Annotated in this window: 108 protein-coding genes (1 of these 108 only partly in view); 67 read left to right on the top strand and 41 right to left on the bottom strand. The window is 66.6% G+C overall.

Features of this window, described 5'->3' with window-relative positions; genetic code table 11:
* Positions 1 to 192 precede the first annotated feature (192 nt).
* The 10 genes from secY (at position 193) to ACX12F_RS23030 (ending at position 9,228) form a co-directional block, all read left to right on the top strand.
* Positions 193 to 1,515 (top strand): preprotein translocase subunit SecY, encoded by a 1,323-nt coding sequence (gene secY, locus ACX12F_RS23075; protein WP_459366642.1) that lies wholly within the window; start codon positions 193 to 195, stop codon positions 1,513 to 1,515.
* The gene (locus tag ACX12F_RS23070; protein ID WP_459366641.1) at positions 1,512 to 2,057 is read left to right on the top strand and encodes an adenylate kinase; all 546 of its coding nucleotides are present in this window, start codon (positions 1,512 to 1,514) and stop codon (positions 2,055 to 2,057) included. The genes secY and ACX12F_RS23070 overlap by 4 nt, the downstream gene beginning before the upstream one ends.
* Before the next feature lie 30 nt (positions 2,058 to 2,087).
* Positions 2,088 to 2,891, top strand: coding sequence for a type I methionyl aminopeptidase (gene map / locus ACX12F_RS23065; RefSeq protein ID WP_459366640.1), 804 nt, complete (start codon positions 2,088 to 2,090; stop codon positions 2,889 to 2,891).
* A 51-nt stretch (positions 2,892 to 2,942) separates the two neighbouring features.
* On the top strand, positions 2,943 to 3,467 hold the full coding sequence (locus tag ACX12F_RS23060) for a sigma-70 family RNA polymerase sigma factor (protein WP_459366639.1): 525 nt from the start codon (positions 2,943 to 2,945) through the stop codon (positions 3,465 to 3,467).
* Positions 3,464 to 4,192, top strand: a complete 729-nt coding sequence (locus tag ACX12F_RS23055) for an anti-sigma factor family protein (RefSeq protein WP_459366638.1) — start codon at positions 3,464 to 3,466, stop codon at positions 4,190 to 4,192. The genes ACX12F_RS23060 and ACX12F_RS23055 overlap by 4 nt, the downstream gene beginning before the upstream one ends.
* 74 nt (positions 4,193 to 4,266) lie before the next feature.
* Complete coding sequence (locus ACX12F_RS23050) at positions 4,267 to 5,991, top strand: thiamine pyrophosphate-binding protein (RefSeq protein ID WP_459366637.1); 1,725 nt, start codon at positions 4,267 to 4,269, stop codon at positions 5,989 to 5,991.
* Complete coding sequence (locus ACX12F_RS23045; protein ID WP_459366636.1) at positions 5,972 to 6,619, top strand: DUF8713 domain-containing protein; 648 nt, start codon at positions 5,972 to 5,974, stop codon at positions 6,617 to 6,619. Before ACX12F_RS23050 ends, ACX12F_RS23045 begins: the two co-directional genes overlap by 20 nt.
* 8 nt (positions 6,620 to 6,627) lie before the next feature.
* On the top strand, positions 6,628 to 7,647 hold the full coding sequence (locus ACX12F_RS23040; protein ID WP_459370469.1) for a 3-oxoacyl-ACP synthase III family protein: 1,020 nt from the start codon (positions 6,628 to 6,630) through the stop codon (positions 7,645 to 7,647).
* Positions 7,644 to 8,672: a pyridoxal phosphate-dependent aminotransferase gene (locus ACX12F_RS23035; RefSeq protein WP_459366635.1), complete on the top strand. Its 1,029-nt coding sequence runs from the start codon at positions 7,644 to 7,646 to the stop codon at positions 8,670 to 8,672. The genes ACX12F_RS23040 and ACX12F_RS23035 overlap by 4 nt, the downstream gene beginning before the upstream one ends.
* A gap of 40 nt (positions 8,673 to 8,712) precedes the next feature.
* The gene (locus ACX12F_RS23030; protein ID WP_459366634.1) at positions 8,713 to 9,228 is read left to right on the top strand and encodes a MarR family transcriptional regulator; all 516 of its coding nucleotides are present in this window, start codon (positions 8,713 to 8,715) and stop codon (positions 9,226 to 9,228) included.
* Positions 9,229 to 9,234: 6 nt separating this feature from the next.
* Here the strand turns inward: ACX12F_RS23030 and ACX12F_RS23025 are convergent, their stop codons facing one another.
* From ACX12F_RS23025 to ACX12F_RS23000, 6 genes are all read right to left on the bottom strand, one after another.
* Positions 9,235 to 9,555, bottom strand: coding sequence for a hypothetical protein (locus tag ACX12F_RS23025; protein WP_459366633.1), 321 nt, complete (start codon positions 9,553 to 9,555; stop codon positions 9,235 to 9,237).
* A gap of 484 nt (positions 9,556 to 10,039) precedes the next feature.
* Positions 10,040 to 11,203, bottom strand: a complete 1,164-nt coding sequence (locus ACX12F_RS23020; RefSeq protein WP_459366632.1) for an ABC transporter substrate-binding protein — start codon at positions 11,201 to 11,203, stop codon at positions 10,040 to 10,042.
* A 229-nt stretch (positions 11,204 to 11,432) separates the two neighbouring features.
* Positions 11,433 to 12,245: an IS21-like element ISMyma9 family helper ATPase IstB gene (istB, locus tag ACX12F_RS23015; RefSeq protein WP_459366461.1), complete on the bottom strand. Its 813-nt coding sequence runs from the start codon at positions 12,243 to 12,245 to the stop codon at positions 11,433 to 11,435.
* Positions 12,245 to 13,462, bottom strand: a complete 1,218-nt coding sequence (gene istA / locus ACX12F_RS23010; RefSeq protein WP_459370284.1) for an IS21 family transposase — start codon at positions 13,460 to 13,462, stop codon at positions 12,245 to 12,247. The genes istB and istA overlap by 1 nt, the downstream gene beginning before the upstream one ends.
* A gap of 497 nt (positions 13,463 to 13,959) precedes the next feature.
* Positions 13,960 to 15,198: a GAF domain-containing sensor histidine kinase gene (locus ACX12F_RS23005; protein WP_459366631.1), complete on the bottom strand. Its 1,239-nt coding sequence runs from the start codon at positions 15,196 to 15,198 to the stop codon at positions 13,960 to 13,962.
* Positions 15,195 to 15,875, bottom strand: a complete 681-nt coding sequence (locus ACX12F_RS23000) for a response regulator (RefSeq protein WP_459366630.1) — start codon at positions 15,873 to 15,875, stop codon at positions 15,195 to 15,197. The genes ACX12F_RS23005 and ACX12F_RS23000 overlap by 4 nt, the downstream gene beginning before the upstream one ends.
* Positions 15,876 to 16,086: 211 nt before the next feature.
* Here ACX12F_RS23000 and ACX12F_RS22995 point away from each other — a divergent pair, with 211 nt between their 5' ends.
* A complete protein-coding gene (locus ACX12F_RS22995; RefSeq protein WP_459366629.1) occupies positions 16,087 to 16,857 on the top strand; it encodes an HAD family hydrolase in 771 nt (256 codons plus the stop codon).
* Positions 16,858 to 16,921: 64 nt separating this feature from the next.
* Here the strand turns inward: ACX12F_RS22995 and ACX12F_RS22990 are convergent, their stop codons facing one another.
* From ACX12F_RS22990 to ACX12F_RS22975, 4 genes are all read right to left on the bottom strand, one after another.
* The gene (locus tag ACX12F_RS22990; RefSeq protein ID WP_459366628.1) at positions 16,922 to 17,890 is read right to left on the bottom strand and encodes a hypothetical protein; all 969 of its coding nucleotides are present in this window, start codon (positions 17,888 to 17,890) and stop codon (positions 16,922 to 16,924) included.
* Between the two features lie 108 nt (positions 17,891 to 17,998).
* Entirely contained in the window at positions 17,999 to 18,871 is an 873-nt protein-coding gene (mmsB, locus tag ACX12F_RS22985) for a 3-hydroxyisobutyrate dehydrogenase (protein ID WP_459366627.1), read from the bottom strand.
* A gap of 22 nt (positions 18,872 to 18,893) precedes the next feature.
* Complete coding sequence (locus ACX12F_RS22980; protein ID WP_459370468.1) at positions 18,894 to 20,060, bottom strand: acyl-CoA dehydrogenase family protein; 1,167 nt, start codon at positions 20,058 to 20,060, stop codon at positions 18,894 to 18,896.
* A gap of 15 nt (positions 20,061 to 20,075) precedes the next feature.
* Positions 20,076 to 21,596, bottom strand: coding sequence for a CoA-acylating methylmalonate-semialdehyde dehydrogenase (locus ACX12F_RS22975; RefSeq protein WP_459366626.1), 1,521 nt, complete (start codon positions 21,594 to 21,596; stop codon positions 20,076 to 20,078).
* Positions 21,597 to 21,884: 288 nt separating this feature from the next.
* Here ACX12F_RS22975 and ACX12F_RS22970 point away from each other — a divergent pair, with 288 nt between their 5' ends.
* The 3 genes from ACX12F_RS22970 to ACX12F_RS22960 all read left to right on the top strand — a co-directional run bounded on the left by ACX12F_RS22970 (position 21,885) and on the right by ACX12F_RS22960 (position 24,461).
* A complete protein-coding gene (locus ACX12F_RS22970; protein ID WP_459366625.1) occupies positions 21,885 to 22,145 on the top strand; it encodes a hypothetical protein in 261 nt (86 codons plus the stop codon).
* Positions 22,146 to 22,338: 193 nt separating this feature from the next.
* Positions 22,339 to 23,784, top strand: a complete 1,446-nt coding sequence (locus tag ACX12F_RS22965) for an RNA polymerase sigma factor (protein WP_459366624.1) — start codon at positions 22,339 to 22,341, stop codon at positions 23,782 to 23,784.
* Between the two features lie 98 nt (positions 23,785 to 23,882).
* Positions 23,883 to 24,461 (top strand): hypothetical protein, encoded by a 579-nt coding sequence (locus ACX12F_RS22960; RefSeq protein WP_459366623.1) that lies wholly within the window; start codon positions 23,883 to 23,885, stop codon positions 24,459 to 24,461.
* A 9-nt stretch (positions 24,462 to 24,470) separates the two neighbouring features.
* On the opposite strand, the gene ACX12F_RS22955 is transcribed toward ACX12F_RS22960, so the two are convergent.
* From ACX12F_RS22955 to ACX12F_RS22940, 4 genes are read right to left on the bottom strand one after another with little or no spacing between them, the layout of a single operon-like run.
* Positions 24,471 to 25,319 (bottom strand): LLM class F420-dependent oxidoreductase, encoded by an 849-nt coding sequence (locus ACX12F_RS22955; RefSeq protein WP_459366622.1) that lies wholly within the window; start codon positions 25,317 to 25,319, stop codon positions 24,471 to 24,473.
* A 15-nt stretch (positions 25,320 to 25,334) separates the two neighbouring features.
* Positions 25,335 to 26,165 (bottom strand): LLM class F420-dependent oxidoreductase, encoded by an 831-nt coding sequence (locus ACX12F_RS22950; protein WP_459366621.1) that lies wholly within the window; start codon positions 26,163 to 26,165, stop codon positions 25,335 to 25,337.
* Between the two features lie 57 nt (positions 26,166 to 26,222).
* On the bottom strand, positions 26,223 to 27,698 hold the full coding sequence (locus tag ACX12F_RS22945) for an ATP-binding protein (protein ID WP_459366620.1): 1,476 nt from the start codon (positions 27,696 to 27,698) through the stop codon (positions 26,223 to 26,225).
* Positions 27,699 to 27,710: 12 nt separating this feature from the next.
* Positions 27,711 to 29,423, bottom strand: coding sequence for an NAD(P)/FAD-dependent oxidoreductase (locus ACX12F_RS22940; protein ID WP_459366619.1), 1,713 nt, complete (start codon positions 29,421 to 29,423; stop codon positions 27,711 to 27,713).
* Between the two features lie 265 nt (positions 29,424 to 29,688).
* Between ACX12F_RS22940 and infA the strand changes: the two genes are divergently transcribed.
* The 8 genes from infA to truA all read left to right on the top strand — a co-directional run bounded on the left by infA (position 29,689) and on the right by truA (position 34,300).
* Positions 29,689 to 29,910 carry a translation initiation factor IF-1 gene (gene infA, locus ACX12F_RS22935; protein WP_003886926.1) on the top strand — a complete coding sequence of 74 codons (222 nt, stop codon included), beginning with the start codon at positions 29,689 to 29,691 and terminating at the stop codon, positions 29,908 to 29,910.
* A 48-nt stretch (positions 29,911 to 29,958) separates the two neighbouring features.
* Positions 29,959 to 30,072, top strand: a complete 114-nt coding sequence (gene rpmJ, locus ACX12F_RS22930) for a 50S ribosomal protein L36 (RefSeq protein WP_003879483.1) — start codon at positions 29,959 to 29,961, stop codon at positions 30,070 to 30,072.
* Between the two features lie 153 nt (positions 30,073 to 30,225).
* Positions 30,226 to 30,600 (top strand): 30S ribosomal protein S13, encoded by a 375-nt coding sequence (gene rpsM / locus ACX12F_RS22925; RefSeq protein WP_073696973.1) that lies wholly within the window; start codon positions 30,226 to 30,228, stop codon positions 30,598 to 30,600.
* A 4-nt stretch (positions 30,601 to 30,604) separates the two neighbouring features.
* The gene (gene rpsK, locus ACX12F_RS22920; RefSeq protein ID WP_020101461.1) at positions 30,605 to 31,021 is read left to right on the top strand and encodes a 30S ribosomal protein S11; all 417 of its coding nucleotides are present in this window, start codon (positions 30,605 to 30,607) and stop codon (positions 31,019 to 31,021) included.
* Between the two features lie 14 nt (positions 31,022 to 31,035).
* Positions 31,036 to 31,641, top strand: coding sequence for a 30S ribosomal protein S4 (gene rpsD / locus ACX12F_RS22915; RefSeq protein WP_459366618.1), 606 nt, complete (start codon positions 31,036 to 31,038; stop codon positions 31,639 to 31,641).
* Between the two features lie 85 nt (positions 31,642 to 31,726).
* On the top strand, positions 31,727 to 32,779 hold the full coding sequence (locus tag ACX12F_RS22910) for a DNA-directed RNA polymerase subunit alpha (protein ID WP_020101463.1): 1,053 nt from the start codon (positions 31,727 to 31,729) through the stop codon (positions 32,777 to 32,779).
* 89 nt (positions 32,780 to 32,868) lie between these two features.
* Complete coding sequence (gene rplQ / locus ACX12F_RS22905) at positions 32,869 to 33,420, top strand: 50S ribosomal protein L17 (RefSeq protein ID WP_459366617.1); 552 nt, start codon at positions 32,869 to 32,871, stop codon at positions 33,418 to 33,420.
* A complete protein-coding gene (truA, locus tag ACX12F_RS22900) occupies positions 33,404 to 34,300 on the top strand; it encodes a tRNA pseudouridine(38-40) synthase TruA (RefSeq protein ID WP_459366616.1) in 897 nt (298 codons plus the stop codon). The genes rplQ and truA overlap by 17 nt, the downstream gene beginning before the upstream one ends.
* Positions 34,301 to 34,302: 2 nt before the next feature.
* Here truA and ACX12F_RS22895 read toward each other — a convergent pair whose 3' ends face one another.
* From ACX12F_RS22895 to ACX12F_RS22875, 5 genes are all read right to left on the bottom strand, one after another.
* Positions 34,303 to 35,031 carry a cutinase family protein gene (locus ACX12F_RS22895; protein WP_459366615.1) on the bottom strand — a complete coding sequence of 243 codons (729 nt, stop codon included), beginning with the start codon at positions 35,029 to 35,031 and terminating at the stop codon, positions 34,303 to 34,305.
* A 20-nt stretch (positions 35,032 to 35,051) separates the two neighbouring features.
* Positions 35,052 to 35,657: a cutinase family protein gene (locus ACX12F_RS22890; RefSeq protein ID WP_459370467.1), complete on the bottom strand. Its 606-nt coding sequence runs from the start codon at positions 35,655 to 35,657 to the stop codon at positions 35,052 to 35,054.
* Between the two features lie 114 nt (positions 35,658 to 35,771).
* Positions 35,772 to 36,383 carry a cutinase family protein gene (locus ACX12F_RS22885; protein ID WP_459370466.1) on the bottom strand — a complete coding sequence of 204 codons (612 nt, stop codon included), beginning with the start codon at positions 36,381 to 36,383 and terminating at the stop codon, positions 35,772 to 35,774.
* 110 nt (positions 36,384 to 36,493) lie between these two features.
* Entirely contained in the window at positions 36,494 to 37,162 is a 669-nt protein-coding gene (locus tag ACX12F_RS22880; RefSeq protein ID WP_459366614.1) for a cutinase family protein, read from the bottom strand.
* 15 nt (positions 37,163 to 37,177) lie between these two features.
* Positions 37,178 to 38,200 (bottom strand): EamA family transporter, encoded by a 1,023-nt coding sequence (locus ACX12F_RS22875; RefSeq protein ID WP_459366613.1) that lies wholly within the window; start codon positions 38,198 to 38,200, stop codon positions 37,178 to 37,180.
* 75 nt (positions 38,201 to 38,275) lie between these two features.
* Here ACX12F_RS22875 and ACX12F_RS22870 point away from each other — a divergent pair, with 75 nt between their 5' ends.
* The 3 genes from ACX12F_RS22870 to eccB all read left to right on the top strand — a co-directional run bounded on the left by ACX12F_RS22870 (position 38,276) and on the right by eccB (position 41,920).
* On the top strand, positions 38,276 to 38,830 hold the full coding sequence (locus ACX12F_RS22870; RefSeq protein WP_459366612.1) for a CGNR zinc finger domain-containing protein: 555 nt from the start codon (positions 38,276 to 38,278) through the stop codon (positions 38,828 to 38,830).
* Between the two features lie 106 nt (positions 38,831 to 38,936).
* A complete protein-coding gene (gene glpK / locus ACX12F_RS22865) occupies positions 38,937 to 40,454 on the top strand; it encodes a glycerol kinase GlpK (protein ID WP_459366611.1) in 1,518 nt (505 codons plus the stop codon).
* A 116-nt stretch (positions 40,455 to 40,570) separates the two neighbouring features.
* Positions 40,571 to 41,920 carry a type VII secretion protein EccB gene (gene eccB, locus ACX12F_RS22860; protein WP_459366610.1) on the top strand — a complete coding sequence of 450 codons (1,350 nt, stop codon included), beginning with the start codon at positions 40,571 to 40,573 and terminating at the stop codon, positions 41,918 to 41,920.
* A 140-nt stretch (positions 41,921 to 42,060) separates the two neighbouring features.
* On the opposite strand, the gene ACX12F_RS22855 is transcribed toward eccB, so the two are convergent.
* The 3 genes from ACX12F_RS22855 to ACX12F_RS22845 all read right to left on the bottom strand — a co-directional run bounded on the left by ACX12F_RS22855 (position 42,061) and on the right by ACX12F_RS22845 (position 45,601).
* Positions 42,061 to 43,311 (bottom strand): YeeE/YedE thiosulfate transporter family protein, encoded by a 1,251-nt coding sequence (locus tag ACX12F_RS22855; RefSeq protein ID WP_459366609.1) that lies wholly within the window; start codon positions 43,309 to 43,311, stop codon positions 42,061 to 42,063.
* A gap of 386 nt (positions 43,312 to 43,697) precedes the next feature.
* Positions 43,698 to 45,083, bottom strand: a complete 1,386-nt coding sequence (locus ACX12F_RS22850; RefSeq protein WP_459366608.1) for an aspartate aminotransferase family protein — start codon at positions 45,081 to 45,083, stop codon at positions 43,698 to 43,700.
* Positions 45,080 to 45,601, bottom strand: coding sequence for an Lrp/AsnC family transcriptional regulator (locus ACX12F_RS22845; protein WP_459366607.1), 522 nt, complete (start codon positions 45,599 to 45,601; stop codon positions 45,080 to 45,082). Before ACX12F_RS22845 ends, ACX12F_RS22850 begins: the two co-directional genes overlap by 4 nt.
* 114 nt (positions 45,602 to 45,715) lie before the next feature.
* Here ACX12F_RS22845 and ACX12F_RS22840 point away from each other — a divergent pair, with 114 nt between their 5' ends.
* The 3 genes from ACX12F_RS22840 to ACX12F_RS22830 all read left to right on the top strand — a co-directional run bounded on the left by ACX12F_RS22840 (position 45,716) and on the right by ACX12F_RS22830 (position 49,558).
* Positions 45,716 to 47,212 carry a gamma-aminobutyraldehyde dehydrogenase gene (locus ACX12F_RS22840; protein ID WP_459366606.1) on the top strand — a complete coding sequence of 499 codons (1,497 nt, stop codon included), beginning with the start codon at positions 45,716 to 45,718 and terminating at the stop codon, positions 47,210 to 47,212.
* Positions 47,213 to 47,548: 336 nt separating this feature from the next.
* Complete coding sequence (locus ACX12F_RS22835) at positions 47,549 to 47,758, top strand: dimerization domain-containing protein (RefSeq protein ID WP_459366605.1); 210 nt, start codon at positions 47,549 to 47,551, stop codon at positions 47,756 to 47,758.
* Between the two features lie 327 nt (positions 47,759 to 48,085).
* Positions 48,086 to 49,558, top strand: coding sequence for an APC family permease (locus ACX12F_RS22830; RefSeq protein WP_459366604.1), 1,473 nt, complete (start codon positions 48,086 to 48,088; stop codon positions 49,556 to 49,558).
* A gap of 40 nt (positions 49,559 to 49,598) precedes the next feature.
* Here the strand turns inward: ACX12F_RS22830 and mycP are convergent, their stop codons facing one another.
* Positions 49,599 to 50,909, bottom strand: coding sequence for a type VII secretion-associated serine protease mycosin (gene mycP, locus ACX12F_RS22825; RefSeq protein WP_459366603.1), 1,311 nt, complete (start codon positions 50,907 to 50,909; stop codon positions 49,599 to 49,601).
* On the bottom strand, positions 50,906 to 52,171 hold the full coding sequence (eccD, locus tag ACX12F_RS22820; protein WP_459366602.1) for a type VII secretion integral membrane protein EccD: 1,266 nt from the start codon (positions 52,169 to 52,171) through the stop codon (positions 50,906 to 50,908). The genes mycP and eccD overlap by 4 nt, the downstream gene beginning before the upstream one ends.
* 109 nt (positions 52,172 to 52,280) lie before the next feature.
* Here eccD and eccCb point away from each other — a divergent pair, with 109 nt between their 5' ends.
* The 16 genes from eccCb (at position 52,281) to ACX12F_RS22740 (ending at position 71,402) form a co-directional block, all read left to right on the top strand.
* Positions 52,281 to 55,829: a type VII secretion protein EccCb gene (gene eccCb / locus ACX12F_RS22815; RefSeq protein WP_459366601.1), complete on the top strand. Its 3,549-nt coding sequence runs from the start codon at positions 52,281 to 52,283 to the stop codon at positions 55,827 to 55,829.
* Positions 55,826 to 56,956, top strand: a complete 1,131-nt coding sequence (locus ACX12F_RS22810) for a type VII secretion-associated protein (protein WP_459366600.1) — start codon at positions 55,826 to 55,828, stop codon at positions 56,954 to 56,956. The genes eccCb and ACX12F_RS22810 overlap by 4 nt, the downstream gene beginning before the upstream one ends.
* A 264-nt stretch (positions 56,957 to 57,220) precedes the next feature.
* Positions 57,221 to 57,544: a WXG100 family type VII secretion target gene (locus ACX12F_RS22805; protein ID WP_459366599.1), complete on the top strand. Its 324-nt coding sequence runs from the start codon at positions 57,221 to 57,223 to the stop codon at positions 57,542 to 57,544.
* 13 nt (positions 57,545 to 57,557) lie between these two features.
* Entirely contained in the window at positions 57,558 to 57,854 is a 297-nt protein-coding gene (locus tag ACX12F_RS22800; protein WP_459366598.1) for a WXG100 family type VII secretion target, read from the top strand.
* Between the two features lie 162 nt (positions 57,855 to 58,016).
* Complete coding sequence (locus ACX12F_RS22795; RefSeq protein WP_459366597.1) at positions 58,017 to 59,309, top strand: GAF domain-containing protein; 1,293 nt, start codon at positions 58,017 to 58,019, stop codon at positions 59,307 to 59,309.
* Positions 59,310 to 59,421: 112 nt separating this feature from the next.
* Positions 59,422 to 60,945: an aldehyde dehydrogenase gene (gene adh, locus ACX12F_RS22790; RefSeq protein ID WP_459366596.1), complete on the top strand. Its 1,524-nt coding sequence runs from the start codon at positions 59,422 to 59,424 to the stop codon at positions 60,943 to 60,945.
* 232 nt (positions 60,946 to 61,177) lie between these two features.
* Positions 61,178 to 62,623, top strand: a complete 1,446-nt coding sequence (gene eat, locus ACX12F_RS22785; protein ID WP_459366595.1) for an ethanolamine permease — start codon at positions 61,178 to 61,180, stop codon at positions 62,621 to 62,623.
* Entirely contained in the window at positions 62,620 to 64,029 is a 1,410-nt protein-coding gene (locus tag ACX12F_RS22780; protein WP_459366594.1) for an ethanolamine ammonia-lyase subunit EutB, read from the top strand. Before eat ends, ACX12F_RS22780 begins: the two co-directional genes overlap by 4 nt.
* Positions 64,026 to 64,802, top strand: a complete 777-nt coding sequence (gene eutC / locus ACX12F_RS22775) for an ethanolamine ammonia-lyase subunit EutC (protein ID WP_459366593.1) — start codon at positions 64,026 to 64,028, stop codon at positions 64,800 to 64,802. The genes ACX12F_RS22780 and eutC overlap by 4 nt, the downstream gene beginning before the upstream one ends.
* Before the next feature lie 69 nt (positions 64,803 to 64,871).
* Positions 64,872 to 66,098 (top strand): HAD family hydrolase, encoded by a 1,227-nt coding sequence (locus ACX12F_RS22770; protein WP_459370465.1) that lies wholly within the window; start codon positions 64,872 to 64,874, stop codon positions 66,096 to 66,098.
* A gap of 247 nt (positions 66,099 to 66,345) precedes the next feature.
* On the top strand, positions 66,346 to 66,789 hold the full coding sequence (rplM, locus tag ACX12F_RS22765) for a 50S ribosomal protein L13 (RefSeq protein WP_020101494.1): 444 nt from the start codon (positions 66,346 to 66,348) through the stop codon (positions 66,787 to 66,789).
* An 11-nt stretch (positions 66,790 to 66,800) separates the two neighbouring features.
* A complete protein-coding gene (gene rpsI, locus ACX12F_RS22760; protein WP_459370464.1) occupies positions 66,801 to 67,277 on the top strand; it encodes a 30S ribosomal protein S9 in 477 nt (158 codons plus the stop codon).
* An 88-nt stretch (positions 67,278 to 67,365) separates the two neighbouring features.
* The gene (gene glmM / locus ACX12F_RS22755) at positions 67,366 to 68,703 is read left to right on the top strand and encodes a phosphoglucosamine mutase (RefSeq protein ID WP_459366592.1); all 1,338 of its coding nucleotides are present in this window, start codon (positions 67,366 to 67,368) and stop codon (positions 68,701 to 68,703) included.
* Positions 68,704 to 68,791: 88 nt separating this feature from the next.
* The gene (locus ACX12F_RS22750) at positions 68,792 to 69,574 is read left to right on the top strand and encodes an IclR family transcriptional regulator (protein WP_459366591.1); all 783 of its coding nucleotides are present in this window, start codon (positions 68,792 to 68,794) and stop codon (positions 69,572 to 69,574) included.
* 128 nt (positions 69,575 to 69,702) lie between these two features.
* Complete coding sequence (locus ACX12F_RS22745) at positions 69,703 to 70,005, top strand: ESX-1 secretion-associated protein (RefSeq protein WP_459366590.1); 303 nt, start codon at positions 69,703 to 69,705, stop codon at positions 70,003 to 70,005.
* Complete coding sequence (locus ACX12F_RS22740; RefSeq protein WP_459366589.1) at positions 70,005 to 71,402, top strand: hypothetical protein; 1,398 nt, start codon at positions 70,005 to 70,007, stop codon at positions 71,400 to 71,402. Before ACX12F_RS22745 ends, ACX12F_RS22740 begins: the two co-directional genes overlap by 1 nt.
* Here ACX12F_RS22740 and pdxR read toward each other — a convergent pair.
* On the bottom strand, positions 71,382 to 72,806 hold the full coding sequence (gene pdxR / locus ACX12F_RS22735) for a MocR-like pyridoxine biosynthesis transcription factor PdxR (protein ID WP_459366588.1): 1,425 nt from the start codon (positions 72,804 to 72,806) through the stop codon (positions 71,382 to 71,384). The genes ACX12F_RS22740 and pdxR overlap by 21 nt on opposite strands.
* A 30-nt stretch (positions 72,807 to 72,836) precedes the next feature.
* Between pdxR and ACX12F_RS22730 the strand changes: the two genes are divergently transcribed.
* Positions 72,837 to 73,262 (top strand): hypothetical protein, encoded by a 426-nt coding sequence (locus tag ACX12F_RS22730; RefSeq protein WP_459366587.1) that lies wholly within the window; start codon positions 72,837 to 72,839, stop codon positions 73,260 to 73,262.
* 68 nt (positions 73,263 to 73,330) lie between these two features.
* Here the strand turns inward: ACX12F_RS22730 and ACX12F_RS22725 are convergent, their stop codons facing one another.
* Complete coding sequence (locus ACX12F_RS22725; RefSeq protein WP_459366586.1) at positions 73,331 to 74,182, bottom strand: dienelactone hydrolase family protein; 852 nt, start codon at positions 74,180 to 74,182, stop codon at positions 73,331 to 73,333.
* A gap of 85 nt (positions 74,183 to 74,267) precedes the next feature.
* Between ACX12F_RS22725 and glmS the strand changes: the two genes are divergently transcribed.
* Positions 74,268 to 76,136, top strand: coding sequence for a glutamine--fructose-6-phosphate transaminase (isomerizing) (gene glmS, locus ACX12F_RS22720; protein ID WP_459366585.1), 1,869 nt, complete (start codon positions 74,268 to 74,270; stop codon positions 76,134 to 76,136).
* Between the two features lie 70 nt (positions 76,137 to 76,206).
* Here the strand turns inward: glmS and ACX12F_RS22715 are convergent, their stop codons facing one another.
* Positions 76,207 to 76,569, bottom strand: coding sequence for a hypothetical protein (locus tag ACX12F_RS22715; RefSeq protein ID WP_459366584.1), 363 nt, complete (start codon positions 76,567 to 76,569; stop codon positions 76,207 to 76,209).
* Positions 76,570 to 76,716: 147 nt separating this feature from the next.
* Between ACX12F_RS22715 and ACX12F_RS22710 the strand changes: the two genes are divergently transcribed.
* The 9 genes from ACX12F_RS22710 to ACX12F_RS22670 are packed head-to-tail and all read left to right on the top strand — an operon-like array spanning position 76,717 to position 84,948.
* A complete protein-coding gene (locus ACX12F_RS22710; protein WP_459366583.1) occupies positions 76,717 to 78,129 on the top strand; it encodes an NAD(P)H-hydrate dehydratase in 1,413 nt (470 codons plus the stop codon).
* Between the two features lie 15 nt (positions 78,130 to 78,144).
* A complete protein-coding gene (locus tag ACX12F_RS22705) occupies positions 78,145 to 79,524 on the top strand; it encodes a glutamate decarboxylase (protein ID WP_459366582.1) in 1,380 nt (459 codons plus the stop codon).
* A gap of 44 nt (positions 79,525 to 79,568) precedes the next feature.
* Positions 79,569 to 80,726 carry an alanine racemase gene (gene alr, locus ACX12F_RS22700; RefSeq protein WP_459366581.1) on the top strand — a complete coding sequence of 386 codons (1,158 nt, stop codon included), beginning with the start codon at positions 79,569 to 79,571 and terminating at the stop codon, positions 80,724 to 80,726.
* A gap of 5 nt (positions 80,727 to 80,731) precedes the next feature.
* Entirely contained in the window at positions 80,732 to 81,823 is a 1,092-nt protein-coding gene (locus ACX12F_RS22695; RefSeq protein ID WP_459366580.1) for an alpha/beta fold hydrolase, read from the top strand.
* Positions 81,816 to 82,277 carry a tRNA (adenosine(37)-N6)-threonylcarbamoyltransferase complex ATPase subunit type 1 TsaE gene (gene tsaE / locus ACX12F_RS22690; RefSeq protein WP_459366579.1) on the top strand — a complete coding sequence of 154 codons (462 nt, stop codon included), beginning with the start codon at positions 81,816 to 81,818 and terminating at the stop codon, positions 82,275 to 82,277. The genes ACX12F_RS22695 and tsaE overlap by 8 nt, the downstream gene beginning before the upstream one ends.
* Positions 82,274 to 82,897: a tRNA (adenosine(37)-N6)-threonylcarbamoyltransferase complex dimerization subunit type 1 TsaB gene (gene tsaB / locus ACX12F_RS22685; protein ID WP_459366578.1), complete on the top strand. Its 624-nt coding sequence runs from the start codon at positions 82,274 to 82,276 to the stop codon at positions 82,895 to 82,897. Before tsaE ends, tsaB begins: the two co-directional genes overlap by 4 nt.
* The gene (rimI, locus tag ACX12F_RS22680; RefSeq protein ID WP_459366577.1) at positions 82,894 to 83,448 is read left to right on the top strand and encodes a ribosomal protein S18-alanine N-acetyltransferase; all 555 of its coding nucleotides are present in this window, start codon (positions 82,894 to 82,896) and stop codon (positions 83,446 to 83,448) included. Before tsaB ends, rimI begins: the two co-directional genes overlap by 4 nt.
* Positions 83,445 to 84,482, top strand: coding sequence for a tRNA (adenosine(37)-N6)-threonylcarbamoyltransferase complex transferase subunit TsaD (gene tsaD / locus ACX12F_RS22675; RefSeq protein ID WP_459366576.1), 1,038 nt, complete (start codon positions 83,445 to 83,447; stop codon positions 84,480 to 84,482). Before rimI ends, tsaD begins: the two co-directional genes overlap by 4 nt.
* Positions 84,483 to 84,516: 34 nt before the next feature.
* Positions 84,517 to 84,948: a nuclear transport factor 2 family protein gene (locus ACX12F_RS22670; protein ID WP_459366575.1), complete on the top strand. Its 432-nt coding sequence runs from the start codon at positions 84,517 to 84,519 to the stop codon at positions 84,946 to 84,948.
* Positions 84,949 to 84,955: 7 nt separating this feature from the next.
* Here the strand turns inward: ACX12F_RS22670 and ACX12F_RS22665 are convergent, their stop codons facing one another.
* Genes ACX12F_RS22665 through ACX12F_RS22650 form a run of 4 tightly spaced genes read right to left on the bottom strand, consistent with a single transcriptional unit; the run spans position 84,956 to position 89,958 of the window.
* A complete protein-coding gene (locus ACX12F_RS22665; protein WP_459366574.1) occupies positions 84,956 to 86,671 on the bottom strand; it encodes a GMC oxidoreductase in 1,716 nt (571 codons plus the stop codon).
* Between the two features lie 10 nt (positions 86,672 to 86,681).
* Positions 86,682 to 87,713 carry a Rieske 2Fe-2S domain-containing protein gene (locus ACX12F_RS22660; RefSeq protein ID WP_459366573.1) on the bottom strand — a complete coding sequence of 344 codons (1,032 nt, stop codon included), beginning with the start codon at positions 87,711 to 87,713 and terminating at the stop codon, positions 86,682 to 86,684.
* Positions 87,710 to 88,684 carry a PDR/VanB family oxidoreductase gene (locus tag ACX12F_RS22655; protein ID WP_459366572.1) on the bottom strand — a complete coding sequence of 325 codons (975 nt, stop codon included), beginning with the start codon at positions 88,682 to 88,684 and terminating at the stop codon, positions 87,710 to 87,712. The genes ACX12F_RS22660 and ACX12F_RS22655 overlap by 4 nt, the downstream gene beginning before the upstream one ends.
* Positions 88,681 to 89,958 (bottom strand): cytochrome P450, encoded by a 1,278-nt coding sequence (locus tag ACX12F_RS22650; RefSeq protein WP_459366571.1) that lies wholly within the window; start codon positions 89,956 to 89,958, stop codon positions 88,681 to 88,683. Before ACX12F_RS22650 ends, ACX12F_RS22655 begins: the two co-directional genes overlap by 4 nt.
* 168 nt (positions 89,959 to 90,126) lie before the next feature.
* Between ACX12F_RS22650 and ACX12F_RS22645 the strand changes: the two genes are divergently transcribed.
* The 4 genes from ACX12F_RS22645 (at position 90,127) to ACX12F_RS22630 (ending at position 94,779) form a co-directional block, all read left to right on the top strand.
* Positions 90,127 to 91,395 carry a PucR family transcriptional regulator gene (locus ACX12F_RS22645; protein ID WP_459366570.1) on the top strand — a complete coding sequence of 423 codons (1,269 nt, stop codon included), beginning with the start codon at positions 90,127 to 90,129 and terminating at the stop codon, positions 91,393 to 91,395.
* Positions 91,396 to 91,538: 143 nt separating this feature from the next.
* A complete protein-coding gene (locus ACX12F_RS22640) occupies positions 91,539 to 92,531 on the top strand; it encodes an Abi-alpha family protein (RefSeq protein ID WP_459366569.1) in 993 nt (330 codons plus the stop codon).
* A 24-nt stretch (positions 92,532 to 92,555) separates the two neighbouring features.
* On the top strand, positions 92,556 to 93,974 hold the full coding sequence (locus tag ACX12F_RS22635) for a DUF445 domain-containing protein (RefSeq protein ID WP_459366568.1): 1,419 nt from the start codon (positions 92,556 to 92,558) through the stop codon (positions 93,972 to 93,974).
* A 22-nt stretch (positions 93,975 to 93,996) separates the two neighbouring features.
* On the top strand, positions 93,997 to 94,779 hold the full coding sequence (locus ACX12F_RS22630) for a universal stress protein (protein ID WP_459366567.1): 783 nt from the start codon (positions 93,997 to 93,999) through the stop codon (positions 94,777 to 94,779).
* Positions 94,780 to 94,799: 20 nt separating this feature from the next.
* Here ACX12F_RS22630 and ACX12F_RS22625 read toward each other — a convergent pair whose 3' ends face one another.
* A complete protein-coding gene (locus tag ACX12F_RS22625; RefSeq protein WP_459366566.1) occupies positions 94,800 to 95,312 on the bottom strand; it encodes a DUF732 domain-containing protein in 513 nt (170 codons plus the stop codon).
* 258 nt (positions 95,313 to 95,570) lie between these two features.
* Entirely contained in the window at positions 95,571 to 97,994 is a 2,424-nt protein-coding gene (locus ACX12F_RS22620; RefSeq protein WP_459366565.1) for a hypothetical protein, read from the bottom strand.
* 331 nt (positions 97,995 to 98,325) lie between these two features.
* Between ACX12F_RS22620 and ACX12F_RS22615 the strand changes: the two genes are divergently transcribed.
* From ACX12F_RS22615 to groL, 3 genes are all read left to right on the top strand, one after another.
* On the top strand, positions 98,326 to 99,600 hold the full coding sequence (locus ACX12F_RS22615; RefSeq protein ID WP_459366564.1) for a PucR family transcriptional regulator: 1,275 nt from the start codon (positions 98,326 to 98,328) through the stop codon (positions 99,598 to 99,600).
* Between the two features lie 237 nt (positions 99,601 to 99,837).
* Positions 99,838 to 100,140, top strand: a complete 303-nt coding sequence (groES, locus tag ACX12F_RS22610) for a co-chaperone GroES (RefSeq protein WP_029367666.1) — start codon at positions 99,838 to 99,840, stop codon at positions 100,138 to 100,140.
* An 80-nt stretch (positions 100,141 to 100,220) separates the two neighbouring features.
* Positions 100,221 to 101,840: a chaperonin GroEL gene (gene groL, locus ACX12F_RS22605; protein WP_459366563.1), complete on the top strand. Its 1,620-nt coding sequence runs from the start codon at positions 100,221 to 100,223 to the stop codon at positions 101,838 to 101,840.
* A 98-nt stretch (positions 101,841 to 101,938) separates the two neighbouring features.
* On the opposite strand, the gene ACX12F_RS22600 is transcribed toward groL, so the two are convergent.
* From ACX12F_RS22600 to ACX12F_RS22580, 5 genes are all read right to left on the bottom strand, one after another.
* Entirely contained in the window at positions 101,939 to 102,253 is a 315-nt protein-coding gene (locus ACX12F_RS22600) for a DUF732 domain-containing protein (protein WP_459366562.1), read from the bottom strand.
* A 180-nt stretch (positions 102,254 to 102,433) separates the two neighbouring features.
* Positions 102,434 to 103,744 (bottom strand): carboxylesterase family protein, encoded by a 1,311-nt coding sequence (locus ACX12F_RS22595; RefSeq protein ID WP_459366561.1) that lies wholly within the window; start codon positions 103,742 to 103,744, stop codon positions 102,434 to 102,436.
* Positions 103,745 to 103,803: 59 nt separating this feature from the next.
* On the bottom strand, positions 103,804 to 103,974 hold the full coding sequence (locus ACX12F_RS22590) for a hypothetical protein (protein WP_459366560.1): 171 nt from the start codon (positions 103,972 to 103,974) through the stop codon (positions 103,804 to 103,806).
* A gap of 325 nt (positions 103,975 to 104,299) precedes the next feature.
* On the bottom strand, positions 104,300 to 105,355 hold the full coding sequence (locus ACX12F_RS22585) for an alpha/beta hydrolase (RefSeq protein WP_459366559.1): 1,056 nt from the start codon (positions 105,353 to 105,355) through the stop codon (positions 104,300 to 104,302).
* A 141-nt stretch (positions 105,356 to 105,496) separates the two neighbouring features.
* Positions 105,497 to 106,531, bottom strand: a complete 1,035-nt coding sequence (locus ACX12F_RS22580; RefSeq protein ID WP_459366558.1) for an AraC family transcriptional regulator — start codon at positions 106,529 to 106,531, stop codon at positions 105,497 to 105,499.
* A 109-nt stretch (positions 106,532 to 106,640) separates the two neighbouring features.
* Here ACX12F_RS22580 and ACX12F_RS22575 point away from each other — a divergent pair, with 109 nt between their 5' ends.
* Both ACX12F_RS22575 and ACX12F_RS22570 read left to right on the top strand, forming a co-directional pair.
* A complete protein-coding gene (locus tag ACX12F_RS22575; RefSeq protein ID WP_459366557.1) occupies positions 106,641 to 108,017 on the top strand; it encodes a flavin-containing monooxygenase in 1,377 nt (458 codons plus the stop codon).
* A complete protein-coding gene (locus ACX12F_RS22570; protein ID WP_459366556.1) occupies positions 108,014 to 108,805 on the top strand; it encodes an SDR family NAD(P)-dependent oxidoreductase in 792 nt (263 codons plus the stop codon). Before ACX12F_RS22575 ends, ACX12F_RS22570 begins: the two co-directional genes overlap by 4 nt.
* Before the next feature lie 82 nt (positions 108,806 to 108,887).
* Here the strand turns inward: ACX12F_RS22570 and ACX12F_RS22565 are convergent, their stop codons facing one another.
* Positions 108,888 to 109,058 (bottom strand): hypothetical protein, encoded by a 171-nt coding sequence (locus ACX12F_RS22565; RefSeq protein WP_459366555.1) that lies wholly within the window; start codon positions 109,056 to 109,058, stop codon positions 108,888 to 108,890.
* 234 nt (positions 109,059 to 109,292) lie between these two features.
* Between ACX12F_RS22565 and ACX12F_RS22560 the strand changes: the two genes are divergently transcribed.
* Together ACX12F_RS22560 and ACX12F_RS22555 are read left to right on the top strand one after the other, a co-directional pair.
* Positions 109,293 to 109,763 (top strand): hypothetical protein, encoded by a 471-nt coding sequence (locus ACX12F_RS22560; protein WP_459366554.1) that lies wholly within the window; start codon positions 109,293 to 109,295, stop codon positions 109,761 to 109,763.
* An 86-nt stretch (positions 109,764 to 109,849) separates the two neighbouring features.
* The gene (locus ACX12F_RS22555; RefSeq protein WP_459366553.1) at positions 109,850 to 110,953 is read left to right on the top strand and encodes a ferritin-like domain-containing protein; all 1,104 of its coding nucleotides are present in this window, start codon (positions 109,850 to 109,852) and stop codon (positions 110,951 to 110,953) included.
* Here the strand turns inward: ACX12F_RS22555 and ACX12F_RS22550 are convergent.
* Together ACX12F_RS22550 and ACX12F_RS22545 are read right to left on the bottom strand one after the other, a co-directional pair.
* Positions 110,950 to 111,396 (bottom strand): OsmC family protein, encoded by a 447-nt coding sequence (locus ACX12F_RS22550; protein WP_459366552.1) that lies wholly within the window; start codon positions 111,394 to 111,396, stop codon positions 110,950 to 110,952. The genes ACX12F_RS22555 and ACX12F_RS22550 overlap by 4 nt on opposite strands.
* A gap of 24 nt (positions 111,397 to 111,420) precedes the next feature.
* Complete coding sequence (locus tag ACX12F_RS22545; protein ID WP_459366551.1) at positions 111,421 to 111,795, bottom strand: nuclear transport factor 2 family protein; 375 nt, start codon at positions 111,793 to 111,795, stop codon at positions 111,421 to 111,423.
* A 103-nt stretch (positions 111,796 to 111,898) separates the two neighbouring features.
* On the opposite strand from ACX12F_RS22545, the gene ACX12F_RS22540 reads away from it, so the two are divergent.
* On the top strand, positions 111,899 to 112,071 hold the start of the coding sequence (locus ACX12F_RS22540; protein WP_459366550.1) for a TetR/AcrR family transcriptional regulator. 418 nt of this gene lie beyond the right edge of the window; 173 of the gene's 591 nt are visible here — the first part of the coding sequence; the start codon lies at positions 111,899 to 111,901; its stop codon lies off the right edge, out of view.

The raw sequence follows: 112,071 nt of genomic DNA, 5'->3' as shown, positions 1-112,071 counted from the left end.
CGGGTAGTAAGGGGTCGGCGCCGTCCGGATGCGGGTCGTGGGGGCGGCAACTGTTATTCTCGGAGACTGATTTGACGGCGCGCCCAGGCAGGTCGAGTACCTGCTGTGGTCGTGCACGGACTTAACCAAACGCTGGACCTGACCAGCCCCATCAGCACACCGCGGCCAGAGCTCGGCTGCGCAGGAGGAAGAGTGCTTTCGGCTTTTATCTCGTCCATGCGGACGGCCGATCTGCGACGCAAGATCCTCTTCACGCTGGGTGTAGTCATCCTGTATCGGGCCGGTGCCGCACTGCCGTCCCCCGGGGTGAACTACCCGAACGTGCAGAAGTGCATCGAGCAGGTCAGCGGCGGTGACGCGGCCCAGGTCTACTCGCTGATCAACCTGTTCTCGGGCGGTGCGCTGCTGCACCTGTCGGTGCTGGCGGTGGGCGTCATGCCCTACATCACCGCGAGCATCATCGTGCAGCTGCTGGTCGTGGTCATCCCGCGCTTCGAACAGTTGCAGAAGGAAGGCCAGGCCGGCCAGGCCAAGATGACGCAGTACACGCGTTATCTCGCGATCGCACTGGCAGTTCTACAGGGCACCTCGATCGTCGCGATGGCCGCCAGCGGCAACCTGCTGCAGGGCTGCTCGCTGAACATCATCCAGGACCAGAGCATCTTCACCCTCGTGGTGATCGTGCTGGTCATGACCGCCGGCGCCGCCCTGGTCATGTGGATGGGCGAGCTCGTCACCGAGCGCGGCATCGGCAACGGCATGTCGCTGATGATCTTCGCCGGCATCGCCGCCCGCATCCCGTCCGAAGGCCAGTCCATCCTGGAGAGCCGTGGTGGCGTGGTGTTCACCGCGGTTCTGGTCTCAGCCCTGGTCATCATCGTCGGCGTCGTCTTCGTCGAGCAAGGCCAGCGCCGCATCCCGGTGCAGTACGCCAAGCGCATGGTGGGTCGCCGGATGTACGGCGGCACCTCGACCTATCTGCCACTCAAGGTCAACCAGGCGGGCGTCATCCCGGTCATCTTCGCCTCGTCGCTGATCTACATCCCGCACCTGATCACCCAGCTGGTCACCGCCGGCGATCCCAACGCCTCCAACGGCTGGTGGTCCAAGGCCGTCGCCAAGTACCTGACCAACCCGGCCGACCCGGTCTACGTCGCGATCTACTTCGGCTTGATCATCTTCTTCACGTACTTCTACGTATCCATCACGTTCAATCCCGACGAGCGGGCGGACGAGATGAAGAAGTTCGGTGGCTTCATCCCCGGCATTCGCCCGGGCAAGCCGACCGCCGACTACCTCCGCTTCGTGCTCAGCCGGATCACGCTGCCCGGCTCGATCTACCTCGGTTTGATCGCCGTGCTGCCTAATCTGTTCCTGCAGAGCGGCGGCAGCAGCGTGCAGAACCTGCCGTTCGGCGGTACGGCCGTGCTGATCATGATCGGTGTTGGTCTGGACACGGTGAAGCAAATCGAGAGCCAGCTCATGCAGCGCAACTACGAAGGGTTCCTCAAATGAGAATGGTTCTGCTGGGACCGCCGGGAGCAGGCAAGGGCACTCAGGCCGAGAAGCTGGCCGAGAAGTTCGGCATCCCGCAGATCTCTACGGGGGATCTGTTCCGTAGCAACATCAGCAAGGGCACGCCGCTCGGTGTTGAGGCCAAGAAGTACCTCGACGCTGGCGACCTGGTCCCCGCCGAGCTGACCAACGCACTGGTCGACGACCGTCTCGACGCCGACGACACCGCCGCCGGGTTCATCCTCGACGGCTTCCCCCGCTCGGTCGAGCAGGCCGTGGCGCTGCGCGACATGCTGGCCAAGCGCAATCTCAAGCTGGACGCGGTGCTGGAGTTCCGCGTGTCGGAGTCCGAGCTGCTGACCCGGCTGAAGAGCCGCGGCCGCGCCGACGACACCGAAGAGGTCATCCTCAACCGGATGAAGGTGTACCGGGACGAGACCGCCCCGCTGCTCGACTACTACCGCGACGAGCTCGTCTCGGTCGACGCTGTCGGCAGCCTGGACGAGGTGTTCGCCCGCGCGCTGCAGGCGCTGGGCAAGTAGCCGTCCGCGGGCTGAAGTCAGTAGTTTTCAATGATTGGTCTACCCCGACGTGGCCGCAAGGTCGTCCCCCAGCGGAGCTCCGGAGAATTGGACGCGATGGCGGCTGCCGGCTCGCTGGTGGCGGCAGCGCTGAAAGCGGTCAGTGAGGCCGCCGCGCCCGGGATGTCCACTCTCGAGTTGGACCAGATCGCCGAGTCTGTCATCCGCGATGGTGGCGGCATCCCGTCGTTCCTGGGCTATCACGGTTTCCCGGCGACCATCTGTGCGTCAGTCAACGACCGTGTGGTGCACGGGATTCCGACCGCCGACGAGGTGCTCGCCAGCGGCGACCTGGTGTCCATCGACTGCGGCGCCATCCTGGACGACTGGCACGGCGACTCCGCCGTGACGTTCGGTGTCGGTCCGCTGATCGACGCCGACCAGAAGCTGTCCGACGCCACCCGCGAGTCCATGGAGGCGGGTATCGCCGCCATGGTGCCCGGTAACCGGTTGACCGACGTCTCACATGCCATCGAGGTGGCGACTCACGCCGCCTCCGCCCGCTACGACCGCAAGTTCGGGATCGTCGCGGGCTACGGCGGCCACGGCATCGGGCAAGAGATGCATATGGACCCGTTCCTGCCCAACGAGGGATCGCCCGGCCGGGGTCCGTTCCTCGAGCCGGGTTCGGTGCTGGCAATCGAGCCGATGCTGACGTTGGGTACGTCGAAGACGGTAATTCTCGAAGATGAGTGGACGGTGGTTACCAAGGACGGCTCTCGTGCCGCGCACTGGGAGCACACCGTTGCTGTCACCGAGGATGGACCCCGAATCCTGACCCTGCTGCGCGACTGATCCAGTGAACCGGATCGCCCCTGATCTCGTGTCAATGACGGAGGTTGGTGCATGAGCGATCCGGAGGCCGCCATGATGCGGGTGCTTTACGACGAGCACGCAGGCGCCCTTTGGCGCTATGCCCTGCGACTGACCCAGGACTCGGCGCGTGCCGAGGACGTCGTGCAGGAGACTTTGCTGCGGGCGTGGCGGCACCCTGACGTCGTGGCCGACGCCAATCAGTCCCCGCGGGCGTGGCTCTACACCGTCGCCCGCAACCTGATCATCGATGAGCAGCGCAGCGCTCGGCGCCGGCACGAAACCACCTCGTCAGAGGTTGTGGAGGCCGACGACCGGACGGACCCGGCAGCTACCGATGAAGTGGATACCGCCTTGGATCGGATGCTGCTCGGGGGTGCCCTGAGCCAGCTCTCCGTCGACCATCGCGCTGTGATCGAGCGCGCGTACTACCGGCAGTTGAGCGTCGCGCAGATTGCCGCGGAGCTCCAGATCGCCGAGGGCACGGTGAAATCGAGGTTGCATTACGCGGTTCGGGCGCTGCGTCTGAATCTGCAGGAAATGGGGGTGACTCGGTGAGCACACACCTGATCGAGTCCATCGGACCCTTTGACGGCGACCGGTACGCAACCTGGGACGCCGCCTACGTGCTGGGTTCGTTGTCGAGTGCGGAACGTCGCGAGTACGAAGCGCACCTGCAGACGTGTTCCCGGTGCCGGGATGCGGTCGGTGAACTGAGCGGTATGCCGGCCCTGCTGGGCCTGCTGACTCTGGCGGATGTCCAGGAGATCGGTGCGGAGCAGCCCGAACCGCCGTTGCGCCCCGAAGTGCTCGATTCGGTTCTGGCCAAGGTGCGGTGGCGCCGGCGCCGGACCCGGTGGGTGACGACGGCGGTGGCGGGTCTCGCCGCCGCGGTATTGGCCATCGGTGTGGTGGCCGTGGTCCGGCCGGAGTTCTTCGGTGGTGGTCAGACACAGGAGCAGGTCGCCCAGTTGCCCATGCAGCACGTGGCTCCCACGCCGTTCAATGCGACTATCGCGTTGAGCAGCTACGGTTGGGGTACGCGGATCGATATGGCTTGCAGCTACGGCGACTGGTCCAGCGGACCGGCCGCGCCGCCGAGCAATCTGGGCATGGTCGTGGTGGGCCGTGATGGTAGCCGCACACAGATCGCCACGTGGTTCGGCATGTCCGGAGCCACTGCGTTGCCGAGCGGTAACACGCCGATGCAGGTTTCGGAAATTGCTGCGGTACAACTGGTTTCCGCCGACAACGGCAAGGTGCTGCTGGAGCGCAATCTGTAGTTGTTTTCGCCGGCGTTGAACCATCCGGCGGTCCGCTTCGTGTTCTTGGGCAGACGAGCGGAAGTAGGTGGCAGATGGTCGGCAGGTATCGGGTGGTGGACCACATCATCACGCAACTGGCGGCGGCGGGCACCGAGTATTTCTTCGGTGTCGACGGGGCCAACATCGAGGACCTCTTCGACGCGGCGTTCCTGAGCGGCGAGATCACCCCCATCCTGGCCAAGCACGAGTTCTCCGCGGCCACCATGGCAGACGGATACAGCCGGGCGATATCCCGGATCGGGGTGGTGGCCGCGACATCGGGTGGCGGATCGCTGAACCTGGTTGCGGGACTTGGGGAATCACTGGCCAGCCGAGTGCCGGTGCTGGCCCTGGTGGGACAGGCGCCGACCGGTATGGACGGACGAGGCAGCTTCCAGGACACCAGCGGACGTTCCGGGTCACTCGACGCGGTGGCGCTGTTCTCGGCGGTGTCGGTGTACTGCCGGCGGGTGACGGACCCGGAGGGCATCGTGCCCGCTCTGACGGAGGCGCTGGCCGCGGCCGACAGCGGCGGCCCAGCGGTGCTGCTGCTGCCGAAGGATATCCAGCAGGCCATGATCGACATGGTCGATCCCGTGGAAAGCGCTGTGGTGGCGCGTGATTCGATCTTGGCGGACCCGGATTCCATCGCCGCGGTGCTGCGCCGGGCGCTGGGGCCGGTCACGATCATCGCCGGCGAGCAGGTGGCCCGCGACGACGCCCGTCGTGAACTCGAGGAGCTGCGCTCGGTGCTGCGAGCCTGGGTCGCCACGGTTCCGGATGCCAAAGACGTCAGTGGCTCACCAGGATTGGGCCAGTCGTCGTGGCTGGGCGTCACCGGGGTGATGGGTCATCCGCGAGTGGTCGACGCGATCTCCCGCAGCGCGGTGTGCCTGGTGGTCGGGACCCGCCTGTCGGTGACGGCGCGCGCCGGCCTCGACGATGCGCTGGCCGGGGCGCAGATCGTCTCGCTCGGCGCGCAGCGTCCGTATGTCCCGACGACACACGTGAATTCCACGAACCTGCGGGCATCGCTGACGGCACTGACCCGGGCGTTGACGGGAGCCGGCCGGCCGCACGGCCTCCGGGTCCTGGATCCGTTGCCGCACAGCGAACTCCAGCCGCCGCCGCACGAGGGCCCCGGCATCCGGTACCGCGAGACCGTCACAGTGCTCGACGACCTGTTGCCCGAGGGCGCCGACATCGTTGTCGACGCCGGCAACACCGGCGCCTCGGCGGTGCATGGCCTGCCGGTGCGCCGCGCCGGACGCTTCGTGGTGGCGCTCGGTATGGGCGGCATGGGGTACAGCTTCGGCGCTGCCATCGGCATGTGCTTCGCGCGGGCCAAAACCGCTGGACCGCAGTACCGTACGGTGGTGGTGGCCGGAGACGGCTCGTTCTTCATGCATGGCATGGAGCTGCACACCGCGGTGCAGTACCGGCTCCCGATCACCTTCGTGTTGTTCAACAACAACGCCCACGCCATGTGCGTCACCCGTGAGCAGCTGTTCTACGGCGACCGCTACAGCTACAACCGTTTCACCCCGGCGCGGCTCGGCGCCGGACTGGCCGCGATGTTCCCCGGTCTGCACGCGACCGACGTCAGTGAGCAGCCGCAGCTGGCCGGCGCACTGACCGAAGCGCTCAGCCGACACGGGCCGTCGGTGGTCAGCGTCGAATGCTCGGCCGACGAAATCCCCACGTTCGCACCATTTCTCGATTCAGCCACACAACAGACGCAGAAAGAGAGCTCCCAGCATGTCGCTGCCCGCGCTTGAAGACATCAATTTGCCGATCGACGGTGTCACCCGCATCGAGACCTCGCCCCGCGAGAAGGCCACGCCCGTCATCATGGAGATGATGCGGTCGGTCTACCCGCACGACGTGGTTTTCGGTGACTACTGCACCGTCAACGATTACATCGACTGCCCGCCGGACGAACTCTTCGAATACCTGTCGGACACCCGCAGCCTCGAGGAATGGACCTACAGCCTGCGCGGGTTCACCGAAACCGAGGAGCCCGGCCTCTGGCTGGCGTATGACCGGCTGGGCTCGGAGACCGAAATCTACACGCGCACAGTGGCGAACCGCGAGGCGATGACCGTCGACTACCACTGCGCCTGGGACCAGGGGCAGCACCTCTGGATGATCTACCTGATGCGCGTCGTCGACGCGCAGACCGTGCTCAACAAGCCCGGCTCGGTGGTGCTGTGGACCAACTGCCACCACCCCTTCTACGACAACAACCCCTACCCCGAGACCGCGCCGGCGCAGCGACCCGTGTGGGTCGGGGACTTCTGGGACATGTTCGGGGCGGGCCACCGCCTGGAACTGGACAACCTCAAGGCGATTGCCGAGTACCGGCACCGCAATGGACTGCCGATCACCCCGGCCTGGATGAAGTGAGCGAAAAGATGGAGCAGCCTGCCGTCAGTCTTCTGGATGTCTCGACCTATCTCCCGGGAGAGCCGATCGGCGCCGATTACTACGCGAAATTCGCCGGTTCCGACGACCTGCGGGACAACCTCATGTTCCGGGCGCCCAAGTTCCGGCATCACGTGGCACCCGACGAGACCGCCATCGACATGGTCGAACGCGCCGCCGCGGGGCTTCTCGACCGCCACGGACCTGACGTCCTGGCCGACGTCGACGTACTGATCACGCACACCCAGCTGCCCGACATGCCGTTCTATGGCGGCGGTGGCGGCATGGCCAATCGTCTTGGGATGAAACCGAACTGGGTGATCGATCTGCACAACGGCGGGTGCGCGGCCTTCATCCTGGGGCTGAAACTGGCGCGCCAGTTGCTGGCCTCGGGGGAGGGGCGCACCGCGCTGGTCGCGGTGGCGCAGAACGCGGCGGGCCAGGTCTTCGACCAGGAGACCATCCGGCCCAAGGCGCAGGCGTCGGTGCCAGGCGACGGGGCTGCGGTGGGACTCGTGGCGCTGTCCGATGTTTCACCGATTCTCGATGTCGAGTGCCGCACCTACGGCGAGTATGCGGGCGACATGACCATGTCCGTCGACCCGCCCCGGAAATGGTGGCAGGCGGGACCGGGGGAGGGCTGCATCGGCTTCACCGAAAGCAAGATCACCAAGGTGCTGGCCCGGGGTAACCGCCAGGTGCCCGAGGTGGCGTACGCGGTGTGCGACCGGATCGGGTTGGCGCCCAAGGATATCGGCCTGCTGGTCACCAACCAGCCGAACCGGGTGTTCCTGCGGAACTGGCGTGAGGCGCTGGAATTGCCCGGCGAGCGGCACCGCGACACCTTTGACGAGTGCGGCAACCTGTTCGCCGCGGGCGTACCGGTCAACCTGGACCGGGCGATCACCGACGGCCAGGTGAGCCAGGGCGACGTGGTGATGATGGCGGCGTTCGCGCACGCCGGTGATTTCGCGGGTGCGGCTGCGGTGCGGTGGGGCGGACGGCGATGACGCACACCTGCGCGTTGGCTGATGCGGTGGGCTCGCTGCCTGCCGCCGACGACCCGTTGGCGTTGTCGCTCAACGAGAATCCCTTTCCACCGCTGCCTGGGGTGCGGGCCGCGCTGACTGCGTCGATTGCTGCGATGAACCGCTATCCGGAGTTCCTGCCGCAGCGGTTGCGGTCGCTGATCGCGGGCCGGGTCGGCGTCGCCGACGAACAGGTGGTGGTTGGCGCCGGTGCCACGGGCGTGATTCTGCAGGTGCTGCAGGCCGTCACCCATCCCGGCGATGTACTGGTGACGGCGTCACCGACCTTCGACGGCTACCCGATCTTCGCGCAGATGGCGCGATTGCGGTCGGTGACCGTGCCGCTGGATCGGCACGGTCACCACGACCTCGACGCCATGGCCGCGGCCGCGGCACGGGCCCGGGTGGTGGTGATCTGCCGCCCGCACAACCCGACCGGGACCGTCGAGTCGGCGGCCGACCTGTACCGGTTCCTGGATCGGGTGCCCTCGGGCACCGTCGTCATCCTGGACGAGGCGTACGTCGAGTTCCTGGCCCCGCAGTTGTGCCTGGACGTGCCCTCGTTGGTGGTTCGCTACCCCAATCTTGTTGTGGTTCGCACCTTTTCGAAGGCCTACGGTCTGGCCGGTCTGCGCATCGGCTACGGCGTCTGTGCGCCGTCGCTGGCGCGCGAGCTGTGGGGGATGCAGCTGCCGTTCGGGATCGGGATCACCGGGTTGGTGGCCGTCGCGGCGTCCTACGATGCGGAAGATCAACTACGCCAACGCATCCGGATGATCACCTCGGAAGGCGCGTTCCTGCGGGCGCGGTTGCGGTCCACGGGCGTGTACTGCACCGATAGCCACGCCAACTTCGTGTATCTGCCGGGCGGGGCGCGGGCCTGGACGTTCGGCGACGACGGCCCGCGGGTGCGTAGCTACGCCGACGGCGGGGTCCGGATCACCGTCGGGGACCGCAGGTCGTCGCGGGCCGTGTTGGCGGCTGTGGCCAGATCAACTCGGGGGTGAGTGCATCGGTTCTGCGGCGTCGGTGCGGTATGAATGAGGCGTGAGCAGCGACCCCGGCACCGCAGCGTCCGGCCGTGACCCCATCGCCCGGGCCCGGGCCAACTGGGAGCGGGCCGGCTGGGGCGATGTCGCCGAGGGCATGGTAGCGGTGACATCGGTGATGCGAGCCCACCAGATTCTGTTGGCCCGCGTGGAGACGGCGCTACGGCCCTACGACCTGAGCTTCTCCCGCTACGAACTGTTGCGGCTGCTGGCGTTCAGCGGCAGTGGCGCGCTGCCGATCACCAAGGCGTCGGACCGACTCCAGGTGCACGTCACCAGCGTCACGCACGCGATCCGACGGCTAGAGGCCGACGGTCTGGTGGAGCGCGTGCCGCACCCGACGGACGGCCGGACCACGCTGGTGCAGCTGACCGAGCTGGGCCGGTCGACCGTCGAGGACGCCACGGTGACGCTGAACAAGGAAGTGTTCGCCGACGTCGGGATGTCCGAGAAACAGTCTGCAGCCCTGGTGACGGCGATCGAGACATTGCGCCGCAACGCAGGGGATTTCTAGTCGCGTCTACAGCTTCGGGAGACTGAGATTGAGGCTGGGCAACGACAGCCCTGGCAAGCCGAGGGACAGCGGAACCGACAGGTCAACATTGGGTGCCGGCAAGCTGGACAGGTTGATCGGTGGGAAGCCACCCAGGCTCCAGTCGTCACCCCAGTCCAGGCCGTTGCTGTTGTTGCGAGCGGTCTTGCCGGAGCCGGCGTCTCTGCCGGCCTGGTGGTCCGGGTCGGCGGTGTCGGGGGCGGCGCCGGCAACGCCGGCGCCGAGCACCGAGACAGCAACCAACGCGACGGATATGGCAGCACCCCGGGTGACGAGTTTGACGATCATACGGCGTGAATCCTTCCTGGATCGATTGCGGTAGAGGCACGGTAACCGGCGACTATGGGAAATCCGTAGTGGCGATGTGGGAGTTGCTTATGGTTGTGGCGTCACCCTGATCGGAACTCGAAAAACCAACGGCAACAACATGTTTTGGGCCGATCCTTCGGTAATGACGGCGAAGGCGGCCGCCGATGGGAGATCGTGGGCTCAGGTTCCCGTGCCGTCATCATCGTGTGTCGGCAGTCCTACGTCCATCCACGCCTTGAGGCCACCGTCGAGGACTGCGGCGTTCGCGTAGCCCACATCGTTCAATGTGTCAGGAGACTAGCGAGTCGCGTGCACCGGATTCGCAGACAACGATGATCTTTCGACCCGGCTCCAGTTCATATTTGTGGGGACGATTTGTGGGGTCGGCGAAGAACTCACGAAGACCTCTGGCCGCATGGCTGCGGACGAGTTCGTCCGCTGTCTTCTCAGCGGTTCCGTGGCGCTATCCGAGCCGCGCGCCCTGCAAGCCAAGCCGCTCTTGGCCGAGTTTGGCCCACCGCTCTTCGAGTAGCTCCTTTACCGCCCGCTCGGCGAACTGCGGTGCGGCCCACTCCTGGACATCGAAGTCGTTGTGGATATAGCCGTGGCTGAGCATGAAGTCCTTGCCGATCTCAATGGAGGCCAGGTTCTGCGGCGACAGGTTGGGCACCATGTCGATGTGCTTGATGCCCTGATAGGTGTCCTCGACGTCGAGGTAGAACGTCTGCTTGTCCAGGATCGCTGCGGCGGCGCGCTTGTATTCGTTGGCCCACCGGCCGACCTTGATCATGCCCTTCATGAACGTCACTACCAGCTCGGGATGCTCGTCGGCCATCTCGGCGGTGCAGGTGATGACTGCTGGGATGTTGGCTATCTGCAGCGTCCAGTCGGGGTAGCGCGACAGGTCTTCGATGGCCTTGAACTTGCCGGTGGCCTCCTGTAAGTGCTGGAGCGGCTTGCTCTGGGTGTAGATCGCGTCCACCAGGCCCTGCTCGAGCGCCGGTTCCAACGGCCGGAATGCCAAGTCGTGCTTGTGATCACGCTTGAGCCACAGCTCCGACGGGTTGTTCATCGGATCCAGCATCTTCGGGTCGTCATACCAGTCGTCGGGGTAGGGAAACTCGACGATCTCAACGTCGTCGCGGGTCATGCCGTTCAACCGCAGCATCAGCTCGATGCCCTGTTCCTCTTGAATGCGCCACCAGTCGTTCTTGATGGTGTTCAGACTCTTGGTCAGACCGATCTTCTTGCCCCGCAGATCGGTCATCCGGTAGATGTCGTCGCGGGCGCGCACCAGCATGCAGCCGCCCTCGTGTGGGGCGTGGGTGGCGCCGAGCAGCTTCGTCCGTCGGATGTCAGCATGAACGTGGATCGGCGGGAACAGACCGCCGAAGCGGATCAGGTTGTCCAGGTTGTGGACGTAGTGGGGATACCAGTTGTTCTCCGGGCGCGACCGTAGGAAGTCATAGGTGACGCCGATCTTCTTGAACTCCTCACGCGTCCAACCTAATTCCTGGTCGACATTGCTCGCGGACACCAACGGGCAGTTCGTGTAATACACCTCGTCCCAACGCAACGGAACCGTGCTGGACTCCTTAGCGGTCACTGGCTTGGCGGTAGTTGTCATGAGATCTCCCCTTGTGTTGAGACGGCGCCCATTGCATCTCGGCAAAGCTGACTGAACTAGAGCCATTGGTCCCCGACACACGGCGCACTACCTACCGGCGGTCGACATCCAGATACCGCCGCACCCCGGAGCTTGGTAGTCAAGACAAGCCGAAACCACACCGGGCCCGCCTACATGTCAGCTCCGGTCGAATCCTGAGCAGCCTGCTCCGGTCGAAAAGTGAGCAGGTTTACGGGGTTGAGTCTGCCTGACGATCGACTTCTACGGAGGGCAGTGACTCGATCGCGGTGTGTTTGATGCGGTAGCTGGTGCCTTTGAGGGCGATGACGTCGGCATGGTGGACGATGCGATCGATCATCGCCGAGGCGATGGTGGCTTCACCGAAGACCTGTCCCCACCGCGAGAACGGCAGGTTGGAGGTCAAGATGATCGACGACTTCTCGTATCGGGTCGAGACGAGCTGGAAGAACAGGTTGGCTGCCTCGGTGTCGAACGGGATGTAGCCGACCTCGTCGATGACGATCAGCCCGTAGCGGGAGACCTTGCGCAGTTCGGCATCGAGTCGGTCGATGCGGTGGGCTTCGGCCAGGCGAGTGATCCAGCCGGTGGCCGGGGCGAACGCGACCCGGTGCCCGGCGTGGGCGGCGGCGATGGCCAGCGCGGTCGCCAGATGGGTTTTGCCGGTGCCTGGCGGCCCGAGCAGCACGATGTTGCGGGCTTCGGCCAGCCAGCCCCCACCTTCCAGTCGGGCGATCTGAGCGCGATCGACGGCGGGTTGAGCGGTGAAGTCGAAATCAGTGATCGTCTTGATCGCAGGGAAACCCGCATACCGGATACGTTGGCGTGCACCGGATTCAGCGCGGGCATTGGACTCCACCGCCAACACCGCACCCAGATAGTCCTCCAACGACCAGTTCGCCGCCCGGCCTTGCTCGGCGAGACGGTGATAGTGCGCGGCGATCCGCGGAGCTTTGAGGAGGCGAGCTTGATGGGCGATGAGCTTGTCGGCATCACCTGGGGCCGGGGTGCGCTTGGTGGCCATCAGGCGACCTCCCCAGTCCCGAAGATCGCGTCGTAGGCACTCAGGTCAGCGACCTCGACGCTGACATCGAGATGAGCGCCGGCGGTCGGGCGGGTACGGAACTGCTCGCGCAGCACCGCCGCAGCGGCCACGTGTTCGGGGTCAGACACTAATCCTGCTGTGCCCCAAAGTCGTTCATGATCAGCAACCACACGATCGCCACACAGGCCGGTGATTCGGTCCAGGCTGGCCCGCAGGGTGATCATGCGGCCGATCACCTCCGGATGGATCGAGTACGAGTTGCCACCGAGGCTGAGGTAGTAGTCGCGGCCCAGACGCGTGGTCACCGTCGTGCCGGTCACCGGGGCCACCGGCGGTAGCGTGGCCATCGCCGCCCGGTCGGCGACGAGTGCGTCCGCGGGGATCATCCGGGTGCCCGCGTGGGTGCGCCTGTTGGCATACGAGGCCAGCCAGCCGTGCAACTGAGCATTGAAATCGGCCGGTGAGGCGAAGGTGCGCCCGGGCAGAAATGACCTACCCAGGTAGCCGTTGGCGCGTTCCACCACCCCTTTGGTTTCGGGATCATAGGGCCGAGCTTGGATCAGTCGGGTTCCCAACACCCCGCAGAACCCAGCCACCCCTTGAGCGAGGCGGCGGCGTTGACCAATGCCGGACTCGTTGTCCCACAACAGACTCCGAGGAACGCCACCGATGTTCTCGGCGATCAGCTGCCACATCCCGGCCAGCAGATCCCCGGTTACTCGCGACGGAATCATCACCGCGGCGATGAACCGCGAGTAGGCGGCCACCATCACCAGCACCGGAAACGACCGAGCTACTCCGCCGTGATCAGGGACCAGCTGGCCGGGGAACCACAGATCGCACTGCACCTGCTCACCGGGCAGATGCACCAACCGGTCGCTGGGATCGGGTGGGGTGTACTCCGGGCGGATCCTGGTCACGTTCTCTGCGAACCAGGAATGCCCACCCGTCCAACCGACCCGCTCAGCGATCACGGTCGTCGGCATCAGCGGAAACTCGGTGAGCAAGGCCCGTACCGCTGGTTCGATCTGCGCCCACGCCGAGGTCTTCACCGGCGCCCGCTCATAACACGGTGGTGCATCCGCCCGCAACGCTCTGGCCACGGTGTTTCGCGACAAGGACAGCCGCCGCGCGATCGCAGCTTGCGACAGTTTCTCCGACCGATACAGCCGGCGAATCTCCGCCCAATCCTCCACAGTGATCACTCTCCAATCGAAAGGTGAAGTGCTCACTTTTCGACCGGAACTACCTGCTCACTTTTCAACCGGAACTGACACTACAGCCGTGGTGTTCGCTCGCGCGCCACCGAACCGAATCGCGACCGCATCATCGGAGCATCTCGCCCATCGTCATGAAACACTCGCGCCGGGCGCGATCCGACGCTCGAACGGGCCGGCTGCCGAGAGGCGAATCCCTCACCCCACTACGCTGAGCTCGATTCCAGTAAACCGGCTCTCACCTTCCCTTGATCAATCCGCGGGGTCCCGCCAATTGGATTGGCGCGGCCCCGTGTCGGGCAAGTTTGCATATCAAAATTCCACGGGAACGAATGGATTTCGTGTGCAACATGAATGCGTGCCACCAGTTCCTCAGCTGCCGTACGGGCCCCGCGCCAGGCCTGAATAGGCGCGACCACACTGGTGCGGCTGAGCCGGTCGGTCCGGTCGACTGACCTCATCCCCATCAGCGCAGGCTATGCCCGGCCGCGCACCGAAGTAAGCGGGATGGTGGCGGTGACGATGGTGCCCGAGCCCGGCCGGGAGCGGATGTTCAGCCGGCCGCCGACGATCTCGGCGCGTTCGGCCATCGACAACAGCCCGTAGCCGCCCATCTCGTCGGCGCCCAACGGACGCTCGAAGGTGTCGAAACCGATTCCGTTGTCGATGATCTCGAGCCGGGCATGTTCGGCGTCGGCCGCGAATTTCAGCAACGCGTTGGTGGCGTGGGCGTGCTTGACGACGTTCTGCAGGCACTCCTGGGCGATGCGGTACAGCGCCAGCTCGATGTGGTCGGGCAGCCGGACGTCGGCCAGCTCCACGTCGACGTCGAGTTGGCCGATGGAGCGGGCCAGGCTGGCGAGCCCACCGGCCAGGCCCAGGTCGTCGAGAACCGGTGGGCGCAGGTTCCCGATGGCCGCCCGGGCCTCGCCGAGGGTCAGGTCCACCAGTTCCCGGGCCAAGCTCAGCTGCTCGGCGGCGACGGCCGCGTCCGACCCGACCGCGCGGCTGGCCGCATCGAGCCGGTAGGACAGGGTCACCAGCCGCTGCGAGATGCCGTCGTGGATGTCGCCGGCCAGCCGGCGGCGCTCGATCTCCTGGGCCTCGATGACCTGCTCGACGAAGTTCTCGTGCGCGCGTTCGCGAGCCACGAGCTGGCGGTGCAGCCGAGCCTGGTGCATGGCCCCGGCGATGAGCCGGCCGATCACGAGCAAGAGCTCGACGTCGCGCGCGGTGAACTCCCGGCGGTCGACGGTGTGCACGTTGAGCACGCCGACCAGCCCGCCCGGGTCGGTCTCCATCGGCACCGACACCATGGACGCGAAATCACTGCCGCGCAGCGATTCGAACGGCCGGTAGCGCGGGTCGGACTCCTTGTCGTCGGTGATCACCACGGGTTCGCGGTTGCTGGCCACCCACCCCGAGACGCCTTCGCCCAGCGGCAGCCGGATCTTGCCGACCGCGTGGTCGAACGGTGGCGTGGCGCCCGTCAGGGTCAGCGACCGTTCGGTGTCGTCCAGCACGTGGACGAAGCAGACGTCGGTGCCGGTGGCCGCGGTGATCATCCGGGCCGCCGCCGCGGCCAGCGGCTCGACGCCGGGACCACTGGAAGCGGCCTGGATCAGCTCGCGCAGCAGGGCCAGTTCGCGGTCCGCGGTCAGCACCTTGCTCGTCGGTTCCTGGTGCATGCCCTCGTCAGGATTGCGTGCCGTCATCGGTAGATGCCTTCCCGCAGCGCCGTCGCCACCGCGCCGGCCCGGTCGCTGACGTCGAGCTTGCGGTAGATGGACCGCAGGTGACTCTTGACGGTCTCCTCACCGATCACCAGCCGCGTCGCGATACCGCGGTTGGACAGCCCGTCGACCACGAACGACAGGATTTCGCTCTCCCGCTGGGTGAGGCCCTGGCGGGCGCCGGGCCAGAACTCGTCGCGCTGCATGCGGGCCGCGGTGTCGGCGGCCCGGGCCGCCATGCCGGGGTCGATGGCGGTGGCCCCGCCGTGCACCAACTCGAGCTGACGGACCAGGTCGTCGCTGCTGATGCTCTTGAGCAGATATCCCGACGCGCCGACCCGCAGCGCCTGGTAGAGGTACTGCTCGTCGTCGTACACCGACAGCATGACGACTTTGCGGTCCGGGTTGCGTTCCCGCAGTTCACGGCACAGGTCCAGGCCGCTGGCGCCCTGCATCCGGACGTCGCACAGCACGATGTCGGGCTGTAGTTCGTCGACCACGGCGGCGGCTCGTTCGGCCCCGACGGCCTGGCCGACCACCCGTACCCGGTTGCTGAAGGCGGCCAGCATGGCCTTGAGTCCCTCGATGACCATTTCGTGGTCGTCGACCAGGATGAGCCGCACCGGCGTCCCGGCGTCCGCTTCGGGGTCGGTGGTCATGCGCGATGCGCCTCCGGCTTCTCGCTGGTGGTCATGCGCGGTCCGCCTCCGGCTTCTCGCTGGTGGTCATGGCAACACCTTAGAGCGGCGCTTCCGCGCAGGTCGGGAGGACCGGCTGTGGACTGCCGCGAAAGTTCACCGGCAATCTCGCCCGTCCAATCCCCCGATTGGGGGAGGCCCCGGGCATGTGATGTGGGACACCCTGGTACCCATGTCGGTGAGTTGTGTGGAGCGCACGTTCTGGTGGGATGTGGCGCGACCTGCCCATGCCGTGATCGACCCGCTGCGTGCGGTGATCTTCGACCTCGACGGAGCGGTGGCCGACGTGGAGCGCGATGCCCACCGGGTGGCGTTCAATGCTGCGTTCGCCGAACATGGGCTCGATATCTCCTGGTCTGCAGCCGAATACGGTCGGCTGGTCCGCATCGCGGACCAGCCACGTCGCATCGCGTCGGCGCTGCGGCGGCGGGGCTTCGGGCGGGTCAGCAACGAGATTGCAGCGCACGTGTACCGCACCAAGACCGAACTGTTCGAGACGTCGGTGCTCGATGGTGACGTGAGCCCGCGCGACGGCTTGGCCGATCTGGCGGCCGGGCTGTTCGGCGCCGGGGTATCGGTCGCCGTGGTGAGTACCGGTAGCCGGTTGTGGGTGGAGCCGTTGGTGCGTCAGTTGCTGGGCGATGGCATCGCCGAGACGATCGTGACGCCCGATGATCTGCCGCGCCCGAGCCGTGAACCCGATCTGCACGGCCACGCGCTGTGGGAGTTGGGGTTGGGACCGGAGAGCGCGCTGGCGGTGGCGGGCGGCGTCCGCGGCTTCCGCGCGGCACGGGCCGCCAAGCTGGCGACGTTGGTGGTCACCACCGGCTACTCGGCCGGACACGATTTCCCCGGGGCGGTCCAGGTGCGCGCAGAGTACGACGGCCTGTTGGCCGCCGGGTGCGAGCGCCTACACAAGAACTGGTGGTCAGCCCAGGGCTGACCACCAGTTCTTCAGAGCTTTTCAATTGTCGAGGCGGGCCTGTGGCCCGCCTCGCTTTGGTCGATCAGAAGTGCGGGAGACCGATGCTCGGCAGGCCGATCGACGGCAGACCGATCTTCGGCAGGCCGATCGACGGCAGACCGATCGGCGGAGGCGGCGGCAGCTGCGGCATACCGATCTGCGGTGACGGCAGCTTGGTCAGGTCCGGCATCTGCGGGGCCGGCAGCTTGGTGAAGTCCGGCATCTGCGGCATGCCGATACCAGGCAGCTGCGGCAGGCCGACGCCAGGCGGCAGCTGCGGCATGCCGATGGGGGGCAGCTTCGGCGCGGCGAGCGCCGTGAGCGAGCCGAGTGCCGGTACACCGAGGGCCGGCAGCGCCGGAGCACCCAGGGCGGGCAGCCCGCCCACAGCCGGAGCCGCGATGGCCGGGGCAGCGATCGCCGGAGCCGCGGCAGCCACGGACGAGACCTTCGCGATGTCGCTGACGGCGGACATGGTGCCGAAGGTCGCGGCGGTCGCGACCGGAGCCACCGCGGTGGCGGCGGTGGGAACTGCGGCGGCGGGCACCGCGAGATTACTCAGGGCGAGGCCCGCGAGGCCCGTGACGAGACCACCGAGGCCGGCGTCGACCACCAGGCTGGGCAGGCTCAAGCCGGGCAGGCCCAGCGACAGCGGGATAGCGACGGTGGCCTCCGGCGGCTGCATGCTGGAGAGGTTGATCGGCGGGAAGCCGCCCAGGCTCCAGTCGTCACCCCAGTCGAGGCCGTTGTCGTTGTTGCGCGCCGTCTTGCCGGTATGGCCCGCGGTGGAGCTCGAGGGCGAGTTGGAGACGTTCTTGGTGTTGGCCGTGCCGACGTCACCTGACGGGGTGGTGGCCGACTCGTTGTTCTTGCTGTTCTGCTGCTGCGACGAATCCTGGCTGTCAGGGCTCACCGGGTCGGGCGACGCGAACGCGACGCCGGCGCCGCAGAGCGCGACAGCAACCGCCGTTGCGGAGACGGTTGCCCCCCGGGCGAAAAGTTTGAAAGTCATGCGGCGCGAATCCTCCCTGTGCGACCCACGCATCCTATGCCCTAATGCGCACGATGTCACAGTTAACTAACGAATACCACTGTGACGTGCGGTAACGGTGGGACGACGTCATTGACGCAGCAGATTGATTACCGCGCTGAAGTCGAGATCGGCATGCTCGCCGGCAAACTTTGCGTAGATGTCCGCCGCGTGGCTACCAAGGGGTGCCGACGACCCCGTCGAGCGCACTGCAGCCATCGCCAGGCCCAGGTCCTTGTTCATCAGAGCGGTGGCGAAGCCGGGCTGGAAATCATTGTTCGCCGGGGAGGTGGGCACCGGCCCTGGTACGGGGCAGTTCACCTGCACGGCCCAGCAGTTGCCGGTGGCCCCGGTGATCACGTCGAACAACGACTGCTTGTCCAGGCCGAGATGCTCGGCGAGCACGAACGCTTCGCCGATCGCGATCTGCTGGACGGCGAGCACCATGTTGTTGCAGACCTTGGCGGCCTGGCCGGCACCGGAATCTCCGCAGTGGATGATCTTGCCGGCCATGGGCTCGAGCACCGCACGACCGCGCTCGAAGGCCTCGGGCTCGCCGCCGACCATGAACGCCAGCGTGCCGGCCGTCGCGCCTTTCACGCCGCCGGACACCGGGGCGTCCAGCTGAGCGAAGCCGCGCTCACCGGCCAGGCGGTGCACCTCGCGGGCGTCGTCGACCGAGATGGTGGAGGAGTCGATGAACAGCGCGCCCGGGGCCGCGGCGGGCATGACATCGGCGTAGCAGCTCTTCACCAAGTCACCGTTGGGCAGCATCGTGATGACGACGTCGGCACTGGCCACCGCCTCGGGGCCGCTGTCGAAGGTGGTCGCACCGTGGTCCCGTGCCGCCTGCGCCGCGGCGGGCACCGGGTCGAAGCCCCGCACGGTGTGCCCGGCCGCGATCAGGTTGGCCGCCATGGGGCCGCCCATGTGGCCCAGGCCCAGGAATGCAATCGTCGCCATCGACGGTCCTCTCTCGTTCTCGTTATGCCGGTTTACGAGCGCCAGCAGAGGCAGCTCGCCCGATGACCACACGCATGATCTCGTTCGTCCCCTCCAGGATGCGGTGCACCCGGAGATCGCGGACGATCTTTTCCAGCCCGTACTCGCGTAGGTAGCCGTAGCCGCCGTGCAATTGCAGTGCCTGGTCGGCCACCGTGTAACAGGCCTCGGTGACGTGCAGCTTGGCCATTGCGCACAGTTCGACCTTGCGCGGATTGTTGGTGTCGAGGGCAGTTGCCGCCCGCCACAACATGTTTCGTGAGGTTTCCAGGGCCGTCGCCATCTCGGCGAGGGTGAAGCGGATGGTCGGCTCGTCGATCAGTGCCGAACCGAACGCCTCGCGGGAGGCCAGATAACCGAGCGCCTTGTCGTAGGCGGCCTGCGCTCCGCCGAGGGAGCAGGCGGCGATGTTGAGGCGGCCGCCGTTGAGGCCGTTCATCGCGATGGAGAAACCGGCGCCCTCGCCGTCCGAGCCGCCGAGCATGGCCTCGGCCGGCACCCGCACGCCTTCCAGGATCACCTGGGCGGTGGGCTGGGCATGCCAGCCCATCTTCTCCTCGTTGGCGCCGAAACTCAGTCCGGGCGTGTCCTTTTCGACGATGAACGCCGAGATACCGCGGGGTCCGTCCGCACCCGTGCGGGCCATCACGACGTAGACGTCCGAGACGCCCGCGCCGGAGATGAACTGCTTGACGCCGTCCAGCACGTAGTAGTCGCCATCCCGAACGGCCTTGGTGCGCAAGGCCGCCGCGTCGCTGCCGGCACCCGGCTCGGTCAGGCAGTAGCTGGCGATGGCCTCCATCGACGCGAGCTTCGGCAGCCAGGTCTTGCGCTGTTCGCCGGTACCGTAGCTGTCCACCATCCACGCGCACATGTTGTGGATGGACAGGAACGCCGCGATGGTCGGGTCGGCGGCGGCGAGCTGCTCGAAAATCCGCACGCCGTCCAACCGTCGCAGCCCACTACCGCCCACGTCGTCACTGCAGTAGATGGCCGCCATGCCCAGCTCGGCCGCCTCCCGCAGCACGTCGGTGGGGAAGTGGTCGTCGGCATCCCACGCCAAAGCGTTTGGCGCCAGCCGCTTTTCGGCGAACGCGGCCGCCGTCTCGGCGATCACGCGTTCGTCGTCGTCCAGTCCGAAGAGATCGATGCTCAACGCCGGCCCTTACTTGAAGGTCGGGATCGAGAACTCGGCCCCGTCCTTGATGCCCGACGGCCAGCGCTCGGTGACGGTCTTGACCTTGGTGTAGAACTGGATCGACGCTGTCCCGTACTGGTTGAGGTCGCCGAAGCCGGACCGCTTCCAGCCGCCGAAGCTGTGGTAGGACACCGGAACCGGGATCGGCACGTTGACGCCGACCATGCCGACCTGCACGCGCGACACGAAGTCGCGGGCGGTGTCGCCGTCGCGGGTGAACACCGCGACGCCGTTGCCGTACTCGTGCTCCGACGGCAGGCGCAGTGCCTCTTCGTAGTCCTTGGCGCGCACGATCACCAGGACCGGCCCGAAGATTTCGTCGGTGTAGATCGACATGTCGGGGGTGACGTGGTCGAACAGGGTGGGGCCCATGAAGAAGCCGCCCGACAAGTCGGAGTCGTCGAACGTCAGGTCGTCGCTGGCGCGTTCGCGGCCGTCGACCACCAGCTCGGCGCCGGCGTCGACGCCCTGGCCGATGTAATTGCGCACCCGCTCCAGGGCGGCACCGGTGACCAGTGGGCCGTAGTCTGCCTTCGGGTCCAGGCTGTGGCCGACCCGCAGCTGGTTGACGCGCTCAACGAGCTTGTTGCGCAACCGGTTTGCCGTCTCCTCGCCCACAGGTACCGCCACGCTGATGGCCATGCAGCGCTCGCCCGCGCTGCCGTAGCCGGCGCCGATCAGTGCGTCGACAGCCTGGTCCAGGTCGGCGTCGGGCATCACGATCATGTGGTTCTTGGCGCCGCCGAAGCACTGCGCCCGCTTGCCGTTGGCAGCGGCGTTCGAGTAGATGTACTGCGCGATGTCGGTGCTGCCGACGAAGCCGACGGCCTTGATGTCGGGGTGCGCGAGGATGGCGTCGACGGCTTCCTTATCGCCGTTGACCACCTGCAGGACGCCGGCCGGCAGACCGGCCTCGATGAACAGCTCGGCGAGGCGCAGCGGCACCGAGGGGTCGCGCTCGGACGGCTTGATGATGATGGCGTTGCCGCACGCCAGCGCGGGTCCGGCCTTCCACAGCGGGATCATGGCGGGGAAGTTGAAGGGCGTGATGCCGGCGACGACGCCGAGCGGCTGCCGCATGGAGTACACGTCGATCCCGGATCCGGCGCCCTCGGTGAACTCGCCCTTCATCAGGTGCGGGATGCCGACGGCGAACTCGATCACCTCGACGCCGCGCTGGATGTCGCCGAGGGAGTCCTCGAAGGTCTTGCCGTGCTCCAGGGACAGCAGCCGGGCCAACTCGTCCTTGTTCTGATTGACCAGGTCGATGAACTTCATCAGCACGCGCGACCGGCGCTGCGGGTTCCAGGACGCCCACTCCCGTTGTGCGACAACGGCACCCGCCACCGCGGCGTCGACGTCGGCGACCGACGCCAGGAGCACCTGGGCCTGGGTCTGACCGGTACTGGGGTTGAGCACGTCGGCGGTGCGGGTGGATTCGCCGGTGGTGCGCTGTCCGTTGATGAAGTGCGGAATCTGGGTCGTCATGACGTCCGTCCAAAGGTGAGCAGAGTTCGGGGTCTCGACTCGGGCCGAGATACTTGCATATCCTAGTAATTCGGTCGGGGCTTGGCAAGGGGCTGTCGGTACCGCCCGAATTCCGCTGGTACGCAACGCGGTCGTCACTCTCCGGGGCCGCACCCACGCTGTGTGCGGACCGACTGAAATTCACCGAAAAAATCTCTTGGAAAAAGTGTCCGAGCTTGCCGGTGGTCGCGCTCCTACCTATGACAGAGCCCACTCGGGCACCTGCACCACCTGAACAAGGAGCACGAAATGAACATCAACAACACCCCGGTCAAGCGGCAGTCACTCGCCAAGCGGGCCGCCGCGGCAGCAGTGTTGTCCGGCAGCATGGCCCTGGCCGCGCTGGGCATGACGGCAGGCACTGCCCAGGCCCAGCCGCTGCCCGCCCCCGCCCCCCAACATTTCTGGTACGACTACGACTACTGCTCGTGGGCGTGGTGGGACTGGGAGCACTGCCACTTCTACTTCCCCGACTGGGATCACCACTGGCACGAGCACGAGCACCACTGACTGATCGTGACCGCCCCGACGTCGGCGGCAATCCGACGAGGCGCAGCCGGGCCCGGCGTTGAACCGGACCCGGGCTGCACTCGTTCTCCTCTTTGAACTCAGCCGCCGGTGCACGTGAATCGGCGAATCAGCTCGCCTTCGCTGGATTAGCATCATTGGATACCGGCGACAGATCGGTATGGGAGCGCGTCTCATGACCGCAGTGCCAGATTGGGACATCGTCAGCGACGCCGATTTGGTCGGCGCCGCACTCTCGGGCGACCGTGCGGCGTTCGCCGGCATCTATGACCGCTACGCCGACCGGCTGCACGACTACTGCGTGGGCATGGTCCGGGACCGCGAAGCCGCGGCCGACTGCGTCCAGGACGTATTCTGCACCGCGGCAACAGCTTTGAACAACTTGCGGGAACCCGACAAGCTGCGGCCCTGGCTGTACGCGATCGCGCGCAACGAGGCGCTGCGCCGCATCCGGCAGCGGCGCCGGGAAGAACCGTCCGAAGACCTGCCCGAGGAAGCGTCCGGCGATGCCGGGCCGGACACCCTGGCCGCCCGCAATGAACTGGCACAACTGGTCGCCGAGGCGGCCGGCGGTTTGTCCGACCGCGACCGCTCTGTGCTGGAGCTGGGTTATCGCCACGGGCTCGACGGACCTGAACTCGCCGAGGCGCTCGGCATCAGCACGGCCAGCGCCAACAAGATCATGCAGCGGCTCCGCGACACCATGGAACGGTCGCTGGGCGCGCTGCTCGTCGCCCGCCGTGGCCAGGCCGGCAACAGTTGCCCGGAGCTCGGCACCATTCTTGCGGGCTGGGACGGCACGTTCACCATCCTGATGCGCAAGCGCATCGCCCGGCACATCGAGGGCTGCGCCGTCTGTGAGCAGGACCGTCGTCGGCTGGTCAACCCCGTCGCGCTGCTCGGCGGCACACCGCTGTTCATCCCCGCCCCGGCTTGGCTGCGCGACCGTACGCTGAGCCACATCCAGCTGACGTCCGCGACCACCGATCTGAACGGCGCTCCAACCCAGGCGCGAGATTCGGTGCCGGATGCGCCGACCGAGCAGTTCGCCGCGGTGGATGAGGCCGACGGAAAACCTACCGCCGCCCAGCCTGCCGGCCGCGTGATGCTGACCATGTCACTGCTGGTCGGAATTCCCCTGATCGTGTTGGCACTGACCATCGCCTGGCGGTACGAGACGCACGCTCCTGTCACGCCGCAGGGGGTGATCAGCTCTGTGACGCCGTCGTCCAGCCGCGCGCCCGAGAACCCGGTCTCCATGTCCGCCCCGGTGCAGCCGTCTGCCCCGACGGCCGTGGTGACGGCTCCCGCCGAGCCACCCGTGACCCGTCCGCCGCGGACGGTTCCGCCGCCGCAGCAGTCCCCGGTGCCCCTGCCGCCGACCCCGCCGGTGATAGCTCCTGAGCCATCACCGCTGCCGCCGCGCCGTCATCGGCCGCCGATCATCAGCGAACAACCGTCGCCGAGCCCGGCGCCGCCCATCACCACCGAGCCGTCACCGCCACCACCCCCGCCGCCGTCCGGGACGCCGAAGCCGCCTCGGCCACGGCCGCCGGTGCCTCCGGTCGGCCCGGTCGAACCCGCGCCGGTGACGACGACGCAGCCGCCGATCATCTACTGAGAAAAGTTCTCCGAAAAGTTGTCCCGATGTCGGGGCCGCGCTGCTCCTACCTGTGAGAGCGGCCCACCAGGGCAGCACGGAAGACACCGGAGAACGCCATGTCCACCACCTTGACCGCCACTTTCCCCGACCTGGCGTTCACCCCTGACACAGCCGGCGCAAGCATTCATGGGGCGCCGACGATGCCGATGAGCGCGCTGGCCTGGTCGCTGGCAGACGGGGCCGAAGCCGATGTGCACGTGCCCGTTGTCGTGCACCCGGCTGCCGCGGCCCCGACGACCGCGAAGCCGCGGATCAGCCGGGTGGCGATCGTCGGGATGTTGTTTGCCGGGGTCACCGTGGCCGCCGCGCTCGGTGCCATCGTGCTGGGCGGCAATGACTCGCCGTCGACGCCGCTGGCCGTCGTCGACCACACCCAGTCGGCTCCGTATGTCCCGCCGGCCCCCGCGCCGCTGCCGACCGCCAGTCATGTCGCGGCGCCGGTACCGGTCGTCAACGTGGTCACCGTTCCGGTCGGGGTGCCACCGAAAGCTGTCGCCCCGGCGCAACCGGCTGCCACGCCGGCAGGCTCAGCGAGCCCAAAGCCGGCGCAGGGCCGGCCGCACTGGAACTGGCCGCGCCGCATCTGGCAGCACCACGACCAGGACGGCCACGACCTGCAGGACCAACCGCGCTGAGCGCCGGGGCTATCCCCGCAAGCCCAGCGGACCCGCCAGCGCCGTCAGCGTCGGCACCAGTTTGTCCCAGCCGCCCAGCACCTGAATGGTCACGTGATCGGCGCCGGCGTCGAGATGCTCGGTCAGCCGGGCGGCGATGGCGTCGGCTGTGCCGTGGGCGACCACCGCGTCGATCAACGCGTCGCTACCCGGCTTGGCGATGTCGTCCTCGGAGAAGCCGAGCCGGCGCCAATTGTTCAGGTAGTTACTGAGATTCAGATAGAAGTCGACGGTCTGGCGGCCGATGGCCCGGGCTTCCGCGGTGGCTTCGGCCGAACCGTCGGTCAGCACGACCTTGTGCTCAGGTGCGAGGAACGCGTCGGGCCCGATGAGCTTGCGCGCCTCGGCCGTGTGCTCCGGGGTGGTCAGGTACGGGTGCGCGCCGGCGCTGCGGTCGGCCGCCAGGCGCAACACCTTCGGGCCCAGCGCGGCGACCACTCGCCGCCCCACCGGAACGCCTGCGGCGTCCAGCTCGTCGAGATACTCGACGAGGACGTCGTAGGGCTTGCGGTATTCCTTGGTGTGTTCGGGGTGGCCGATGCCGACGCCCAACACGAACCGGCCCGGATATGCGGCCTCGATCCGGTGGTACGACTCGGCGACCTGCGCCGCCGGCGCGGTCCACACATTGACGATGCCGGTGGCCACCTGCAGCTTCTCGGTCGCGGCCAGGAGCGGTTCGACGAACGCCAGGTCGCCGGCGGGGGAGCCGCCGGGCCAGACCGCGCCGTACCCCAACTTCTCGATCTCCGCGGCCTGCTCGGGCGTGGCGGCGCCGAACGTCCACACCCCGAAGCGGCCCAGGTTCAACTGGCTCATCCGTGATCCCTCCAGTTACCGCAGGCCCAGCGGGCCGGCGAGTTCGGTCAGTGCGGGTACCAAGTTCTCGGGCGCGGTCAGTACCTGAACCGGCACGTGGTCGGCGCCGGCGTCGAGGTGTTGCTTCAGCCGGGCGGCGATCGCGTCGACCGTGCCGTAGGCGACCACCGCGTCGACGAGCCGGTCGCTACCCGGCTTGGCGACGTCGGAGTCAGTGAACCCCAACCGCTTCCAGCTGTTCAGGTAATTGTTCAAGTTGAGGTAAATCTCCAGGGCCTTGCGCCCCACCGCACGGGCCTTTCCCGCATCCGTCGTCAGGACCGCCTTGTGCTCGGGCGCCAGGAACGGGTCCGGTCCCATCAACTCACGCGCGTGGGCGGTGTGCTCCGGAGTGGTTAGGTAAGGGTGGGCGCCGGCGCTGCGCCGGGCCGAGAGTTTCAGCACCTGTGGGCCCAGCGCGGCCACGACGCGCTGTTCCTTCGGCACGCCGTATTCGTCGAGCTTGTCGAGGTATTCGGTCAGCGCGTCGATGGGCTTGCGGTACTCGGTGTGCGCCTCGGGGTGGCCGACGCCGATGCCGAGCACGAACCGGCCCGGATAGGCGGTGTTGATGCGGTGGAACGACTCGGCCACCGGCCCGGCCGCCGCCGTCCAGATATTGACGATGCCCGTCGCGACCTTCAGCCGCTCCGTCGCGCCGAGGAGCGGCTCGACCCAGTCCAGCTCCGCGGGCGGGGATCCGCCGACCCAGATGGCGCCGTAGCCCAGCGCTTCGATTTCCGTTGCCTGTTGCGGCGTCGCGCCGCGCCCGAATACACCGTAGCGTCCAAGGTCTGGTTTGGTCACCTCTGCGGCAACTCCCGGGCGCGGGTGGCTATTCCGTTCGGTGCTCGGTGATCCGAACTATCCCGCAGCCCCGGCCGCGAACTCTTCCGGCGCCGGTGCGTGCACGGGCAACGTGACGATGAACGTGGTGTCTCCCGGCTTGGACTCGACATAGATGTTCCCGTGGTGCTTTTCGCAGACGATGCGCCAGGCCAGGTCGAGCCCCAGCCCCGTGCCCTCACCGAACGGTTTGGTGGTGAAGAACGGCGTGAAGATGCGCTCGATGACGTCGGGGGGAATGCCCGGGCCGTTGTCGTTGATCTCGATCCGGACGCTGTCCTCGCCGACGCGCTTGGTCCGGATGGTCAGTACCCCGCAGCCCTTCATCGCCTGCAGCGCGTTGTCGATGATGTTGGTCCACACCTGGTTCAGATCGGCTGGGTAGCACTGCAATTCGGGGAGCGCGGGGTCGTACTCCTTGACCACCTTGACGCAGGTGGTGCCGTCCTTGCCGATGCGGTCACCGAACATCATCAGCGTGCTGCGCAAGAGCTCGTGCACGTTGGCGCTCTGGTAGGGCGCACGGTCCATCTGCGAGTACTGCTTGGCGCCGGCCAGCAGAGTCGAAATCCGTTTACTCGCTTCGGAGATCTCGTGCATCAGCAGCTCGGTGTCGATGGTGTATTTCAACCAGCCCAGCGCGCCCTGCAGCGTCGTGGACGAGTCGCCGTCGCCGAGCGACGACGAAATGCCTTCCAGCCACGCGACATCCAGGCCGGCGTCCACGAAAGTGGGGGCGTAGTCCCAGGCGGCCGCGATGCCGTGGTCCTCCAGCCATTCGCCGATCTGGTCTTCGCGGTCGGACGCCTCGATGGCCGACAGCTCCTGGGTTCTGGCCTTGGCCACCTGGTCGGCGACGCCTTCCTGGATGCCCACCAGTACTCGCAGCGACTGCGGGCTGACCTGCCCGTCGGCCAGCATGGCGAGTTTGTGCCGCATCTTGCCGATCCGGTCGTGCAGGTCGGCCACGGCGCGGGCGGTCGCGGCCGCCGGGTTGTTCAGCTGGTGGGTCAGGCCCGCCGACAGTTGTCCCAGGGCGAGAAGCTTTTCCCGTTGGCCGACGATCTGCCGCCCGCGCCGACCGCCGACCTTGTGGCCCTCCAGCAGGTGCACCGCCATGGGGAATTCCGAACGCATGAAGTCGGCATAGGCGTTGGCGTCCAGGACGAAGAACCGAGATGTCTTGGTCACCCGCACCGACGCCTCGTACACGGGCTGTTCATCGGGGATATAGGCCGACCAGGCGCCGCAGTACACGCCGCGCATGGACGTGCGGTTGGTCTCGATGTCGATGCCGCCGGACTTCATCGACATCACCAGTTCGCCGTCCAGCATCACGTAGAAACACGTCGCCGGTTCCCCCTCGACGCACACCGGGCCGGGCTCGAACGTGGCGATGTGACCGTTGGCGCACAGCGTGTCCAACTGCTCGTCGGTCAGTGCCTCGAACAGGAACAGCGTCCGCAGTTCACTACGCGCGCACGTTTCGCCCATACCGGTCTCCTCCTACGTCTCGGCCAGATACCGGTGCACCAGCATCACTGCCATCGAGCCTTCGCCTACTGCGGCCGCGACCCGTTTGGCCGATTCAGCGCGCACATCACCTGCAACAAAAACACCGGGCACACTTGTTTCCAGATGGTGCGGCGGACGGTCCAGGGTCCAGCCGCACACGTCCTTGAGGTCCGGTCCGGTGAGGATGAAGCCGTGGTCGTCGCGGGCGATGCCGGCGTCCTCCAGCCACTGCGTCCGCGGGGTGGCGCCGATGAAACAGCACAGTCGCGTTGACTCGACATGCTCGCGCTCGCCGGTGCTGTTGTTCACCAGCCACAGCCCGGTCAGGTGTCCGTCCTCGCCGCAGGTGTCGACCACCTCGGTGCACGTGCGGACGCTGATGTTGGGCGTGTTCTCGATCTGCTGGATCAGGTAGTAGGACATCGATGCCTCCAGCGACTTGCCGCGTACCAGCAGCGTCACCGACTTGGCCTGCTGCGACATGAACATCGCGGCCTGGCCGGCCGAGTTCGCGCCGCCGACGATGTAGACGTCCTCGCCGGCGCATTCGGAGGCCTGCGACACCGAGGCGCCGTAGAAGACGCCGTTGCCGACGTAATTGGGTGCGACGACGCCGCCCTCGGGGTTGGGGTTGTCCCAGCACCCACTCACCTGCAGGTGCCGGTAGTCGACGCCGGTGGCCAGGATGACGGACCGGGCGGTGATGCTCCGGCCGTCGTCGAAGGTGAGGGTCTTGCTGGCCAGCGCGCTGACGTCCAGCCCGACCACCTCACGGGTCGTGATGACCTCGGCGGCGAAGCGCTCGGCCTGTCGCCGGGCCGACGTCGTCAGCTCGGCGCCCGAGATCCCGGTCTCGAAGCCCAGGTAGTTCTCGATCCGCGAACTGCGGCCTGCCTGGCCGCCGGTGGTGGTGCGCTCGATCAGGACAGTGCGCAGCCCCTCGGATGCGCCGTACACGGCGGCCGCCAGGCCGGCGGGCCCACCGCCGATGACGGCCAGGTCGTACATCTCCAGTGACGGTGTGGTGGACAGGCCGAGCATGCCGGCCAGCTGCGCGTCCGTCGGCTGGACCAGCGTCTCGCCTTGCTCGGAGATCACCACGGGCAGCTCGAGGCCGTCCAGGCCGGCGGCGGTCAGCAGCTGCTTGCCCTTGGCCTCGTCCGACGAGTACGCGCGGTAGTAGTGCTGATTGCGGGCCAGGAACTGGCGGACCTCCCATGAGCGGGGATTCCACCGGTGGCCGATCACCTTGGTGTGCGGGACGGCGCGGTCGCCGACCTCGTGCCAGGCCTCCAGCAGGCCGTCGATGATCGGGTACAGCTTCTCCTCGGGCGGGTCCCACGGCTTGAGCAGATAGTGGTCCAGATCCACGAGGTTGATCGCGTTGATCGCGGCGTGGGTGTCGGCGTAGGCGGTCAGCAGCACGCGCCGGGCCAGCGGGAACACGTCCATGGCCAGTTCCAGGAAGTCGATGCCGTTCATCTCGGGCATCTGGTAGTCGGCGATGAACATCGCCACGGTGTCGCCGCGTAGCTGCAGCTCGTTTACCGCGACCAGCGCGTCCTGGCCGGATTCGGCGCGTACGATCCGATAGCGTTCGCCGTAGTGTTTGCGCAGGTCGCGGGCAACAGCCCGGGACACTGCGGGGTCATCGTCGACGGTGAGAATCACCGGATTGCGGGCCGGGGAAGCGGGTCCAGTCATCGTTGTTCATTATGCGCCCTGACTTGCGAATACGATGAGCCCACCTGGGGTTGCCCGGGCCACTTCGCGGATTTTGGTACCTGGGGTCCGAGCGGGTATCGTGGACCAACGGTGCAGCTTCTGCGCCGGCTCTTTGCGTGCTCTGTTCTGAAGTTCCACGGAATTTCCTGGCATTAAGTCCACGTTCTTGTAGCCGGGGTGGGCTCTGCGCCAAGCACGGGCGTATGAGATACGAAACCGAAGAACCAGAGGATTACCAAAGAGTATGGCCAAGAAAGACGGCGCCATCGAGGTCGAGGGTCGCGTGATCGAGCCCCTGCCCAATGCGATGTTCCGCATTGAGCTGGAGAACGGTCACAAGGTGCTCGCCCATATCAGCGGCAAGATGCGGCAGCACTACATCCGCATCCTGCCGGAGGACCGTGTCGTGGTGGAGCTGTCTCCGTACGACCTGTCCCGTGGCCGCATCGTGTACCGCTACAAGTAATACGCCCAGCATCACCAATTCAGAACTCCAGAAAAGGATCGCTAAGTCGTGAAGGTGAACCCGAGCGTCAAGCCGATCTGCGACAAGTGCAGGGTGATTCGCCGGCACGGGCGGGTCATGGTGATCTGCTCCGATCCGCGGCACAAGCAGCGGCAGGGCTAAACACCAGCTCAAGCAGCACCCAAAACTGAATGCAGACCTCCCAGTACCACTGAGGGCAGACGGCTCTCAACCACGTCCGGCACGGAGGCCGGACCCCGATAGACGGGGAACGGACTGGGAACAGACCTCCGCAAAGCAAGAGGAATGGCACACATGGCCCGTCTTATGGGCGTTGACCTCCCGCGCGACAAGCGCATGGAGATCGCGCTGACCTACATCTACGGCATCGGCCGTACCCGCAGCCAGGAAATCCTGGCCGCCACCGGCATCGACCGGGACCTGCGTACCAAGGAGCTCACCGACGATCAGGTGACCCAGCTGCGTGACTACATCGAAGGCAACCTCAAGGTCGAGGGTGACCTGCGCCGCGAGGTGCAGGCCGACATCCGTCGCAAGATCGAGATCGGTTGCTACCAGGGCCTGCGTCACCGTCGTGGCCTGCCCGTGCGTGGCCAGCGCACCAAGACCAACGCGCGTACCCGCAAGGGCCCGAAGCGCACCATCGCCGGCAAGAAGAAGGCCAGGTAAGTAAATGGCACCCACCAAGAAAGCCGGCGCTGCTTCGAAGCGCGGCAAGCCCACTCGTCGCCGGGAAAAGAAGAACGTCCCGCACGGCGCCGCTCACATCAAGAGCACGTTCAACAACACCATCGTCTCGATCACCGATCCCCAGGGCAACGTCATCGCCTGGGCCTCGTCGGGTCACGTCGGCTTCAAGGGTTCGCGCAAGAGCACCCCGTTCGCCGCGCAGCTCGCTGCCGAGAACGCTGCCCGCAAGGCGCAGGAGCACGGTGTCAAGAAGGTCGACGTCTTCGTGAAGGGCCCGGGCTCGGGCCGCGAAACCGCGATCCGTTCGCTGCAGGCTGCCGGCCTCGAGGTCGGCGCGATTTCCGACGTCACGCCGCAGCCGCACAACGGCTGCCGTCCGCCCAAGCGGCGCCGGGTCTAGGGAGGATCTGAAGAATGGCTCGTTATACCGGACCCGCCACCCGCAAGTCGCGCCGTCTCGGCGTCGACCTGGTCGGTGGCGATCAGTCGTTCGAAAAGCGCCCCTACCCGCCCGGCCAGCACGGCCGCGCGCGGATCAAGGAGAGCGAATACCGCACCCAGCTGCAGGAGAAGCAGAAGGCTCGCTTCACCTACGGCGTCATGGAGAAGCAGTTCCGCAAGTACTACGAGGAAGCCAACCGCAAGGCGGGCAAGACTGGTGAGAACCTGCTGCAGATCCTCGAAAGCCGTCTGGACAACGTCGTGTACCGCGCCGGCCTGGCCCGTACCCGCCGTATGGCCCGTCAGCTGGTCAGCCACGGTCACTTCACCGTCAACGGTGTCAAGGTGAACATCCCGAGCTACCGGGTGTCGCAGTACGACATCATCGACGTCAAGGCGAAGTCGCTGAACACCCTGCCGTTCCAGATCGCTCGCGAGGTTGCCGGCGAGCGTCCGGTGCCGTCGTGGCTGCAGGTTGTCGGCGAGCGTCAGCGCATCCTCGTGCACCAGCTGCCCGAGCGCGCCCAGATCGTCGTGCCGCTCACCGAGCAGCTGATCGTCGAGTTCTACTCGAAGTAATTCGAGGTCGTGGTGGCCCGCTCAATCCTGGGCGGGCACCTACCAAACCGGCATCAAATAGTGGGTGCCGAGAAGGAGATAGAAAATGCTGATTTCACAGCGTCCCACCCTGTCCGAGGACGTGCTCGCCGAAAACCGGTCGCGGTTCACCATCGAACCGCTGGAGCCGGGCTTCGGTTACACCCTGGGCAACTCGCTGCGGCGCACGCTGCTGTCGTCCATTCCGGGCGCGGCGGTCACCAGCATCCGTATCGACGGTGTTCTGCACGAGTTCACCACGGTTCCCGGGGTCAAGGAAGACGTCACCGACATCATCCTGAACCTCAAGGGCCTGGTCGTTTCCTCGGAAGAGGACGAGCCGGTCACCATGTACCTGCGCAAGCAGGGTCCGGGTGCCGTCACCGCCGGTGACATCGTGCCCCCGGCCGGTGTGACGGTGCACAACCCGGACATGCACATCGCCACCCTGAACGACAAGGGCAAGCTGGAGGTCGAGCTCGTCGTCGAGCGCGGCCGCGGTTACGTCCCGGCCGTGCAGAACAAGGCTTCGGGTGCCGAGATCGGCCGTATCCCGGTCGACTCGATCTACTCGCCGGTGCTGAAGGTCACCTACAAGGTGGAGGCCACCCGCGTCGAGCAGCGCACCGACTTCGACAAGCTGATCCTCGACGTCGAGACCAAGAACTCGATCGCCCCGCGCGACGCCCTGGCTTCGGCCGGCAAGACGCTGGTCGAGCTGTTCGGTCTGGCTCGTGAGCTCAACGTCGAGGCCGAGGGCATCGAGATCGGCCCGTCGCCGGCCGAGGCAGACCACATCGCCTCGTTCGCGCTGCCGATCGACGACCTGGAGCTGACCGTGCGGTCGTACAACTGCCTCAAGCGCGAGGGTGTGCACACCGTCGGCGAGCTGGTCTCGCGTACCGAGTCGGACCTGCTGGACATCCGTAACTTCGGCCAGAAGTCCATCGACGAGGTCAAGATCAAGCTGCACCAGCTGGGTCTCTCGCTCAAGGACAGCCCCGCCACGTTCGACCCGTCGCAGGTCGCCGGCTACGACGTGGCCACCGGCACCTGGAACAGCGATGCCAGCTACGACCTGGACGCCGACCAGGACTACGCCGAAACCGAACAGCTCTAAAACAGGGCATATCCCCCGGGCTTCGCCCGCCCGGATTCCGTCCCGGCCCTACCTGATACGGGGGCCGGCCCCAATTAGGAGAAGTTGCAATGCCCAAACCCACAAAGGGTGCTCGCCTCGGCGGGTCGTCGTCGCACCAGAAGGCGATCCTGGCCAACCTGGCCACCTCGCTGTTCGAGCACGGCCGCATCAAGACCACTGATGCCAAGGCCCGGGCGTTGCGTCCGTACGCCGAGAAGCTCATCACCCACGCCAAGAAGGGCGCGCTGCACAACCGGCGCGAGGTGATGAAGAAGATCCGCGACAAGGACGTGGTGCACACCCTGTTCGCCGAGATCGCACCGCACTTCGCGGACCGCGACGGCGGCTACACCCGCATCATCAAGGTCGAGAACCGCAAGGGCGACAACGCCCCCATGGCCGTGATCGAGCTGGTCCGGGAGAAGACCGTCGTCTCCGAGGCCGACCGCGCTCGTCGTGCCGCTGCCGCTCAGGCGAAAGCTGCCGAGGCCGAGGCTCCCGCTGAGGAAGCCGCTGTCGAGGCTCCGGTTGCCGAGGTCGAGGCTGCCGACAAGGGCATCGCCGACGCTCAGACCGCTGAGGCCGAGGCTGAAGCGACCGAGGATGAGGCCAAGTCCTAATCAGGCTGTGAACGACGTGCCCGCCATCGAATCCGATGGCGGGCACGTTCGTTTGCGCCTGGACATCTCGTACGACGGCACCGAATTCGCTGGCTGGGCACCGCAGGCCGGCCAGCGTACGGTCGCAGGCGTCATCGAGGAGACGCTGTCGACGGTGTTCCGTGAGCCGGTGCGCCTGGTCACCGCCGGCCGCACCGACACCGGCGTTCACGCGACCGGTCAGGTCGCGCACGTCGACGTGCCTTCTGCCGCACTGCGATTCGTCTATCCGCGCACGCCGCGTCCCGGCGACCCGGAGTTCCTGCCGTTGGTGCGCCGGCTCGCGCGGTTCCTGCCCGCTGATGTGCGGGTACGTGAGATCGTCCGCGCCGCTCCGGGTTTCGACGCCCGGTTCTCCGCGTTGCGGCGGCACTACGAGTATCGGTTGTCACTGGCTCCCTTCGGGGTAGAGCCGCAACAGGCCCGGTTCGTGACGCCGTGGTCGCGGCCGTTGGATCTGGCAGCGATGAACGATGCATCACGAGAGCTGTTGGGATTGCAGGATTTTGCCGCGTTCTGCCGATTCCGGGAGGGTGCGACGACCATCAGGGATCTGCAGCGGCTCCAGTGGCAGCGTTCGGGTGATCTGGTCACCGCGTACGTCACAGCCGATGCCTTCTGCTGGAACATGGTGCGCTCGCTGGTCGGCGCGCTGCTCGCAGTGGGGGAGGGCCGTCGTGAACCCGGTTGGATCGCAGGCCTTTTGGCGGCGGACAGTCGGTCCAGCGAGTACGCCGCCGCGCCGGCGCGGGGCCTGACGCTGGTGTCGGTGGACTACCCGCCCGACGATCAGCTGGCGTCGCGGATCACCGTCACCCGGGATTTACGCACGCTCGGCTGAGCTCACGGCGCGGGTGGTGGTGGCGGTGCCAACCGGGCGGCGACGAAGTCGGCGGCCTGATCCACCAGCCCCGTGCCGATATAGCCTTCTTGTAGGTGGTTCTGCCAGTCGCCCTGCAGCTGGACGATGCTCTGCGGGAGACCTCCGTCGCTGCAAACCGGATCGGTGCCGTTGCACTGGTCGATGGTCCGATCCTGGTAGATCGGACTGATGTTGCTGCCACCCATACGGTGGGTGACATTGCCGAACAGCGCCACGGCAGCGATGTGGGAGTCCATCCCGGGAGGCAGCGGATTGTCGAAGCCGAATCCCTTGTCGCCGGAGGACAGGGCCATTGCTGTGGACGCCGCGCCCAACGAGTATCCACCGATCACCAGCCTGGTGTCGGGACACCGGGCCGCCATGTCCTGAATGTGTGAGCTGATGTCGTTGGCGCCCTGAGGGATTTCGATGTTGGCGGGATAGTTGACCGCGTACACCCCGACGTTCTGAGGCACCTTGGCGCGCAACGCATCAACGAATGCCGTTCCGACCCGGCCGACGCCTGGCGGTTCGTTGCGACCGCGGGCGAACACCACTTCCACCTGTGGGCACGGGGCTGCCGATGCGGCACCGATGAATCCAGACGGCGCTGCGGCCGTCGACACCACCAGCCCAGTGGCAACGGACGCTGCCGCGCCGACCAGGGCGACAGCAGACCGAACGGACGTCATGACGGAGCGGGGGGCCATGGCTGAAGTCTAGCCGCGAGTCACAGGCGCGCAGCGACGAACTTCGCGGCCTGGTTCACCATCCCGGAGTTGATATAGCCCGGTGCGAGGTGATCCTGCCACTCGGCACGCCATTTGTAGGGGCTGCTCGGGTTGCAGATCGGGTCGTCGGAGTGGCACAGATCGATGGTCCGGTTCTGGTAGGTGGGGCTCAGTGCGGTGATGGGCGCGGCCCAGTTGGCGCCGTTGCCGAACAGCGCGACGGCCGCGATGTGTTGGTCGGTGCCGCGCGGGAGCGGGTTGTTGAAGGTGAAGGCCGAAATGGGCACCGCGAGAACAAGATCGGTGGCGGCGGCGCCCAATGAGTAACCGCCGAGCACGATCTTGGTGGCCGGGCAGTTACGGGTAAGCCATTGCACGCGCCGGCTCATGTCGTTGGCGCCCATGTCGACCTGGGTGTCCGCCGGGTAATTCACCGGGTACAGCCCGATATTCGGGCCGCGGAGCTGACGCAGCGCGGTGACGAACGCGGCACCGACCAGTCCGGGGCCGGGCGGTTCCATCCGGCCCCGGGCGAACACCACTTCGGCGGGTGCGCAGGTGGCAGCTGCGTTCGCCACACCAATGTTCCTGATTGGCACGGACATTGGCGCGACGGCGACGGTCAGAACGGTGATCAGCACTGCAGTTGTACGGCGGCCGATCACAAATCCGATGGTATCCCGATGAATTGACGGTCTCGTCGAGAAAAGATGCCAGCCTTACAACAATCCGGCGACGAAGTGGGCCGCGTCGTTGGTCGGGCCACCCGCGTAGGTCTTGTGCGCGGGCACGCTGTCCCCGTCGGTCTGGCAGATCGGGTCACCCGGGTTGCACAGATCGATGACCTTGCCGCCCCACACCGGGCTGGCGGTCAACGGCAGTCCGAGTTTGGCGGAGGGATTGCCGAACACCGCGATGGCTGCGACGTGGCCGGCGGCTTCGGGAGGCAACGGGTTGTTGAAGCCGATGCCGGGGACCGGAATGGCGCCGATGACGTCCATCACGGCGGCGCCCTGCGAGTAGCCGCCGAGCACCTGGCGGGTGTTAGGGCAGTTATCGGCCATCCACTGGATGTGGGCACTGGCGTCGTTGGCTCCGTCGGCCGCGGCCAGGAAGTCGTACGACGCGGGGTACACGACGGCATAGGCCCCCACGGACCGGCCGCCGAGCTTGTTGCGCAACTGGTTCACGAAAGCGCCCCCGACCCGGCCCAGACCGGGGTCTTCACTCGTGCCGCGGGCGAAGGTCACCTCGATGTCAGGGCAGTTGGCCGCGGCGGCGGTGCCGACCGCACCCAGCGACGGCGGCGTCAGCACAGTGATGCCGGCCATGATTACGGTGGTTGCGGTGCCGGCGACGGCCCGGCGCAGTGCACTGATGATCACACCGAATATTAACCGCGATTTCGGATGTGGTTCCGAGACTGGTGTTTAAGGGCAGGTCAGAGGCGTGATGCGATGAACTGCGCGGCCTGCCCGATGAAATCGGACGACTCGTACTGCGAGTGCGCGAACGGGTTTCGGCCGCGCGAGCAGATCGGGTCGCCCCACAGGCACAAGTCCACCGAGCGGTTGGAGAACAGTCCCATGGAGTCCAAGGGATGGCTGAACTTGGCGGACGGATTACCGAATACGGCGGCAGCCGAGACCCGGCTCGCGAGTTCCGTGGGTAGCGGCGGGGCTGAGCCGACTTCGCCGACCCGGTCGCCCAGCGGCGGAACGCCGGCCAGCATGTCGACCACCGCCGCGCCCTGGGAGTAGCCACCGAGCACGATCTTGGTGCTGGGGCACTGCTGCGCCAGCGTCGCGATGCGGTTCTGCGCGTCGGTGGCGCCATCCTGCGCGGTGAGGAAGTCGTAGGACGCCGGGTAATCGACGGCGTATCCACTGACGGTCCGGCCGCCGACCAGGGGCTGCAGCGCGTCGACCAGGACCGAGCCGACCCGGCCCATGCCGGGGTCGTCGTGCGTGCCGCGGGCGAAGATCACCTCGATGTTCGGGCACGGGTCAGCCTTGGCCGGCGCCGACGGCAGCAGTGCGGTTCCGGAGATGACGGCGGCGGCGATGGCGGCCACTCGGACCGCCGTGCTGAACAAGGTCACGCGGGCCATCTTCACATATCGGGTTCAGCCACGGCCAATTGTTTGACCTGCTGGCAAACCCTCCGGACTGTGCGGCCAATCGTCGTGCCAGGTCGCTTCGCCGCGGTCGCCCTGCCGCGCGAGCGCCAGCCCGGCCAGCACCACCGCGCCGCCCAGCAATTGGATCCCGGTGATGGCCTCGCCCAGCAGTGCCCAGGCGGACAGCACGGCGAACATCACCTCGGACAGGCCGACGAGGGAGGCGAACCGGGGCTGAAGGCGGGCTATGCCCATGATGCCGAACGTGTATGCCATCGCTGTCGGCACGATGGCCAGCGCGATCACGGGTGCCAGCCAGGACGTCGTCAGGCCTGCCAGCGTGGTGTCGTGGCCGGTGAACGCGAGTGGCATGACGCCGGATACGCCCAGCAGCGCGACCGTCGTAGCGCCTACCAGCAGCCCACCGGTGGCCAGGGTGATGGAGTGCAGGCCGGTGCCGTCGGCACTGGCCTTGTCGGACATGACGAAGTAGCACGCGGCGCAGACGGCCGCGCCCATGCCCCAGGCAATGCCGGAGAGGCCGATCTGGGCGCTGCTCCCGCTTGCGGGGCCGATGAGGCCCAGTACCAGCGTGATGCCGGCGATGGCGATCGCGACGCCCGCCAAGGTGAGGGTGCTGGGCCGGTGCCGGGTAGTGGCCCACACCCAGCCCACCACCAGCAGGGGTGCGGCGTATTCGAGCAGCAGCGCGATGCCGACAGGTACATAGGTGACGGCGTTGAAGTAGCAGAGCTGGGCGCCGGTGATCGGGATGGCGCCATAGGCGATGACCGTGCTCTTGTGGCTCAGAGCTTCGCGCACCCAGCCGCGGCGCAGGACCGTCGCGACCACTGCCATGACGAGCGCACCGCCGGTCAGCCGGGCGACCACGGCCGCGGTGGGACTCCACCCCGCCTCGATCAGGGACTTGCCGAGCGCGCCCGCCATCCCGAAGGTGAAGGCAGACATGACGGCGAAGATCATGCCGGTCCGGAAGTGGCCGGCCGCGGTGCCGTTCGCCGCCGTCATGGGCCGCCTCCAATGATGTAATGAGTCAACTTGAGATTGGTCATGACGCTACGGAGGGCGGGTGTAACGAGTCAAATGAATTTCAGTCATGACACGGAGCTCACGCTGCGTGCGGCGTGCGTGCTGATCAACAGCGACCGGGTCGACGGTGACCAGCTCGCCGACCTGGCGGCCCTGGACGACTATCTGAACGACTTCGGGTGGACCGGCCGACGTGACCGCGACGCCGCCGAACTGGCCGCGGTGCACGGTCTCCGGCGGCGACTCGGGGAATTGTGGGCCACGGCAGGCGATGAAGAAGCGGTGGTCGGCCAGGTCAACGCCCTGCTCAGCGACAACCGCGCCATGCCCTGGCTGACCCGGCACCCGGAGATGCCCGAATGGCATCTGCATCTCGCGGCCGACCAGGACCCGCTGGCGCAGCGCATGGGCGCCGAGATGGCGATGGCCCTCGCCGACCTGATCCGGGCAGGGGAACTGCGCCGGCTCAAGACCTGCGCGGCGTCGGACTGCACCGCGGTGCTGATCGACCTGTCGCGCAACCGATCCCGCATCTTCTGCGACACCGGCAACTGCGGAAACCGCCAGCACGTCGCGGCGTACCGCGAACGCCGCGCGCGCGAGAGCTGACGCGCGGGCGCCCGACGCGCCGACGCCGGTTGCCGCAATGCATCGCCTGACCCGGCTGCGTCTCCTACCGTGATCACCGACAGCGTTTGAGCGGAAGGACGGGCCATTGGCCGAATTCGTAGCGGCGATCGACCAGGGCACCACCAGCACCCGGGCGATGATCTTCGATCACTCGGGTCGTGAGGTCGGACGCCACCAGCTCGAACACGAGCAGATCCTGCCGCGCGCCGGCTGGGTCGAGCACAATCCCGTCGAGATCTGGGAACGCACTGGCTCGGTGCTGCAGTCGGCCCTCAACAACACCAGGTTGTCGGCATCTGATTTGGTTGCGCTCGGCATCACCAATCAGCGCGAGACGACGATGGTGTGGAACAAGCACACCGGCCGTCCGTACTACAACGCCATCGTCTGGCAGGACACCCGCACCGACCGGATCGCGTCGGCGCTGGAACGTGAGGGTCACGGCGACGTCATCCGCCGCAAGGCCGGTCTGCCGCCCGCGACGTACTTCTCCGGCGGCAAGATCCAGTGGATCCTCGAAAACGTCGAAGGGGTGCGCGAAGCCGCCGAACGCGGTGACGCCATCTTCGGTACCTGTGACACCTGGGTGCTGTGGAACCTGACCGGCGGTACCCGCGGCGGTGTGCACGTCACCGATGTCACCAATGCCAGCCGCACCATGCTGATGAACCTCGAGACCCTCGACTGGGACGACGAACTGTTGTCGTTCTTCGGGATTCCGCGTCAGATGCTGCCGACCATCGCGTCGTCGTCGGTGTCCGAGCCGTACGGTCTGACCGCGGCCGACGGTCCACTGGGTGCACCGGTGCCGGTCACCGGCATCCTCGGCGACCAGCAGGCCGCGATGGTCGGGCAGGTGTGTCTGTCGGCGGGGGAGGCCAAGAACACCTACGGCACAGGCAATTTCCTGTTGCTCAACACCGGTGAGAAGATCGTCCGCTCGGAGCACGGGCTGCTGACGACTGTGTGCTATCGGTTCGGCGACGCGAAACCTGTTTACGCACTGGAAGGTTCGATCGCCGTCACCGGCTCGGCCGTGCAGTGGCTGCGTGACCAGCTCGGCCTCATTGCCGGCGCCTCGGACAGTGAGACGCTGGCCCGCCAGGTCGAGGACAACGGCGGCGTCTATTTCGTGCCGGCGTTCTCGGGACTGTTTGCGCCGTACTGGCGTTCGGATGCCCGCGGGGCCATCGTGGGGCTGTCCCGGTTCAACACCAACGCCCATCTGGCCCGGGCCACGCTGGAATCCATCTGCTACCAGAGCCGCGACGTCGTCGACGCCATGGCCGCGGATTCGGGCGTGCATCTGGAGGTGCTCAAGGTCGACGGCGGCATCACCGCGAACGAACTGTGCATGCAGATCCAGGCCGACGTGCTGGGTGTCGACGTGGTGAAACCCGTTGTCGCCGAGACCACTGCACTCGGCGCGGCCTACGCGGCCGGTCTTGGCGTGGGGTTCTGGTCTGATCCCGACGAGTTGCGCGCCAACTGGCAGGAGCACAAGCGGTGGGCGCCGTCGTGGGACGACGCGCAGCGCGCGGCCGGCTACGCCGGCTGGCGGAAGGCCGTCGGCCGCACCCTCGACTGGGTCGACGTGGACTAGCCGATTTGTGCACGATTTTCCGCGGTCGGCGCGGAAAATCGTGCACAAATCACTGGGGGCAATTGGTGTCGGGGGTCGTGCCCGGCCGCGGTTAGGCTGCTAGCCGGGGGATGGACATGGCTCGGGGGCAGGGCGCGCAGTTGGAGGCCAGTGGCCGGCGCTTTCAGACGCGTCGGCTGATCCACGCGCTGGTGCGTGGTGACGCCGCAATGGTCGAGGAACCGGTTCGCGCGCAATCGATTTCATACGCGTCGGGATGGCTCGCCGGGCTGCTGGCGGTGGCGGTCTGTGCGGTCATCGCGATCGCGTCACCGGCAGGCGTGTTGGGGGACGCGCCGATCGTGATGGTCCGGGACACGGGCGCGCTGTATGTACGGATCGGCTCGACGTGGCATCCCGCGCTGAATCTCGCGTCGGCCCGGCTGGTCGCCAAGTCCGCGGTGAACCCGGTGATCGTCGGCGCCGACGCGATCGCCGCCGCACCGCGTGGTCCGCTCGTCGGAATTCCGGGTGCCCCAGCCGAATTGGGGAGGTCGCTCACGGTGGCATCGTGGCAGATCTGCGACAGTGGGAGGACGGTGCTGGCCGCCGGCACCGACACCGAAGGACTCGACGCGGCACGGCCGATCCTGGCGGCGGCCACAGGCGAACACCTGGCCGCCACGTATCTCGTGTACGAGGGCAAACGCGCCGAAGTCGACCTGCGTGACCTGGCGGTAGTCCGGGCTCTGCGCCTCGATGGCGTCATACCCCGGCAGGTGTCGCGCTCTGTTCTCGACCTCTTGCCGGAACTTCCCCCGATCACGGCGCCGGCGATCCCGGGCCTCGGCGGCAAAGGGCCGGGCGGTTTCGTCGTCGGCCAGGTGTTGCGGGTGAGCCGGGCTGACGCTGCAGAACACCACGTGGTGCTAGCGGGCGGTCTGCAGCGCGTCGGCGACGTCGCGGCCGACGTCATCCGCTTTGCCCATGGCGTGGCGGACGGTGAACTTCGGACGGTGCCTCCGGCGGCCATCGCCGCCATTGCGGCCGTCCGAGAGCTTGCGGTGTCGACCTTCCCGGAGCAGGCCCGTCCGCCGTTGCCGAGCGAGGTCCCGGTGTGCGTGCATTGGCGATCGGACGGCGGCCGTGCGGATACCGTTGTGTTGCAAGGCAAACCGGGGATAGGTGCGGTGCCGCTGGCGCAAGATGACGGCGACGGCCCGAATATCGATGCCGTGTCGATCCCCGCGGGACGCTACGCGTACGTGCATGCCACGGGAGTGCTGGGCGGATCGGTCACGGGTCCGCGGTATCTGGTGTCGGACCGCGGCGTGCGATACGGCATCCACGATGCCGAGGCGGCGAAATATCTTGGCCTGGAGGGCGAGCCGCTGCCCGTGCCCTGGCCGCTGCTGGCCCGGCTCCCGGGTGGTCCCGAATTGAGTGTGGCCGCGGCTGACGTGCTGCGGGACGGGCTGATGCCGTGACGGTCGACGGCTCGTAAGGGCGATGGCAGCCATGGCAATGCCGGCGGCGGTGCCGAGGAAAGCGATTCGTCGCGGGAAGGTCCCAGCGAACTTCCCAAATGCCGGCAGTTGTCAGTCGCGAGCCAACGCGTTGTGACCCATTAGCGCGGCGCGGATTGACTGGTCGGTGCGATTGCGGCAACCTGCCATCTCGCGTCGCGGTAGACATAGCGGGCCGTGATGACCATCGCCACCACCAGCGAAGCTGTGAAAACCCAAGCGCTGACGGATAGTTGGACGCCTCCGCTGAGAGTATGCCCGCTCGTGCAACCACCGGCCATCCGAGCGCCGAAGAGGGTCAGGAACGATCCGCCGAACACCGCCGCCGCACGCTTGCCAGGCGTTGGGCCGAACCGATTCCGCCACGACGGTGGGGTTACTGGGCGGAAGGCGGTAAACCGCCGGCTCAGGAAGTACGCGGATAGGAACGCGCCGATCAAGACGCCCAGATCGCTCAGCGGTTCCCAGCCGATAGTTGTGGCGACCTCGCGCGAGTAGGCGAAATTCGGCATGAATAGTTGTCCGACGACCCAGGAGTAAGTCGTCGATTGCCCGAACTGTTGGCGCAGGAACAACGACAGTACTGCCAACATGGCGACCAGTACGGCGGCGATTGCAGTGGTGCGCATCAAGAATCCGGGTTCTGTCACGCGGTCGCGAGAGAGCTGCCTCAGCAGTGTGTGTCGCGGGGCGGGGAGGGCACCTTCGTACAGGTATTCGGCAGTGTCGCGCGCCATTTCACGATCGTGGTCGTCAAGTGATGTGCCACCGATATCTCGCAAGCAACAATGCTTGCTGCCTCGGTAGCGGGGCAGGAAGTACAAAACACTCAGCGCCAGTACCGCGTACACCGCCGCGATGGCCAACATCCTGCCGGGAGCAACCTGGTGGATATTGCCTCCCGCGACGAGGTCGCCAAGGTTGCCCGCAGACACCAGCCAGTGTCCAAAGGGCGTGCTGTAAAGGGCAGTCCACGCAGCGGCTCCCAGTAAACCGCCTGGTATTGCGGCCAGTGAATCACGGCGGCCTTCCCCCAGCGCCACGAGCGCCGTGCCCGGCAAGTAGCCGCTGACGGCAATGCCGATCCCGAACAAGATGCCGCCGGCCACCACACCATAGAGATAGGTGGGCTTGGGCGAGAAGTGCATCGATACTCCGAGCGCGTACAGTCCGTAAAGGACGACGGCACCCACGGCGGTGACGAGAAGAAAGCACCCCAGCAAGAGTCTGTCGACCAGTCGCGCTGCCCGAATGATGGTCTCGGGGTTCCCGATTCCCCATAGCGATGCCACGATCCCGAATCCGATGCCGATCAGCAGACCAACCCACAGCGGCGCGGTAACACTGAGCATCGAACAGTCCCCTTACCGGTTTAGTCCCGCTCAGCTGTATGCCGACCGGAGCGATGCGTAGCAAGTGGCCGTTTGGCTGCGCCCTTTGTCAGCGCATCCCCACACTTAACATACTATAGGGGGTATGGTATTGGCCGACTTGGTGTGGTACGTCACGGCATGCGTGAATCCGGGGTCGGTACTGCCAGCGGCTTGTGTCTGTGGTGTGCGCTTTGATGACCGGCTATTGCCGTGACCGCCGTCCCGCGGTCGCTACGACAGCCGCTGCCGCGATGCAGACGGCGGAGTTTCGACAGTTTTGCGACGGAAATTCACCAGGTAACCGCCTGCCGAAGCGCGACTACGCCTGGGAATTTGCCCGAACTGGCCACCGCCGCATCGAGCATCTACAGGCGGCGCCCCGCTTCGGTGAGGACGTTGTGCAGGATGCTGTAGATCTCGTCGAACTCCTTCTGTCCGCTGATGAGCGGCGGAGCCAGCTGGATTACCGGATCGCCACGATCGTCCGCACGGCAATACAGACCCGCCTCCCACAATGCGGGGGTCAGGAAGCCGCGCAGCAGGCGCTCGGACTCTTCGCTGTTGAAGGTCTCCCTTGTGGTCCTGTCTTTTACGAGTTCGATGCCGTAGAAGAATCCCTCACCGCGGACATCGCCGACGATCGGAAGGTCGTACAGCTTCTCCAGTGTTGCCCTGAACATCGGGGCGTTCGCTTTCACGTGAGCATTGATGCCCTCGCGCTCGAAGATATCGAGGTTCGCCAGCGCCACCGCGGACGACACCGGGTGTCCGCCGAAGGTATAGCCATGGGCGAACATCGTCTTGCCGTCGTTGAAGGGTTCAAACAGGCGGTCGCTGGCGATCATCGCGCCGATCGGGGAGTAGCCCGACGTCAAACCCTTTGCGCTGGTGATGATGTCGGGGATGTAGCCGAAATCGTCGCAGGCGAACATCGAGCCGATGCGGCCGTAGGCGCAGATCACCTCGTCGGACACCAGGAGCACGTCGTACTGGTCGCAGATCTCACGGACTCGCTGAAAGTATCCCGGTGGTGGTGGGAAGCACCCGCCTGCGTTCTGCACTGGCTCCAGGAATACTGCGGCGACGGTATCGGGACCCTCGAATTCGATGGCCTCGGCGATGCGGTCGGCGCAGTACTGGCCGAATGCCTCCTGGTTGTGTGCGTAGGCATCGGGCGCCCGGTAGAAGTTGGTGTTCGGTGCGCGAAAGCCGCCGGGGGTGAGCGGTTCGAATGGCGCCTTGAATGCCGGGATGCCGGTGATCGCCAGCGCACCCTGAGGCGTTCCGTGATACGCGATGGAACGCGAAATGACCTTGTGCTTACCGGGTTTTCCGGTCAACTTGAAGAACTGCTTGGCCAGCTTCCAGGCACTCTCGACCGCTTCGCCGCCGCCGGTGGTGAAGAAGACTCGATTCAGGTCGCCCGGCGCATAGTTGGCAATGCGCTCGGCGAGTTCGATCGCGGGTGGAGTTGCGTAGGACCACAACGGGAAGAAGGACAGCTGCTCCGCCTGGCGGGCAGCTGCGGCCGCGAGTTCCTCGCGGCCGTGACCGACCTGCACGACGAACAGGCCCGAAAGCCCGTCGATATAGCTTTTGCCGCGGTCGTCGAAGATGGTGACGCCCTCGCCGCGGGTGATGATGGGCGCGGCGATGTGCGCACCGTGCCGTGCGAAATGGCCCCATAGGTGCCGCTTGGCCTTGGCCGCGAGGTCGGTTGAAAGTGATTGTGCTGCTGCAGATGTTGTCATCGGGTTCCCCAGTTGTATTGCTGTTTGACGAGTTTGAGGTAGACCAGCGTTTCGGTGGAAAGCACCCCGGGTACGGCTCGAATCTTGGCGTTGAGTAAGTCGAGCAGGTGGCTGTCGTCTTCACAGACGACTTCGATGATGATGTCGAACGTTCCGGCGGTCAGCACGACGTAGTCGACGGACTCGAGGGCGGCAAGTTTGTCGGCGACCTGCGTGGTATCGCCGGTGCAGCGAACGCCGATCATGGCCTGGCGTCCGAAGCCCATTTGAACGGGGTCCGTCACGGCGACGATCTGCATGACGCCGGCGTCGACCATCCGCTGGACACGCTGCCGTACGGCCGCTTCCGACAGCTCGACCGCTTTACCGATGCCGGCGTAGGACTGCCGGCCATCCTGTTGCAGTTTCTCGATGATGGCTTTCGAGAGTTCGTCGAGCTGGAATGTGGCGCCACCCCGAGATTGGTTGCTTCGCACAGGCATCGCAGCGGCATCGGGCGGTGCGTCGGGGATGGCCATGGCGTCGATTGTGCACGGATTTCGTCGCTAAACACAACTCATACGACTAAATCAATCGTCTATGGCATCGTTTCGAGTGGAATCCGCAACGGCGTTGGGGTAGCGTGCAAGATCGTGAGCGCAGGTGGAGGCCAGGTCGTCGCAGGTAGTTTCATCAACGGAAAGGCCGTGACAACGGCCGGGAGGCCCTTCGAGATCATCAGTCCGGCCACGGGTGTTGTAGTTGCGTCATATGCGCTGGCGACGCCGGCCGATGTGGACGCTGCGGTGGCCGCGGCCCGCGCCGCACAGCCGAACTGGGCTCGGGCAACTCCGGCCGAGCGGGCCACGGTTCTGGCGCGGTTGGCCCGACTGATCGCCGAGAACGCTGACGAGCTCGTGGACCAGGAGGTGAGCCAGACCGGTAAGCCGGTCCGGCTAGCGGCAAACTTCGACGTTCCCGGCAGCATTGACAACATCGACTTTTTTGCCGGCGTCGCCCGACACCTTGAGGGCAAGGCCACCGCCGAGTACTCGGCCGATCACACCTCAAGCATCCGACGTGAGGCGGTCGGCGTGGTCGCCACCATCACGCCGTGGAACTATCCCCTGCAGATGGCGGTCTGGAAAGCTTTGCCCGCCTTGGCAGCTGGATGTGCCGTCGTGATCAAACCCGCCGAGATCACTCCGCTGACCACGCTCACGCTGGCCAGGCTGGCCACCGAGGCCGGACTGCCCGAAGGCGTGCTCAATGTAGTGACCGGGCTGGGCGCGGACGTCGGCACGGCGCTGGCTGGACATCGCGACGTCGACATGGTGACGTTCACCGGCTCGACGGCTGTTGGCCGGCGAGTGATGACGGCAGCGGCAGCACACGGCCACCGCACTCAGCTCGAACTGGGCGGCAAGGCGCCGTTCGTGGTGTTCGACGACGCCGATCTGGACGCCGCGGTCAACGGCGCGGTGGCGGCATCCCTCATCAACACCGGTCAGGACTGCACCGCGGCGACGCGCGCCATTGTGGCGAAGCCGTTGTACGACGACTTCGTGGCCGGCGTCGCCGAACTGTTCGGGAAGGTCGTCATCGGCGACCCCTATGACCCGCAAACCGACCTGGGCCCGGTGGTATCGATGCCGCACAGGGCCAAAATCGCCGCGATGGTGGACCGCGCGCCGCAGCAGGGCGGCCGGATCGTCACCGGGGGCGCCCTGCCGGCGGGTCCCGGTTCGTTCTACCCACCCACATTGATCGCTGATGTCGCCGAGGACTCGGAGGTGTACCGCGACGAGATCTTCGGCCCCGTGCTGACGGTGCGGCCCTTCACCGGCGACGATGATGCACTGCGGCAGGCCAACGACACCGAGTACGGGCTGGCGGCCTCGGCATGGACTCGCGACGTGTACAGGGCGCAGCGGGCAGCGCGCGAGATCCAGGCCGGCTGCGTGTGGATCAATGACCACATCCCGATCGTCTCCGAAATGCCACATGGCGGTTACGGCGCTTCCGGGTTCGGTAAAGACATGAGCGCCTATTCATTTGAGGAGTACCTGACCATTAAGCACGTGATGAGCGACATCACCTCGGTCGCCGAAAAAGACTGGCACCGAATTATTTTCGCCAAAGAGCGGTAAAACGCGCGATCGCCGACGCTAACCCCAGGTGCATGCCGCTCGTCATCTCGGTGTCGTGTGGTGGTGAAAGGTCAGATATTCAGTAGCGATCGAGCGCTATTGATCCGAATTGCGTTGCAATATGTTGTGCACTGGATCTTAGACGCCACATGCGCCCGGTGAACGCACCTGAGTTTGTGTGAAACACAGTTTTGATTTGCGGTGATGGCCCCGGTTACCTCAGCTTGATAGCGTTGTTGGTAGTCAGTACCCGGCGAACCTAACAAGCTGCGTGCTCGTCGAGTGCAACTGCCGCGCAGCATGTTTCATTTGTTGGGGTCGTGAGGATTGATCGACATGAGTAATGAACTGTTTACCGGGTTCGCCGAAATGGGATGGGATCACGCACCGTGGGAGAGCGAACCTGTGTTCTCCGCCAACGAGTTGCGGGTTATCCTGAATTCTGCACTGCCTGCAGCGGAGGTTGCCGAGCAGATCGGATGTGTTGAACACGACGTCCTTAGGCTCCGCCGCGCGGCATACGAAAAGCGGAGCCAGCAGCAATAGTCCATGCGCACGTACGCTATTTGCCACTCATGGCGGCGTTGGCTGATGCCGCTATTCCCATCGCGATCCGGGCCTATGGCCGAGTATGGCCGACTTCTGTGACAACGGGCACGAATAAATAGCGGTCTCGCTAGCGCATTTAACATTGGTCGCAACTGCCTGTAACACCGCGACCCTAAGGTTGGTCGAGGGTGGTAGTAGACCGAAAGCGATTGCCCCGCTGGGTCACTCCGTCCCATCCACACATCAGCCGTCGGCGCCGTAGCCGGCATGCGGTCCATGCCGTGTTGCCGTGGACCGACCAATCACCGTCGAGGAGGCCGATCAATGCCGTCATTACCCAATGTCGAGCGGCTCGAGGAACTCAGAGATGCCCAGCAGAACGCAGATACCGGACTTGCCGCCGCCAGCATGAGCGGTGTCGAGCTTGTCGCGCAGTCGACCGCTGGTATCGCGCCAAGCGCCGTAATGGTTTCCGGCGCAACTCTTGTGGCTGCGAGCGCCGGTGTAGGCACGTTGTATTCCTACGCCGTCTCCTTGTGCGTGCTGCTCCTGGTGGGCTGGTGCGTATCCCGGGCCGCGCGGCTGCGGCCGGGAGAGGACCTGCTCTCGCATATCACCGCCGCGTTCGGCAGAGCGGTCGGGTTCGTCGGATCGACCGGTCTCGCCTTCGGGTACCTGCTCATCTCTGTCGGCTGCGTCGCGCAATTCGCCCAGTACACCAAACCCCTTCTCGGAGTGGCCCCACCGACGAGTGCCGGAGCGCCCGCCACCTCGATTTCGGTCATGGTGGCCCTGGAAATCCTGTGCGTGGTCGGCGCGGCATGGATGATGATTCGCGGCGTCCGAATCTCCGCATGGACCGGCGTGGTGCTCGAGGTGCTCTCTATCGGAGCAATTCTGTTGGTGTGCACCATGGTTCTGTTTCGGCACGGGTTCAGTCTCGCGCCGCTCATGCCCACCGGAATCACGGTGCAACAGGTAGTTAGTGGCATGGTACTGGCGACCCTGGGTTTCGTCGGGTTCGAGTCGGCCGCCTGTTTGTCCGTCGAGGCCAAAGACCCGCAACGGACAATCCCGCGGGCCGTCACGGGCAGTGCGCTGCTGGCCGGCGCGCTCTACCTGTACGCGTCTTACGCGCAGATCGTCGGATTCGGCGGTGCCGACAACCTGGCTGCCGACGCAACACCTTTGAACACATTGGCCGATGGCCTTGGCGTGCATTGGCTTGCGCTGGCGATCGATCTGGGTGCGGTGGCCTCCAACTTCGCCTGTGTAACCGGCTCGCTCACGGCGGCCAGTCGGGTGCTGCGATCGATGGGTGAATCGCAGCTGGTGCACCGCAAGGTCGCCGCGACGCATCCCACTCGTAAGACCCCGCACATTGCGATCATCTTGCTCAGCGTCGCCGCGCTGATCGCCGCAATCGGCTTGGGAACCAGCGGAATCAACGAGCTCGATGTGTATTCCTACACCGGGACCCTGGGAACCTTCGGCTACATGATCGCCTACATGCTGATGGGGTTGGGCATCCCGGTTCTGGTCCGCCGCCTGGCGCCACAGACCAGCGTTACCGTCGCTGCCATAGTCGGGATGACCGTCACGTGCTGCCTCGCGTATGTCTTTTATCGCAACGTGTATCCGATTCCGACCTGGCCCGTGGACTTGATGCCGTGGATCTTCCTGGCGGTGCTGCTCGCGGCGGCCGCATGGTATGTCGCAGGACCGGCCCGCGTCGCCCGCAAGCAGACCCGCGAATCGTCGTTGGCCGCGGAGCCGGCGCCCGAGCCCGCGATGTGATGGTCAGGGCATTCGAATCACACGGAGCCGTGCTGGCCATCTAGCGCCGTGGTCGACGGCGACCGGTTACTGCAACGGCTGCCATCGCGATGCAGATGGCGGTGCCGAGGAACGCGATGCGCCGCGATGGTCGATTATCCGGACCGGCTGCGGGTGCTGTCTGTGCGGCGGCCACCCGCGCCGGGGCGGGTGCTGGTCCGCCGCCGCTCACCGCGGCCAAGGGATCGACCATCCCGTGTCCCACCTGGGCGTTCCAGCCGTCCGCGGGGTGGTGGGCGGTGTCCTCGATGCGGGCCATCACCTGCCGGGCGGACAGCTGTGGTGACCGCGAACGGATCAGTGCGACAACACCACTGATGATGGGTGCGGCGTAGCTGGTTCCGGACAGTGGTCGACCGTCGGGCCGGCTGTCGACCAATCCGTCGCCTTGTGCGCTCAGCGACACCACTGTCTCGCCGGGCGCGGCGATGTCGACCCAGGGGCCGGCCAGGCTGAACGGTGATGGCGCTCCGCTCGGGCCGACGGATCCGACCGTGAGTACGTAGTCGTCGTACCAGGCGGGGCTGACCACGCTGTGCACGGTGTCCCAGTTCGGCGTTCCCGGCCGTTTGGGATCGGATAGTGGATTCTGTTGCGCGCATTCGCCGCTGGTGTTGCCGGCCGCGGCGACGACGACAACATTGCGCACATCGACCGCATAGGCCAGGGCGGCACCCAACGACCGGTCGTCGAGCGGATCGACGGCGGGCATGCAGGCAACGGATGAGATGTTGATGACGGTGGCGCCCGCGTCGGCGGCTGAGCGAACCGCGCGGGCGAGCGTCTCGACGTCGCCGACACCGGACAGCTCATGGTCGTCGGTGAGACGAAATTTGTTGCTGGACTGGCGAATCGCCAGGATGGCGGCTTCGGGTGCTACGCCACGGAAGGCGCCGGGCGTGGTGCCCGCGGCGGTGGCGCCGATCAGACCGGCGATCGCCGTACCGTGGCCGTCGCAGTCTTGCGTACCGTCACCCGACGAGACGTAGTCACCGCCTGCGACCAGATGCGGCAGCAATCGGTGCCGCCCCACGCCGGTATCGATGACGGCCACCGTCTGACCGCTGCCGCGGGAAAGTGGCCACACCGCAGCAAGATCGAGCATATCGAGCTGGTGTGCGGGACGGTCGATCGCCGGCCTTGCCGTCGAGCACCGGTCGGACTGTTCGGTTCGACCGGGCGGCATCGGTGCTGCGGGTACGGGAAGTTGCCCATGGTCAATGGGCTGGGGAGCGATAGCGTGGGCGCACGGCGCCGCTGTCGTCATCACCACCGTCAGCGCGATCGCGACGGCCTGATGCACGCCGGTCATCCGCCGCGTACCAGATTGAAGATGTCTGCGGCCCACAGCGCACATGGCGGCACCGCGACCAGTGCTGCGCATTCGAGATACCTGAGGCGCTGGGCCGCCGGGGCGCTGACGTGCCCGATCCGCTGGATACCCACCGTGATGGCCACGACGGCACCGCCGAGCCAGGCTGCCCAGGCCGGAAACGCCATGGCAGTGACGGCCAGAGCCGCAGTGGCGCACACCATTCCCGCGATCAGGATGCTCCACCGGCGCAGCGGAAGCCGATACGACGGGGTGCGCAGCGCAACCGCTGCGGCCACCACCCAGCTGAACACCAACGCCGCGGTACTGGGCCGGTCGACGGCGGCCAGCGCCACCACGACCGCGCCGACTGCCGCGGTCGCAGCCGCACCCATCGCCACCGCCGTGAGCACCCGATGTGCCAACCCGATCCGCTGAGCGTCGCCGTCGACGACTTGCGCCGACTGCGGCGTGAGCCCCGCGACGATGACAGCGCATCGCGGGGCGGCCGACAGCACCACCAAGGCCAGCGCGGTGGCGGCAGCCGCGGTACCGGTCGGCGGAAGTGACCAGATGCTCGCCACCGCCGACGCCACGATGCTCGGCACCGAGAATGCCGCGGCCGCAATGGATATGCCGTGCGCACCGATCCGTAGCAGGACGACGGCGGCCGCGAACACCGCTGCGGACCCGAGCAGTACATTCGGAGCGGCCGGGCTACCCGGTACGGCCGAGAATCCGGCCGCGAAGGCGAGCACGACGACGGCCCCGGGCCAGTGCGCACGACCGGACCGCCACGACACCGTCAGCGCGGCCAGCGCGCTCCCACCGCTGACGGCGGCTGCCGTGGTGTGGTCGCCGTGCGTGGCGGACCAGATCAGGGTCATGGCAGCGACGGTCACCGCCCAGAGTCCGAGTGCTGGGCCGACGAGAGGACGGGTCGGATCAGGAGCGGACTGGCCGGCAGCCATCGTCTCCACGTGCTTGCGCCGTATGCCGAGTTCCGGGATGGCCCCGCGCAGCAGCTGCAGCACGTCACCGTCGTGAACGCCGTTTTGCCGCAGCGACAATGACCCGTCGATCGGACCGCCGACAGCTCGATCCAGGCACCAACTCATACCGCCCGGCGCTTGCGGCTGAGCCAGTGCCACGATGTCGGGTAGTAGCGCGTCCACGGCGGTACCCGCCGGCAAGATCAGATCAGTGATCTCGCCGGCCGTCTCGCCACCGGACCGGACTGAAAGCCGAACAGATTCGGACATCGCACCCCCCGGATCGATATGCCCGCTCTCACGCTAACCGCACTTCGGCCCCCTGCCCGACACGAAAATCGATGGAACCGAACGGTGTCCGGGCACGTCAGATAGTTCGATGGAATTCACCAGAGTCGAGCGATCTCCGGCGGCCCCACCGGCTGAGGGAGACATCGCGGTCCGTGCGGCACCACCGGTGCCGCGATTGGCGGCCGGCAACGTCGCTACCCGCGTCGCACCGGTACTGATGCTGTTGGCGATGGCCGGGATGATGGTGTTCTACTTCCGGTCGGGTTCGGCGAGCGGCCGGAATCCGATGTTCCTGCTGTTCCCGGCGATGATGGTGCTGTCCTTGGTCGGCAGCACTGTCCTCGGGTCGCGCGGTGCGCGCCGGGCGGGCGAGATCGACGCCGACCGCCGTGAATACCTGGTGTACCTCGACGCGATTGGTGAGTGCGCGGGCCGAACCGCGGCTGAGCAGCACCGCTGGCTGCATCAGAACCATCCGCCGCCGGACGCGCTGTGGACTCTCGCCGGTACTGAGCGGATGTGGCAACGGCGTTGGCGCGACGACGATTTCACCGAGATTCGCGTGGGGCTCGGCGAGCGTCCGCTCTGCACCGCGCTGGTCCCGTCGCCGGCCGCCGGTGACGGTGTGGCCGACCCGCTGACGGCCTCGGCGCTCGACCGGTTGCTACGGACCGCCGCCATCGTGCCCGAGGTACCCGTGACCGTCGTCGTGAACCGGCTTCGGCGCATCGACGTCGGCGGCGACGATCCCGGGGGAGTGGTCCGCGCCATGGTGTGTCAGCTTGCGTCGTGGCATGGACCCGATGAGCTGAGGATCGCCGCGGTCACCGGGTCGGCGGAGTGGGACTGGCTGAAATGGCTACCGCACCATTATCGCTCGGGTGCCATCGGCGGAACGCCGCTGCGTTTCGCCGATATCGGCTCGGTGACCGCGATCGCCGGATGCCACCTGGTCGTGCTCACGGATGCCGCGGCGGTGACCGGGTTCGAGGATACCGCCGGGGTTACGCTGTTGGTGGTCGGCCAACCGGGTTCGGCGTCGACGCTGCCGTCATGCTCGACCGCGGACTCCCTCACGCTCACACAAGCGCAGACGTGCGCGCGGAGGCTGGCGCGCTACAGCCCGGTCGGGAGCACGGACGTGTCACGGCGCCAACATGATTGGGCTCCCCGGTGGTCGGACCGTCCGGGGCGGTACCGCTTGCGCGTGCCGATCGGTACCGATGACACCGGCGCGCCGGTCGAACTGGACCTCAAAGAACCGGCCGAGCAGGGCATGGGTCCACACGGCTTGTGCATCGGCGCAACAGGTTCCGGAAAGTCCGAGTTCTTGCGAACTCTGACGTTGGGTCTGATCAGTGCCCACTCGCCGGACGAGCTGAACTTGATCCTGGTCGACTTCAAGGGTGGTGCAACGTTTCTCGGTTTCGAGAGAGCCAACCACGTGGCAGCCGTCATCACCAATCTGGCGCAGGAAGCACATCTGGTCGCTCGGATGCACGACGCCCTCGCCGGCGAGCTGACCCGGCGCCAAGGGCTGTTGCGGGCGGCCGGGAACTTGTCGGGCATCAGCGACTACCGGCGGGCCCGCGCGGCCGGTGCCGACCTGCCTGCGCTGCCCGCCTTGTTCATAGTGGTCGACGAATTCTCCGAACTCCTGAGCCAGCACCCGGATTTCGCGGAGCTGTTCGTCGCCATCGGGCGCCTCGGGCGATCACTGGGTATCCATCTGCTGCTGGCGAGCCAGCGACTGGACGAAGGTCGCCTACGCGGCTTGGACACGCACCTGTCGTACCGGGTCTGCCTCAAGACTTTCTCGGCAGCAGAGTCCCGGGCGGTCATCGGGGTCACCGACGCGCATGAGTTGCCGGGAACGCCGGGCGCCGGACTGTTACGGACCGCAGACGGAAACCTGGTGCGGTTTCACACCGAATTCGTGTCGGGGCCGGTCCCACCGAGCCACTGCGACCATCCGGTGCCGGGCCTGTTCGCCGTCGGGGTACCAGCGGCGTTGCCAGAGCAGCCGGCCGGCCCGACCCTCATGGACACGACCTTGGGCCGGCTGACCGGTCTCGGTGCGAAAGCTCATCGGGTCTGGTTGCCACCCCTGGCCGGTTCACCCGCATTGTCCGACTTGCTCGCGGCTGGTTTGGACAGCGGTCCACTGCGTGCTCCGATCGGGTTGGTGGACAACCCCTTCCAGCAGCGCCGCGACCAGCTGGTCGCGGACCTCAACGGGTCCGGTGGGCATGTGGCTGTCGTCGGCGGTCCGCGCTCAGGAAAATCGGTGACACTGCAGACGTTGTTGCTCGGACTCGCTGCATCAACACGGCAACTCAGCATCTACGGCCTCGATCTGGGGGACGGCGCTCTGACCGCGTTGCGTCGGTGTCCTCCGGTCGGCACCGTCGCCGGCCGGCATGAGCCGGAGTTGGTGCGGCGCATCGTGTCTCAACTGTTCGCTCTGTGCCGCCGCCGTCAGGAGTTTCGGCAGCAGCATGGGCTGCAGGTGCCGTTTCCGGACGACTATGGCGAGGTCATCCTGGCGGTCGACGGCTGGGCGGTGTTGCGCCGCGAGTTCGACGCACTCGAGGACACCATCACTGCGATGGTGGCGCAAGGACTCTCGGTCGGTGTCCACGTCGTGCTCACCGCCAATCGGTGGGCTGAGTTACGGCCCATGCTGAAAGACCACGTCGGCACCCGGATCGAGTTGCGGCTCGGTGACCCGACGGAGTCCGAGATGGATCGTCGCCGCGCCCAGTTGCTCACCACGTGCCCGCCCGGCCGCGGCCTCACCAAGGACGGCAAGGAGTTCGTGGTCGCGCTGCCGCAGCTCGACCGGGTCGCGACACTTTCCTCGGTCCCCGCGCCCATGATCGAACTGCTACCACCGCACGTGGATTACGCCGAGCTGGTCTCGACGTCCGATGCGCAACCACCGCTGCGGTACGTCATCGGTGTTTCGGAGGAGGAGCTCCAACCGTTCGCTGTGGATCTTGCCGGCGATCCGCATCTGGTGGTGTTCGGCGACGCGGGTAGCGGTAAGACGTCCGTGCTGCGGACCTTGTGCCGCGCAATCATCGGGCAGACCGATCCCCATCGGGCTCGCCTGCTGATCGTCGACTTCCGGCGGACGTTGTTGGGCGTGGTGCCGCCGCCCCATCTGTGCGGCTATGCGATGTCGACCCTCACCACCGCGGCGGAGCTCACCGAGGCGCTGTCGCTGCTCACCTCACGGCTGCCGGGATCCGGCGTCACACAACGGCAACTCCGCGACCGGTCCTGGTGGTCTGGCCCCGACATCCACGTCATCGTCGATGATTACGACCTCGTCGCGGGTGCCGCGGGAAACCCGTTGAACCCCTTGCTCGACCTGCTTCCGCACGCATCGGATGTCGGCCTTCACGTGGTGGTCGCGCGGCGCTCCGGCGGTGCCGCGCGCGCCATGTTCGACCCGCTGCTGTCGCGGATGCGGGACCTCGGCGCAGTGGGCATCGTCATGAGCACCAGTCCCGAGGAAGGGCCGCTGTTCGGCACCGCGCGGCCGATGACGCTGCCACCCGGCCGGGCCGTCGTCATGCGCCGCGGTCGGCCCGATCAGCTGGTCCAGTTCGGCTGGACCGACCCGCCATGACATCTGTGGTGGTCGGCCCGGCAACCATCCGCGGACCGGGAAGCGTTGATGCCGAGCTGGTTTCGTCCGCGCTGGAATGCATCGACGAGCAGCTGGGTCTGCTCGACGCGACCGTCCTGCCCGCCGAACGCATCTGGCGCGAGGCGATGAGCGCGGCCATCGGTGCCGCAGGCGCGGTCACCGTGGTGTGCCCGACATGGTGGTCAGCGGCGAGGGTCAACCGGGTGCGATCGGCCGCACAGTCCAGCGGATCACACGTCGTCTTCGAGTCTAGGGCCGATGCGCTGCGCGCGGCCGTCGGCGAACTCGATTGCCCGGTGGTCGGATTGGGGGAGGACCTCGTCACCATCACCCGGCCGGGAACGGCGTCGTGCGTTGTGCGAAGAACCGGCGGCGCCATCGCAGAAGCCGTCGTTGCCCGGGTCGCGGCGGATTCCCACGTGGTGATCGACGCACCGACCGGCATCGCGGGTGTCGAGCGCCTGGCAGCCGAAATCCGAGGGCTGCTGCAGGACCAGGGCACCGCGGCACAGATTCTGAGTTGCGACGACCTGTTCGACGCTGAGGTGCCGACAGTAGCCCCACCCCGATCAGCGTGGGGACGCGCAGCGATTGGCGCCGCGGCGGCCGTTGCCGTCGTCGGTGCGGTGGGAGTGGGCCTCTCCAATCGGGGCGGCTCCGCCGCGGTGGCCGTCGTGCCCACGGATCCGGATCTCACGTGGCTGGTGGAAGGCCGCGTCGCGATGCAGATCCCGGCCCGCTGGGCCGTCGAGCGGACGCTCGCAGGCGCGGGATCAGCTCGGTTGCAGATCATTTCGCCCGATGATCGCGGTCAGATGATCCACCTCACCCAATCGGTGGTACCCCGGGAGCAGACGCCGGACGTGGCGGCGCGGTCCCTGCGGGACGCCGCGGCGAAGCTGCCGGACGGCATCATCGTCGGTTTCGAGGACTCCGCTATCAGTGCCGGACGCCCGGCCATCCGGTACCGCGAGGTGCGCGGCGGGCGGACCGTCGAATGGTCGGTGCTGCTCGATGGCCCGGTCCGGATCGCCGTGGGGTGCCAGGGTACGTCCGTCCAGCCGGCCTGTGACTCCGCGATTCGTTCGGCGCACAGAACCGATTGACGCCTCGGATGACCCTGGATACACGCAGATACCACTCGTCTTTTTGGAATGCCAGTTCTGTGGCAACACGGAAGCTGTTGGTCACGACGGCACCTTGGACCCCGAGCTGTCGCAAAAGCGGACATTGTCAACCGATGATGACGGTCTCAGATCGCAAGTGCCGCAGCGGGAGACGACACGCCGACGGGAGAAAAATCTGGCCCGCAATGGAACCGAACGGCTTCGGGAAACGTCTAAACAATCAAACCCAATGGAGAGGAAATCATGACAGCTCCGGAAAGTGGCACTCTCACTACGGATTTCGACCTGATGACGGGCATCGCTGGAAAAGTCGATGTCCGCAACGAGGAGATCCGGGCCATGCTCGGCAACTTCATCGGTCAGATGACGGCCATCCCGCCGACGGTGTGGGGTGGCGTCGCGGCGACCCGATTCCAGGACGTGGTCAACCGGTGGAATGGCGAGTCGATGAAACTGCATGCCTCGCTCCAGCGCATCGCCGAGACCATCCGGTCCAATGCCGCAGTACTGAGCCAGGCTGCCGATACCCACGCCCAGCGCATCGGCGCCACCGGCCACACGATCTGACGGGACCAGGCATATGCAATCGGCGCTGTCCTACCACTTCGGCGAAATCGAATTCACCGTCCGCCAACAAATCCATGCCACGTCGGCGCGGATGAACACGTCACTGGAAGAACTTCGGCAGCTGGTCGCGCCACTGCAGCAGTCCTGGACCCGCGAGGCGGCCGAGGCGTTCCAGGCCGAGCAGGCCCGCTGGAACCAGTCGGCGGCCGCCCTCAACGAGATCCTGCACAGCCTCGGCAACGCGGTTCGCGATGGTGCAGACGACGTCGCGGCGACCGACCGTCGCGCCGCCGGCGACTGGGTTTTCTGACCCACCGAAAGCCCTGTGTGGTCCTGCCCTTGGAGGAGAGCCGGGGGCAGGACCACACAGTCGTCGTTGCGGTCAAGGACCCAACTTGTGTCCTGGAACACCCAGGTCGACTACCCTGGCGGCACGCGGGTGCGTATCCGACCTGCGAGGAGTGTGAGTGTCGTGGGAACCAGCCGCACCGAGGGGTCGCCGGCCGGCTCGACGCTGCGCGCGGTACACGAGCGGTTCGTCACCGGTGAAATCGACGTGCAGCACCTGGATCCATCGGCGGTCCGGCCCATCATCGCCGACAGCTGGCGCCGCAGCCTGGCCACCGGGGTGGACCCGGACCTCGGTGGCGCGCAGTTCGGGCCCGTCGTACCGAAGACCCTGGACCAGCTTCGCGCCGAACAACCCATCGCGGCCGCGTTGCCGGTGATCCGCAAGCTGCTGGTCGAAGATGCCAAGGACAGCGGCGTCATGGTGGCGGTGGCCGCGGCCGACGGCACCTTGCTCTGGGTGGAAGGCGACAAGGCCGCTCTGAGCAAAGGCGAGGCCATGAACTTCGTGCCGGGCGCGAACTGGAGCGAGCGCAGCGCCGGCACCAACGCCCCGGGCACCGCGCTGGCCCTGGACCGCGAACTGCAGATCCACGGCTCGGAGCATTTCGCCCGCCTGGTGCAGCCGTGGACCTGCACGGCGGTGCCGGTGCACGACCCGTTGACAGGCGAACTCATCGGCTGCGTCGACCTGACCGGCGGCAGCCAGATCGCCTCCGCGCAGACCTTGAGTCTGGTGCGCGCCACGGTGATGGCCATCGAGAATCATCTGGCTCTGCAACGGCTGCTGCAACCTGCCGCTGCTGCGGCGGCGGCACCACGTCTGACGGTGCTGGGCGGCGACCGTCCGCGCTGGGTGGCCACCGGCGACGACGGGCAACCCCACCAGCACTCGCTCAGCGGGCGGCATGCCGACATCCTGGTCCTTCTGAGCCGTCATCCCGAGGGCCTGAGCGCCGACCATCTCGCAATGTTGTTGGACGACAACGACCTTGACGCGGTGACCATCCGCGTCGAGATGTCCCGGCTGCGCCGTGTCATCGGTGCGCAGTACGTGGCGTCGCGCCCGTACCGGCTGCTCACCCCGGTAGAGAGCGACGTCGCCGCCGTCTTCGCCGCGCTGCACCGCGGCGACGTCGACACCGCACTGTCCCATTACTCGGGCGCGCTGCTGCCGCAGTCGGTATCGCCGGCCATCGCCCGGTTGCGTACCGAACTGGGGGAGAGTCTGCGCACGGCAGTGCTGTCCGCGTCCGCGGCGGGACAGGTCGGCCTCCTGCGCCGGTGGCTGGCGCTGCCCGACGGTCGCGACGACCGGCACGGCTGGCAGTTGCTGCGCAACCACCCCTCGGCCGACGCCGTGGTGCGGGCACAAGCCGTCGGACACCTGGCGGGACTCGACGCCGACCTCGGCTGATCCGGTCCGGGCTTCACCGCATCCAACGATGCAACTGTGTTGCAACCCACTTCTGCGTACCGTGAGTGACCAGCAGCACACTTGTGTTTGACCCACTGCGAGGAGTGAACCCATGACTGTTTACGCGCGTCCCGGTGCCGACGGTTCGGTGATGACCTACCCGGCCCGCTACGACAACTTCATCGGCGGCGAATGGGTGGCACCGGCTGCCGGACGCTACTTCGAGAACCGTACCCCGGTGACGGGTGAGGTGTTCATCGAGATTGCCCGCTCGGACGAATCCGACATCGAGAAGGCGCTGGACGCCGCGCACGCCGCCGCCCCCGCCTGGGGCAAGACCGCCCCGGCCGCCCGAGCCCGGGTGCTCAACCTGATCGCCGACCGCATGGAGCAGAACCTCGAGGCCATCGCGGTCGCCGAGTCCTGGGACAACGGCAAGCCGGTCCGCGAGACCCTGAACGCCGACATCCCGCTGGCCATCGACCACTTCCGCTACTTCGCGGGCGTGCTGCGGGCCCAGGAAGGCTCGATCTCCGAGATCGACGACGACACCGTTGCCTACCACTTCCACGAGCCGCTCGGCGTCGTCGGCCAGATCATCCCGTGGAACTTCCCGATCCTGATGGCCGTCTGGAAGCTGGCCCCCGCGCTGGCCGCCGGCAACGCCATCGTGCTCAAGCCCGCCGAGCAGACCCCGGCGTCCATCATGTTCCTGTTCTCGATCATCGGCGACCTGCTGCCGCCGGGTGTTGTCAACGTGGTCAACGGCTTCGGTGTCGAGGCCGGCAAGCCGCTGGCGTCGAGCAACCGCATCGCCAAGATCGCCTTCACCGGTGAGACCACCACGGGCCGGCTGATCATGCAGTACGCCAGCCAGAACCTCATCCCGGTCACCCTGGAGCTGGGCGGCAAGAGCCCCAACATCTTCTTCAGCGACATCATGGCCGCCGAGGACGACTTCCAGGACAAGGCGCTGGAAGGCTTCACGATGTTCGCGCTGAACCAGGGCGAGGTCTGCACCTGCCCGTCGCGCAGCCTGATCCAGGCCGACATCTTCGACGAGTTCCTGGCGCTGGCCGCCATCCGCACCAAGGCCGTCCGCCAGGGCGACCCGCTGGACACCGAGACCATGATCGGCGCGCAGGCCTCCAACGACCAGCTGGAGAAAATCCTGTCCTACATCGAGATCGGCAAATCCGAAGGCGCACAGCTGATCACCGGTGGCGAGCGCGCCGAGCTGGGTGGTGACCTCAACGGCGGCTACTACGTCACGCCGACCATCTTCTCCGGCAACAACGGCATGCGGATCTTCCAGGAGGAGATCTTCGGGCCGGTGCTGTCGGTGACCTCGTTCAAGGACTACGACGACGCCATCTCCATCGCCAACAACACCCTGTACGGCCTGGGTGCCGGCGTCTGGTCGCGCAACGGCAACGTTGCCTATCGGGCGGGCCGGGACATCAAGGCCGGCCGCGTGTGGACCAACTGCTACCACATGTACCCCGCGCACGCCGCGTTCGGCGGCTACAAGCAGTCCGGCATCGGCCGGGAGAACCACAAGATGATGCTGGACCACTACCAGCAGACGAAGAACCTGCTCGTCTCGTACTCGACGAAGGCCCAGGGCTTCTTCTGATGAACGCTCGCGCGAGGAAACGAAGCGCGTAGCTCCCACGAACCGCGAGCGCCCGCGTAACCCCCGAATACGCGGGCGCTCGCTTCCATTCCTCGGTCGACGCTGTCCAAAAGCGTTCGGCGGCAAATGATCAAGGCCGGCACCAGACGACTGTTGGAGCAGGCCGCTGTTCTCAACTCCCCGTCGCTGCGCTCGCCCGCAGCAACAGCCATCCCATTTTCAGGAGTCCGCAGTGTCCATCACCAACCCGCCCAGTGAGCATTCCGCTCACGGCGTCGAAGAGCACGTCGAGAGCAACGAATACCTGGCGAAGCGTCAGCTGAAGAAGGGCACGGCCGGCTGGCTGCTGCTCGCCGGCCTCGGTGTCAGCTACGTCGTGTCCGGGGACTACTCCGGCTGGAATTTCGGTCTGGCACAAGGCGGTTTCGGCGGGCTCGCCATCGCTGCCGTGATCATCGCCGGCATGTACCTGGCCCTGGTGCTGGGCATGGCCGAGCTGTCCTCGGCGCTGCCCGCCGCCGGCGGCGGTTACACCTTCGCCCGCCGGGCGCTGGGCCCCTGGGGCGGGTTCGCCACCGGCACCGCGATCCTGATCGAGTACTCGATCGCGCCGGCCGCTATCGCGACTTTCATCGGCGCCTACGTGGAATCGTTGGGACTCTTCGGGATTCACAACGGCTGGTGGGTGTATCTCGCCGCGTACGCGTTCTTCATCGGTATCCACCTGTCCGGTGTCGGTGAGGCGCTCAAGGTGATGTTCGTGATCACCGCCATCGCGCTGCTGGGCCTGGTGATCTTCGCGATCTGTGCCATCGGGCAGTTCGACGTCGCCAACCTGACCACCATCGCCGTCGACAACAGCGCGGCGGGGTCGTCCGCAATTCTGCCGCACGGCTACCTCGGCATCTGGGCCGCCATCCCGTTCGCCATCTGGTTCTTCCTCGCCATCGAAGGCGTGCCGCTGGCCGCCGAGGAAACCGCCAACCCGGAGAAGAACGTTCCGCGCGGCATCATCGCGGCGATGACGGTCCTGCTGGTCACCTGCGCCGTCGTACTGTTCCTCACCACGGGTGTCGGTGGGGCGCAACAGATGTCAGGCTCGGGCAACCCGCTCGTCGAGGCTCTCGGTTCCGGTTTCGGCGCCAAGCTGGTCAACTACATCGGTCTGGCCGGCCTCATCGCAAGCTTCTTCTCGATCATCTACGCCTACTCGCGCCAGCTGTTCGCCTTGTCCCGGGCGGGCTACCTGCCGACGCAGCTCTCGGTGACCAGCTCCCGCAAGGCGCCGACGCTGGCGCTCATCGTCCCCGGCGTCATCGGCTTCCTGTTGTCGCTGACCGGCAAGGGCGACCTGCTGCTGAACATGGCCGTCTTCGGTGCCGCGGTGAGCTACGTCCTGATGATGGTCAGCCACATCGTCCTGCGCCGTCGCGAGCCGAACATGCCGCGGCCCTACCGCACCCCGGGCGGTATCGCGACCACATCGTTCGCCCTCGTCGTCGCCGTCGTCGCGGTCATCGCCACCTTCCTGGTGAACCCGGTCGCGGCGGGCCTGTGCCTCGTGGTGTTCTGCGCCTTCATGCTCTACTTCGCGGTCTACAGCCGGCACCGTTTGGTGGCAAACTCTCCTGATGAAGAGTTCGCGATGCTCGCAGAAGCCGAGGATGAGCTGAAATGAAGTACCACCAGCGGGTTTCGGGGGTGAATTACACCTTCGACGGGCTTGTGGACTTGATGGCCAAGGCCACGCCGCTGCGCTCCGGTGACGAACTCGCCGGGTGCGCGGCCCACAACGATGCCGAGCGGGCCGCCGCGGCATGGGCGCTGGCCGAGCTTCCGCTGGATACCTTCCTCAATGACGCGGTGGTGCCGTACGAGACCGACGAGGTCACCCGCCTGATCATGGATTCCCATGACCAACAAGCGTTTTCGGAGATCTCCCATCTCACCGTGGGAGCCTTCCGGGACTGGCTGCTGGACGCGGTGGCCGGCGACGACGCCGCCACCCGGATCGCCGCCGTCGCACCCGGCATCACGCCGGAGATGGCGGCAGCGGTCTCGAAGATCATGCGGAACCAGGACCTGATCGCGGTCACCGCGGCGACCCAGGTGCACGCGGCCTTCCGCAGCACCATCGGGCTGCCGGGCACCCTGGCCACCCGGCTGCAGCCCAACCACCCGACCGACGATCCGCGCGGCATCGCCGCCGCCGTGCTCGACGGACTCCTGATGGGTTGCGGCGACGCAGTCATCGGCATCAACCCCGCCACCGATTCACCGCAGGCCACCGCCGATCTGTTGCACCTGCTGGACAACATCCGCAGCCGCTATGACATCCCGGCGCAGTCCTGCGTGCTGTCCCACATCACCACGACCATCGGCCTCATCGAGGCCGGCGCTCCGGTCGACCTGGTGTTCCAATCGGTAGCCGGCACCGAAGGCGCGAACAAGGCCTTCGGGGTCGACATGGCGCTGCTGCGCGAAGGCAATGAGGCCGGCCGGTCCCTGAACCGCGGCACGGTCGGCAACAACGTCATGTATCTGGAGACCGGGCAGGGCTCGGCGCTCAGTTCAGGTGCCCACCTCGGCACCGGCGAACGGCCCGTCGATCAGCAGACCCTGGAAGCCCGCGCCTACGGCGTCGCCCGCGCCCTGGACCCGCTGTTGGTCAACACCGTCGTGGGCTTCATCGGCCCGGAGTACCTCTACGACGGCCGGCAGATCATCCGCGCCGGCCTCGAAGACCACTTCTGCGGCAAGCTGCTCGGCCTGCCCATGGGCGTCGACGTCTGTTACACCAACCACGCCGAAGCCGACCAGAACGACATGGACACCCTGCTCACGCTGCTGGCCGCGGCGGGCTGCGCATTCGTCATCACGGTGCCGGGGGCCGACGACGTCATGCTCGGCTACCAGAGCCTGTCCTTCCACGACGTCGTGGCGGTCCGTCGCACCCTCGGTTTGAAGCCGGCTCCGGAGTTCGACGCCTGGCTCAAGAAGGTCGGGATGACCGACGACGCCGGCAAGCTCACCAAGTTCGATCTGCAGCGCTCGGCGCTGCGGGCGCTCACCGCGGCGGGATGACGATGACCGAAGATCTTGCAATACAAGAGTTTTGGGACGAGCTCCGCAAGACCACCCAGGCCCGCATCGGGCTGGGCCGCGCCGGTAATGCGCTGCCCACCCGGGAGGTGCTCGAACTGTCCGCGGCCCACGCCGCCGCCCGCGACGCCGTGCACGAGCCACTCGACGTCGACGACATGGTCGCCCGGGTGCGCCAGGTCGGCATCGGTGAACCGGCCGTGGTCCGCAGCCAGGCCGAGTCCCGCAGCGAGTACCTGCGCCGTCCCGACTTGGGCCGGCTGCCGGCCGCGCCCATGGACGTTCCCGAAACCCCGGCCGACATCGGCTTCGTCCTGGCCGACGGGCTCTCGCCCTACGCACTGGCCAAACACGGCCCGGCGCTGCTCGCCGAACTGGTGGTCGCGTTGCGTGACGACTACACGCTGGCGCCGCCGGTGATCGCCACCCAGGCGCGCGTCGCCCTCGGCGACCACATCGGCGCGGCCGCCAAGGTGCGGACGCTGCTCGTCATCATCGGGGAGCGGCCGGGCCTGTCGGTCGCCGACAGCCTCGGTATCTATCTGACGCACCTGCCCATGCCGGGACGCACCGATGCCGACCGCAACTGCATCTCCAACATCCACCCGCCTGAGGGCCTCGGTTACGTCGAGGCGGCCAAGGTCGCGGCGGGTCTGGTGTCCGGTGCCCGCGCGTTGGGCCGGTCCGGTGTCGACCTGAAGGACACCTCTCGCGACACCTCCCTGGAAGCGCCCGGCGCCGCCGAGCTCACCTGACCGCACAGGAGAACAGTGCCCCGCATCACCCGACTGGCCTTCGCTACCGCGCTGGCCGGCCTCCTCGCCATGTCCGGCTGCAGCAGCCACGACACCACCCCGGCAGCGCAGTCGCCGACCACCAAGGCGTCCTGCCGGACGCTGGCCGAGAGTTCGGCCTGGTACGGCGACAACCGGGACCGGATCGACGCCATGCTCGGCAAACTGGGCACGTGCGGCGCGGCCGGTTCGGTGAGCGCGGGTGCGCCGCTGGCGCTGTTCGACTGGGACAACACCATCGTCAAGAACGACATCGGCGACGCCACGTTCTTCTGGATGGTGCGCAATGGCAAGTTGCGGGCCCCCTTAGGAGGCTCAGCCGGTGACTGGGCCACCACCAGCCCTTATCTGACGCCACAGGCCGTCGCGGCCCTCAGCGGTGCCTGCGCCGCGGCCAAGCCGGGCCAGCCGATGCCGACCGACACCGACGCCGGGTGTGCCGACGAACTCCTGTCGGTCTACACCGATGCCAAGACGAAGGCCGGGCAGCCCGCCTTCGCCGGGTTCAACGCGCGCCGTATGGAACCGGCGTACGCGTGGGCCGCGCAGATGCAGGCCGGATGGCGCGAATCCGACGTGATCGAGTTCGCACAGAGCGCCCGCAAGGAGAACCTCGACGCCGCTGAGGGCACCGAGCAGAAGGTCGGCAGCGGCATGCAGACCGGCTGGGTGCGCTACTACCCGCAGATGCGCGACCTGGTGGAAGCCTTGCACGCCAACGGATTCGACGTGCGGATCATCTCGGCGTCGGCCGAGCCGGTGGCCCGGGTGTGGGCTGAAGAACTCGATATCCCGGCCGACCATGTGATGGGTGTGCGCACCGAACACGACGGTGATGTGCTGACGTCGCGCCTGGTGCCGTGCGGGGGCGAACCCGCCATCACCTACATCGAGGGCAAACGCTGCCGGGTCAACGAAGAGGTGTTCGGGGTGACCGGCCCCGCCGCGTTCGAACAGCTGCCGGAGCGCAAACGTGCCGCGTTCGCCGCCGGGGACTCCGACACCGACGTCACATTCCTCACCGACGCCACCGCGCTGCGGCTGGTGCTCAACCGGAACAAGACCGAGCTGATGTGCACCGCCTACGACAATGCCGGCGGAAACTGGCTGGTCAACCCGATGTTCATCGACCCCAAGAAGCAGGGCGAGCCGTACGCCTGCGCGACGAAGGGCTATATCGGGCCGACCGGCGCCAAGGCTCCGCTGCACCGGCCGGACGGCAGCGTCGTGCCCGATCAGCAGGACCGGGTGTACTAACGGCCGCGCCCTGGCATGAGCCGGTGTGCCGAGGACCAGCGGAAATCGGCGCACAAGCTCATTCCCGCGGCCGTCACCCGCGTTTTGACCTGCGGCGACGCCCGCGGGTAAGCTCCATCGTTGGTGCGCTGCAGGCCGCTAGGCCAATGCTCCCGGGTCACCGTCGGTCGCCGGGAATTCGCAGGTCGCGTACTTGACCGGCACCCGGATAGCACCGGGACTCAACCCGAGAAGAAGAGGTATAGCTGTGCCTACATTCACGCCGAAGGCGGGTGACACCACACGTCAGTGGTACGTCATCGACGCCCAAGACGTGGTGCTCGGCCGGCTGGCCGTCGAAGCAGCCAAGCTGCTCCGCGGCAAGCACAAGCCGACGTTCACGCCCAACTCCGATGAGGGTGACTTCGTCATCATCATCAACGCCGAGAAGATTGCCCTGTCGGGCAAGAAGCTCACCGACAAGTTTGCTTACCGTCACTCGGGTTTCCCGGGCGGTCTGAGCAAGCGCTCCATCGGCGAACAGCTGGTGAAGCACCCGACCCGCACCGTTGAGAACGCGATCGTCGGCATGCTCCCGCACAACAAGCTGTCCCGCCAGGTGCAGAAGAAGCTGAAGGTGTACGCCGGCCCGGATCATCCGCACGCCGCGCAGCAGCCGATTCCTTACGAGATCAAGCAGGTGGCCCAGTGACTGAAGTTGACGTGACTGAAGTGACCGAAGTGACCGAAGTTGCCGAGGCTCCTGAGTTCGAGGCGACCGAAGAGTCGGCTCCCCGTGAGCCCGTCTACATCGATCGCCCGATCCAGACCGTTGGCCGCCGCAAGGAAGCCGTCGTCCGCGTTCGCCTGGTGCCCGGCACCGGCAAGTTCAACCTGGACGGCCGCAGCCTCGAGGACTACTTCCCGAACAAGGTGCACCAGCAGCTGATCAAGGCCCCGCTGGTGACCGTCGACCGCGTCGACACGGTGGACATCTACGCCCACCTCGACGGTGGCGGCCCCTCGGGCCAGGCCGGCGCGCTGCGTCTGGCCATCGCCCGTGCGCTGATCCTGGTTCAGCCCGAGGATCGTCCGGCACTCAAGAAGGCCGGGTTCCTGACCCGTGACCCGCGTGCCATCGAGCGCAAGAAGTACGGCCTCAAGAAGGCCCGCAAGGCGCCTCAGTACAGCAAGCGCTGATCGTTTCTGCTCGTGGGCGGGCGTGTCGCAGTCTGGACACGCCCGCCTTCGGCGTTTCATGAGGGCATCGCTGGGAGAAAGAAGGTCCATGAGTCGGCTGTTCGGCACCGATGGCGTCCGTGGCGTCGCAAATCGTGATCTGACCGCGGAGTTGGCGCTGGCGCTGGGCTCAGCTGCCGCCCGCCGGCTGTGCTCGACCTCAGGAGCCGGGCGGTGTGTCGCCGTCGTGGGACGCGATCCCCGGGCCAGCGGCGAGATGCTGGAGGCCGCGGTCATCGCCGGCATCACCAGCGAGGGCGTCGACGTGCTGCGGGTCGGTGTGCTGCCAACCCCCGCGGTGGCCCATCTGACCGCGTCCTATGACGCCCAGCTCGGCGTGATGATCTCCGCCTCACACAATCCCATGCCGGACAACGGCATCAAGATTTTCGGCGCCGGCGGGCACAAGCTCGACGACGACACCGAGGACCGCATCGCCGAGCTGGTCGCCGCCGGTCCGGGTACCCGTCCCACGGGCGCCGGTATCGGTCGCGTGTTGGACGCCCCCGACGCGCTCGAGCGCTATCTGACCCACGCCGCCAAGGCCGCCGTCGCGCCGCTGGCCGGGCTGAAGGTCGTGGTCGACGGCGCTCATGGCGCTGCCTCCGTCGCTGCGCCGCAGGCGTACCGGGCCGCGGGCGCGACCGTCATCACGATCAACGCCGAGCCGACGGGCCTCAACATCAACGACGGCTGCGGTTCCACCCACATGGATCAGCTGCAGCGGGCCGTCGTCGAGCACGGCGCCGACCTGGGTCTGGCCCATGACGGCGACGCCGACCGCTGTCTGGCAGTCGATGCGTCGGGCGCACTCGTCGACGGTGACGCGATCATGGTCGTGCTGGCGCTGGCGATGCGTGACGCCGGCGAGCTGGTGTCGAACACCCTGGTGGCCACCGTGATGAGCAACCTCGGACTGCACCTGGCCATGCGCGAGGCCGGCATCGAGGTGCGCACCACCGGCGTCGGGGACCGGTATGTGCTTGAGGAACTGCGCGCGGGAAGTTTCTCGCTCGGCGGCGAGCAGTCCGGCCACATCGTGATGCCCGAGTTGGGCACCACCGGCGACGGCATCGTCACCGGTCTGCGGCTGATGTCGCGCATGGCGCAAACCGGGCAGCCCCTGGCTCAGCTCTGCGCGCCGATGAAGACGTTGCCGCAGGTGCTGATCAACGTCGAGGTGGCCGACAAGACTACGGTGGCGCAGGCTCCGGCGGTGCAGACCGCGGTCGCCGAAGCCGAAGCCGAACTCGGCGACACGGGCCGAATCCTGTTGCGGCCCTCCGGAACCGAGCAGGTGGTCCGGGTCATGGTGGAGGCCGCCGATGAGGACACCGCGAGGATGGTGGCGTTCCGGGTGGCCGAGTCCGTCAGCGACCAGCCCTAGCGCCTACCCCGTGCGCGGCATGTGGTCGCGATGGTCGGCGGCCTGAAGTACGCGACCGCCGGCGTCGAATTGTGGTTATCGTTGCGTAGTGAGCCACAGCGGGGTTGATTCTGGCAATGTCGGCGTGCAATCCGTCGACCGCGCGCTGTATGTCCTGGAGCTCCTCGCGCGCCGGAGCGAAGCCGGAGTCACCGAGCTGGCGTCAGACATCGGGGTGCACAAGTCGACGGTCTCGCGCCTGCTTGCGGCGCTGGAGGAGCGCGAACTCGTCGAGCAGGCTTTCGAGCGCGGCAAGTACCGACTCGGATTCGGCATCCTGCGACTGGCCAACGCGGTGTCGGGCCGTCTCGACGTCACACGGCAGGGTCGGGAGGTCTGCGAGCGGCTGGCTCTCGAGGTCGGTGAAACCGTCAACATCGCGGTGCTGCGGTCGGAGTATGCGGTGAACGTCGACCAGGCGCGCGGTCCGTCCGCCATCGGTACGCAGAACTGGGTGGGTGGACTCACGCCCTTGCATGCGACGTCGAGCGGCAAGGTGTTGCTGGCCTTCATGTCCGCGGATGCCCGTCGGGACTTGGTGACGGCAGCCGGGCTGCCGAATTTCACCGAGCACACCATCACGTCGGTCGACGAGTTGGAAGCGCAACTGCGGGACGTGCCCCGCGACGGCTACGTGGTGACGCTGGAAGAACTCGAGGATGGGCTCAACGCCGTGGCCGCTCCGATCCGTGACCATAGCGGAGTGGTGATCGCGGCGCTGGGTGTGTCCGGCCCGGCGTATCGACTCACCGCAGCACGCACGCGGGATATTGCGCCGGTGGTGGTCTCAGCCGCCGACGATGTCAGCCGTCGGATGGGTTACCACGGCTGACCGCCCAGGGGTACTGCCGGCCCCGTCCGCGAAGTCTGCCGATTCGTCGGCGGACTTCGACGAGGGTGGCTGCGGGTGTTTTTCGCTTCTGTGGAACCGAACGGCCCTGCCGTGCGTCATAGCAAGGCATGGGAGAACGTGACGTCGCTCGGATGGACCCCTCGGCTGTGCGGGGCATCGCGCAGCGCTGCGAATCGGTCGCCGATACCCTCGGCGCGGCGGTAGCCCCGTTGCTGCGGTGGTATTTCGACGGTTTCTGCGGCGGGCGGGACCACGTTGCACGCGCGGCGGCGCTGCGCGCCGCACTGGACCAGTCGGCCGACCAGCTACGTGCGTGGGCGTCCGCTTCGGCAGAAGCTGCAGCAGCACTGCGGGTTTCGTCAGTTCGCTACGTGGATGTTGACGCCGACCTCGCGAATCGGTTGGTCTGATGATGGCATCTGCGGTCGACGTGGCCGCGCGGCTCGCCGAAGGGGAGCGGGCGCTGATGGTCCTCGATGACTATGTGGCAGCGTGCCAGGTGCTGGGTCTGCCGTCGTCTGTGTCGTTGCAGGACCTGTATCGCGCCGAGAGCGGCCTGGACCTGGCCGCGTTGGCTGCTGACGCGCGTTCGCTAGACGCCGCCGCGACGGCCGCACAGGACGCATTGCGCGTGCAGGGCAACGGATATCGGGAGCTGACGGCGCAGTGGTCCGGTGCGGGTGGGGACGCCGCCGGAGAGTTCATGCGCACCCTGACGGTCGCCGCCGAGGACGTGGTTGCGCATCTGCGGCGCAGTGCCCAGGCATTGACCAACCTTCATGACGACCTGTGGCGCGCGGTCGACACCAAGGTCGATGCGGTGCTGCGGGCCGACGCGCAGGCATCCGGGCATCGCGACGAGTGGACCGCGGCCGCCCATGCGGTCCTCGGAGGAGCGGGGGACGCGGCGGCAGCCAGCGAGATCATCGATCAGCAGGTCAAGCCTTTCGTGCTGCGGGTGGTGTGCGGTGACCTGGCCGCCGCTCTGCGTACCGCGTCCGATACCGCTGTGGCAGCGTATGATTCGGCCATCGCCGCAGCCACGCCAGGCGTCGTTTCCTTCGGATTGCCCGGACAGCTGCTAGGTCCTTCGTTCAGCCCACCTGTCGCTGCCGGCCCGCGCGATTACCCGGCCGCCGCGCCGCCTGCTCTCGGCGCTGCGGCAGGTTGGTTGGCGGCGCCCGCGGCACAGGGCCGGATGCCCGCGATGTCGGGTGAACCGCTCTCCGAGCCGCCGGCGGCCCCGCTCGTCGCTCCGGAACCCGCATTGGGGACTTCGGCGGCCACACCGCCCGCCGGTGCCTCCACACCGCCCGCCGGTGCGGCAATACCGCCCGCCGACGTCGGATCAAGTTCAGGTGTAGGAGGTTTGGGACAGCAGCTGGTCGACGCCATCGGGGGAGTCCTGGGTTCCATGGCAGGCCTCGGTTCCGGCGCCACAGGGCTCGGCGGTGTCGATGACCTGAGGAGCAGCCTGGCCGAGGATCTCGGGTTGGACGATGAGGCCGCGAATGACGACGTGGGTGACAAGGATGGGACCGGCAAGGATGAGCCGGAACCAGACGACAAGCCCGACGACACCGCGAACAACGCTGCCGACGAGCCGACTTCAGACGATGGGGGCGAGCAACCCGTCGAGCAACCCGCCGGAGAACCCGACCCGCCTGTGGTCACCGCGGCTCCCTCGCCGATATCCGATCCGGCTCCCGTCACGCCGCCGGTGGAACCCGTTGCCGAGCAAGCGAATTCGACCACCAGGACGCCGTGTGAGATCGCGGCCGATGAATTACCGAACGTGGGCGAGTGAACCCAGTACCGCGATGGCCTGTCCGATATCGGATTCGGAGACCGAGCCATATCCGATCACCAGTGCCGGAGGCGCGGTCGACGGATCGGCCCAGTACCAGCGTGCACCGCCGACGAGCACGCCTCGGCGATACGCGGCGTCGACGATGGCGTCCTCGTCGCAGTGGGCGGGCAACTGCACGTGCAGGTGCAGTCCCGCGGAGACGCCCATTGGTGTGGCATCGGGAAATGAGACCGCGAGTGCTGCCAGGAGGGCATCGCGTCGTCGTCGATAGATCGGGCGGACGCGCCGTAGATGGCGGGCCATCCCACCACTGGCCATGAACCGGGCGAAGGCCAGTTGTTCGAGCAGTGTGTTGCCCATGTCGTCGTACAGCTTCTCGCGGGTGACGTCGTCGATCATCGACTGCGGTAAGGCAATCCAGCCGAGCCGAAGAGCCGGCGTCAGTGTCTTGCTGGCACAGCCTGCGTAGGCGATCAACTCTGGCGCCAATCCCTGGAGTGCGCCAATCGGCTGCCGGTCGTAGCGGAACTCCGCGTCGTAGTCGTCTTCGATGATGAGGGTGTTCCGGCGCCGGGCCCAGTCGACCAGAGCTGTACGGCGGTCCGGACTGAGCACCACCCCGGTCGGGTACGAGTGCGCTGGCGCCACCAGGACGGCGTCGACATCGAGGCCGGCCAGGTGGTCGACATTGATGCCGTCGTGATCAACCGGCACCGGGACCGCGATCAGCCCGGCGTTGGTGACGGTGTCGCGATGGAAGGCGAAGCAGGGGTCCTCCACCGCGATGGCCCGGCCGCCGCGGGCTTTCAGCGCCCTGGCCACGAGTGTGACCGCTTGCGTGATACCTGTTGTCACCCGGATACTTTCGGCCCGGGCGGCGACTCCCCGGACACGCGCCAGATAGTCCGCGAGGGCTTGGCGTAAGGCCGGCGCACCGCGCGGTCCCGGATACGTCAGAGCGTTGTTCGGAACGTCGTTGACGGCCGCGCGGTAGTGGCGCAACCACTCGGCGCGAGGAAAGAGGGCGGGGTCGGGGAGCCCGCCGATCAGTCGGACGGCATTGCCGGGCACCTCGACGGCGGTCGCCGGCGGCTCCGAAGCACCCAGATGCTGGACTTGAGTTCCCGACCCTTGTCGGCCGGCGAGGTAGCCGTCGGCGGTCAGATGCTCATACGCGGTGACGACGACACTGCGCGAAACACCCAACTGCTGAGCCAGAATTCGAGATGGCGGCAGGGTCGTGCCCGCGGTCAGCCGGCCCTGCTGGATCGCGACGCGCAGTTGGTGCTGCAGCTGAACGGCTAGTCCGGTGCGAATGGACCGGTCGAGGGCCACGAGGAGGTCGGCGGGGAATCCGTCGCGATTGGTCTGCTCCAAAGCCTCGGAATTGGACCATGACACATACCAATCGTAGGGCGCAGGGTGGGTGTCATGACCGCTTTGAATCATGTTTCCACTGCACTGGGCCAGCCCGTCATCACCGGGTGGATGCCCGGGCCCGTCAATCCGACAGGGCGTCCAGTGGTGGTCAGCGTGACCGATTTCGCTGCGCAGCTGCGTCGGGCCTTGCCCGGCATCGCCTATCGGGGGATGCGGATGCGCGAAGGCTGGTACGCCATGCCCGGTGCCATCGGACTGTGGCTGTGGAGCCTGCCGGTGGCAGGCCGCAGCGGTTCAATCTCGGTATGGGAGAGCGCAGAAGCCTTGCAGCAGTTCATCGTTCTGCCACGGCACCTGACCATCATGGACCGCTACCGTGACCGGGGAGACGTCAGGTCGACGACGTGGGAGGCCGACGGGTTCGACTCGGCAGAGACCCTGCAGCGGGCGTATGCGTGGATCGGCCGGCGCTCGTGATGTCGTCGATGGCTTGACGCCGTCAAGGACTCGTTTACCCCCGGCATCGGCGGTGAAACCGAACCCGATCAGCCCTTGAGCAGGGCGGCGACCTTGTCTTCCAGCGCCGGCACCTCGGCGTCGGGATCGGCGGCAACGGTCTTGGGCAGCACCACGTCGGCGTCGGCGAAGTCCTTGTACGCCTTGTCACCGGTCAGCTGGAACAGCAGATATCCGGTCAGCAGCGCGCGCACCGTCTTCTGAGTGCGGCGATCCGCTCCCGGCATCCCGACCAGCTTGGACAACCGGAAGCCCTCGGCCAGCCCGCCCGGTTCGGCCTTGGCGACGGTTCGCACGGTGGCGGTCCGCCACGCGGCGGCCAGCGCAGTGGCATTGGACTGGATGGTCAGCTCCGCGCCGGGCGCGTTCAGGATCAGGCCGGGGACGCGCAGGCCGGCAGCAGGCTGATCGGCATCGGGCTTGCTCGCGGTCGGGAACACCGCGGCGACTGCCTTCAGCGGGGCGCTCGACGACCCCAGCCCGGCGGCGGTGAAGACCGCGGCCGACGCGCCGAAGCCGTGCCCGACCAGGCCCAACTTCGTCGGGTGCACGCTGATCTTGCCGGGGCCCAGCCGGACCCCGGTGATGATGTCGAGGGTCGTGCCCAGGTCGAAGGCCAGGTTGAGCACCGCCGGCGCAATGCCGATCTCGGTGTTGGGTGCGGCCGCGACGATGCCCCAGGACGCCAGGTGCTCGAGCGTGCCGTTGTAACGTCCGACACCCTGCAGCCAGTCGTGACCGAACGCCACGCCGGGCAGATTGAGCCCCGACTCGGGGGTGTAGACAGTGCCCGGCAGGCCGGCAAAACCCAGGTCACCACGCAGAACGCGGTATGGGCCGCGGCGCGTCAGGGCGCCGAAGAGCTTCTTCGTCTTGGCCACCCGATGACGTTAGCGCAGAGGCTGTGGTTTGTGCGCCACGCGTGCGCAGTCCGCGACTCAGGTGGCTGCACTACCCTGGATCACCATGTGTGGAATCGTCGGCTATGTCGGGCAACGCCCCGCCCGTGACATCGTGGTCGACGCGCTGCGACGGATGGAATACCGCGGCTACGACTCCTCCGGCGTCGCTCTGGCCGATGGCCACGGGGGTCTGACCATCCGGCGGCGCGCGGGTCGGCTCGCCAATCTGGAAGAGGCGCTGGCCGAGACCGATGCCGCCGAGCTCGAAGGCACCACCGGCGTGGGGCACACCCGCTGGGCGACCCATGGACGCCCCACTGATCGCAATGCGCATCCGCACAGCGATGCCAGTGGCAAGCTCGCGGTGGTCCACAACGGCATCATCGAGAACTTCGCCGGTTTGCGCGCCGAACTGGAAGCCGCCGGTGTCGAGTTCCAGAGCGACACCGATTCCGAGGTGGCCGTCCACCTGGTGGCGCAGGCCTACCGGCAGGGGCCCACAGCCGGCGACTTCGTGGCATCGGTGCTGGCCGTCCTGCGTCGGCTCGAGGGGCACTTCACCCTCGTGTTCACCAACGCCGACGAGCCGGGCACCATCATCGCGGCCCGCCGGTCCACTCCGCTGGTGGTCGGCGTCGGCGACGGCGAGATGTTCATCGGCTCCGACGTCGCGGCGTTCATCGAACACACCCGAGACGCCGTCGAGCTCGGACAGGACCAGGCCGTGGTGATCACCGCGGACGGCTACGAGGTGCTGGACTTCGACGGCAACGACGCTTCCGACCGTGCCCGTCCTTTTCATATCGACTGGGACCTGTCGGCCGCCGAAAAGGGTGGCTACGACTACTTCATGTACAAGGAGATCGCCGAGCAGCCCACGGCCGTCTCCGACACCCTGCTCGGTCACTTCGTCGACGGCAAGATCGTGCTCGACGAGCAGCGGCTGTCCGATCAGGAGCTGCGCGACGTCGACAAGGTCTTCATCGTCGCGTGCGGCACCGCGTACCACTCCGGCCTGCTCGCCAAGTACGCCATCGAGCACTGGACCCGGCTGCCGGTCGAGGTCGAGTTGGCCAGCGAGTTCCGGTACCGCGACCCGGTGCTGGACCGCAGCACTCTGGTGATCGCCATCTCACAGTCCGGCGAGACCGCCGACACCTTGGAGGCCGTCCGGCACGCCAAGGGCCAGAAGGCCAAGGTGCTGGCGATCTGTAACACCAACGGCTCGCAGATTCCGCGCGAGGCCGATGCCGTTCTCTACACCCGGGCCGGGCCGGAGATCGGCGTCGCCGCCACCAAGACATTCCTCGCCCAGCTGGTCGCGAACTATCTGGTCGGCTTGGCGCTGGCCCAGGCCCGTGGCACCAAGTACCCCGACGAGGTCGCCCGCGAGTACCGCGAACTGGAGGCCATGCCGGCGTTGGTCGAGCAGGTGCTCGAACGGCTGGACCCGATCGCGGATCTGGGCCGGCAGTTCGCCAAGTCGCCGACGGTGCTGTTCTTGGGGCGGCACGTCGGCTACCCGGTGGCCCTCGAAGGCGCGCTCAAGCTCAAGGAGTTGGCGTACATGCACGCCGAGGGCTTCGCGGCCGGCGAGCTGAAGCACGGTCCCATCGCGCTGATCGACGACGACCTGCCGGTGATCGTGGTGATGCCGTCGCCCAAGGGCGCCGCGACGTTGCACGCCAAGCTGCTGAGCAACATCCGCGAGATTCAGGCCCGCGGTGCGGTGACCATCGTCATCGCTGAGGAAGGCGACGAGACGGTGCGGCCGTACGCCGACTACATCTTCGAGATCCCGGCCACTTCGACGCTGTTCCAGCCCCTGCTGTCGACCATCCCGCTGCAGGTGTTCGCCGCGTCGGTGGCCCGCGAGCGGGGATACGACGTGGACAAGCCTCGCAACCTGGCGAAGTCCGTCACCGTCGAATAGCTCGGCACACGCCCGACGAGGGCCTCAGGTGCGGATGACCGACGGTCCCAGCGCGGTGCTCGTCTGAGCCTCAGCCGCCGACGGCAGCGATGTAGCCTCCGATCGCCAGCGCGCACAGGACCGCACACAGGCCCAGCGTGCCGACGGCGAACGGCCATGCCGGGCGGCGCTTCACGAGGCGGATGACGGTGACGATCGTGCCGGCCAGGGCGACCACCAGGGCTGCGATGAAGCCCGCGGCCATGGCGTTGATCCCGGTGTCGATGTGGCAGGTGGCCGGCGGGCAGTAGTCGGTGAACGCCATCGCGAACACGGCGAAGAATGCGGCCACGCCACCGCCTACGTAGGTGAGCACCAGCGCGCTGATCGACGCGGCGAGGTCGCCGCTCGACAGCGGTGGCTTGGCTGGTGGCGGCGCATAGCCGTAGGTCATGGCGGGATGGTATCCGCGCCGAACGTGAGCCCGTGTGCGAACTCCTGCCGATCCTTCGCACGTGAGCTCACGTTCGCCAGGGGCTGGCGAGTCGAATTGACGCACAAGCTGAACCCGGGCGGGAGGTTTTGCGTAACCTTCGGAGCTATGCGGCACTACTACACCGCCGAGCAGATTCGCGCGGCCGAAGCGCCGCTGTTGGCATCCCTGCCCGACGGGGTGCTGATGCGCCGGGCCGCCTATGGATTGGCGACGGCGATCGTGGCCGAACTCAAGTCCCGCACCGGTGGGGTGGCGGGCCGTCAGGTCTGTGCTGTCGTCGGCTCGGGCGACAACGGCGGCGACGCATTGTGGGCGGCCACCTTCCTGCGCCGGCGCGGGGTCGGCGCAACAGCGGTGCTGCTGAATCCGGACCACACGCACGTGAAAGCGCTGGCCGCGTTCCGGAAGAGCGGTGGGCGCGTCGTCGGAAATATCCCGTCGACAACAGATTTGGTTATCGACGGCGTTGTCGGCATCGGGGCCACCGGACCGCTGCGGCCGGGTGCCGCCGCTGTCTTCGGCGCCAACACCGCACCCGTCGTCGCCGTCGATCTCCCCAGCGGTGTCGACGTGCAGACCGGCGCTGCCGACGGCCCGCACGTGCAGGCCGCGCTGACGGTGACCTTCGGTGGGCTCAAACCCGTCCACGGGCTGGCCGACTGCGGCCGCGTCCAACTGATCGACATCGGCCTCGAACTTCCTGAGCCCACGTTCCTCGGATTCGAAGCACGCGACGTGCGCGTCCGTTGGCCGGTGCCGCGAGCGACCGACGACAAGTACACCCAGGGCGTCAAGGGCGTGCTCGCCGGGTCGGCGACGTATCCGGGCGCGGCGATCCTGAGCACCGGTGCCGCCGTTGCCGCCACGTCCGGCATGGTCCGCTACGCGGGTACCGCGCACGCCGAAGTGGTGACGCACTGGCCGGAAGTCATTGCGGCGTCGGACGCGGCGGCTGCCGGCCGGGTTCAGGCCTGGGTGGTCGGCCCCGGGTTGGGCACCGACACCGCAGGCGAAGAGGCGCTGCGCTTCGCACTGGCTACCGATCTTCCCGTGATCGTCGATGCCGACGCACTCACCTTGTTGGCCGCCGATCTCGACCTCGTCGCCGACCGGACGGCGCCCACCGTACTGACGCCACATGCCGGTGAATTCGCCCGGCTCGCAGGACATCCGCCGGGTCCCGACCGGGTCGGCGCTGCCCGTGGGCTGGCCGAACGACTTGGTGCCACCGTGCTGCTGAAGGGCAACATCACCGTCATCGCCGACCCTGAAGGCCCAACGTTCCTCAACCCGGCCGGCCAATCCTGGGCTGCCACAGCGGGATCCGGAGACGTGCTGTCCGGCATCGTCGGCGCCCTGTTGGCGTCCGGCATCGCACCCGGTGAGGCCGCTGCGATGGCTGCCTTCGTGCATGCCCGGGCCGCGGGCCTGGCCGCGGCCGATCCCGGCCCTCGTCCCGCGCCGACATCAGCGCACCGCATCCTGGCCCATGTCCGGGCCGCCATCGCATCGCTCTAGAGGAAGGGAATTCCCATGTCGCACAGGCATGTTCACGCGTCTACCATGAGCCCCGCCTACACCGGTCGCTTGTCCACCGCGCCGGTCCCGTCGCTGCGACTACCTGACGACCCGATGGACGCGCAGGCTGCCTATCGCTTCATCCACGACGAGTTGATGCTCGACGGCAGCTCCCGATTGAACCTCGCGACGTTCGTCACCACCTGGATGGACCCCGAGGCCGAGAAGCTGATGGCCGAGACGTTCGACAAGAACATGATCGACAAGGACGAGTACCCGGCGACCGCGGCCATCGAGGCCCGCTGCGTGTCCATGGTGGCCGACCTGTTCCACGCCGAGGACCTGCGCGACGATGACGCGTCGGCGGCGTGCGGGGTCTCGACGATCGGTTCCAGCGAGGCCGTGATGCTGGCCGGACTGGCGCTCAAATGGCGGTGGCGCGAGAAGGCGGGGGACTGGAAGGGTCGGACACCCAATCTCGTCATGGGCTCCAACGTCCAGGTGGTGTGGGAGAAGTTCTGCCGCTACTTCGACGTCGAGCCCCGGTACCTGCCGATGGCCGAGGGGCGCTACGTCATCACCCCGGAACAGGTGCTCGCCAGCGTCGACGAGGACACCATCGGCGTCGTGGGAATCCTCGGCACCACCTTCACCGGCGAGCTGGAGCCGATCGCCGAGATCTGCGCCGCCCTGGACAAGCTGGCCGCCGACGGCGGTCTGGACATCCCCGTGCACGTCGACGCCGCCAGCGGTGGTTTCGTCGTCCCGTTCCTGCACCCCCACTTGGAATGGGATTTCCGGTTGCCGCGCGTGGTGTCGATCAATGTCAGCGGTCACAAGTACGGGCTGACCTACCCGGGCATTGGTTTCGTGGTGTGGCGCAGCAAGGAGCACCTGCCCGAGGACCTGGTTTTCCGGGTCAACTACCTGGGCGGTGACATGCCGACATTCACCCTGAACTTCTCGCGACCCGGCAACCAGGTGGTCGGCCAGTACTACAACTTCCTACGGCTGGGCCGGGCCGGCTACACGCAGATCATGCACTGCCTCTCGGACACCGCCCGGTGGATCGGTGACGAACTGCGCAAGAGCGAGCACTTCGAGGTGATCACCGACGGCTCGGCCATCCCGGTGATCGCCTGCCGGCTCAAGGGCAGGCGCCCGTACACCGAGTTCGACGTGTCACACGCCTTGCGGGCGTACGGCTGGCAGGTACCGGCCTACACCATGCCCGACGACGCGACGGACATCGCGGTGCTGCGGATCGTGGTCCGGGAAGGCTTCTCGGCTGACCTGGCCCGTGCCCTGCGTGATGACCTGATCACGGTGCTGAAGGACCTGGACGAGCTCAAGCCGAAAGGCCAGTTCGACGACGTGCAACCCTTCTCACACTGACGTCAGACGGCGTTCCGGCGGGCGTCTGGGAGAATTGTGGCGAGATGACCCAGCACCCCGATTCCCCCATGCCCGGACCGACCGCGGAAGCGCTGGTCGATCTGGGTGCCGTCACACACAACGTGCGGCTTCTGCGGGAACACGCGGGCAGCGCCGCGGTGATGGCGGTGGTCAAGGCCGACGGCTACGGACACGGTGCACCACAGGTCGCCCGGGCCGCGCTGGCGGCCGGTGCCGCCGAGTTGGGTGTCACCAACATCAGCGAAGCGCTGGCACTGCGACAGGCCGGCATCACGGCGCCGGTGCTGTCCTGGCTGAACCTGCCCGGCACCGACTTCGCCCCGGCCCTCGCCGCCGACGTGCAGGTGGCGGTGTCCTCGGTGCGGCAGTTCGGCGACGTGCTCGACGCGGTGCGCCGCAGCGGTGCGCCCGCCACCGTCACCGTCAAGGTCGATACCGGCCTCAGTCGTAACGGCGTCACCCCCGACGAGTACCCGGCACTGCTCACCGCCCTCGCCCGGGCTACCGCCGACGGGGCGGTGCACCCGCGCGGCATCATGAGCCACCTCGTGTGCGGTGACGATCCGCAACACCCGATGAACGACACCCAGGCCGCCCGGCTGACCACCGCCCGGGAACAGGCGCTCGCCGCGGGGGTGCGCTTCGAGGTGGCGCACCTGGCCAACTCGCCCGCGACCCTGACCCGGCCCGATTTGCACTTCGACATGGTGCGTCCCGGTATCGCGATCTATGGGCAGACGCCCATTCCCGCGCTCGGCGATTTCGGCTTGCGGCCTGTCATGACGCTGAAATGTCCTGTCTCCGCGGTGCGCTCGATCAAGGCCGGCGACGGGGTGTCGTACGGGCACATGTGGATCGCCGATCGCGACACCACCGTCGGGCTGATCCCGCTCGGTTACGCCGACGGAGTGTTCCGGGGCCTGAGCGGACGCATCGACGTCAGCATCAACGGTGCCCGGTACCGCAACGTCGGGCGAATCTGTATGGACCAGTTCGTCATTGACCTGGGGCCCGACGGTGCCGGCGTGGCGGTGGGGGACGAGGCGGTGCTGTTCGGCTCGGGTGCCGCTGGCGAGCCGACAGCTCAGGATTGGGCCGAGCTGCTGGGCACCATCAACTACGAGGTCGTCACCAGTCCACGCGGCCGGATCGCCCGGACTTATCGTGAGTCGACAGGCTGACGTCCATGGGCGACAACAAGAATGCCCGGTGGCTGGCGGGCATGGCCGGTCTCACTGCCGTCGGGTCGGTCGCCGGAATCGGTGTGGTTCGCTCGCTGCGCCGCCGCAGTGGCGAAGATCCTTACGCCGGTGAAGATTTCACGACGCTCGACGCCGACCGCGGCTGCGTCGTGGCCGCCACCGACGGCGTGCCGCTGGCGGTGCGTGAGGTCGGTCCGAAAGACGCCCGGTTGACGGTGCTCTTCGCACACGGCTTCTGTAACAGCATGGGCTCGTTCCATTTTCAGCGGGCCCGCCTCGCCGAACGGTGGGGTGATCAGGTCCGCATGGTGTTCTACGACCAGCGCGGTCACGGCCGGTCATCAGCCGGGCCGGTCGACTCGTACACCGTGCCGCAACTGGGGCAGGACCTCGAATCGGTGATGCGGGTGATGGCTCCGCGCGGACCCGTCGTGCTTGTCGGCCACTCGATGGGTGGTATGACGGTGCTGTCCCACGCCCGCCAGTTCCCGCGGAACTATCCGGCACGGGTGTGCGGCGTAGCGCTCATCGCCTCTGCGGCACAAGGGGTTACCCGCTCGCCGCTCGGTGAGGTGCTGCAGAATCCGGCGCTGGAGGCAGCCAAGGTCGCCGTGCGGTTCGCGCCCGGGGCGGTCAGCGCGGGCCGGGGTGCGGCCAAGGCCGTCATCGGGCCGGTACTCAAGGCCGCGTCGTTCGGTGATGCTGCCGTCAGTCCCGCGGTGGTGCGGTATGTCGAGAAGATGATGCATGACACCTCGATGCGCACCACCGTGGAATTCCTGCATGCACTGGAAACCCACGACGAGGCCGGTGCGCTGCCGGTGCTGCAGCAGGTGCCCACCCTGATCGCCTGCGGCGACCAGGATTTGCTGACCCCGCCGGCCAAGTCCGAGGCGATGATGCGGCAGCTGCCGAAGTCCGAGCTGGTGATCGTCGAAGGCGCCGGCCACATGGTGCACATGGAGCAACCCGAACTGATCAACGAAGCGCTGGAGCGTTTCGTCGAACACGCCACCCCGTCGCGATTGGTGGCGCTCACCCGGCATCTGCGTGGAAAGGCCAAGCGCAATGGATGATTCGCACGGCACCGAGCACCTGCCGACCGAGGCGGACACCATGGCCCTCGGTGCCCGCTTCGGCGCTGAACTCCGGGTCGGTGACGTCGTGGTGCTCACCGGTCCTCTCGGTGCCGGAAAGACAATGCTGGCCAAGGGCATTGCGCAAGGTATGGACGTCGACGGAGCGGTGACGTCGCCGTCCTACGTGCTGGCCCGGGTGCACCCCGCCCGTCGCGCCGGGTACCCCGCGATGGTCCATGTCGACATGTACCGGCTACTCGACTCGGGCAGCACCGATCTGCTCGGAGAACTCGACTCGCTCGACCTCGACACCGACCTCGATGACGCCGTGGTGGTCGTCGAGTGGGGCGAGGGCCTGGCCGAGCGCCTGTCGGCCAGCCATCTCGATATCCGGTTGGAGCGCGCTGACGACGACACCCGTACCGCTGTCTGGCATTGGAGCCGTTCATGATTCTCGCCATCGACACCGCGACCCCGGCGGTGACCGCAGGGATCGCCCGGCGCACCGCCGCCGGCGTCGAGGTGCTCGCCGAACGGATCACCGTCGACGCCCGCGCGCACGCCGAGCAGCTGACGCCCAATGTGGTTGCCGCCGTTACCGATGCGGGTATCACGTTCGCCGACCTTAGTGCGGTCGTGGTCGGCTGCGGGCCGGGCCCGTTCACCGGACTGCGGGTCGGGATGGCCACCGCTGCCGCCTATGGTCATGCGCTCGGCATCCCGGTGTACGGGGTGTGCAGCCTCGACGCGATCGCGGCCGAGACGCCAGGAGAGTTGTTGGTGGTCACCGACGCCCGGCGCCGTGAGGTGTACTGGGCGCGGTACCGCGACGGCGTGCGGGTCGACGGACCGGCCGTCAGTGCCGCGGCTGACGTCGCGCCGGGTGCGGGTTCGGTTGCCGGTCCGGCCGCGCAGGCTGCGCTCTTCTCGTTGCCTGTGCTGGCGGTGGAGTACCCGACGGTGGCCGGGCTCGTGACCGCCGCCGACTGGGACCAGCCGCCCGCCGCGCTGGTACCGCTGTACCTGCGCCGTCCCGACGCGAAGACCCTTGCCGAGCGGGGTCTCTCGTGACCATCGAATACGGGTCGCTGACCGTCGGTGACGCCGACCGGTGCGGCGAACTCGAAGCAATCCTGTTTCCGGGCGATGACCCGTGGCCGGCAGCCGCCTTCATCCGTGAGCTCGACTCGGACCACAACCACTATGTCGCGGCGCGCGACGACAAGCTGCTGGTGGGTTACGCCGGCATCAGCCGGTTGGGTCGCAAACCGCCGTTCGAGTACGAGGTGCACACCATCGGCGTCGATCCGGCGTATCAGGGCCGGGGCATCGGCCGGGAGCTGCTGGACCGGCTGTTGGCCATTGCCGACGGCGACACGGTGTTCCTGGAGGTGCGCACCGACAACGAGCCGGCGATCGGGCTGTACGAAAGCATCGGGTTCGTGAAAATGGGTGTGCGCAAACGGTATTACCGGATCAGTGGTGCGGACGCGTACACCATGCGGCGGGACGCGGATGTGAGCAGCGAGTCAGGCGACGCGGATGTGAGCAGCAATTCAGGCGACGCGGACGTGAGCAGCAATTCAGGCGACGCGGACGTGAGGAGCAATTCAGGCCTATGAAGACCATCTTGGCAATCGAAAGTTCTTGCGACGAAACAGGAGTCGGCATCTGCGAACTACGCGTTGAAGATGACGGGTCGGCGCGCGTTTCTTTGCTCGCCGACGAGGTCGCCTCCAGCGTCGACGAACATACCCGCTACGGCGGCGTTGTGCCCGAGATCGCCTCGCGCGCGCACCTGGAGTCGTTGGGGCCCACCATGCACCGGGCATTGGCGACCGCGGGCATCGAGCGGCCCGACGTCGTGGCGGCGACCATCGGACCCGGTCTGGCCGGGGCATTGTTGGTGGGTGTGGCTGCGGCCAAGGCGTATTCGGCGGCGTGGGGCGTGCCGTTCTACGGCGTCAATCACCTCGGTGGACATCTGGCCGCCGACGTGTACGACCACGGCCCGCTGCCGGAGAGCGTCGGCCTGCTGGTGTCAGGTGGCCACACGCATCTGCTGCACGTCCGGTCCCTCGGTGAGCCGATCGAAGAACTCGGCAGCACCGTCGATGACGCGGCCGGCGAGGCGTACGACAAGGTGGCCAGGTTGCTCGGGCTGGGTTATCCCGGTGGCCGGGCACTCGATGAGTTGGCCCGCCAGGGCGACCGGGACGCCATCGTGTTCCCGCGCGGCATGACGGGGCCGCGAGATGACCCGTACGCCTTCAGCTTTTCCGGGCTCAAGACCGCGGTTGCCCGGCATATGGAGAAGCACCCGGGCGCTTCGCACGCCGATGTGGCGGCCGGTTTCCAGGAAGCCGTCGCGGATGTGTTGACCCGCAAGGCTGTTCGTGCGGCCACCGATCTCGGGGTGTCGACGCTGTTGATCGCCGGAGGAGTGGCGGCCAATTCGCGACTGCGGGAACTCGCCGAAGAACGTTGTGCCGAAGCTGGTTTGACGCTTCGGGTGCCGCGGCCCCGGCTGTGCACCGACAACGGGGCCATGATCGCCTCGTTCGCCGCGCACCTGATTGCCGCGGGTGCCAAACCGTCACCGCTCGACGTACCGAGCGATCCGGGTCTGCCCGTGGTGAAGGGACAGATCGCGTGAGCGTGGGCAGCGAGGAGCCGGAGGCGGATCGCGGATGACTTCCGACGTGACAGACAAGCTGGCGATCACCGAGCTGCTGTACCGGTATGCCGAGTTGATCGATGCGGGCGACTTCGACGGCGTCGGAGAGCTGTTGGGGCGTGGCAACTTCATGGGGGTCACCGGCGCCGAGGCCGTTGCCGCGCTGTTCGCCAAGTCCACTCGCCGTTTCCCCGATCATGGAAACACGCCGCGCACCCGGCATCTGGTGCTCAACCCGATCGTCGAACTCGACGGCGATACCGCCTACGCGCGGTCGACGTTCTGCGTTGTGCAGCAGACCGATACGGTGCCGCTGCAACCCATCGTGGTGGGTCGCTACGCCGATACGTTCGCGCGGGACGATGCCGGCTGGTACTTCACTGAGCGCATCGTGGACGTTCAGATGGTCGGCAACGTGTCCGACCACCTGAACATCACGCTGTAGGACGACGCTAAGCGTCGGTCGCGGTGGGTGCGAGCGGGATGAGCGGCAGCCGCAAAGCCCCCGGAGCGCCCTCCGGCACAACCGGTTTGACCGGCGCGACAGCATCCACCCGACAGTAGGGCTGTCCCTGCTCGGGGCGGCGGTCGTCCTCGCCTTTGTTGGGCCACATCGCTGCCGCACGCTCGGCCTGGGCGGTGATGGTCAACGAGGGGTTCACGCCCAGGTTCGCCGAAACCGCGGACCCGTCGACGACGCTCAAGGTGGGGTAGCCGTAGACCCGGTGGTAGGGGTCGATCACCGCGTGCGCGGCGTCCGAGCCGATGGCGCAACCACCGAGGAAGTGCGCGGTCAGCGGGATGTTGAACAGCTCGCCCCAGGTGCCGGCCGTCACGCCGTCGATCTTCTCGGCAACCCGGCGGGTGGCGTCGTTGCCGGCCGGGATCCAGGTCGGATTGGGCTGGCCGTGTCCCTGCTTGCTCGACAGGTGCCGTCCTCGCAGTCCGCGCTTGGTAAACGTGGTGATCGAGTTGTCCAGGTTCTGCATAACCAGTGAAATCACCGTGCGCTCACTCCAATTGCCGACCGACAACACCCGCAACAGGGCGCGCGGATGCGCCGCCGCCAGCCCCAGGAACTTCAGCCAGCGCGGCCATCGGCCGCCGCCGTTGGTCATCAGCGTCTGCAGCAGGCCCATCGCGTTGGAGCCCTTGCCGTAGCGCACCGACTCGATGTGGGTGTCGCTGGTCGGGTGGAACGACGACGTGATGGCCACCCCGCGGGTCAGGTCCAGCGCCGGGTCGACCTTGTATTTCATTGCGCCGACGATGGATTCGGAGTTGGTGCGGGTGAGCACCCCCAGCTGGTCCGACAGCTGGGGCAGGGTGCCGTTGTCCTTCATCTTGTGCAGCAGGTTCTGCGTGCCCCAGGTGCCGGCAGCCAGCACGACGTGCCGTGCCGTGAAGGTACGACGGTTCTTGCGCAGGGGCCGGCCGGTGCGCACCGTGTCGATCTCCCAGATGCCGCTGGGGCTCTGCCGTACGGAGTCGACCGTCGTCAGTGGATGCACTGTGGCTCCGGCATTCTCGGCCAGGCCGAGGTAGTTCTTCAACAGCGTGTTCTTGGCGCCGTAGCGACAGCCCGTCATACAGCTGCCGCATTCGATGCATCCGGTGCGGTCGGGTCCGACGCCGCCGAAGAACGGGTCCCGGACCGTTTTGCCGGGTTCGCCGAAGAACACCCCGACCGGCGTCTGGACGAAGGTGTCGCCCACACCCATGTCCTCGGCGACCGCTTTCATGATCTCGTCTGCCGGGGTCATGCTCGGGTTGATCACCACCCCGAGCATGCGCCGGGCCTGGTCGTAGAAGTACGACAGCTCGTCGGACCAGTCGGTGATGTGGGCCCACTGCGGGTCGTTGAAGAACGTCGCCGGCGGTTCGTAGAGGGTGTTGGCGTAGTTCAGCGACCCGCCCCCGACACCGGCTCCGGCCAGGATGACGACGTCGCGCAGCATGTGGATGCGCTGGATGCCGAAGCAGCCGAGCTTGGGTGCCCACACGAATTTCCGGACGTCCCAACTGGTTTTCGGGAACTGGTCGTCGCTGAACCGGCGTCCGGCTTCCAGCACGCCTACGCGGTAGCCCTTCTCGGTCAACCGCAATGCGGTGACGCTGCCCCCGAATCCGGATCCGACGACGATCACGTCATAGTCGGTGTTGGACATGTACTTCTCCTCAATTGGCGGTTAAACGGCTGGTCTCGTCGTCGACCATGTCCATGGCGATACGCCGTGCCCGGATCGCGGCCCGATCGGCTTTGACGTTGATGTCGCGCCGGCGGGCGCCGGGTTCGTCGAGCCGGCGTTGGATCGTCTCCAGCAGCGCCGCATCACGTACCGCCCACTCGTGGAACATGATGCGCAGGTACTCGGTGATGGTGTCCTCGGCGCTGTCGTAGTTGCGGGCCAGCTGCAGGAAGACATGCGTCGCGCCGGGCGATTCCGGCGTGACGCCATGAATTCGCAAGAGCTCGTGCGATTTTCCGTCTTCGCCCTCGATGGCATAGTGCTGCGTGTGCAGGGCAGGCGACACGAAGGTCCCCTCTTCTCGCCGGGTGGCCACCGTCTCCTCCGGCAAGCCGGTGATTGCCGATTCCCACGGGGCGAGGCGGCTCGGTGGAGTCTGGCGGGTGTAGGCCACCGAGCGTTCGGAGATCTCGACCTCGCCCAGCGGCGGCAGCTGCTGAATGTCCGGCGGCACGACCTCCGGGTGCGTGACGAAGACGTCGGTCAGATCGAGGTAATGCTCGTGCAACAGAAGGTAGTTCGCGTCGACCCGCAGTACCTCGGTGGTACTGGTCCAGCCCGAACCGTCCAGGTACCACGGCACCCGGGGCGGCGGACGCAGGGCGGCGGCCCGCGGCTCGCCGAGCCAGATCCAGACGAACGGCGCGGTCTCGACGATCGGGTACGCCGGCACCCGGGCGCCGGGCGGGACGTTCTCCTGCGACGGTACGTCGGCCAGACAACCGTCGGGCCCGTAACTGAAGCCGTGGTAGCCACAGATCAGCCGATCGCCGTCGAGCCGGCCCTCCGACAGGGGATAGGCGCGATGCACGCAGCGGTCCTCCAGCGCCGCCACTTCACCGGACGCGCGCCGGTACAGCACCACGTGCTTGCCGAGCAGGCGGCGGGCCAGCAGTCCTTCGCCGACCTCATCGCTGAGCGCGGCCACGTACCAGCAATTCAACGGGTAGTTGGTTCTCATAGGTCGAGCACCAGCCTTTCCGACCGGGAGCGCGAGACGCAGATCATGATGGTCTTGTTGTCAGCCTTCTCCGAGTCGTTGAGCACGGAGTCGCGGTGATCGCCAAGGCCTGCGATGATTTCGCATTCACAGGTGCCGCAGACGCCTTCCATGCACGACCCCAGCACGTCGAGACCGGCTTCTTCGGCGACGTCGTAGATCGTCTTGTCCAGCGGCACGGTCAGCGTGATGCCGGACCGCTGACATTCCACTTCGAAGGTGTCGAGCGCGTCCGCCGGTTCCTCGACGGTCTTGGCCGAGAACCGCTCGAGGTGCAGGCTGCCGCCGGGCCAGGCTTCGCAGCCCTTCTCGACCGTGTCCAGCAGACCCTCGGGGCCGCAGCAGTAGACCAGCGTGTTCGCCTGCGGCGCCGCCAGCACCGCCGCCAGCTTGGTCCGGAACGCGTCGCCCTGCTCGTCGCGCGCACAGATGCTCACGCGGTCGCCGAAGCGTTCCAGCGCATCCAGGTATGCCATCGACGAGCGGGAGCCGCCGCCGTAGATCAGCTGCCAGCCGGCCCCGGTGGCCTCGGCGGCTTCGATCATCGGCAGCATCGGCGTGATGCCGATACCGCCCGCGACGAACTGGTAGCGCGGCGAGTTCACGAGCGCGAAGTGGTTGCGCGGGCCGCGCACGCGGACCGTGGTTCCTTCGTGCAGCTTGTCGTGGACGTACCGCGAGCCCCCGCGGCTGTTGGGGTCGAGCAGGATGCCGACCTGCCATTCGCTCCTGCTGGCGGTGCTGCCGCACAGGGAGTACTGCCGGGTCAGCGAGGGCGTCAGGACCAGGTCGATGTGAGCGCCGGGGGTCCACTCGGGCAGGTCGGCGCCGGAGGGATCGGCGAGAGTCAGCGTGACGACACCGTCTGCGGACTGCTCGCGCCGGCGTACCTCGAGGTCGACCTCGACTTCCCGGTAAGCCGCGTTACTCACAGTGCCCTCTGTTCTTCGCGGACGCGGCTCATCGCCGGCCGCCGAACGGGGATCGACTTGTACTGGTTGAGGAACAGCGCTCGCACGCGCGTCGGGTCGCCGTCCAGGGTGAGGTCGGGGAACCGGCGGATGGTCTCCTGGATCCACAGCTTCAGCTCCAGCCGCGCCAGGTTGGCGCCCAGGCAGAAGTGCTTGCCGCGACCACCGAAGGCCTGGTGCTTGTCCGCCAGACCCTCGCGGGTGATGTCGAACTCGTGCGGGTTCTCGAACGCGGTTTCGTCCCGGTTGGACGCCAGGTACCACAGCAAGAGGCGGTCGCCCTCCTTGATCTGCTTGCCGTGTAGTTCGACGTCCGTCGTCGCGGCGCGGCCCATGAACGCGAAGGCGGGCGCGTAGCGCAGGCCTTCCTCGACCGTGGGCTCCAGCAGCTCGGGGTTCTCTTGCAGCAGGATCAGCTGATCGGGGTTCTGCATCAGGGCGAGCATCGTCGCGCTGTAGGTCGCGCGGGTCGAATCGTTGCCCGCGGTCATCAGCAGGGTAAAGAACGTCGCCATCTCGAGCTCGTTCAGCTTCTCGCCGTCCACTTCGGCGTTCATCACCGCGGTGATCAGGTCGTCGCGTGGGTGCGCCCGGCGTTGATTCATTTGATCGCCCAGGTAGGTGATGATCTCAGTGACGATGGCGCCGGTGTCGCCCCACTGCTTGCGGATTTCCGGATCCTCGAACGCGCTGAACACGTTGGTCCAGTGGACGAGGCGCTCGTCGTCCTCGGCGGGCGTGCCGAGCATCGAACCGATCACCCGGGCCGGCACCGGCCGCGCGATGTCGCGGACCAGGTCGAAGCGCTCACGGTCGGCCACGCTGTCGAGCACGTCGTTGATGATCTGCTTGATGGCCTCTTCGTGGGCTGCGACGCGTTCGGGGGTGAAGGCCTTGATGACGAGGGCCTTGAGCCGGTCGTGCCGGGGTGGGTCCATCGAAATTAGCTGCAGCCGTTGGATATCCAGCGGGACACCGATGTCGTCGACGTTGAAGATGCCACGCTTCTCGGACGAGAACGTGCGGTGGTCGCGGCTGACGGTGCGGACGTCGTCGAAGCGCGTGATCGACCAGAAGCCGCCCTCGCCGGGGACATTGCGCTGCGGGCTGTAGTGCACGGGGTCTTCGCGCTGCATTCGGGCGAACAACGCGTACGGCGGGCCGTCGTCCCACACCGCGGCGTCGGCAAGGTCGACGGCGGCGAGGTCCACCTCGGTTGCGGCGGCAGTGGTCACTGGTGCCCCTCCTTGTTGGTCTGACGTCTACGAAAGCTATTGACGAAGGCGGTCCGGATCGACGTCTCGGGACGACCAACTCTCGAGGAGTTTGCGGAGCGTCGTTGTTGTGTGGCGACAAAGCCCGATATGCAGCAACTTCGGCTCCTCGTGATCTACGGTCGTTTCATGCCGGAACGACGCGTCGACGAGAGTGCCGTCGCCGCACACGCAGCGGAGATCATCAGCGCCCTCGACGGCAAGCTGAATGACATCACGCAGTCGATCCAGAAGATTCTGCTGACTGAGATCTCCGAGCTCAGTGAGGATGCGCAGCTTCTCGAACTACAGGGGCACACCGTGGCGGCCAACGTCGAAACCGTCTTCGCCTCGATCCGTCACCGCATCCCGATCGAGGACGTCGTGCCGCCGACGGAGTCGCTCGAACACGCCCGCCGCATGGCGCAGCGGGGTGTCCCCGCAAATGCGATGGTGCGCGCCTACCGGTTGGGGCACCAGGAAGTGCTGAACTTCGTGCTCGACGAGATCGCGGCGTCGGACCTGAACCCCCGGGTCAGTCTCGACGTTTTCAAGTACTTCCAGACGGTCTCGTTCGGCTACATCGACTGGATCTCGCAGCAGATTCTCAACACGTACCAACAGGAGTACGACCGGTGGGTGGAAAGCCGAAACAGCATGCGGGGCCAACGTGTTCGCGCCATCCTCGCCGCGGCCGGCGGTGACGTCGACGAGCTGACCGAGGATATCCGATACCCGCTGCGGCGCGTGCACCTGGCGTTGGCACTGTGGTATCCGGACGACACCGGCGGCGACGAACTGGTGCGCATGGAACGTTTCGCCAACCACCTGGCCACGTCCCTGGGCACACATGAGCCGCCGCTGTTCCTCTCGGTCGACTACCTCACCGCCTGGGTGTGGCTGCCGCTGTCAGCGCGCGGCGCCGAGGATGCGGCGGACCAAATCCGTGAAGTCGCAGCGGCACAACAGGATTCACCGTGGATCGCGATGGGCAATCCGTTGCCGGGTATCGAGGGCTTCCGCCGTTCGCACGAACAAGCGGTAGACGGCCGCGCGGTGGCGGTGGTGTCGGGAGCCGTCGAGCGTCGCGTCACCGCGGCGAGCGACCCGGGGCTACCCGTCGCGACGCTGCTCGGCGACAACGTCGGGTCGGTCGGCGCTTGGGTGGCCGAAATCCTGGGTCCGCTGGCGAGCGACACCGAGAGCGATGAGCGGTTGCGCGAGACGTTGCGAGTATTCCTGCGGACAGGGTCGAGTTTCAAGGCCGCCGCCGATGAAATGCACCTGCATTCGAATTCGATCAAGTACCGGGTGAACCGTGCGATCAGTCGCCGCGGCACGCCGATTGTCGATGACCGCATCGAGGTCGAGGTCGCATTGCTGCTTTGCCATTGGTTCGGACAGGCAGTTCTGAACTGACAATTCGCGTCAGCGGCCCATTTGTGGACCGTCGACAATGCGCGCCTGGCTGTCTGGCGAATTTTGGTTGTTTTGCGACGTAGTCCGCTTTGCCGTGTGGTCGTAGCTTTTGTTGCAACTACTTCGGGGTGGAGGGGCACATCATGGGCGATGGTCCAGAGTCGAAGGAACCCGGTAATCCGTTGCGCGCCATCGTCGGCCCGCTGACCAAGCTGGGTATCGACACGGCCCGGGACATCGCGGCAGTAGTCGAGTCGACGCAGGCCGCCGGACGCGACCTGTTGCGGTTGGCAAACGTTTTCAGCCGGATTCCCTCTCGCGAGCCGGCTCCGATCGCCGCCGCACCGGACGATGAACCGGACGACGAGGCGCTGCCGCCTGCGTCTGTCCCGGCCGGTGCGCCCGAGTCCCCGCCTGCTGACGGGCCGTCGCTCATCGGCGGTTTGAAGCGCGCCGCCGAGACCGCGCTCAGCCCTGCAGCCGCTCTCGGTGTGGCCGTCCGGCCGGCGCCTAAGAAGTCGCACCGCAAGGGCAGTGACAAGAAGGCCGACCTCAGCCACAGCGACGCCGACCTGCGGCACTGGGGCGACGAACTGATCGCGCAGTCGCAGCAGCCGACCGACAAGCCGATCCACCGGCATCCGGCGTTCGAACAAATCCTCAAAGAGCTGGCGCCGGACGAAGTGCGGATCCTGCGCTTCCTGGCGGTCGCCGGCACCCAGCCATCGATCGACATCCGGACGAAGACGATGTTCCAGATCGGCTCGGAGCGGCTCGCTGGTGGCGTCAACATGATCGCGGAGATGGCCGGCTGCCGCTGGCCGGAGGCTGACCAACGTTACCTCGCCAATCTGAATCGTCTTGGTTTGGTGCGCTTTTCGTCGGAACCTGTGGCCGATTACCGGCGTTACGCGCTGCTTGAGGTGCAACCGCGTGCACTTGAGGTCACCGAGTCCATTCCCAAGACGATAAGTGTGTATCGCAGCATCTATCTCTCGGAGTTCGGCCAGCAGTTCTGCGAGGTCTGCATCGACACCGACGGCTACAACGCCGGCAGCTGGGCTACCGACGAGCGGGGCGACAAGATCGTCGGCAAGGGCCCGCCAGATGCCGCTGCCCGCAAGCACAAACACTGATCCGACCAAGTCAGGAACAATTCCATGACAACGCTCGCAGCTGGGCCCTTTCTTGACTGGGAGGAGCTCACCGGACAATCCAAATTTGTCGTCGACATCATCAGCGTGCCGATCTTCAGCGCGATCGCCGGCTTGATCACCAACTGGACCGGAGTCATCATGCTGTTCGCGCCGGTCAGGTTCACCGGGTTCTACGTGCCGGGGCTGAAACGGATATTTCCCTTTTTGCCCCGCAAGGTTCAGATTCTGCCGACCTTCGCGCCCAACGGAATTCTTGGCTTCCAGGGCTTCATCCCGTGTCGCGCCGAGAAGATGGCGAGTCTGATCGTCGATACCTCCATAGCCCGGATCGGCAAGATCTCGGACTTCTACGAACAACTCAATCCGGACAAGCTGGCCAAGGCGATTGCCGTGGCCGCCAGACCCGACATCGGCCGCCTGACCACCGAGATCATCGAAGCGCGGCATCCACAAATGTGGCGGTCGCTCCCACAGCCGTTGCGCGACGAGGTGCTGCAGAAGGTCGACTCCGAACTGCCGACCATCTCCAAGCGCGCCTTCGCCAAGATCGGCGAAAACATCGACCAGCTACTCAACGTCAAGCTGATGACCGTCAACTTCCTGTCCCGCAACCCAGAAGTGTTGCGGGACATCATCAAAGGCATGGCGGTCCCCGAGCTGCGCTTCATGGTGCGCATCGGTGCGCTGGGCTTCCCGTTTGGAGTGCTGCTCGCGCTGTGGCTGTCGCTGATTTACTACTCCGGCGAGGAGGCAGCGGAGCACGCCGGCCACGGTGGCTTCGCCCTGCACCTGCCGGGGTTCGTCGACTCGATCCTGCACTTCCTGCCGACCTGGCTGTGGGTGCTCGCCGGCGCAGCGGTGATCGGCATCATCGTCAACATCATCGCGATCAAGGTCGTGTTCGAGCCCGGTGAGCCGCAGCGCCGCTACAGATACCTTTGGAAGCAAGGCCTTTTCGCGCGGCGTCAGCACCAGGCCGCCCACGAACTCGCCACGATGCTGTCGCTGCAGGTCCTTACCGTCAAGAACTTCGCGCACGAACTGCTCAACGGCGCCAGCGCCGACAAGACCCGGGCGCTCATCCAGACCGCCGTCGGTGAAGAGGCCGAGCGCATCTTGGGCCCGTACCTCGTCGTCGCTCGCAACTCGTTCGGCGTCGTCGACGTCGCGAGCCTGCAGCGCGGCGCCGGAGACAAACTGGTCGACTTCGCCCCGAGCGTCCTCTACGACCCCGGCTTCAACAAGGCACAGGCCAAGAAGATCGAAACGTTCGCGACCGAGAAATTCCGGGCACTGCCGCCGGACAGGTTCGGCGAAATGCTGTACTCGGCCATCGAGCAGGACGCGTGGCTGCTGTACGCCCACGGTGGACTCCTCGGCATCCTCGTGGGCGCCGTCCACATTCTCGTCTTCGGAGCGTGACACCACGACTGAAAGGACCCCAATGGCGCCTTATTCCAGAATCGTCGTCGGCACCGACGGGTCCGACGAGGCCTGCGGCGCCGTCACCGTCGCGGGAGTGGTGGCGGCTGGACTCGGTGTCCCGGTCACGGTGGTCACCGCGTGGAAGCCCAGCGTCTCGGTGCCCGGCGGGCGCGAACAGCCGTGGGCGGACCTGACGGCCGCAGGCGCCGGCGTCGACCTCAGTGCGTTGGGTGCTGCGCGGGTCGACAAAATTCCGTTGAAGGGCAATGCATTTGACGCGCTGGTCGACGCCGCGGCGCAGTCGGAGCGCGCGCTGATCGTGGTCGGCGCGGCGGGGCTCGGCCACACTTCCAGCCGGTTGCTGGGGAGCACCTCGAACGAGCTGTCGCACCGCAACCCCGTCGATGTCCTGTTCGTACGCAAGCCGATTGAGTCGTTTCAGATGATCGCTCTGGCCACCGACGGCTCCGAAACCTCGGTGCGCGCGGTGCGCGCCGGATACGACCTGGCGGTCGCCCTCGGCGCCCGGCCGATCCTCGTCACGGTCGCCGGCGACGTCGCCGCGGGCGAAGAGACCCTGAATAACGTTGCACGCCAATTGAAATTCGTCGATTCGCTGGATAGACAGGTGCTTTTGGGTGATCCGGCCGACGTGCTCGCGGCCGCCGACCAGAACGTCCTGGTGATCGGCAATCGCGGTATGGCGGGTATTGCCAGGGTGCTGGGTTCCACCGCGAACACGATCGCCCACCGGGCGACTTCCAACTTGCTGCTGGTCAACACGGTGCCGGGGCGTGGATAGCGGCTCCAGTTCGACTGGATTCAGGAGCGGCTGGCGTCGGTCCCGATTTTGTGATTTGCCACGACCGATGGTCCCCAATCCGTGGACGCGGCTGAGTTGACAGGCGCCGGGCTGTACCCGGGCGGGTACCACGCGATCGGGGGATAGGTGGGTCGCGGGCTCACAGGAGCCGAAGTATTGACCCAGTCACTCTCGCCAGCAGGGTCGATATGCCAAGGGCAGTAGACGGCTTCTGCCGCCGAGGTGATCGAGTTGGCGATATCGAATGTGTATGGCCCTCGGGGGTACTGCAGGTCCTTGAGTGCTTGGTATGGCGGCTCTCCGGCATCCTGACGCTGGCACGCGGCGATGCCTTGTGCCCTCACCAATGGGAAATTCGTTATCGTCAGGTTGTCTCCGTCTGGGCGGGTTAACAACCAATAGAAGTTTTGGTCCTGCTGTGCGTCGGCCTGTGCTGGGGCGGCTGCCAGAAGGCTTCCCAGCCCGGCGGCGACGACCGCGGCGCCCGCCGTGATCTTGATTAGCGTGCCCATGGCTAATCCTAGGAACGACGGCCAGGATCACCTTAGCGGCGTAGGTCCCGATGTATTGGTGACTTAAGTCCGTCGGGTACCTCAGCTGCCGGTTCTGCCTGTCAAGAACTTCGCCCACGAGATGCTCGACGGAGCCAGTACCGACACGACGCGGACGCTCATCTGCAGAACCGCGCCCGGTGACCGTCGGTCACCGGGCGCGGTCGCAGTCAGGGTAGCTGCCGCACTGTGAGCGGAATCTGCGAGAAGCTCGGCCGCCTAGGACTTCTTGGATTCCGTCGCGTGTTTTCCGCTGCCGGTGGCTGAACTCTTGACGTCCGTTGATTGCTTGTCACCGGCCCCTTTGGAATCCGTGGCCGCTGCCGGCGGTTTGCCGGCGCCAGTCTTCGAATTCTTGGCGTCTGTCGACCGCTTGTTTCCCTCAGCAGTTACGGCCTTGGGGTTCGTGGACCGAGGGGTCGACTTGGCCGATTCCGCCGTGGTGGTCGATGCTGCGGGTGACGTTGTATCGGGCTGATTTGACGAGTTGCCTGCCGCGGGGCTTGCTGGCGCAGCTGCGGTGGTAGCCGATGCCGGGGCACCGGCCTTGGCTGCGGTGGTAGCCGATGCCTGGGCACTGGCACTGGCCCTGGCACTGGCGGCTGCGGTGGCGACCGCCGTGGACACCGCGGCCGAAACCGGTCCGGCGGCGGCCACCGGCGCAACGACGTTGGTGGCGGCCGTTGCACTGACTGCCCTCGTTGCGGGTGCAACCGTGGCCGAGGTGGGACTCGTCGTCGCATTCGCCGTGGTGGCCTGACCGGCTGTCGGCACCATGCCCTGTAATCCGCCGGCCAGCATGTGTGCCGCCGACTGATTGACTTGGCCGATCTGCTTCAGAACCGATCCGATATCTGTCGCAGACAACGGCGAGTAGCTGCCCGCATTCGTCAGGGCCACCGACAGGTCGTCGCGTGCGTTGAGGAAGCCGGCGGTGACACTGGTCGCCGGGTCGGTCAACGTCTGGTTGATGAGTGTCCCGAGTCCTTGAACGCCACCGGCCAGTGCTGCGAACGCTGCGCTCGGCCGGCCTGCGGCGAGGCTGCTCTGCACAGCCGCGATGGTCTTGTTCACCAGTAGGTCGAACCGAAGACTCGCCAGCACCACGGGCATCACGATGTCCTGGGTTGCCAAGGGCAGATTGTTGACCACCGCTGCCAGGCTGCCTGCCGGATTGGCGAAGACGCCCCTGGCCAAGGCAAGGAAGTCGGGCGTCAGCCCAGAGTTTGTGATCCGGTCCAAGACCGACGGCACCTGGGCCTGGCTGCCGAATATCTGGCTGAACTGATCCGTCCCGATCGCGGCCTTGATCTGGTCGATCTCGAGTGTGGACGTCACCCAACCAGAGCCTTGCATCTGGTGCCGGACGTAGTCGTACGAGAGCTGGCGCTGTTTGAGGCTCGCGGCGTATTGGGCCGGAGTCACGGTCGGGGTGTCAGCAGGGATGTACTGGCTGACACTCCCCATCGGCACGACCTGCGCGGTCACTGCGCTGTCGACGACGGTGCCGGTGACGTTCTGGAACCGCATGAAGACGTTGCCGTCGGTGGCACCGGAGTTGTCGATCCAGTTGGCCACCCCAGGATTCTGGCTGCTGATGATGTAGTAGGTGTAGCCGTCCGAGGAGTGGAACGTATTGGTGTCGTTGAGGCTGCCCTGGGCTGTCACGTAGGGCAGGTCGTTCATCCACGCGTTGCTGAGTTGGAAGTCTGAGTACCCGGACGCCAGGTTGGGTACTTTGACCACGAGCGCCTGGTCGGGCTGCAGCGAGAAATGGCCCGCACTGCTCATCTGGCTCGGCAGAATCGGTCCACCGATAATAGAGGGAGTCGACCCGATGGGCGTGAAATGGTTGGCCGGAATTGAATCGAAACGGGCCTGGATTCCGTAATTGGTGATGCTGCTGTTGGAGGCAGGCATGTTCGACGAGACGGAATTCAGCATCGCCGTAATCTGGCTGTTCGACAGGACCGGAAGGGTATAGGTCGAGGGCGCACCCTGTTGTTGGAATGTCAAGGTGCTGTGGGGAAGGCCCCAATTGCCGATGGTGTCGCGGATGAGCACCATCGAGGCTCCACCGGTGTTGACCCAGTTGCCCGACTGCTGGGTGGGGCTGATGGTGATGGTGTAGCTGCCGTCGGCATTGGGCGTGAATTTCGACAGGTCGTAGACCCCCGTCGCCGCGTAGTCGCCGACAATGGGCCTGCCCGACATAGGTACGAATGTCACGTCCTTGGTGCCCGGCTTGGGGGTGATGGTCAGCGTGACCGATTGGTCGTTGGTGACCATGAAACTGTATTGATCGTCCGGATTCGGGCTGTTCGAAAATGGCTGTGGATTGGTGCCCGGCGCATTCCACGGGACCGGGAAATATTCGCCGTTGAGATCATACGAATTGGTCAGGTTCTGCTCGGCAATGGCCATATAGAGCATCCCCGAAGCCATGTTCTGCGTGTATGCGGGCAGCGTCGTCTTGTCGTAGGCCGTGATGAATGGGTAAGCGCTGTTATTGGCGATCATTTGCTGCTGCGCCGCGACCAATTGGTCGACAGCCGGTTGGATATCGGTCGATGCGGCCAGTAGCCGAACCGAACTCGCCACAACCCCTGGGGCCGATTGCGAGAACGTCAGTGCGACTGCCATGGCGCAGGTCGTCGTCGCGACTGTGGCGAAACCGCCCGCCTTGCGCAGCCGGCGTGCTCGAGTCCGATTCTCGAGCCGGCGCGCTGAGCGGTTGCCGTGGAACGCAGGTTCTCCGGAACGTTCGGCGGCGGTGTGATCAGCAGCTGCTGGCTGGACTTCGAATCCCAGGTGTGGCACGTGGTTCTCCTGTGCTGAAGTGTCGTTTTCTTGTGCGGCATGTCGGATTCGAACGATTGGTCGTGCTGGCTCTCCGATGATGCGTGCTAAGCCTCGTGCGCTGGATCACAGAGATCAAGGGTCATATTGCACATTGGTATGCCTAAAATTAGACATGTTGCACTCGCCGGGGGATAGCTCGGCTGTCCGATGGGAGCCCCCGACCGAGCGGGCGCGGGAGTTGATTCGACAGGCCGCGAAGGTCGTGGTCAATACGCGGCAGCAGTGGTACGACGAGCTGAACAAGGCAACGCTGTCATCGCATTTCATGCGCAGTATCGCCGACGATCCGCTGGCCGCGGAAGCGGTCGCGCGCAGCAATCGGTCTAATCAAATGCATTGGGCAGCAGCCAATATCAGTCATCCGGGGCAACCGGTACCGGCCAATATCGACGCGGAGACGTTGGCGATCGCCAGGTACCTCGTTCGTCGCGGTCTCAACGAAGCCGTGGTCGTGGAGGCGTACCGGTTGGCGCAGAATGTCGCGTTGCGCGCCTGGATGCACACAGTTTTTCGGCTGACGTCCGACGCGCAGGAGATGCGGGAACTGTTCGATGTGTCCGAACGGTCGATCACCTGGTTCTTGGGTGAGACGATTTCGGCGATCCATGAACAGATGCGGGTCGAGCGCGCGAATCTCACTAGTGGAACGCATGCGGAACGTCGGGAAACCGTCATGCTGATTCTCGATGGTGCTCGCCTCGGCGCGGGTCAGGCTGAGATGCGGCTCGGTTACGAGCTTGGACACAGTCACACCGCCGCCATCATCTGGGGCGACGAAGCCAATGCCGACCTGTCCGATCTGGACCAAGCCGCTGAATTGTTGATAAACACCGTCCACGGGCAGCGTTCGCTGTCGGTGCTGGCCGGTGCCGACACCCGGTGGGTGTGGTTGCCCGGCGATGACGGTCCGGACTTGTCGGACATTAGCGCGGCGATGAGGCAACTGCCGGGGGTGCGGATCGCCGTCGGCTCGACGGCGCCAGGAATCGACGGCTTCCGGCGTAGCCACTTCGATGCGATCAGCACTCAGCGGGCGATGACGAGGATCGGTTTGGCCAAGCAGGTCGCCAGCTTCTCCGATATTCGGTTCATCGCGCTGTTCACCGCGGACCCGGACCAGGCGAACCAGTTCATCAAGCACACGCTCGGCGACTTTGAGTCAGCCGACCCTGAACTGCATCAGACGGTGCTCGCCTACATCAACGAGCAATGCAATGCCTCGAGGACGGCGTCGCGGCTGTTCATACATCGAAATACGTTGGTGCGCAGACTTGCTGAGGCTGGCGAGTTGTTGCCGCAGCCGTTGGAGGGGGCCACCGTGCACGTCGCGCTGGCGTTGGAGGCGCTGCGATGGCGGGGTGCCACCAATCAGTCGCGGTCGAAGTAACGGTCCTGCGACCGACTGCTGCCGAAGTGTCGCTGCGATTTCGCCTACAGCGAGTTCCCGAAACCCGGCACTGACCCACCCTTGAGCGCTAGCACTCACGTGTATAGAGTGCTAGGTGGCACGCGGCCAACCCCGCTCCGGCACCCGCGACGACGGTGTGAGGTCAGGGCGCTTGCCGAATACCTGGGATCCGGGGATTGGCCCCGGATCGACACCCGAACCAAGTGGAGGGCTTCCATCGTGGCAGTCAACATCAAGCCACTCGAGGACAAGATCCTCGTTCAGGCCAACGAGGCCGAGACCACGACCGCTTCCGGTCTGGTCATCCCGGACACCGCCAAGGAAAAGCCGCAGGAAGGCACCGTCGTCGCAGTTGGCCCCGGCCGCTGGGATGAGGACGGCGAGAAGCGGATCCCCCTGGACGTTGCCGAGGGCGACACCGTCATCTACAGCAAGTACGGCGGCACCGAGATCAAGTACAACGGCGAGGAGTACCTGATCCTCTCGGCCCGCGACGTGCTGGCTGTCGTCTCCAAGTAAGCATTCGTGTCCCGCCCCGGAAATCCCCGTGTCCGCACGGGTGATGTCCGGGGCGGTATGCGTATTAGCGAAAGGCTCTAATGAGCAAGCTCATTGAATTCAACGAAGCTGCGCGCCGGGCCATGGAAGCCGGTGTCGACAAGCTCGCCGACGCGGTCCGCGTCACCATCGGCCCGCGCGGCCGGAACGTGGTGCTGGCCAAGGCCTTCGGCGGCCCGCAGGTCACCAACGACGGCGTCACCATCGCCCGCGACATCGACCTGGAAGACCCGTTCGAGAACCTGGGCGCCCAGCTGGTCAAGTCCGTCGCGACCAAGACCAACGACGTCGCCGGCGACGGCACCACCACCGCCACCGTGCTGGCCCAGGCCATCGTCAAGGCAGGCCTGCGCAACGTCGCTGCCGGTGCCAATCCGATCGCGCTCGGTGTGGGCATCTCGAAGGCCGCCGATGCGGTGTCCGAGGCCCTGCTGGCCGCGGCCAAGCCGGTGTCCGACAAGACCGCCATCGCCCAGGTCGCGACCGTTTCGTCGCGCGACGAACTGATCGGCGAGCTGGTCGGTGAGGCCATGACCCGCGTCGGTGCCGACGGCGTCGTCACCGTCGAGGAGTCCTCGACCCTGAACACCGAGCTCGAGGTCACCGAGGGCGTCGGCTTCGACAAGGGCTTCCTGTCGGCGTACTTCGTCACCGACTTCGACTCCCAGGAAGCGGTCCTCGAGGACGCGCTGGTGCTGCTGCACCGCGACAAGATCAGCTCGCTGCCCGACCTGCTGCCGCTGCTGGAGAAGGTCGCCCAGGCCGGCAAGCCGCTGCTGATCATCGCCGAGGACATCGAGGGCGAGGCACTGTCGACCCTGGTCGTCAACGCCATCCGCAAGACCCTCAAGGCCGTCGCGGTCAAGGCGCCGTTCTTCGGCGACCGCCGCAAGGCGTTCCTGGAGGACCTCGCCGTCGTCACCGGTGGCCAGGTCGTCAACCCGGACGTGGGCCTGGTCCTGCGCGACGCCGGCCTGGATGTGCTGGGCACCGCCCGTCGCGTCGTGGTCACCAAGGACAGCACCGTGATCGTCGACGGTGGCGGCACCGCCGAGGCCATCGACGGCCGTAAGTCGCAGCTGCGCAGCGAGATCGAGGCCTCGGACTCGGATTGGGACCGCGAGAAGCTCGAAGAGCGCCTCGCCAAGCTGGCCGGCGGCGTGGCCGTCATCAAGGTCGGCGCAGCCACCGAGACCGACCTGAAGAAGCGCAAGGAAGCCGTCGAGGATGCCGTCGCTGCCGCCAAGGCCGCGGTGGAAGAGGGCATCGTCACCGGTGGTGGCGCCGCTCTGGTCCAGGCTCGCACCGCTCTGGACGGCCTGCGTGGCTCGCTGTCCGGCGACGAGCTGATCGGCCTCGAGGTCTTCTCCTCGGCGCTGTCGGCCCCGCTGTACTGGATCGCCACCAACGCCGGCCTGGATGGTTCGGTCGTGGTGAACAAGGTGTCCGAGCTGCCCGTCGGGCAGGGCTTCAACGCCGCCACCTTGACCTACGGCGACCTGCTGGCCGACGGCATCGTCGACCCGGCCAAGGTGACCCGGTCCGCGGTGCTCAACGCCGCTTCGGTGGCCCGGATGATCCTGACGACCGAGACGGCCATCGTCGAGAAGCCGGCTGAGGAAGCCGATCACGGGCACGGCCACCACGGTCACGCTCACTAGGTAGTTCCGACGGAACACCCCCGGCCCACCGGCCCGGGGGTGTTTCCGTCTCAGCCCCGGTGATTAAGCCGTGGTGCTGCAACGCAGTTGGGTGACCGTCATAGGGTGTCCGGACACAGATTACGTTGCGCAGCATGCACCAGCATTCGGCCGATGTTGGCGTCGTTGGGGTTCACCTGTGCAATCAAGTCATCGGCTGATTGCCCTAAATGCATTCGATTGCAGGCCATATAACCTTGTGCCACAACGGCTCCATCGGGCATCTGTTGGCCCGCAAAAGTCAGGCCCGGGAAGCCGTTGGACCGGAGTTCGTTGAGAAATGACTGATCGTCGGCGTGAGCCGGCGGTGTGCCGACAATGCCAACGGCGAGCAATGCCGCGGCCCCGATTCCTATTGCACGCTGCTTTCGCATGATTCCGCCCCCGTTGTCCGGCCGCAGTAGGTAGCTACGGCACTTGTGATTGTGTGCTCAAGACTATGGGCGTCCCGGCGTGCGCGCCTTCGATTGATCACTGTTGAAATGGCTGAAATCCGCTACCACGGTCGCACCCACTGAGTAGTGCCGACGAGACACGCCCCGACTAGGTGGCCGTCATCCGAAGACAAGTTGTCTCTGTCCGAGGGCGGCGACGCCGTCGCGTGCGAAAGCGGCCCAGAGGAAACGCATCTCATACCCGAGCGCTACATCGACCGTGCGCGGCTCGGGGCCGAGCATCGGCGCATCCGTCCATGAGTCAACCGCGCCCAGGAGCAGCGGCAGCTCGATGCAATGGCATGCACCCAGCGGTGCTCCCGGTGGTGCCCAGTTGACGCGGAATGTCGCCGATCGTCCACCCGATCGCTCCCAGGTGCGGGCGAGATCGGTTGCCGGCTTACCGAATTCGGTGCGGGTCAGGATGCGACCGATAGCCGCCGTGAGCGCGGCGCCGAGCGGTCCCAACCGCTGGAAGCGGGCGGCGCGCGGATCCATCGACACGAAAGGCCGGCCGTCATCACGCGTGTAGCCGACCAGGATCTCGACCCGCGCTGCCGCGTCGGCCATCTGCGACTCGAATTGGCCGGCGGGCGGTAGTGGTGCATGACCGAGAATGGGTGCGTACGCCATCATGCCGAGCCGACCGAAAGGCTTGGCGGCGTTCAGCGCGGCAAGCTGTGCATCGAGCAGCTGCCCGACGTCGGCTTCCATGGCGGGCACGCCCGCCAACGACGCTATCGCCGCCTTGCTCATCGCGGCGGCCATCGACGAGCGCTCACGCGGCAGGCCCAGTGGAGCGCTCTGCAGGATGGCCCGGGTGAAAAGTCCGGCTGCCTCCGGGCACAGCATCAGTGACAGGACAGAATCGCCGCCGGCGGACTGGCCGAACACCGTGACGCGGCGGGGATCGCCGCCGAACGCCGAGATGTTGTCGCGGACCCATTGGAGCGCGCGGATTTGGTCGCGCAGACCAAGGTTCTGTGTGTCCGGGTCGTGGATGTTCAGGTAGCCGAAGATGCCGAGCCGGTAGGTGACGGTCACCACGACGACCTCGCCGTCGACCGCCAGTTGCTGCGGGTCGTACTTCGGGGATTCACCACCACCCGAGAGGTAGGCCCCGCCGTGAAACCACACCATTACTGGCAGCCTTTCGGCGTTCGCGGGTGCGGTGACGCTGAGCACTTGGCAGTGTTCGCTGATCGTGAGGCCGTCGACCACGGGGCCGGTGACGGGCCGCAGACGAGATGGCAGCTGAGGACACGCAGGGCCGCGCTCGGTTGCGTCGATCACTTCCGTGCCGGCGCTGACCGGTTCCGGGGCGGCGAACCGGTCGGCGCGGGCGTAGCGGATGCCGCGGGCGACGACCACGCCGTCGCCTTCGATCACCAGCAGGGCGGTCCCGCGGTAGTCGATGTACCTGGCCGCCATCAGATCACCATACGAAGGGACCCCCGATCCATACGGGTCGGGGGTCCTTCATCGGGCGATCAGAACGCCTGGTCGACGAACCCGTTGGTGGTGTTGGCGGCGTCGTGGTTGTCGACGCTGTAGTGGGGTCCGATGGGGGCTCCGGTGGTGGCTTGAGCGGGGACGGCCAGGCCCAGGATGGCGGCGGTCATGCTCGATGCGATCAGGGTGGCAAAGCCAAACTTCTTCATGGTGACCATCTTCTTTCTGTAGCTCGTGTTGCTCTGATGGTTGAAACTGACTGCACAGCAGTGTCATTCCGATTCGGCTGGATTTAATGCACGGTTGGCAGGAACCACTCTGTGCGCTGGCTGTTGTGCGTGAGCACGGTCGGCGCGACCGTCGATATCACCGCGGACGCAGCGAGCGTGCACTCGACATTCGTCATGCCACCGAACGCGTTGTGCTGCAACCGACGAGCACGGGTGATATTTCACCGCCCGCCACGTCGACGTCGAGATGCTGGGCGACCCGTCCGATCCGCCGATGATCGATCTGACCCAATTCGGTTGACGATCAGCGTTGCAGTGCGGCTGTGATCGCGTGACATGCGTGCAGTGTGGACTCCCGTGCTGTTGGGCTGACCCGGGTGATGTTGACGTAGGCATGGATCATCGACGAGGCGCGGTGCAGCGTGGTTGGCACACCCGCAGCCAGTAGTCGTTCGGCGTAGGCGATGCCTTCGTCACGCAGCGGATCGAACCCGGCCACCCCGATATACGCGGGTGCGACGCCGTCGACATCGGCGGCCAGCAGCGGTGACGCGCCGGGATGATGGGCATGGTCGGGATCGGCCAGATAGTGATTCTTGAACCAGCGCATCTGTTTACGAGTGAGGAAGAATCCATCGGCGAACTCCGCGTAGGAGGGATGCTCAGTGGACAGATCGGTCACCGGACAGAACAAGACCTGCAGCCGCGGTGGGTGCCCGGTATCGCGCAGGCGCTGCGCGAGCACCGCGCTGATATTGGCCCCCGCACTGTCGCCTGCGACCACCAGTCGGTCGGGTTCGATACCCCACACCGGGGCGTGCTGCACCGCATAGTCCCACGCAGCGAAGCCGTCATCGATGGCCGCCGGATACGGGTGCTCCGGCGCGAGGCGATAATCCACCGACAGCACGTCGGCACCGGTGTGCACAGCCAGGAAGCGGGCGACGGACTCGGTGCTGGCGCGGTCGCCGAGGACCCAACCCCCGCCGTGGAAGTAGACGATGAGTCCGTTCGCCATTCCGGCTTCTGCGCGATAGCGGGTTGCCGGGATCGTCCCGGCCGGTCCCGGCATGGACAGGTGCTCCTCGACGGCGAAGGGCCCGAGGGTTTCTCCGAAGACCACGGCCTCGTCCAGTAGGTGCCGCCGAGCATCGGCGACCGGCTTGTCCGAATAGTCGGCCCCGGGTAGGCGATTGAGCAATGCCAGGGCGAGGTGGACCTCGGGCGACAACGTTTCGCCGTGGGTGTTGGTGGGCGCCTTGGCCGCCAGTCGGCGCACAATCGGGCGTGGGGCGCGGGCGAACACGCGGACAGCCTGCCGCTGCGCGCGGACCCGCCGGGGTGGGGACGAATAGGTCATGTTCTCTCCAGTGCTGAACGGCTCGATGGTGGATCGATCTCACCGTGCCGTGGCGGTGACGAGGGAGGGCGCCCGCGGCCAGCGTGGGGGGCGAAGCGGACAAACGCCGATGACGGCGGTACCGCGTTGTGCCGTCGTGCTTCAGGCGGACCGAACGGCGCTGGGTGTGCGACCTGTCCACCGTCGGTAGGCGCGCCGGAAGTCGCGCTGATCGGAGAAGCCGACCTCGGCGGCGATCGCGCCGACCGGCAGGGCCGAGTCGGTCAGAAGCAAAGTGGCCCGCTGTTCGCGCACCCGGTCGCGGATAGCGGTGAAGGACTCGCCGGCGGCGGAGAGCTGGCGGCGCAGGGTGCGCTCGGTGAGGTACAACGATTCGGCGGCTTCGGTCATGGTGACGGTGCGCCGCAGATTGGTCATCAGCAATGTCTCCACCGCCACCACGATGTCCGGTCGCGGTCCGCTGGTGCCCAGGAGCCGGCGGCACGCGTCCACGGCCATTGCGCGGGTGGGCTGGTGGTGCGTCGGCAACTGCGCGTCGAGTACCTTCGCCGGGAAGATCATCCGGTTCGCCTCGCCTCCGAAGGTGACCGGACAGCCGAAGAAGCGGCGGTATTCGCGCCCGTAATCCGGTTCCGGATAACTCAATTCGAGGTGACTGGGGGATACGCCGGCGGTGCCGGCGGCGCTGTTCATGCCCCGCGCCACCACCAGCGAGCTGCAGAAGGCCTCCTCGCAGAGAAAGGCCACCAGGTCGGGTTCGGGGTGACGCTCATACAGCCGTAGCGCGAACTCCGATCCGAACTCCTCGATCTCGATGTCGACGAGACTGCCTGCCGCCTCATGTAACTCGGTGCCCAGCGCGACGGCTTCGGCGACGGTGGTACACGCCCTCATCGCCATGCCGAGCATGCCGAAGGTCAGCAGTGCGTCCCGGGCGCCGACCTGCATGCCGACCGGTCGATTCGGCATGGCGCGCAACGCTCGCCGCAGTATGGTCGCGGCTTGTCGGAACGACACGAGTGCCGACGGGGACGTCAGAATCTCGCCGGGGTCCACGCCGGTCCCGGCAAACCAGCCGGCCACCGGGTGCCCTTCGCGCTGGCCGATTTCGATGAGACCGACGAGGACCGAAGGAGGAATCCGCGCCTCCGACAAGCGTGCGTCGATGTCGGCCACCTCTCCTCGCCTCGGATGTCCGGTTCGCCCCCCATGCTAGCCGCATTGGCCCTCCCTTCCGGGGGCTCCTGCGCGGTTGAATTCGCCTCGACCCCAACGGAAGGACAGCATGGCCAACTCAGCGACACCGTCGAGAACACGCGACACCCTGCCGGTGTGCATCATCGGCGCCGGCCCGGCGGGACTGTCGGCAGCGCGGGCGCTGCGCAGGCTCGGCGTGCCCTACGACCAGTACGAGCGCCACAGCGATGTGGGCGGCATCTGGGACCTGGACAACCCGGGCACCCCGATGTACGAATCCGCCCACTTCATCTCCTCGCGGCGAGTCTCGGGCTTCTACGACTTCCCCATGCCCGACACTTTTCCGGACTACCCGTCGAATCGCCAGATTCTCAGTTACACAAAGGAATTCGCACGGCACTTCGGCCTCTATGACGCGATCGGCTTCAACAGCCCGGTGTGCTTGGTCACCGGCAGCGGCCAGGACTGGACCGTCACCACTGCCGACGGCACCGAAAACCACTACCGCGCGGTCATCCACGCCACCGGCGTGACCTGGACACCGCGGATCCCCGCACATCCCGGCTCGTTCGACGGTGAGATCCGGCATTCGGTGACCTATCGGGACGCTGCGGAGTTCCGCGGCAAGCGCGTTCTGATCGTCGGTCTGGGCAATTCCGGTGCCGATATCGCCTGCGACGCCGCGGCCAACGCCGACGCCGCCTTCGTCAGTGTCCGGCGCGGATACCACCTAGTGCCCAAGCATCTGCTCGGCCTGCCGACCGATGAATGGGCGGCCCGCGGACCGCAGATCCCGCTGCGCTTCGAACGTCCGCTGATGGGCTGGCTGCTGCGTCTGATGCAGGGCGATCTGACCCGCTACGGCCTGCCCAAGCCCGATCACAAGCTCTTCGAGAGTCATCCGCTGCTCAACAGCCAACTGTTGCACTATCTGCAGCATGGGGATATCGCCGTCCGGCCGGACATCGCACGGCTGGACGGATCGCGCGTGCACTTCGCCGACGGAAGCAGCGAGGAGATCGACCTGATCCTCTACGCCACCGGCTACGACTGGTCGATGCCGTACCTCGATGAGAGCTATCACCGGTGGAGCAACGGGCGTCCGGAGATGTACCTGACGGCGTTCAATCGCCTGCACCACAACCTGATCGGGCTGGGCTACCTGGAAACCAACTCCAGTGCCTATACATTGTTCGATCACGTCAGCAACCTCGTCGCGCAGTATCTGTCGGATCAGGTGAACCAGCCGAACCGGGCCGCGGTGTTCGACACCATGATCGACACCGACCATCCCGATCTCAGCGGCGGCATGAATTTCGTGGCCTCGGCCCGCCACCAGTCCTATGTGGAGGTCCGCGCGTTCCGGGACTACCTGGCCACGGTGCGCGGGCGCGTCGGCTGGACCGACCTGCGCCCCGGCATGTTCGACGCACTCGCCGGCGCCGGCCAGGGGGTGCGCGCATGAACGTCGCCGTCGTGACTGGCGCGGCCGGAGCCATCGGCGTCGCGATCTGCCTGCGACTGCAGCAGCGCGGCCTGCACGTCGTCGCCGTCGACATCGACGCCGGGCGGCTGGCCCGCCTGCCCGGTCCCGTCACTTCGGTGGCCGTCGACCTGACCGACCGGGGTTTCCCCGCCGCGGTCCTGGCCGCGGTCACCGAACTCGGTGGCCGCTGCGATGTGCTGGTCAACAATGCCGGCATCGTGCTCACCGGTCCATTCGAGGAACTCGACGCCGAGGACATCCGGCGCGAGCAGTCGATCAACCTGGTGGCGCCGATGCTGCTGACCAACGCGCTGCTCCCGGCGCTGAGCCGGTCGCGCGGTCACGTGCTGTCGGTGGTGTCGTTGGCCTCGATGATGCCGCTGGCCCAGAGCCCGGGTTACTGCGCGTCGAAGGCCGGGCTGCGCGCGTTCCTGCATTCGCTGGCCCTGGAAGAGTCCCGAACCGGGGTGCGGGTCGCCATGGTGCATCCTGGCGCGGTCGATACGCCGATGCTGCTGGCCGAGGCGCGCGGGGGAGGCTCACCGTTGAACTTCCTGTCCACCCCGATGCAGCCGGGTGTGGTCGCCGACGCCGTCGTCGCCAATCTGGACCGGCCGCGACTGGAGGCGACGCTGCCCCGCCACGACGGCTGGTTGATCAAGATCGCCACACTCGCACCCGGACTGCTGCGTCGCGTCCGCCCGCTACTGGATCGGGTGGGCCGTCGCGGGATGGACGAGTACCTACGTCGGCGGGTGACCGGGTGAGGTACCGCGGTCACGCTTACTAGGTGGTCGCGAACGAGTACACCCCCGGTCCTGTTGGGCCGGGGGTGTACTCGTGTTCGGTTCAGAAGGCTTGGTCGTAGAACCCGTTGGTGGTGTTGACGTTGTCGTGGTTGTCGACGCTGTAGTGCGGACCGATCGGGGTTCCGGTGGTGGCCTGAGCGGGAACGGCCAGACCCAGGACGGCGGCGGTCATGCTCGAAGCGATCAGAGTGGCAAAGCCGTACTTCTTCATTTTGAACCCCTTCTTCGGTTGTTGTGATGCTCTGATGGTTGAAACTGGTTGTGCGGCAGGATCATTCCGATCGGCAGGATTTGATGCACCGTTGGCAGAAATAAGTCTTTCGCGCCGAGCGGAGGCCTGCGCAGCGGGGTGTGCTGGCCTTCATCGAGAAGCGCCCGCCCAACTGATCGGCGGGCCGGCGGGCGCGCCAAGAATCCACCAAGGCTGCCGCGTCACTCTCTGGCCATGAAGAAGACATTGATCGCGGCATTCTCGATCGCCGGTGTCGCGGCTCTGCCGCTGGCCGTTGTGGCGAACGCCTGCGGCGGCACGGGGGAGCTGCCCGCCAACAACGATTTCGTGACCCCGTCGGGGAACATCGTGTGCGCTGTGTACTCCCAAGGCGAAGGTGTGAATTGCCAAGTGCGGGAACATGCCTGGGTGCAGCCGGCGTCAACGGTGGGGCCGTACGGCCGTCCCTGCAATTTCAACTTCGGCGGCCTGGAGTTCTACGTCAGCAAGGGCAATCCCGGGAAGCTCGGCTGCTATGAAGGGTCGAGCAATTTCACCGCCTCGAACCTCAAGACCCTGGACTACGGCCAGACCTATACCCAAGGCGCGATCAGCTGCGACAGCGAGCTTTCCGGGGTCACCTGTACCGACACGGCCACCGGGCACTTCATCCGCGTCTCGCGCGAGAGTTACGACTTGGGCTGAGTAGTTGACGGCTCGGCCACCCACGGCGCACTGTGATACATGTCATATGTCCGTTCGGACATATGCGCGCAGAGAGGCGGCCGCTCATGACGACGAAGGACAAGTACACCCAGGTACCCGACCCGTACTCGTGGGATACCGCCAGTGGCGGCGACGCACGCTTCACCTGGGAATACGACGACGGCCGGGCGCGCCTGCTGTCCCTGTACCAAAAGGGCAAGGACAAGCAGTGGGACGCGCAGTCGCGCATCGACTGGTCGCAGGACGTCGACCCGATGAACCCGATCGGCCTGCCCGACGAGTTCCACCCACTGTTCGGCAGCCCGATGTGGGACGCCGCCGACGAATCGCGCCGAGCCGAGATGCGCCATCACTCCCAGGCCTGGCAGTTCTCGCAGTTTCTCCATGGCGAGCAGGGCGCGATGGTGTGTGCGGCCAAGATCGTCGAGGTGGTCCCGGATCTGGACGCGAAGTTCTACGCGGCGACCCAGACCATGGACGAGGCTCGGCACGTCGAGGCGTTCTCCCGATTCCTGCAGGAGAAGGTCGAACTGGTCTACCCGGCCAACAAGAGCCTGACCGCACTGCTGGGGGACACCCTGCGCGACTCACGCTGGGACATGCCCTACCTCGGCATGCAGGTCCTCATCGAAGGGCTCGCGCTCGCCGCCTTCGGGACACTGCGTGACTTGGCGGCTCCGGGCTCGCTGGCCAAGCAGGTGCTGGCGTACGTCATGCAGGACGAGGCGCGGCATGTCGCTTTCGGCCGAATTTCGTTGAAGGACTACTACTCCGAGCTGACCGAAGCTGAGCGGGACGAGCGTGAAGAGTTCGTCGTGGACGCCTGCTATCTCATGCGTGACCGATTCCGTGGCGAAGAGGTTTTCGAGACCCTCGGCCTCGACGTCAAGGCGTGCGCCGAGTGGGTCGACACGGCGTCACCCATGATGAAGCAGTTCCGCGCGCACCTGTTCAGCCGCATCGTGCCGATCGTCAAGGACATCGGGTTGTGGGGTCCCAAGGTGCAGGGTGCGTTCGCGGACATGGGCGTCCTCGACATGGCCGGCCTCGATATCGAGGCGCTGATGAAGGCCGATGAGGATCAGGCCGAGGCGCTCGACAAGGCGCACGCCGAGATGGCCGTCCGCGCAACAGAAGTCGACCAGATCATTGCGCAGGCGGCGAGTTAGGGTCGCCGCAACGTCGTGGAGACGTGCACCGCTGAGGTCAGGGTCCGGTGCACGGGGCAGCGTTCCGCGATGGCAAGCAGCTTTTCCCGTTGGTTGTCATCGAGGTCGCCGATCAACTCGATGTCACGATCGATGTGGTCGACCATGCCCTGTTCCGTCTCGCACTCAGCGCAGTCCTTGGCATGAATCCGAGAGTGGCGCAACGACACCCGCACCTGCTCCAGCGGCAGTCCTTTCTTGTCGGCGTACATCCGCACCGTCATCGAGGTGCAGGCGCCCAACGCGGACAGCAGCAGGTCGTAGGGTGACGGGCCGGCGTCGTCGCCGAACGGCCGTGGCTCGTCGGCGATCAACCGGTGCCCACCGGCGATGATCTCCTGCGTGTAGGTCCCCGCGCCACTCTCGGCGACGGTGACGGTGCCTTCGGGCGTTGGTGTCGTCATGAACGTCTCCTCATCAAGTTGGCATCACATTCGTTCGACCCATTGGGCGCGGGATGGACCAGGCTCGAATGCTTCAGTGAAGTACTGGGTCTCGCGCACAACCTCGGTACCCGAGAATTCCATGATGCTCACGGTGTAGAAGGGTCGCCCGTCATACGTCATCACCAACTCGGTGAGCCACAGCTCATCCGAACCGACGATGCGCCGTACCGCGAAGTGCTTCACGTTCGGCTGGGCGGACCTCGATGCCTGAATGTTGTGCCGCCCGCGGATTCGCTCACCCGACTGCGGATACTCGAGAACCGCGTCGTCGCGGTAGATTTCGTGTTCTGCGGTGAAGTCGTTGGCGTCGGATGCCGCCCAGTGCCGCCGCAGAGCGGCCTCAATGTCGTCGCGCATCGATGTTCTCCCTGGCCGCGCCGCGATACCTCGTCCACGACGCTAGTCGCAGCGGAGCGGTTTCGCAGCCAAAGATAGCCGACCGGTCGGCTAATATTGTGGGGTGCCGCGACCAGCCAATCCCGAAGTCCGCCGGCGACTGCTATCTGCGGGGCTCGATCTCGTGCATGCGCACGGATTCGCCGCCAGCGGCGTGAAGGACATCACCGACGCGGCGGGTGTGCCGAAGGGTTCGTTCTACGCGTATTTCCCCAGTAAGGAGGCATTCGCGGCGGC

The sequence above is a fragment of the Mycolicibacterium sp. HS_4_1 genome (assembly GCF_054515875.1).
The sequence above is the reverse complement of the archived record's forward strand: the minus strand, read 5'-3'. Positions and strand labels throughout refer to the sequence as shown.

What these genes read in the sequence shown, in the direction of transcription:
- ACX12F_RS23070 (WP_459366641.1), top strand. Translation starts at nt 1,512, where the DNA reads ATGAGAATGGTTCTGCTGGGACCGCCGGGAGCAGGCAAGGGCACTCAG.
- map (WP_459366640.1), top strand. Translation starts at nt 2,088, where the DNA reads ATGATTGGTCTACCCCGACGTGGCCGCAAGGTCGTCCCCCAGCGGAGC.
- ACX12F_RS23060 (WP_459366639.1), top strand. Translation starts at nt 2,943, where the DNA reads ATGAGCGATCCGGAGGCCGCCATGATGCGGGTGCTTTACGACGAGCAC.
- ACX12F_RS23050 (WP_459366637.1), top strand. Translation starts at nt 4,267, where the DNA reads ATGGTCGGCAGGTATCGGGTGGTGGACCACATCATCACGCAACTGGCG.
- ACX12F_RS23045 (WP_459366636.1), top strand. Translation starts at nt 5,972, where the DNA reads ATGTCGCTGCCCGCGCTTGAAGACATCAATTTGCCGATCGACGGTGTC.
- ACX12F_RS23040 (WP_459370469.1), top strand. Translation starts at nt 6,628, where the DNA reads ATGGAGCAGCCTGCCGTCAGTCTTCTGGATGTCTCGACCTATCTCCCG.
- ACX12F_RS23035 (WP_459366635.1), top strand. Translation starts at nt 7,644, where the DNA reads ATGACGCACACCTGCGCGTTGGCTGATGCGGTGGGCTCGCTGCCTGCC.
- ACX12F_RS23025 (WP_459366633.1), bottom strand. Translation starts at nt 9,555, where the DNA reads ATGATCGTCAAACTCGTCACCCGGGGTGCTGCCATATCCGTCGCGTTG.
- ACX12F_RS23020 (WP_459366632.1), bottom strand. Translation starts at nt 11,203, where the DNA reads ATGACAACTACCGCCAAGCCAGTGACCGCTAAGGAGTCCAGCACGGTT.
- istB (WP_459366461.1), bottom strand. Translation starts at nt 12,245, where the DNA reads ATGGCCACCAAGCGCACCCCGGCCCCAGGTGATGCCGACAAGCTCATC.
- ACX12F_RS23005 (WP_459366631.1), bottom strand. Translation starts at nt 15,198, where the DNA reads ATGACGGCACGCAATCCTGACGAGGGCATGCACCAGGAACCGACGAGC.
- ACX12F_RS23000 (WP_459366630.1), bottom strand. Translation starts at nt 15,875, where the DNA reads ATGACCACCGACCCCGAAGCGGACGCCGGGACGCCGGTGCGGCTCATC.
- ACX12F_RS22995 (WP_459366629.1), top strand. Translation starts at nt 16,087, where the DNA reads ATGTCGGTGAGTTGTGTGGAGCGCACGTTCTGGTGGGATGTGGCGCGA.
- ACX12F_RS22990 (WP_459366628.1), bottom strand. Translation starts at nt 17,890, where the DNA reads ATGACTTTCAAACTTTTCGCCCGGGGGGCAACCGTCTCCGCAACGGCG.
- mmsB (WP_459366627.1), bottom strand. Translation starts at nt 18,871, where the DNA reads ATGGCGACGATTGCATTCCTGGGCCTGGGCCACATGGGCGGCCCCATG.
- ACX12F_RS22975 (WP_459366626.1), bottom strand. Translation starts at nt 21,596, where the DNA reads ATGACGACCCAGATTCCGCACTTCATCAACGGACAGCGCACCACCGGC.
- ACX12F_RS22970 (WP_459366625.1), top strand. Translation starts at nt 21,885, where the DNA reads ATGAACATCAACAACACCCCGGTCAAGCGGCAGTCACTCGCCAAGCGG.
- ACX12F_RS22965 (WP_459366624.1), top strand. Translation starts at nt 22,339, where the DNA reads ATGACCGCAGTGCCAGATTGGGACATCGTCAGCGACGCCGATTTGGTC.
- ACX12F_RS22960 (WP_459366623.1), top strand. Translation starts at nt 23,883, where the DNA reads ATGTCCACCACCTTGACCGCCACTTTCCCCGACCTGGCGTTCACCCCT.
- ACX12F_RS22955 (WP_459366622.1), bottom strand. Translation starts at nt 25,319, where the DNA reads ATGAGCCAGTTGAACCTGGGCCGCTTCGGGGTGTGGACGTTCGGCGCC.
- ACX12F_RS22945 (WP_459366620.1), bottom strand. Translation starts at nt 27,698, where the DNA reads ATGGGCGAAACGTGCGCGCGTAGTGAACTGCGGACGCTGTTCCTGTTC.
- ACX12F_RS22940 (WP_459366619.1), bottom strand. Translation starts at nt 29,423, where the DNA reads ATGACTGGACCCGCTTCCCCGGCCCGCAATCCGGTGATTCTCACCGTC.
- infA (WP_003886926.1), top strand. Translation starts at nt 29,689, where the DNA reads ATGGCCAAGAAAGACGGCGCCATCGAGGTCGAGGGTCGCGTGATCGAG.
- rpsM (WP_073696973.1), top strand. Translation starts at nt 30,226, where the DNA reads ATGGCCCGTCTTATGGGCGTTGACCTCCCGCGCGACAAGCGCATGGAG.
- rpsK (WP_020101461.1), top strand. Translation starts at nt 30,605, where the DNA reads ATGGCACCCACCAAGAAAGCCGGCGCTGCTTCGAAGCGCGGCAAGCCC.
- rpsD (WP_459366618.1), top strand. Translation starts at nt 31,036, where the DNA reads ATGGCTCGTTATACCGGACCCGCCACCCGCAAGTCGCGCCGTCTCGGC.
- ACX12F_RS22910 (WP_020101463.1), top strand. Translation starts at nt 31,727, where the DNA reads ATGCTGATTTCACAGCGTCCCACCCTGTCCGAGGACGTGCTCGCCGAA.
- rplQ (WP_459366617.1), top strand. Translation starts at nt 32,869, where the DNA reads ATGCCCAAACCCACAAAGGGTGCTCGCCTCGGCGGGTCGTCGTCGCAC.
- truA (WP_459366616.1), top strand. Translation starts at nt 33,404, where the DNA reads ATGAGGCCAAGTCCTAATCAGGCTGTGAACGACGTGCCCGCCATCGAA.
- ACX12F_RS22895 (WP_459366615.1), bottom strand. Translation starts at nt 35,031, where the DNA reads ATGGCCCCCCGCTCCGTCATGACGTCCGTTCGGTCTGCTGTCGCCCTG.
- ACX12F_RS22890 (WP_459370467.1), bottom strand. Translation starts at nt 35,657, where the DNA reads ATGTCCGTGCCAATCAGGAACATTGGTGTGGCGAACGCAGCTGCCACC.
- ACX12F_RS22885 (WP_459370466.1), bottom strand. Translation starts at nt 36,383, where the DNA reads ATGGCCGGCATCACTGTGCTGACGCCGCCGTCGCTGGGTGCGGTCGGC.
- ACX12F_RS22880 (WP_459366614.1), bottom strand. Translation starts at nt 37,162, where the DNA reads ATGGCCCGCGTGACCTTGTTCAGCACGGCGGTCCGAGTGGCCGCCATC.
- ACX12F_RS22875 (WP_459366613.1), bottom strand. Translation starts at nt 38,200, where the DNA reads ATGACGGCGGCGAACGGCACCGCGGCCGGCCACTTCCGGACCGGCATG.
- ACX12F_RS22870 (WP_459366612.1), top strand. Translation starts at nt 38,276, where the DNA reads ATGAATTTCAGTCATGACACGGAGCTCACGCTGCGTGCGGCGTGCGTG.
- eccB (WP_459366610.1), top strand. Translation starts at nt 40,571, where the DNA reads ATGGCTCGGGGGCAGGGCGCGCAGTTGGAGGCCAGTGGCCGGCGCTTT.
- ACX12F_RS22855 (WP_459366609.1), bottom strand. Translation starts at nt 43,311, where the DNA reads ATGCTCAGTGTTACCGCGCCGCTGTGGGTTGGTCTGCTGATCGGCATC.
- ACX12F_RS22850 (WP_459366608.1), bottom strand. Translation starts at nt 45,083, where the DNA reads ATGACAACATCTGCAGCAGCACAATCACTTTCAACCGACCTCGCGGCC.
- ACX12F_RS22845 (WP_459366607.1), bottom strand. Translation starts at nt 45,601, where the DNA reads ATGGCCATCCCCGACGCACCGCCCGATGCCGCTGCGATGCCTGTGCGA.
- ACX12F_RS22835 (WP_459366605.1), top strand. Translation starts at nt 47,549, where the DNA reads ATGAGTAATGAACTGTTTACCGGGTTCGCCGAAATGGGATGGGATCAC.
- ACX12F_RS22830 (WP_459366604.1), top strand. Translation starts at nt 48,086, where the DNA reads ATGCCGTCATTACCCAATGTCGAGCGGCTCGAGGAACTCAGAGATGCC.
- mycP (WP_459366603.1), bottom strand. Translation starts at nt 50,909, where the DNA reads ATGACCGGCGTGCATCAGGCCGTCGCGATCGCGCTGACGGTGGTGATG.
- eccD (WP_459366602.1), bottom strand. Translation starts at nt 52,171, where the DNA reads ATGTCCGAATCTGTTCGGCTTTCAGTCCGGTCCGGTGGCGAGACGGCC.
- eccCb (WP_459366601.1), top strand. Translation starts at nt 52,281, where the DNA reads ATGGAATTCACCAGAGTCGAGCGATCTCCGGCGGCCCCACCGGCTGAG.
- ACX12F_RS22810 (WP_459366600.1), top strand. Translation starts at nt 55,826, where the DNA reads ATGACATCTGTGGTGGTCGGCCCGGCAACCATCCGCGGACCGGGAAGC.
- ACX12F_RS22805 (WP_459366599.1), top strand. Translation starts at nt 57,221, where the DNA reads ATGACAGCTCCGGAAAGTGGCACTCTCACTACGGATTTCGACCTGATG.
- ACX12F_RS22800 (WP_459366598.1), top strand. Translation starts at nt 57,558, where the DNA reads ATGCAATCGGCGCTGTCCTACCACTTCGGCGAAATCGAATTCACCGTC.
- adh (WP_459366596.1), top strand. Translation starts at nt 59,422, where the DNA reads ATGACTGTTTACGCGCGTCCCGGTGCCGACGGTTCGGTGATGACCTAC.
- ACX12F_RS22780 (WP_459366594.1), top strand. Translation starts at nt 62,620, where the DNA reads ATGAAGTACCACCAGCGGGTTTCGGGGGTGAATTACACCTTCGACGGG.
- eutC (WP_459366593.1), top strand. Translation starts at nt 64,026, where the DNA reads ATGACGATGACCGAAGATCTTGCAATACAAGAGTTTTGGGACGAGCTC.
- ACX12F_RS22770 (WP_459370465.1), top strand. Translation starts at nt 64,872, where the DNA reads ATGTCCGGCTGCAGCAGCCACGACACCACCCCGGCAGCGCAGTCGCCG.
- glmM (WP_459366592.1), top strand. Translation starts at nt 67,366, where the DNA reads ATGAGTCGGCTGTTCGGCACCGATGGCGTCCGTGGCGTCGCAAATCGT.
- ACX12F_RS22745 (WP_459366590.1), top strand. Translation starts at nt 69,703, where the DNA reads ATGGGAGAACGTGACGTCGCTCGGATGGACCCCTCGGCTGTGCGGGGC.
- ACX12F_RS22740 (WP_459366589.1), top strand. Translation starts at nt 70,005, where the DNA reads ATGATGGCATCTGCGGTCGACGTGGCCGCGCGGCTCGCCGAAGGGGAG.
- ACX12F_RS22730 (WP_459366587.1), top strand. Translation starts at nt 72,837, where the DNA reads ATGACCGCTTTGAATCATGTTTCCACTGCACTGGGCCAGCCCGTCATC.
- glmS (WP_459366585.1), top strand. Translation starts at nt 74,268, where the DNA reads ATGTGTGGAATCGTCGGCTATGTCGGGCAACGCCCCGCCCGTGACATC.
- ACX12F_RS22715 (WP_459366584.1), bottom strand. Translation starts at nt 76,569, where the DNA reads ATGACCTACGGCTATGCGCCGCCACCAGCCAAGCCACCGCTGTCGAGC.
- ACX12F_RS22710 (WP_459366583.1), top strand. Translation starts at nt 76,717, where the DNA reads ATGCGGCACTACTACACCGCCGAGCAGATTCGCGCGGCCGAAGCGCCG.
- ACX12F_RS22705 (WP_459366582.1), top strand. Translation starts at nt 78,145, where the DNA reads ATGTCGCACAGGCATGTTCACGCGTCTACCATGAGCCCCGCCTACACC.
- alr (WP_459366581.1), top strand. Translation starts at nt 79,569, where the DNA reads ATGACCCAGCACCCCGATTCCCCCATGCCCGGACCGACCGCGGAAGCG.
- ACX12F_RS22695 (WP_459366580.1), top strand. Translation starts at nt 80,732, where the DNA reads ATGGGCGACAACAAGAATGCCCGGTGGCTGGCGGGCATGGCCGGTCTC.
- tsaE (WP_459366579.1), top strand. Translation starts at nt 81,816, where the DNA reads ATGGATGATTCGCACGGCACCGAGCACCTGCCGACCGAGGCGGACACC.
- tsaB (WP_459366578.1), top strand. Translation starts at nt 82,274, where the DNA reads ATGATTCTCGCCATCGACACCGCGACCCCGGCGGTGACCGCAGGGATC.
- tsaD (WP_459366576.1), top strand. Translation starts at nt 83,445, where the DNA reads ATGAAGACCATCTTGGCAATCGAAAGTTCTTGCGACGAAACAGGAGTC.
- ACX12F_RS22670 (WP_459366575.1), top strand. Translation starts at nt 84,517, where the DNA reads ATGACTTCCGACGTGACAGACAAGCTGGCGATCACCGAGCTGCTGTAC.
- ACX12F_RS22665 (WP_459366574.1), bottom strand. Translation starts at nt 86,671, where the DNA reads ATGTCCAACACCGACTATGACGTGATCGTCGTCGGATCCGGATTCGGG.
- ACX12F_RS22660 (WP_459366573.1), bottom strand. Translation starts at nt 87,713, where the DNA reads ATGAGAACCAACTACCCGTTGAATTGCTGGTACGTGGCCGCGCTCAGC.
- ACX12F_RS22645 (WP_459366570.1), top strand. Translation starts at nt 90,127, where the DNA reads ATGCCGGAACGACGCGTCGACGAGAGTGCCGTCGCCGCACACGCAGCG.
- ACX12F_RS22640 (WP_459366569.1), top strand. Translation starts at nt 91,539, where the DNA reads ATGGGCGATGGTCCAGAGTCGAAGGAACCCGGTAATCCGTTGCGCGCC.
- ACX12F_RS22635 (WP_459366568.1), top strand. Translation starts at nt 92,556, where the DNA reads ATGACAACGCTCGCAGCTGGGCCCTTTCTTGACTGGGAGGAGCTCACC.
- ACX12F_RS22630 (WP_459366567.1), top strand. Translation starts at nt 93,997, where the DNA reads ATGGCGCCTTATTCCAGAATCGTCGTCGGCACCGACGGGTCCGACGAG.
- ACX12F_RS22625 (WP_459366566.1), bottom strand. Translation starts at nt 95,312, where the DNA reads ATGGGCACGCTAATCAAGATCACGGCGGGCGCCGCGGTCGTCGCCGCC.
- ACX12F_RS22620 (WP_459366565.1), bottom strand. Translation starts at nt 97,994, where the DNA reads ATGGCAGTCGCACTGACGTTCTCGCAATCGGCCCCAGGGGTTGTGGCG.
- ACX12F_RS22615 (WP_459366564.1), top strand. Translation starts at nt 98,326, where the DNA reads ATGTTGCACTCGCCGGGGGATAGCTCGGCTGTCCGATGGGAGCCCCCG.
- groL (WP_459366563.1), top strand. Translation starts at nt 100,221, where the DNA reads ATGAGCAAGCTCATTGAATTCAACGAAGCTGCGCGCCGGGCCATGGAA.
- ACX12F_RS22600 (WP_459366562.1), bottom strand. Translation starts at nt 102,253, where the DNA reads ATGCGAAAGCAGCGTGCAATAGGAATCGGGGCCGCGGCATTGCTCGCC.
- ACX12F_RS22595 (WP_459366561.1), bottom strand. Translation starts at nt 103,744, where the DNA reads ATGGCGGCCAGGTACATCGACTACCGCGGGACCGCCCTGCTGGTGATC.
- ACX12F_RS22590 (WP_459366560.1), bottom strand. Translation starts at nt 103,974, where the DNA reads ATGAAGAAGTTTGGCTTTGCCACCCTGATCGCATCGAGCATGACCGCC.
- ACX12F_RS22585 (WP_459366559.1), bottom strand. Translation starts at nt 105,355, where the DNA reads ATGACCTATTCGTCCCCACCCCGGCGGGTCCGCGCGCAGCGGCAGGCT.
- ACX12F_RS22575 (WP_459366557.1), top strand. Translation starts at nt 106,641, where the DNA reads ATGGCCAACTCAGCGACACCGTCGAGAACACGCGACACCCTGCCGGTG.
- ACX12F_RS22570 (WP_459366556.1), top strand. Translation starts at nt 108,014, where the DNA reads ATGAACGTCGCCGTCGTGACTGGCGCGGCCGGAGCCATCGGCGTCGCG.
- ACX12F_RS22565 (WP_459366555.1), bottom strand. Translation starts at nt 109,058, where the DNA reads ATGAAGAAGTACGGCTTTGCCACTCTGATCGCTTCGAGCATGACCGCC.
- ACX12F_RS22560 (WP_459366554.1), top strand. Translation starts at nt 109,293, where the DNA reads ATGAAGAAGACATTGATCGCGGCATTCTCGATCGCCGGTGTCGCGGCT.
- ACX12F_RS22555 (WP_459366553.1), top strand. Translation starts at nt 109,850, where the DNA reads ATGACGACGAAGGACAAGTACACCCAGGTACCCGACCCGTACTCGTGG.
- ACX12F_RS22550 (WP_459366552.1), bottom strand. Translation starts at nt 111,396, where the DNA reads ATGACGACACCAACGCCCGAAGGCACCGTCACCGTCGCCGAGAGTGGC.
- ACX12F_RS22545 (WP_459366551.1), bottom strand. Translation starts at nt 111,795, where the DNA reads ATGCGCGACGACATTGAGGCCGCTCTGCGGCGGCACTGGGCGGCATCC.